71 protein-coding genes and 1 pseudogene (2 of these 72 only partly in view) are annotated in these 115,343 nt (G+C 57.3%); 33 read left to right on the top strand and 39 right to left on the bottom strand.

Going from position 1 to position 115,343, the window contains the following annotated elements; translation table 11 throughout:
* Positions 1-330, top strand: the end of a protein-coding gene (locus IPM61_04460) for a hypothetical protein (protein MBK8910562.1). The gene continues 4,668 nt to the left of window position 1, outside the view; only the last 330 of its 4,998 coding nucleotides appear in the window; its start codon lies beyond the left edge, outside the window; the stop codon is at positions 328-330.
* A 79-nt stretch (positions 331-409) separates the two neighbouring features.
* On the opposite strand, the gene IPM61_04455 is transcribed toward IPM61_04460, so the two are convergent.
* The 10 genes from IPM61_04455 to IPM61_04410 form a co-directional block, all read right to left on the bottom strand.
* On the bottom strand, positions 410-829 hold the full coding sequence (locus IPM61_04455) for a hypothetical protein (protein MBK8910561.1): 420 nt from the start codon (positions 827-829) through the stop codon (positions 410-412).
* 41 nt (positions 830-870) lie between these two features.
* Positions 871-1,830 (bottom strand): hypothetical protein, encoded by a 960-nt coding sequence (locus tag IPM61_04450; protein MBK8910560.1) that lies wholly within the window; start codon positions 1,828-1,830, stop codon positions 871-873.
* Between the two features lie 19 nt (positions 1,831-1,849).
* Positions 1,850-3,727, bottom strand: coding sequence for a peptidase M4 (locus IPM61_04445; protein MBK8910559.1), 1,878 nt, complete (start codon positions 3,725-3,727; stop codon positions 1,850-1,852).
* A gap of 23 nt (positions 3,728-3,750) precedes the next feature.
* Positions 3,751-6,558, bottom strand: a complete 2,808-nt coding sequence (locus IPM61_04440) for a caspase family protein (GenBank protein MBK8910558.1) — start codon at positions 6,556-6,558, stop codon at positions 3,751-3,753.
* 182 nt (positions 6,559-6,740) lie between these two features.
* Positions 6,741-7,802, bottom strand: a complete 1,062-nt coding sequence (locus IPM61_04435; protein MBK8910557.1) for a peptidase — start codon at positions 7,800-7,802, stop codon at positions 6,741-6,743.
* 92 nt (positions 7,803-7,894) lie between these two features.
* A complete protein-coding gene (locus tag IPM61_04430; GenBank protein MBK8910556.1) occupies positions 7,895-8,119 on the bottom strand; it encodes a hypothetical protein in 225 nt (74 codons plus the stop codon).
* 95 nt (positions 8,120-8,214) lie between these two features.
* Positions 8,215-9,330 (bottom strand): hypothetical protein, encoded by a 1,116-nt coding sequence (locus IPM61_04425; protein ID MBK8910555.1) that lies wholly within the window; start codon positions 9,328-9,330, stop codon positions 8,215-8,217.
* Positions 9,330-10,820 (bottom strand): hypothetical protein, encoded by a 1,491-nt coding sequence (locus IPM61_04420; protein MBK8910554.1) that lies wholly within the window; start codon positions 10,818-10,820, stop codon positions 9,330-9,332. Before IPM61_04420 ends, IPM61_04425 begins: the two co-directional genes overlap by 1 nt.
* Positions 10,821-11,546: 726 nt before the next feature.
* A complete protein-coding gene (locus IPM61_04415; protein ID MBK8910553.1) occupies positions 11,547-13,193 on the bottom strand; it encodes a tetratricopeptide repeat protein in 1,647 nt (548 codons plus the stop codon).
* A gap of 498 nt (positions 13,194-13,691) precedes the next feature.
* Positions 13,692-14,690 (bottom strand): NAD-dependent epimerase/dehydratase family protein, encoded by a 999-nt coding sequence (locus IPM61_04410; GenBank protein MBK8910552.1) that lies wholly within the window; start codon positions 14,688-14,690, stop codon positions 13,692-13,694.
* 363 nt (positions 14,691-15,053) lie between these two features.
* Between IPM61_04410 and IPM61_04405 the strand changes: the two genes are divergently transcribed.
* Positions 15,054-16,841 carry a hypothetical protein gene (locus tag IPM61_04405; protein ID MBK8910551.1) on the top strand — a complete coding sequence of 596 codons (1,788 nt, stop codon included), beginning with the start codon at positions 15,054-15,056 and terminating at the stop codon, positions 16,839-16,841.
* 147 nt (positions 16,842-16,988) lie between these two features.
* On the opposite strand, the gene IPM61_04400 is transcribed toward IPM61_04405, so the two are convergent.
* Both IPM61_04400 and IPM61_04395 read right to left on the bottom strand, forming a co-directional pair.
* Positions 16,989-18,821: a DEAD/DEAH box helicase gene (locus tag IPM61_04400; GenBank protein MBK8910550.1), complete on the bottom strand. Its 1,833-nt coding sequence runs from the start codon at positions 18,819-18,821 to the stop codon at positions 16,989-16,991.
* A 155-nt stretch (positions 18,822-18,976) separates the two neighbouring features.
* Positions 18,977-24,277: a hypothetical protein gene (locus IPM61_04395; GenBank protein MBK8910549.1), complete on the bottom strand. Its 5,301-nt coding sequence runs from the start codon at positions 24,275-24,277 to the stop codon at positions 18,977-18,979.
* Positions 24,278-25,926: 1,649 nt separating this feature from the next.
* On the opposite strand from IPM61_04395, the gene IPM61_04390 reads away from it, so the two are divergent.
* From IPM61_04390 to IPM61_04380, 3 genes are all read left to right on the top strand, one after another.
* Positions 25,927-26,490, top strand: coding sequence for a GNAT family N-acetyltransferase (locus IPM61_04390; GenBank protein MBK8910548.1), 564 nt, complete (start codon positions 25,927-25,929; stop codon positions 26,488-26,490).
* 21 nt (positions 26,491-26,511) lie between these two features.
* Complete coding sequence (locus IPM61_04385; protein ID MBK8910547.1) at positions 26,512-28,848, top strand: hypothetical protein; 2,337 nt, start codon at positions 26,512-26,514, stop codon at positions 28,846-28,848.
* A 482-nt stretch (positions 28,849-29,330) separates the two neighbouring features.
* Positions 29,331-29,822 carry a hypothetical protein gene (locus IPM61_04380; GenBank protein ID MBK8910546.1) on the top strand — a complete coding sequence of 164 codons (492 nt, stop codon included), beginning with the start codon at positions 29,331-29,333 and terminating at the stop codon, positions 29,820-29,822.
* Positions 29,823-29,990: 168 nt separating this feature from the next.
* Here IPM61_04380 and IPM61_04375 read toward each other — a convergent pair whose 3' ends face one another.
* Positions 29,991-31,130 carry a hypothetical protein gene (locus tag IPM61_04375; protein MBK8910545.1) on the bottom strand — a complete coding sequence of 380 codons (1,140 nt, stop codon included), beginning with the start codon at positions 31,128-31,130 and terminating at the stop codon, positions 29,991-29,993.
* A gap of 631 nt (positions 31,131-31,761) precedes the next feature.
* Here IPM61_04375 and IPM61_04370 point away from each other — a divergent pair.
* On the top strand, positions 31,762-32,535 hold the full coding sequence (locus IPM61_04370; GenBank protein ID MBK8910544.1) for a DUF2807 domain-containing protein: 774 nt from the start codon (positions 31,762-31,764) through the stop codon (positions 32,533-32,535).
* A 73-nt stretch (positions 32,536-32,608) separates the two neighbouring features.
* On the opposite strand, the gene IPM61_04365 is transcribed toward IPM61_04370, so the two are convergent.
* Positions 32,609-36,073 carry a hypothetical protein gene (locus tag IPM61_04365; protein MBK8910543.1) on the bottom strand — a complete coding sequence of 1,155 codons (3,465 nt, stop codon included), beginning with the start codon at positions 36,071-36,073 and terminating at the stop codon, positions 32,609-32,611.
* A 298-nt stretch (positions 36,074-36,371) separates the two neighbouring features.
* Between IPM61_04365 and IPM61_04360 the strand changes: the two genes are divergently transcribed.
* The 6 genes from IPM61_04360 (at position 36,372) to IPM61_04335 (ending at position 41,216) form a co-directional block, all read left to right on the top strand.
* Positions 36,372-37,031: an MBL fold metallo-hydrolase gene (locus tag IPM61_04360; protein ID MBK8910542.1), complete on the top strand. Its 660-nt coding sequence runs from the start codon at positions 36,372-36,374 to the stop codon at positions 37,029-37,031.
* Between the two features lie 71 nt (positions 37,032-37,102).
* Complete coding sequence (locus IPM61_04355) at positions 37,103-37,993, top strand: restriction endonuclease subunit S (protein MBK8910541.1); 891 nt, start codon at positions 37,103-37,105, stop codon at positions 37,991-37,993.
* Positions 37,994-38,018: 25 nt separating this feature from the next.
* Complete coding sequence (locus tag IPM61_04350) at positions 38,019-38,294, top strand: restriction endonuclease subunit S (protein MBK8910540.1); 276 nt, start codon at positions 38,019-38,021, stop codon at positions 38,292-38,294.
* Positions 38,295-38,422: 128 nt separating this feature from the next.
* Entirely contained in the window at positions 38,423-39,466 is a 1,044-nt protein-coding gene (locus tag IPM61_04345; protein ID MBK8910539.1) for a PorV/PorQ family protein, read from the top strand.
* A 50-nt stretch (positions 39,467-39,516) separates the two neighbouring features.
* Positions 39,517-40,287 carry a restriction endonuclease gene (locus IPM61_04340; protein MBK8910538.1) on the top strand — a complete coding sequence of 257 codons (771 nt, stop codon included), beginning with the start codon at positions 39,517-39,519 and terminating at the stop codon, positions 40,285-40,287.
* Entirely contained in the window at positions 40,275-41,216 is a 942-nt protein-coding gene (locus tag IPM61_04335; protein ID MBK8910537.1) for a site-specific DNA-methyltransferase, read from the top strand. Before IPM61_04340 ends, IPM61_04335 begins: the two co-directional genes overlap by 13 nt.
* A 39-nt stretch (positions 41,217-41,255) precedes the next feature.
* Here IPM61_04335 and IPM61_04330 read toward each other — a convergent pair whose 3' ends face one another.
* From IPM61_04330 to IPM61_04310, 5 genes are all read right to left on the bottom strand, one after another.
* Positions 41,256-41,732: a PH domain-containing protein gene (locus IPM61_04330; GenBank protein ID MBK8910536.1), complete on the bottom strand. Its 477-nt coding sequence runs from the start codon at positions 41,730-41,732 to the stop codon at positions 41,256-41,258.
* Positions 41,733-41,917: 185 nt separating this feature from the next.
* Positions 41,918-42,892 (bottom strand): insulinase family protein, encoded by a 975-nt coding sequence (locus IPM61_04325; GenBank protein MBK8910535.1) that lies wholly within the window; start codon positions 42,890-42,892, stop codon positions 41,918-41,920.
* A complete protein-coding gene (locus tag IPM61_04320) occupies positions 42,889-43,251 on the bottom strand; it encodes a hypothetical protein (GenBank protein ID MBK8910534.1) in 363 nt (120 codons plus the stop codon). Before IPM61_04320 ends, IPM61_04325 begins: the two co-directional genes overlap by 4 nt.
* A complete protein-coding gene (locus IPM61_04315; GenBank protein MBK8910533.1) occupies positions 43,245-44,786 on the bottom strand; it encodes an insulinase family protein in 1,542 nt (513 codons plus the stop codon). Before IPM61_04315 ends, IPM61_04320 begins: the two co-directional genes overlap by 7 nt.
* An 87-nt stretch (positions 44,787-44,873) precedes the next feature.
* Positions 44,874-45,572 carry a YggS family pyridoxal phosphate-dependent enzyme gene (locus tag IPM61_04310; protein ID MBK8910532.1) on the bottom strand — a complete coding sequence of 233 codons (699 nt, stop codon included), beginning with the start codon at positions 45,570-45,572 and terminating at the stop codon, positions 44,874-44,876.
* A gap of 182 nt (positions 45,573-45,754) precedes the next feature.
* Here IPM61_04310 and IPM61_04305 point away from each other — a divergent pair, with 182 nt between their 5' ends.
* On the top strand, positions 45,755-46,267 hold the full coding sequence (locus IPM61_04305) for a DinB family protein (protein MBK8910531.1): 513 nt from the start codon (positions 45,755-45,757) through the stop codon (positions 46,265-46,267).
* A gap of 80 nt (positions 46,268-46,347) precedes the next feature.
* Here IPM61_04305 and IPM61_04300 read toward each other — a convergent pair whose 3' ends face one another.
* On the bottom strand, positions 46,348-47,274 hold the full coding sequence (locus tag IPM61_04300; GenBank protein MBK8910530.1) for a response regulator: 927 nt from the start codon (positions 47,272-47,274) through the stop codon (positions 46,348-46,350).
* Positions 47,275-47,396: 122 nt separating this feature from the next.
* Between IPM61_04300 and IPM61_04295 the strand changes: the two genes are divergently transcribed.
* The 3 genes from IPM61_04295 to IPM61_04285 all read left to right on the top strand — a co-directional run bounded on the left by IPM61_04295 (position 47,397) and on the right by IPM61_04285 (position 52,912).
* Positions 47,397-49,088: a tetratricopeptide repeat protein gene (locus tag IPM61_04295; protein ID MBK8910529.1), complete on the top strand. Its 1,692-nt coding sequence runs from the start codon at positions 47,397-47,399 to the stop codon at positions 49,086-49,088.
* Positions 49,089-49,390: 302 nt separating this feature from the next.
* The gene (locus tag IPM61_04290; GenBank protein MBK8910528.1) at positions 49,391-51,109 is read left to right on the top strand and encodes a M3 family oligoendopeptidase; all 1,719 of its coding nucleotides are present in this window, start codon (positions 49,391-49,393) and stop codon (positions 51,107-51,109) included.
* A 108-nt stretch (positions 51,110-51,217) separates the two neighbouring features.
* A complete protein-coding gene (locus IPM61_04285; protein MBK8910527.1) occupies positions 51,218-52,912 on the top strand; it encodes a M3 family oligoendopeptidase in 1,695 nt (564 codons plus the stop codon).
* A gap of 121 nt (positions 52,913-53,033) precedes the next feature.
* Here the strand turns inward: IPM61_04285 and IPM61_04280 are convergent, their stop codons facing one another.
* From IPM61_04280 to IPM61_04235, 10 genes and pseudogenes are all read right to left on the bottom strand, one after another.
* Positions 53,034-58,838, bottom strand: a complete 5,805-nt coding sequence (locus IPM61_04280; protein MBK8910526.1) for an adenosylcobalamin-dependent ribonucleoside-diphosphate reductase — start codon at positions 58,836-58,838, stop codon at positions 53,034-53,036.
* A gap of 338 nt (positions 58,839-59,176) precedes the next feature.
* On the bottom strand, positions 59,177-60,727 hold the full coding sequence (locus tag IPM61_04275) for a DUF1501 domain-containing protein (GenBank protein MBK8910525.1): 1,551 nt from the start codon (positions 60,725-60,727) through the stop codon (positions 59,177-59,179).
* Between the two features lie 109 nt (positions 60,728-60,836).
* Entirely contained in the window at positions 60,837-61,547 is a 711-nt protein-coding gene (locus tag IPM61_04270) for a DUF1800 family protein (protein ID MBK8910524.1), read from the bottom strand.
* On the bottom strand, positions 61,481-62,464 hold the full coding sequence (locus IPM61_04265) for a DUF1800 family protein (protein ID MBK8910523.1): 984 nt from the start codon (positions 62,462-62,464) through the stop codon (positions 61,481-61,483). The genes IPM61_04270 and IPM61_04265 overlap by 67 nt, the downstream gene beginning before the upstream one ends.
* A 788-nt stretch (positions 62,465-63,252) precedes the next feature.
* Positions 63,253-65,580, bottom strand: a complete 2,328-nt coding sequence (locus IPM61_04260; protein ID MBK8910522.1) for a carboxypeptidase-like regulatory domain-containing protein — start codon at positions 65,578-65,580, stop codon at positions 63,253-63,255.
* A gap of 260 nt (positions 65,581-65,840) precedes the next feature.
* Positions 65,841-66,284: a rhodanese-like domain-containing protein gene (locus tag IPM61_04255; GenBank protein MBK8910521.1), complete on the bottom strand. Its 444-nt coding sequence runs from the start codon at positions 66,282-66,284 to the stop codon at positions 65,841-65,843.
* Between the two features lie 91 nt (positions 66,285-66,375).
* Complete coding sequence (locus IPM61_04250) at positions 66,376-66,720, bottom strand: ATP-dependent Clp protease adaptor ClpS (protein MBK8910520.1); 345 nt, start codon at positions 66,718-66,720, stop codon at positions 66,376-66,378.
* 127 nt (positions 66,721-66,847) lie between these two features.
* Positions 66,848-68,152: a PQQ-dependent sugar dehydrogenase gene (locus IPM61_04245; GenBank protein MBK8910519.1), complete on the bottom strand. Its 1,305-nt coding sequence runs from the start codon at positions 68,150-68,152 to the stop codon at positions 66,848-66,850.
* A 430-nt stretch (positions 68,153-68,582) separates the two neighbouring features.
* Complete coding sequence (locus tag IPM61_04240) at positions 68,583-69,851, bottom strand: hypothetical protein (GenBank protein MBK8910518.1); 1,269 nt, start codon at positions 69,849-69,851, stop codon at positions 68,583-68,585.
* Between the two features lie 159 nt (positions 69,852-70,010).
* Positions 70,011-71,064: pseudogene (locus IPM61_04235) on the bottom strand (PA0069 family radical SAM protein).
* Between the two features lie 180 nt (positions 71,065-71,244).
* On the opposite strand from IPM61_04235, the gene IPM61_04230 reads away from it, so the two are divergent.
* Together IPM61_04230 and IPM61_04225 are read left to right on the top strand one after the other, a co-directional pair.
* Entirely contained in the window at positions 71,245-72,159 is a 915-nt protein-coding gene (locus IPM61_04230) for a J domain-containing protein (protein ID MBK8910517.1), read from the top strand.
* Positions 72,160-72,236: 77 nt separating this feature from the next.
* A complete protein-coding gene (locus IPM61_04225; protein MBK8910516.1) occupies positions 72,237-73,040 on the top strand; it encodes a glycosyltransferase family 2 protein in 804 nt (267 codons plus the stop codon).
* A 98-nt stretch (positions 73,041-73,138) separates the two neighbouring features.
* Here IPM61_04225 and IPM61_04220 read toward each other — a convergent pair whose 3' ends face one another.
* A complete protein-coding gene (locus tag IPM61_04220) occupies positions 73,139-75,352 on the bottom strand; it encodes a TonB-dependent receptor (GenBank protein ID MBK8910515.1) in 2,214 nt (737 codons plus the stop codon).
* A gap of 396 nt (positions 75,353-75,748) precedes the next feature.
* Between IPM61_04220 and IPM61_04215 the strand changes: the two genes are divergently transcribed.
* The 12 genes from IPM61_04215 to IPM61_04160 all read left to right on the top strand — a co-directional run bounded on the left by IPM61_04215 (position 75,749) and on the right by IPM61_04160 (position 94,825).
* Positions 75,749-78,397, top strand: a complete 2,649-nt coding sequence (locus IPM61_04215; protein ID MBK8910514.1) for a T9SS type A sorting domain-containing protein — start codon at positions 75,749-75,751, stop codon at positions 78,395-78,397.
* A 48-nt stretch (positions 78,398-78,445) separates the two neighbouring features.
* The gene (locus tag IPM61_04210) at positions 78,446-79,444 is read left to right on the top strand and encodes a phosphatase PAP2 family protein (protein ID MBK8910513.1); all 999 of its coding nucleotides are present in this window, start codon (positions 78,446-78,448) and stop codon (positions 79,442-79,444) included.
* Positions 79,445-80,503, top strand: a complete 1,059-nt coding sequence (locus IPM61_04205; protein ID MBK8910512.1) for a phosphatase PAP2 family protein — start codon at positions 79,445-79,447, stop codon at positions 80,501-80,503.
* Between the two features lie 105 nt (positions 80,504-80,608).
* Positions 80,609-81,178 (top strand): hypothetical protein, encoded by a 570-nt coding sequence (locus IPM61_04200; GenBank protein ID MBK8910511.1) that lies wholly within the window; start codon positions 80,609-80,611, stop codon positions 81,176-81,178.
* A gap of 92 nt (positions 81,179-81,270) precedes the next feature.
* A complete protein-coding gene (locus IPM61_04195; GenBank protein MBK8910510.1) occupies positions 81,271-85,503 on the top strand; it encodes a hypothetical protein in 4,233 nt (1,410 codons plus the stop codon).
* Positions 85,504-86,440: 937 nt separating this feature from the next.
* Positions 86,441-87,586 carry a DUF362 domain-containing protein gene (locus IPM61_04190; protein ID MBK8910509.1) on the top strand — a complete coding sequence of 382 codons (1,146 nt, stop codon included), beginning with the start codon at positions 86,441-86,443 and terminating at the stop codon, positions 87,584-87,586.
* A complete protein-coding gene (locus tag IPM61_04185; protein MBK8910508.1) occupies positions 87,583-88,476 on the top strand; it encodes a hypothetical protein in 894 nt (297 codons plus the stop codon). Before IPM61_04190 ends, IPM61_04185 begins: the two co-directional genes overlap by 4 nt.
* Positions 88,473-89,948 carry a GMC family oxidoreductase gene (locus tag IPM61_04180; GenBank protein MBK8910507.1) on the top strand — a complete coding sequence of 492 codons (1,476 nt, stop codon included), beginning with the start codon at positions 88,473-88,475 and terminating at the stop codon, positions 89,946-89,948. The genes IPM61_04185 and IPM61_04180 overlap by 4 nt, the downstream gene beginning before the upstream one ends.
* A gap of 15 nt (positions 89,949-89,963) precedes the next feature.
* On the top strand, positions 89,964-91,571 hold the full coding sequence (locus IPM61_04175) for a metallophosphoesterase (GenBank protein MBK8910506.1): 1,608 nt from the start codon (positions 89,964-89,966) through the stop codon (positions 91,569-91,571).
* A 55-nt stretch (positions 91,572-91,626) separates the two neighbouring features.
* Positions 91,627-92,430, top strand: coding sequence for a hypothetical protein (locus IPM61_04170; GenBank protein ID MBK8910505.1), 804 nt, complete (start codon positions 91,627-91,629; stop codon positions 92,428-92,430).
* On the top strand, positions 92,427-93,800 hold the full coding sequence (locus IPM61_04165) for a hypothetical protein (protein MBK8910504.1): 1,374 nt from the start codon (positions 92,427-92,429) through the stop codon (positions 93,798-93,800). Before IPM61_04170 ends, IPM61_04165 begins: the two co-directional genes overlap by 4 nt.
* Entirely contained in the window at positions 93,797-94,825 is a 1,029-nt protein-coding gene (locus IPM61_04160) for a hypothetical protein (protein ID MBK8910503.1), read from the top strand. The genes IPM61_04165 and IPM61_04160 overlap by 4 nt, the downstream gene beginning before the upstream one ends.
* 288 nt (positions 94,826-95,113) lie before the next feature.
* Here IPM61_04160 and IPM61_04155 read toward each other — a convergent pair whose 3' ends face one another.
* The 3 genes from IPM61_04155 to rsmI all read right to left on the bottom strand — a co-directional run bounded on the left by IPM61_04155 (position 95,114) and on the right by rsmI (position 100,503).
* Positions 95,114-98,824 carry an AAA family ATPase gene (locus tag IPM61_04155; protein ID MBK8910502.1) on the bottom strand — a complete coding sequence of 1,237 codons (3,711 nt, stop codon included), beginning with the start codon at positions 98,822-98,824 and terminating at the stop codon, positions 95,114-95,116.
* A 205-nt stretch (positions 98,825-99,029) separates the two neighbouring features.
* Positions 99,030-99,680, bottom strand: a complete 651-nt coding sequence (locus IPM61_04150; protein MBK8910501.1) for a hypothetical protein — start codon at positions 99,678-99,680, stop codon at positions 99,030-99,032.
* A 112-nt stretch (positions 99,681-99,792) separates the two neighbouring features.
* Positions 99,793-100,503 (bottom strand): 16S rRNA (cytidine(1402)-2'-O)-methyltransferase, encoded by a 711-nt coding sequence (rsmI, locus tag IPM61_04145; protein ID MBK8910500.1) that lies wholly within the window; start codon positions 100,501-100,503, stop codon positions 99,793-99,795.
* A 237-nt stretch (positions 100,504-100,740) separates the two neighbouring features.
* On the opposite strand from rsmI, the gene IPM61_04140 reads away from it, so the two are divergent.
* Positions 100,741-102,258 carry a hypothetical protein gene (locus tag IPM61_04140; GenBank protein ID MBK8910499.1) on the top strand — a complete coding sequence of 506 codons (1,518 nt, stop codon included), beginning with the start codon at positions 100,741-100,743 and terminating at the stop codon, positions 102,256-102,258.
* Positions 102,259-102,369: 111 nt separating this feature from the next.
* On the opposite strand, the gene IPM61_04135 is transcribed toward IPM61_04140, so the two are convergent.
* A complete protein-coding gene (locus IPM61_04135) occupies positions 102,370-103,902 on the bottom strand; it encodes a hypothetical protein (GenBank protein MBK8910498.1) in 1,533 nt (510 codons plus the stop codon).
* A gap of 179 nt (positions 103,903-104,081) precedes the next feature.
* On the opposite strand from IPM61_04135, the gene IPM61_04130 reads away from it, so the two are divergent.
* Positions 104,082-104,507 (top strand): cupin domain-containing protein, encoded by a 426-nt coding sequence (locus tag IPM61_04130; GenBank protein ID MBK8910497.1) that lies wholly within the window; start codon positions 104,082-104,084, stop codon positions 104,505-104,507.
* A 7-nt stretch (positions 104,508-104,514) separates the two neighbouring features.
* Here the strand turns inward: IPM61_04130 and IPM61_04125 are convergent, their stop codons facing one another.
* The 4 genes from IPM61_04125 to IPM61_04110 form a co-directional block, all read right to left on the bottom strand.
* Complete coding sequence (locus IPM61_04125) at positions 104,515-106,053, bottom strand: glycosyltransferase family 39 protein (GenBank protein ID MBK8910496.1); 1,539 nt, start codon at positions 106,051-106,053, stop codon at positions 104,515-104,517.
* 368 nt (positions 106,054-106,421) lie between these two features.
* Positions 106,422-107,969 carry a DUF1501 domain-containing protein gene (locus IPM61_04120; GenBank protein ID MBK8910495.1) on the bottom strand — a complete coding sequence of 516 codons (1,548 nt, stop codon included), beginning with the start codon at positions 107,967-107,969 and terminating at the stop codon, positions 106,422-106,424.
* Between the two features lie 58 nt (positions 107,970-108,027).
* A complete protein-coding gene (locus tag IPM61_04115) occupies positions 108,028-109,650 on the bottom strand; it encodes a DUF1800 domain-containing protein (protein MBK8910494.1) in 1,623 nt (540 codons plus the stop codon).
* A gap of 342 nt (positions 109,651-109,992) precedes the next feature.
* The gene (locus IPM61_04110; GenBank protein ID MBK8910493.1) at positions 109,993-113,055 is read right to left on the bottom strand and encodes a S8 family serine peptidase; all 3,063 of its coding nucleotides are present in this window, start codon (positions 113,053-113,055) and stop codon (positions 109,993-109,995) included.
* A 449-nt stretch (positions 113,056-113,504) separates the two neighbouring features.
* On the opposite strand from IPM61_04110, the gene IPM61_04105 reads away from it, so the two are divergent.
* A protein-coding gene (locus IPM61_04105) for a serine/threonine protein kinase (protein ID MBK8910492.1) crosses the window boundary here: on the top strand, positions 113,505-115,343 show its 5' portion. It continues 831 nt past the right edge of the window; 1,839 of the gene's 2,670 nt are visible here — the first part of the coding sequence; the start codon lies at positions 113,505-113,507; the stop codon falls past the right edge of the window.

Genomic DNA, 115,343 nt, shown 5'->3' with positions numbered 1-115,343 from the left:
ATGGCGGGGATTTACTTCAAGATGGAAATGAAGAATGGGGAGGAGAAAATCTCGCTGACGGGGTACGTTCGGGCCAATGGGGAGCTAAGCATTCTGGGGCTGATCACGATTTCGGTGGAGTTCTATCTGGGCCTAACGTGGGAGAGCGGCCCGCCGGATCGCGTCTGGGGGGAAGCCAGCGTCACGGTAAAAGTGGAGATTCTGTTTTTCAGCAAGAGCTTCACCCTTACCGTCCGCAAGGAATTCGTGGATCCGCCCCCACCAAAGCTGAAAGAGGTGATCGAGCAACCAGAGTGGATGGAGTACCGCCGAGCATTTGCGGCAGCGTAAAGCAATGGAAAACAAACAGCCCCAACCGTGGAAGGTTGGGGCTGTTGCAGCAAAACGCGCTGTTGAAATGCCGATAGGATTATGCCTGTGGTGTTGGTGTCCGGGGCGTTTGTGCCCGTTGCTGCGCAGCGGCCTCGTTTTTACTCTTCTTTATCGCGTTTATGTACTCGATGATCGGGTTCCAAAGCCGCGAACCGCCAGCGATAAGTAGGCCATACAAGAACGGGGACCAACTATTAACGGGTGTTCCCTTTGGGAATGCTTCGGCACCGATTGCTAACCATGCCGTAAGTATTCCGGTCGCGATGCTCAGCAACCCAATCCATCCTTCGCGGGTGCTGTTCTTCTCTTCCTGGGTTTGTGTGATTGTTGATCCCATCCGTGGGTCCACCCCCAACCCTGGAATCATACTCTTCAGTGCCTCCACAAGTCGCTCATTTGCTGCTGCAAGAGCAGCAAGGATTGGAGCGATGCTTGAGATAAGATCAAAGTCCAGCATAGCAGTTCCTCCTCCTGATACGGTTAAGAGTAATGGCCTGCTCACCCCTCCGCAAACTCCTTCGGCAGGTTTGGTAGTTGTGCTAAATCCAATTTCAGTTTGGTGTTGCCGCCGTCGGCAAGGGCAACTACGGTGAAGGCTCCGTAGGCGTAGCGTTCCAGCGTGGCCGTGCCATTGCTGGCAACAGCGGGAACTTTGTTTTTGGGGAAGGTGTGATGGATCAAAAAATAGACCCGACCAACAATCGGCGCGCCGGAACCAACCGGAGCCAGCGTGATGCGAACCCGATACCAGTCGGGATCATCGCTGTCGGGAGTAACTTCGGCGGTAAGTGCGCGAGTGCTGTTGGCCGCCGGAAGGTCCTTGAACTCATCTACCAACGCCCAAGTGTCGTCGTCGTCGTCAAGATTCTTCGGAACCTTTAGGCTCCGCACCAACTGCAGCAAGGCGGCATCATCTGTGGTCGCCGAGGCTGGCTCCTGTTCCGTGGGTGCGTCCGTTGCGGGGGCTTCCTCTGCTTCGGTTTTTGGCGCGGTTGCTTCGATGTTTGCCGGGGCGAAGGACCTCTGCCTCACTTTTTGCGCTCCGCCCGGGACCCCGCCAACTTCCCACACTAATCGCGCTTCCCGCTTGACCGCTCGCGCTGCTTCGGCTGCCACATCGTTGATGCGATTCTGAATATCCGCTTGCGCCGATGCTGCTTCGGCTGCCACATCGTTGATGCGATTCTGAATATCCGCTTGCGCCGATTGATTTCGTTCTCGGTTCTCCGTCATCGTTTTCTTCACCTCTTGCACGCGGTTCTCTATCTCCCGCAGCGTCACCTCCACCCCGCCAGCCTTGAAAGAACTGAGGTGGGGAAGAATGGCCCCAACCCCAGCCGCCAGTAGCAAGTAGATGCTGTTGCTGTGCAGGGGATGCAGCTCGTTAATGGCCACCACGGCCAGCGCCCCGCCCGCCACAATCAATCCAACGTTATTGATGGTTAGTTGCTTGCCCATGAAGTTGCCCTGGTTGCGGTTATTTCTTCTTCCTTTTTTCGGCGTGCAATGCCTTCACCATTCCGCTTTTTGGCACGCGCTTGCCGTTGTGCAGATGCCATAGGTCCGAGTTTTTTGCGTACGCACGTGCGCGCTCCAGCCGGCGTTCGCTGGCAATACTTTTGGAGATGACGTAGCGGATTCTTCCGGAGGGATCAAGGATGATGGTTGCGCCGCCGTAAAATTCCCATGGCCCTTCGGGATCGTTGACGGTGCGGCATTGCGTCACTTCGGCAACAAGGTCGAAGACGATCACTCCATCGGGTCCGGCGCGCCGCGCAAGCCGCACCGATTCCACGCTTGGAATCGTGACGGTGTCGTTGCCAATCCGTGGGTCGCCAGGGGCAACTATTCCAAATTCCTCCATCAACGCGGGCTGCGTCACCAACGCTCCAATCGCTCGCGCTTGCCGCTCCAACTCCGCCACCCCTGCTGGCCGGCTTGGGTCGCCATCGAAACGCATTGCGGAAAAGCTGAGGTCTTCAACCGGGGGAACTTTCTGGCGTGGCTCCTTCCAGCACAAGGTTTCCTCCGACAAACTCTCCAACCCTTCCGGGTAGATTCCGCGCCGCCGGAACGCCGTAATCCATGCCTCGCGGTAGGCCCAGGGGTCGTCCGGTGTCAGGTCGCAGTCGGCAGTGATGACGGCGCGAAGGAAGTCGCCGAACTCAATATCCACCGGCGGGCAAAGGTCAATCGCCCGAATGCACATGGTTTGAATTTGGGTGGCAAGGTCGCTGGCTTCTTCGGCCAGCACATCAATCAGGTAGTAAGGGATTTGCCCGGCGGGAAGGATTCCGCTGCCGTTGGTTGCCAGCAGCAAGTAGCGGTCGGTCTTCCGTTTGAACAGCACCAGGAACACTTCGAACACCGCCGCCACCAGCACCGATCCAAGCTCGTGCGCTTCGGTGGCGGCCTCGGCGTAGCGGCGTGGTTGGTGCGCCATTCCGTCGGGCGTTTGCTCGCTAAAATCAATGGCGGTGCGGAGCGAAGTCTTCCCATTAATTGCCCGCCCGAACTGCCCGGCAATCCCGGTCAGGAATTTTGCTTGCTCCAGCTTCCCCCCCGATTTTTTCAACGCCTGCGTCAGCACCTCACGGTAGGTGAAATGTTGGAAGACCGCCACCAAGTCGGCAAAGGCTTCGTGGAAGGCGGGAACGTCGCGGTTGCTGGGGAAGAAGAAATGCGCCCGCAGGCCATCCAGCAGGGCGTGCGTCACCTCGTGCGCAATGATGTCGTGCGAGAGCGCGGTGAAGATGATGCCGCCAGGAAGATCGTCGGAATCCTCCCCCGCCCGAAAGTATCCGAACGCCAGCTCGCCGTTGTCCTGGTCGTAGTAAGCGTTGGCATCCTCGAAGGCGTGGGGCCGAATCCGCAGCCGTGCGGGATCGGGGTTCCCCGGGGCTTCCCCTTCTTGCGCCACGCGGTATCCCCAAGCGATGTCGCGCCCCAATGCCCGCCGGAATGCCGAGTGGACAAGGCTGCAGACGGCATACACCATTTGCTGGTGGAATCGTGGGTCCGAGAGCGAAGGGGGGAAGCCATCGGTGATAAGCTGATGCCGGTCGTTCAAATCCGCAGGCTCGTACTGCTCGTTGGTGGTGTCGTTGCGGTCCTCCACCAGAAACAGCTTCCCTTTGGGACCCGGTTTCAACTTCTCGTACGGGACGTTGACCGTGGCAATGGCCCCGTCCAACCGCGAGGCCGACGGGTCCAGCGTGTAGATGCGGAGCGGGCGGTGCCTGGCCTCGCCCTGCTTCGGTTTGTACGGGCGGGCATACGCCGCGCGGGTCACACGCTCACCCAAGCTGAAGTCGCAGCCCGCAGCCTGGGTACTTTGTTGTTGTTGCTTGTTCATTGGCGTTCCGTGCTACCGTTGGTTCAGGGGAAAGGGGCCAGCAGCGAACGATGTTTGAAAAGATCATTGCACCACAGTTCGGGGGTTTGGTCATCCCAGCCGGAGAAGCTGCTGGTGGTCCGCCGCAGAAATTCATCGTTGCTGATTCCGGTCCCCAGCGTGGAAAGCACCTGCGTTGCTGCCAACGTGAAATCCCCTTGCGCCCCATGCTCCTTTGCTGTCTGGCGCGAGCTGCAGGCGCTGAACAGGATGTCCCGTTGTGCCGTGGCCGTGCTTCGGCTTCGTATTCCCCGCGCCGCTTTTTGGCTGTGGAACTCCCGATTGATATCCTCCATTGCCGGCGTTGCCACCATGTAGCGTGCGCGGTAGTTGGCGGTGTTGCGTGCGGCGTGCGTGCCCCCCATCAGCATTCGGGTGGCGGTGCCGGAGTGGCAGCAGTCAATAAAGCTGGTGAGGTTTACCCTCTCCGGCAGGGCGGCGGTGATTGCGGCGATGTCGTCATCAAGGATGCAAGCGGATTGGTCGAAATCAATCGGGACAAGGGCTTCATCCAAGTTGTCGCGCTCGTCTTGCGTTGCTTCGTCGCCGTCAACGTCGTGCAATTGGGTCCCGTGCCCGGCATACTGGAACACTATCACATCCCCCGGCTGGCTGACCGCCACAAGCTGTTGAAGGCTGGACAAAATCCCCTGGCGCGTGGCGGACCAATCGGTCAGCAGATCTATCTGGAAGCCTAAGGATTCCAGCACCTGTTTCCAACGTTTGGCATCGGCAACGCAGCCGTACAGTTGGTTGTTGCCGCCGTAATGGTTGATCCCCACACACAAGCCACGGCGTTTCCCAGTGCCAGCAGCATGGGGGACGATAATTGCCGAAGCCGCCACGGCAGCTTGCGAAGAATATGATGACGATGATGATGATGGAGGTGAGGATGGAGCAATGCTTTGCTCGGCCATCCGCAACCCTTCGGGCCAATCTACTTGCCCTTCCCAGGAGCGAAGGTCCTTGTCGCCAAACCCACGGCTGACCGGGAATGGCTGGCTGATTGAGTCGGTTCCGGTGATGCGGCGCAGGATGCTTTCCATGGTTGGCGCGTCGTCGTCGAAGCCGCCGTGGGTGGTTGCGCCCGATTCGCTGGAAACGGACCAGACGATGTCGGCATTGGTCCCCGCGGTGCCGCCCAGGCCAAACAGGCGTTGCAATTCCCTGTTGTTGCGGACCGATTCCTCCAGCCCCAGTATTGGCGTTTCCGATTCCGGTTCAAGGGCGCGATGGATTAAATACAGGAGCGATTTCCGATAGATATGCATGCAGTTGTCGTCCCGCTCAAAATCCTTTTTCATGGTGAACATGGTCAGGTGGTCAATCCCCTTCCCAAGCACTCCCGCCAGCCGCGATTGGAACTCATCCACCCGAATTGCCGGGGCCATAAACTGCACCGTGCGGAAGGTTGCTCCGTTGGCAGCGTCCAGCGCGGTCGGGAGGAAGTGGGAGTGGAAGATGGACCCCGCGCTGTGGCCAATGGCGTGCAGTTCAATCGGTTTTTTGCTTGTTCCGCTGTGGGCCGCAAGGAATTTCCCCAGCTGCTGGGCGGTGTAGTTTGCCCCGCCGCCGCTGCTGCTTGCCATTGCTGCGTGATGCTTCATCCCCCCCCAGATGTGAACGCCTTGCAGCGCACGTGCGGCGCGTTCCACAAGTGGGTCGGTGGTGTAATCCCACAAGTCGCGCGCCCCGCGCCCGCCGGGAAGGATGTCGGCGATGATCCGTTGCAGCAGCGCGCCAACCGTCTCGAACAACCCGGTTTCCCAAACGAAGTAGATGGGATAGACCCCGTTCTTCAGCCACCACGGGATATGCTGGGCGGCAATCTTCAGCCCGTTCGATTCGCTGACCAACCCGCCGTGGGCGTAGAAAAGGATGCGGAGCACTTGGCCAGCCTCGGACCTTGCCGCCAGCTCGCGCGGGAGGTACTGTTGGAAGATCGCATCAACATCGCCAGGGGTGGTGGTGAAGATTCCATCGGAGGAAAACATCCCGCCGGTAAGGTTGATCACGTGGGGCCGCAGTGCCGCCAGTGTGTTGGCGGTAAGCTCGGTGCCGTCCCCGCCACGCTGGCGGTTTGCGGGTTCGTAGCTCCCATTTGGTGAAAGGTCACTCAAGGTGGTGCTGTCCGATTCCTGCAGCTCGGCATTGGCGGGGTCGTTATCGGAATCGCGATTGCCGTGCTGGCGTGCCAGGTCGCACACCTGCAAGGTCGCTGGGGAAAAGGGGGCTTTGGCCCGCAAAACGGGGGCGTTCATTGCCTTGGTAATCGTGGCGATCTGGGCCTTCAGGTCCTTCAGCAGTGCTTGCCGATCAACGCTGCTTCCCGGGCAAGTTTTCCCCGACATCTGGTTGTGGAACCGCAGGCTTTCCGGCGGAAGTTTGAAGCGAAGCTGGACCCGGGCGATAAGCTCCAGCACCGATTTCAGCTGCGGGTCCTTCAGCACGTCGCGCCCTTTGTCGAAGTCGCCAATCATCTCAATCATAAACGGCCCGAACGCTGCCGACCCGTTATGCCCGCTTGCGCTGGCCGGCGGGGAGTTCCAATTCCTTCCCAACCAGATTGTGCCGTCGGGGGCAACGGTGGCGTGCTGGGCGATGTCGCTCCAGCCGTTGGTGTTGGTGTGATAATCGTACATCGCCTTGATGGTGCTGGCCCCTTTGTACTGGCTGTGGTTGGGTCGCCATGTGTGGTGCAGATGCACATCGGTGATTGTGCGGCTGAATGGATAGTTCTCAACAAACGCCGCGACTTCATTTGGCTGTAGTTGTTTGAACGGGGGAGGCATAGTTAGAATGGTTAGAGTTGAACATTGACAGGTGCAACGGAACGATAAGCGACGCGCGGGGGGGCAGCAGCCAGCCCCTATCTGCTATCGCATAGTGGGCTGGCCGCTGAATCCCTTTTGGTATCCCCGGGCGGCGGGGAACGGTTTCCTCGCTTGGCTGCGTGCCAAGCGGCTGATTGTTTTTATGACTTCCGCACCTTGATGGTGTAGCTTCCGGTTCCGTTGCTCAGGTTGTAGTGGCGAATCTGAACAAGGTAGGTTCCAGGAAGAAGCGTGGCGATGATGCGGGCGTTAAGGGCAACGCCGCTGTCGTCATCTTCGGCAATCAGTGCGGTGGGGTTGTTTGGCCCGTAGAGTTTCATCACCATGTCGGTTGGCCCGCCGGTCTCGATCACGTACCGCCCTGCTTTCGTCACCTTGAAACTGAACAGATCCTCTTCCCCAATTTTCCCGATGGATGCTTGCTTCGGCAGGCCGTTCACTTTCAGGGGAGCGGGGCCGGCAGTGGTGGCGGTTTTGGGATAGGCTTGCGAGGAAGCGATGAACGATTTGTCCAGGTCCGACAGCACTTCGTTCTCATGGGTTCCCACACCGTTCAGCGTCCAGGCGGCGGGGAAGAAATAGAGCATGATGGAGGCTCCATCAAATGCCGTCCCGCGGATCTGGTTGTTCTCATATTTCCGCAGGACGTTGTGGCGGATGGTGGCTTCGTCCCAGAAGTTTGGCGAGCCGCTTAAATCCTGGATTACTCGCGCCTCGTTCCACTGAATCCCCCCTTTTGGATTTTGGTGTTCGTGCCCAAGCCCAATGGCGTGGCCGAACTCATGGGCGGCGGTTCCACCGTTCATAAATCCCAAGTTCATCGTGGGCTCGTTCAGCGGGATCCCCTTGCAGTCGGTTCCGATGTAGCTCCATGCGCCATCGTTGGGGTTGAATGCCACGCGGATTTCGGCATCGGGTGCGTCGTTGAATTCAAAGGTGAGATTGGCGTGTTGGGTCCACCAAAGCGCTTGCTGGCGGGCCAGATTTTTCTGGGCGGCGGTCCCCCCCATAAATCGCACCCGAAGCGTTGAGCCGTTCGGCCACATCTTGCTGATGACGATAATCGCACGCGCCCCGTTGCCGCGCCCAACTGTGAGCTGCGGGCGAGCAAGTTCGTGGGCGGGAAGCCGGTCAATGCAGACGTGTGGGCGTGCTGGTGCGGATGCGGATGCAGGTTTCCCCTTTCGTGTTGAGGCTGCCATAGCTGTGTTCCTCCCTTCCTTGTGGTAAGGTGGTAGAATGGATACAGTGATTGTTGCGTTGCTGCTGGTTGGAATGGCCGGCAGTTGGTGGTTCAAAAATCCGATTGCCACGTTGCGGCGTGTTGTCCGCTTGGTGCGCGTGGCAGGTGGATCGGTGGCAAGGCGTGGCGTGGCCAGATGGATGGTGTGGTCCGCGCCAATCGCCGGTTGCCGTGGCGATCATTATGGTACAGGAGGTTCCGCAAGCATTCCGCTGGCACCAGCCACACACAGCGGTGGCGCAGGAAGCCAGAATGCAAGGTTGCCGGTTGGTGCACCCGGCGCGTCTGATAATGGTTTTCGGCAACTTGCTAGACTATGCAATATGCCGCAAGCTAAGTAACGTGCTATAGGTATCTCACCTATAACCTACTCAGAATTGTGCAGATGCTATTCCTTTTTTTATGCCCAATAAAAAACGTAGTGAACCAGTTGATGTATGGATTTGGGCCCCAGCTTCAATAGTACCTATATCCTTAATCGTACAACCAAATCGGCCACCAAGTACAGTGCTGGAAGTAGAAACAAGGGTGTCACGAACCCCACTAAGTTGACCTAAGAAAGACCAACATTTCGCACTGTCAAGATGCCAACCAAGGAAAAAACGAGGTAGCACCTGTGTGTCCAATCCAATACCACCGATGAACATCCCGGTGTTCATCACAACTTCACCGACTCCTATGGCCTCAGTTATGACCTTACTGTTATTTTCGGAAAAAGCCGCATTAAGCCCTACATACACTGTTAAATCAGTCGGCTTTCTGTTGATCAATTCCTCTTTTATCGCATGAATGTTCTGCCCCATTGTACTTGTAAGATCACGAGTAGAGTCCATAGTGCTACTTATCTTGCTAAGGTGGTTGTTGATGCTGGAGAATGTTGGTCCATAATCTGGTGCGCTTATTTGATTAGGTTTCTTGCTAATGTCTTCAAGTAATTTTATGATCATATCAACTGCTTTATTGGCATCTCTATCCTTCAGTAATCTGCTTTCTGATATGTATTTAATTCCATTGTCAATCGAAAGCAATCGCATGGCATAAAGCTCATCAATATTAATTTCAGGAATAACATAAGTCTTAAGATCGGCATATATCTCTTTCCATTGGTATAGGAGAAAATAAATATGAGTGTAGCTTACTCGACCATTAGTTTGTCCCCAATGGAAATTTATTTTTCGATTGAATTGAATGAAATTTTTTGCTCGATCAATTATAGATTTTCTTTTCTCATTAAATGATGGTTCCTTTGAATCCTGATATGGTAATGCATTTAAATATTCTAAAGCAGAATTAATAATGTTTGAGTCAACAACAATTGAGATGTATAGATCCTTTGATAATCCCACCGTAGACTTAATAAATTTATCCAGACTATCCTGAGTTGTTTTTACAAAGTGATCGTCATAATTTGCAATGGGATCTTGAGCTTGTAATGCAGTGATATGTATTGCAATTAATGCAATCGTATAAAGTATTATTCTTTTCATCATTTTTTTGAGTTAAAGTGTTGTTTATTTGCTGCATCGAACCTATCTTTCCCCGTATCCAAATTAACTGGATCACCTCCTTGATTACCAGCAGTTGCATACCCGATCAACGTTAATATCCTATTTTCTTCTTCATGCTGTTGCTTTGATTGCTCAGTTGCAGTACTTATCCTTTGATTTATGGAGTCTAAACCTAGATTTATGGAGTCTAACTCTATTATTATCCTTTTCAGATTTGTATTTACCAAAACAAGTTGCTCGATATCGCTTTTATCCTGGTTATTGTCAACATTCATAAATAACTGCATTGCCGCCTTAAGTAGATACCACTGTGGTGCATTCATAACGGCAGAATAGTTTGCCTTGTCAGGGTTAAATTTGTCATTTGCAGGGTCTTTGGCTGGCTCAAAAAGCATTATGAGCATAGCGGTCAGCGTCACTAACCAAGCATCCACTGCATTCACACGTAATGCCATCTCTTCCTGCTTGATATACTGCTTACCATCTAAGAGTTCCCGTGTTCCATATCGTCGGCATTGGTAGCGATAGAGGATCAAGCAAACCATTGGGATCAGCAACAGCGCAATCCCACGCCACTGAAAAAAACGAAGCACTTCCTTTGTTCCCGTTGCATTCTTATCAACCAATGTACTTTGTAGAAGGTTATGAAAATCCTGAGAATTCTTTGCATTAAATACTACTCTATCAGATTGGAGAAATGCGGCTGGACGAAGTGATTCCAATGGCCACCATAAAATGCCAGCAATTAGAGTAAGGGATAGTATGCCACACAGCAACGAATTGCGCCCACCAATCAATCGTTTGCCATTGCCACCCGGTTGCTGATGCTCTGAAGGAATTTTTGAAAACCATAGAACATTAATGCCAACCCAAAATATCCCGGTAATCACACTACCAATCACCAAGTAGTGCATATCTTTACTCCATGGAATCGCATACAGTCCAATAGAAGCCAGAAGAGTAAATAACATTATTAAGAAATGTGCATGAAATAATAAATCTGCTTTTTTATAAGAAATAAATTTTATGTAAAGGTAATAGATAACAACCCCAACTGCTACTAAGGAAGCTGTTGTCACAAGCTCATCGGCAATGATTGGTAGTGCAACTACAAAACAAAAATATATTACAGAAATCAAAATAAGCAGTGGCAGGCGGGTTTTGAACCAATCCAAATAATATTGATCTTCTTCGCCTTTTTCATGAACAAGTTCTATAGATCGTTGTTTCATAACAAAATCTATGTTCCAAAAAACGATCAACAACATAGGTAAGGAAAAATAGAGTCCAGCAAAAATTCGAAACGCAAGCCCTAACTCTAATCCGAATGTTTCTGCGATCCCTGCGGCTCCTTTGGGGACAAAAGTGGTAAAACCTGCTATCGCAACAATCGTGATAACGATTTTTTTTAGCAATTCCTTTGAAGATTCCTTGCTAATCGTGGGAGTAACGTCAGCTGCTTGCTTCATAGCATTCTTGAGATAAAAGTTTTTTGAAAGTCGAGTAATGTGGAAACCCAAAAATCCGATTGCCACGTTGCGGCGTGTTGTCCGCTTGGTGCTTGTGGCAGGTGGATCGGTGGCAAGGCGTGGCGGGACCAGATGGATGGTGTGGTCCGCGCCAATCGCCGGTTGCCGTGGCGATCATTCTGGTACAGGAGGTTCCGCAAGCATTCCGCTGGCACCGGCCACACACAGCGGTGGAGCAGGAAGCCAGAATGCAAGGTTGCCGGTTGGTGCACCCGGCGCGTCTGAAGGGGTAAGCCGCAAGAGTGAGTGAGCAAGGAGCCGCCACAAAGGCCGCTACCGCCACCCCGGTTGCGGAGCTATCAGCAACCGGGGCTCCTCTTGGCGGTACTTCTCGGAAATAGAACAGCCTCCGCCAGCCAATAATGGATGGAAATACTGCTGGCATCCTTAAGGTGTATTAGGTTGCCAGCGGCGGAACAGCCGCGATGAGAAAGAGTTGAGAAAGAACAAGAAGCACAAACAGACATCCGCCACTATTCATCCGCCACAAGCTCAACATCTACCTTGAACGGCAGGGGTTCACACTCCTCATCTCCCCATCTTCTGTTCCCCCATTCACGGATGCAAAATTACCACGACGGCCAGGCCAAAGCACCACGACAAAACCACGACAAAACCGGTGCCCCAGCTTTGTCGTGGCCATTACATCAGTGGGAGAGAATGGAATTACAACCCGGCGATGTACGTGATGAGGTTGACCTCGGTGGGAAGTTGCAGCTTCTTGCGGATGCGGAAACGGTATTGCTCCACCGAGCGGTGGTCAATGTGAAGCAGGTTGGCGATCTCCTTGCTGGAGAACCCGGAACGAACCAGCGCGCAGACCTTTCGCTCGGTGTTGCTAAGGTCGGGGGCGTGCTGCGCAAGCGATTGCATGAAGCCACGGTGGACCTGCTGGAACTGGTCCTCGAATTGCTTCCATGCATCGTCGGGGTTGGTGGTGGAGTGAAGCTGGCGGATCAGCAGTTGCAGTGCCCCATCGTTGCCGTTGCTTCCGGCAATCTGCATCAGCTTCTGGCGGATATCTTCAATCAACTGATTCCGCTCCACCAAGCTGAGCGCAATGGCGCGTAGCTCGCGCTCCTTCTGCTCCGCCTCGATCTGCATCTGCTCGCTTCGCAGCCGCAGTATCTGCAATTCCTGCTGCGCGCGCTCAACGTCGAAACGGAGTTGCAGCGTGGCGATTGCCTTCTGCTTCTCGGTGTTCTGAAGCTGGTCGCGAAGTTGGGTGAATTGCTTGTAATGGCGCAGTGCCCGGGTGGTGTCGCCAAGCTCCTCGAACGCTCCGGAAAGTGCCTCGTGGGCTTGGTGTTGCAGATGGATCAGGTTGTTTGCTTCTGCGATTCGCAAGGCTTCCTCAATCAGATACACCCCCTGGTGCGCGGTGTCCGTTTTGCGATGAAGCCGGCCCAGATTGAGCAGAACCGCAACGTACTCTTCGCTGGCACCCTGCTGCTGCAATCCATCAATGGCGCGCTTCAGATAGTCGAACGCACCGGCAAACTCCCCTTGCTCTTCCATCACGCTAGAGATGGTCATCAGCAGTCGAGGGGTGTCGCGTGGGATGCCGAGCGTTCGGTACAGGGCCAGCGCGCGCAGGCCTTGCGCCAGTGCGTCGTCGTTCTGGTGGAGGGCGTGGTAGGAAGCCGCCATGTTTCCGGCCATCCGTGCCTGCATCAGCAGGTTGCCCGACTCGGTGAACATTGCCAACGCTTGCCTGAACTGCGCCAGTGCCGCCGGGTAGTTCCCCATCTCCCCATACAACGCGCCAATATTGCTGATAACGCCAGCGTGGATATCCATGGCGGAGTCGTGGGCGGTGACGAACTGAAGAAGCTGCAAGGACCAATCCAACGCCGCCACGTAGTCGCCCAGGTCGGTGTGAAATCGGGCCAGCAGTTCCAGCGCGTTTGTTTCGCCAGCGACGTAGGCAATGCTTCGGGCAAGCTCCAACGCTTGGGCAAGGTTGGTGGCTGCCGTCCGCACCTCCTGCTTCTTCCACTGATATTCCCCAAGCATCAACAATGCGTTCACCTTCCCTTCGCCATCTTCCAGCTTGGTGCAAAGTTCAAGCAATTCGGAAAGGAGGGGATGGAGTGTGGGTTGGGGTGGAAGTTGGAGATAGATCCGGCAGCAAAGTTCTAGGCAGTTGGCAAGCTGGCGGTGGTTATTGGTGGCGCGGGCAATCGCCAACGCTTCCTCGGCGTAGGATTGGGCTTCATCGGGGGTGTGGCGTAGTGCCTGGCGGGCACGATCCATCAGCTGTGCAATGCGCGCATACCGATGATGATGGAGAAGGTCATCATGCTTGGGCATACCGAATATCCTTGATGCAAAAAAATGGAGTCGGGTTGCAGGGCGGGAAAAATATGCAAAACATGGAAGCAAGATCATTGCCCCGAGCGTGCCGCAGAAAGATTAAAGTGTGGGAGGCGGGGGCGAAGTGGCGGTCTGGTAGGCTTCACTGTGCCGGGTATTAACCCTCTCGCAAGTTTTCCGCGAACGCTCCTGAAACAGTTCTTCTCCTCGGGGAAGCCACCGGACAAGCAGTGCTTTCTGTTATCCATCGAAGTTCCCCGCATGCGTTTCCGCCGCGCCCCCCTGCTTCGCCGCAAGCGACGAAGCGTTCCCCCCAATGCTGGGGGGAAATGGGTTCGGCTGTTCATCCCTTTCTCTCTGAATTCCAAGCCACCTCTGCCAGCTCCTCCCCCAGAATTGGGGGAGGCGGGGAGGGGGCAAGTGAGGTGGCGGTCTGGTAGGCTTCACCGTATCCGGTATCACCCCCCCAGCCCCGTTTCCGCGCCACGCGTTTGTTTACCGAATCACCCCTTCTTTCCGATACCAAGCGATGGTTTCGGCAATCCCTTGCTCCAGCGGGATTTGTTGGCGGTATCCAAAATGCTCGCGGGCTTTTTCCACGCTGCAAATCCAGTAGGGGGTGGTGATGTCGCGCCCTTTATCGCGGTCGAAAATGGTCGGCTTTTTTTGGAACATACCCGCAAACCCGCTGATGGCCGCGGCCACGTGAATCACCGCGTGCGGAACCCGCAGATGCCGCACCCGTTTCCGCCCCATCACCCTTGCGGTGATTGCCCCAACTTCCTCCCACGTGTAAAATTCCTCCGAGCTTAAGAAGTAGGCTTCGCCGGCGGCGCGTGGGCTTTCGGCAGCTTCCACCGAACCGCGCGCAAGGTCCGTGACGTGAACAAGGCTCACCTTCTTCTCCCCAAAACCAATCAGCGGAGCCAACCCTTTTGCCGCCACCGCAAAAAAGGTGAACGCCCCGGTGCCCGCGTCGCGTGGGCCATACACCACCGGCGGACGGACGATGGTTGCGGGGAGCTTGCTCATGCGGTCGAACACCTCCCGCTCGGCAGCGGCTTTGCTTTCGCCGTAGGTGGTGATTGGGTGGAAGGGGGTGGTTTCATCAACGGGGTGATGGAGATCTGGGGCGGGACCCACCGCCGCAAGGCTGCTGACGTGAAGGAACCGCTGGAGGTTCGGGGTATGCCGAAGCGCGGCTTCCAACAGGTTGCGCGTGGCAAGCTGGTTTCCGGCAAAAAAAGCGGCGCGATTTTTTGCGGCAGTGGCCCCGGCAACATGGTAGATAAAATCAACATCGCGGACGGCATCGCTCAGGGATTCCGGGTCGGCAAAATCGCCGCGGACGGGGATAATCGGAAGATGCTCCACCGAGCGCAGATTGGTGCTGGAGCGGGCAAGCACGCGCACCGCGTAACCTCGCTGGTGAAGTTGGTCGCAGATATGGCTCCCCACAAATCCGGAAGCCCCAGTAACAAGTGCAGTTGGCATAAGGCGCAAGATGCCACAACAACCCCATGCGCTGCAACAAACATTGCGGCATAGTATGGAAGTTTACAGAGAGAGAAAGAGGGAGGAATGGAAGTGATGAATGCGTTTGTGGATCATCGAACATGGTTAGAGTTCTCGAAAAATGCTATTGCGGGTGGCAAGCTCTACATAGGACATTTGATTACAAAAAATTAATGTGACGATTCCTTAAATGCTGGTGTTATTTTTGATAAGCATCCAAGTGGGCAAGCATCTTGGATGCCGGATTTCCATTGAGTAAATGCAAAACGATTGTACAACAGGGCAGAATATCCAACATAGATTCTGCCCTGTTGTGTCATAATCTTAACATCCAGTATAGCTATGAAGAGAATGCAAATCCTATTTAGTATAATGACAGCAATTTTGCTCTGTTTTTCTTGTAATTCTCCAGAGCCGCAAGGAGAAGAATTGCAATATAAATTGCAGTGCCTAGATGATTATGCTTTTTCAGATTCTACTGTTAAAGTTGCTGTTACCTCGCCATCTCCAATAAGCGATACTAATGAATTATGCTTACATATCAAGGCTTATCTTTCCATAGACTCTTCATCTTATTTTCACTTAATTCCAATCAGTCTACAAAATAAAGCCTGTACTGTCTCTGTCCCTATTCATAAGAATTTTGCTTGGGTCGAAATTAATGTATCTGATAAGTATTCTATCAAAAATGAATATTCGCGTTTGCGATTTGCGGTATTGAACAAGATAAACGAAGATTCTGATTCGTTAACCCCTGTGAAAAACGCATCTTTGTGGTCAGTTGTGTATTCCACCGATTCGTCATGGAAATATTATTGTAATACAGAGCGAAAATTGTATCCGGAAAATATCATCGCTTATGTAATTAAATGGTTCTATTTGATGAGAGATCAACAACTGAATAAAAAAGATATCATAGATGATATTAATGAAATTCAAAAAGCAAAAAATGATGTTGACTTTGTTAAATTTATCGCGTATTCTTTAATTGAGCATGATTCTTGCGATTATTATCTAAAAAAAGTATTGCATGATAAATCTATAAAAATGATGAATGATGAATTGATTAGCGGATATTTAAATCAGATTGTACGATTTTATGAAAAGAGAGGCTATGATGTTAACTCAATTATGCAAAAGTTTGCTTTGAATTATCCATTGTCTCCTTGGACAAGAAATCGGCTGAATGATTTGTCTTGGATATCTTGGAATGAAGAAATAGTATCTGAAATATGTCAACAACGACTTGTAAATCTGAATAATGATATTGCAACTCTTTCGACATATGTTCATGTTCTTATAAATCAAAAAGACAAACAAAAAATACTTCTTCCTATAATAAATCAGCTGTATGATCTGATTTCTAATCCTAGTTACTCACATAGATTAAACGATCCTTATCGTTCTCAATATGTGCGTAGAAATTTTCATTATTTATTAATAGCTGAAGGATATAAGTATTGCTCTGATTATGAAAAGTCGTTGCGCATCTTATCTAATGTAGTGATGGAGCGAGTCAATGATATGACTAATGCTGGCATTGCAGCACATCAATGTGCAAAAATATATCAAATATATAATCAAAAAGATTCGGTTTTAATGTGGTATGCAAGAGCATACTATTGGAATTATGATATATTGAAAATTCGTGATTCTGTTTTCCATGATTTGTCAAGCTATCTAAAAAAAGATAGTGTTACTGTGGCAGCTATCTTGGATTCGCTAAAATCTAACGCAATAAATTATCAAATGAATCAACCTATTGACTTCCCATTAATTGAATTAGCCAATTCACAAGTGATAGACATAAAGAAACTCAAACAAGATATCATTATTGAATTTACTTCAATTAATTGTCAGCCATGCTTGATAAATATAAGGCGTATGAAACAGCTTCAGCTTGATAGAAAATTGAATGATGTAACTATCGTGTTTGTAACCATGGAGGATAGCACTTCCTATAAAAAACATTTGAAAGACAATATCATCCCATCTGTGTTTGCTGCGAATGCAAATTATCTGTATTCATATTTCAACGTTGTGGGTACCCCAGTCACCATACGCATTAATAAAAACGGCAAGATCGTTTATCGGCGTGAAGGTGGTGGGAAAGGGGATGCGACATTTTAACTCATCCCACACAAGGCCAATATGAGGAACTACCACCACATCCCTTTCTGTGGTTCGGTAATGTGCGGTTTGTGCGGGTGCATTTCAAAAACGCCCGGTAGCCACCCAAATAGTCAGGGTGGTTACCGGGCGTGATGTTCCGCTTCCCTACCTCCGCTTCTTCCCACCCACCTTCTTCCGTTTTTTATCCTTTACGGCTATTGGTTTTCCGGCTTTTCGTTTGCGTGGGACGTCTTCGTACCAGCCGCCGGAGTGGTCCTCGGTCCTGCGGTCGCTGCGGTCGGCGAATCGCTTCGGTTTCCTTTCGGATTCCCGTGGCTTGAACTCCCTTCTTGGCTTCAGATCGTGCTCCGTTGCCGGGCGGATGTTCGTCTCGCGGTTGCGGATGGTTGCCCCCGCCAGCGAGTCCAACACCTGGTCGCGGTGGCGCGCCGGAACTTCAACAAAGGTGAAGTCATCGTAGATGTCAATCACCCCAATCTCGCGCCCGGGAATCCCCGCTTCGTTGGCGATTGCCCCAACAATATCGGACGGGCCAATCCCCGCGCTGCGCCCGGCGTTGATAAACAGCCGCGCCATTCCGCGCTCGGCCCCGGCGATGCTTTGCGGCTCCGGCTCCACCGAAACCACGATCGGCTTCTCCCCCTGGGCCAGCCGTGCTGCGGCGGCGGCGATTTCGGCCATCTCGTGCCCGCTCTCTTCGGCAAGCTCCTCAATCAAGGTGAGGTATGGGTCCAGGTTCTCCTCCCCCAATGTTTTCAGCAGGCGTTCTTTGAACAATGCCATGCGCCGCGCGGCAACGTCGGCGCGTGAGGGAACTTTTTTGGGGATCAGCCGCTGACCGGTGTAGCGTTCAATCTCCCGCATCAGCCGTTCCTCGCGCGGGGTGACGAACAGGAAGGCGGTTCCCGAACGCCCGGCCCGCCCGGTGCGGCCAATCCGGTGGACATAGACTTCGGGGTCGCCGGGGATGTCGTAGTTGACCACCAGGCTAATCTGCTCGATGTCCAGGCCGCGGGCGGCAACGTCGGTGGCCACCACAATCTCAATCTGCCCGGCACGCATCCGGCGCACCACGCTTTCGCGCTGCGATTGGCTCATTCCGCCATGCATCGCCTCGGCTTCGTAGCCGCGTGCTTGAAGTTTTTCGGTAAGGTCCGCCGCGCCAAGTTTTGTTCGGGTGAAGATCAGCATCGCTTCGGCATCGCCGTCGCGGGTGTCCAGCAGTTGGGTCAGGACGTTCAGCTTCAGCTTCTCGGTGACGTGGAAGTAGAACTGCTCCACCGAAGGGACCGTCAGCGTTTTGTGGGTGATCTCCACCGATGTTGGCGACTGCAAATAGCGTTCGCTGATGCGGCGAACTTCGCGCGGCATGGTGGCGCTGAACAGCGCGGTTTGCCGTTCGGTTGGGGCTTGGCCAAGAATCCATTCCACGTCGTCAAGGAAGCCCATGCGGAGCATCTCGTCGGCTTCGTCAAGCACCACAAACCGGAGTGCGTTGAAGTTGAGCGTGCCGCGCCGAAGGTGGTCCATAATCCGCCCGGGCGTGCCAACCACAACGTGCATCGGCCCGCGCAGCCGGACGATCTGTTTTTGGATGGAGTCACCGCCGTAAATCGGCGTGACGCGAATCCGGCCCAGATGCCGCGAGTACGTGTGGATTGCCTCGGAAACCTGGATTGCTAACTCGCGGGTTGGAGTAAGAATCAAGGCTTGCAACGCCCCACGGGTTAGGTCCAAGCGGTCAAGAATTGGCAGGGAGAATGCGGCGGTTTTTCCGGTTCCGGTTTGGGCCTGGCCGATAAGGTCCTTGCCAGAAAGCAGAAGCGGGATGGATTGCTGTTGGATTGGCGTTGGGGTCTCGTAGCCAAGCTCGGTCAAGGTTTGAACAAGGGGAAGGCTAAGCCCAATTTCAGCGAACGAATCGGCTGTTCCGGCTGCGGTTGTTGGTGCGTTGTCGGTTCCGTTGTTGGTTTTCATCTGGCCATGTTACGGATAATCGGGGTTGCGGGGAGTATCGGTTGGTTCGCGGGGGGTGATTCCCCAGCGCGAAGCAGCCCCTATCAAGCCGAATGCCCTGCTGATAAACGGCAGGGCATTCGGCTGATACTGCATGCGATGGACGGAGTGAGTTCCTAATTGAGGTTTACCCACGTGGTTCCGTCATACCCCTCGAACTTGCTGGTGGTGGTGTTGAACCGGATCATTCCCGTCACTGGCGTTCCCGGGCGTTGGGCGGTTGTGCCCACCGGGACGATAATTGCGCCAGTGGAGGCCACCTCCAACGCTGCGCGGGGTGTGCTGGTTCCGATTCCAACATCGGCACTGTTGCCAAGAACCAGAGCGTTGCTTTGCCCAACAACGGCGTTTGCGCCAATCGCGGTTGCATTCGTCAGCGTGCCCGCGCTTCCCCCGGTGGTGTTGCTGCCAACGCCGATAAGGGTGTTGTTCGATCCTGAAGTGACGGCGGTTCCGGCAGCCGCACCCAGCGCGGTGTTCCCTGCGCCGGTTGCGCTCAGAAGCGCGTTGTTCCCCACGGCCGTTCCGTTGCTGTTGGCGGTGATTGCCGAAAGGGAGCTTGTTCCAAGCGCAGTGTTCCCCGCGCCCGATGTGTTTGCAACCAGAGCGTTGTGGCCCATTGCCGTGTTGTTGCTTCCGGTGGTTGCCCCTAAGGACCCCACGCCCATTGCGGTGTTGTTGGCCCCAGTGGAATTTGCAAACAGCGCGTTGACACCAACGGCAGTGTTCCCGGTTCCGGTGGTGTTTGCCGCCAGTGCTGCCGCACCAACGGCGGTGTTCCCAGCGGCGGTGTTGGCGGCCAGTGCATCAAGGCCAACCGCAGTATTTGCGCCTGCGGTGGTGACGGCACCCAGCGCTCGCGCACCGATGGCGGTGTTGCCGGTGCCGGTGCTGTTGTTCAGCAAGGTTGCGTTGCCAACGGCGGTGTTGTCGCTGGCAGTGTTCAGTTTTAATGCCTCGGTTCCAATGGCGGTGTTGTTGTTGCCGGTGCTGTTGGTAAGAAGAGCGCTTGCGCCAACGGCCACGTTCCGGTTGCCATCGGTGTTGGCCAGCATGGTGCGAACGCCAACGGCCACGTTGTTTGCGCCAATGGTGTTGGCGTTTAGCGAGCTGGCTCCCATGGCTGTGTTATCATCGCCGGTGCTGTTGGTCACCATTGAGTTGATACCGACAGCGGTGTTGTTATCGCCGCTGGTGTTTCCCCCCAATGATCCCACCCCCATGGCGGTGTTGTTGATGCCGTCGGTATTGACGAAGAGTGAGTTGACCCCGACGGCGGTGTTGCTGGTTCCGGTGGTGTTTTGTCGCAACGCTGCTGCGCCAACGGCAGTGTTGTCGTTTGCCGTGTTTACCGCCAACGCGCTTGCGCCAACGGCGGTGTTCGATCCGCCAATGCTTGTTGCGCCCAGGGCATCTTTCCCAACAGCGGTGTTGTTTATTGCCGTGGTGTTTGCGTCCAATGCACCGTAGCCCACGGCGGTGTTGTTGCTTGCCGTGTTGTTCTGAAGTGCTGATGTTCCCACCGCAGTGTTTCCGCTTCCGGAAAGATTCTCCAACAACGCGCTTGCGCCGATTCCGGTGTTGTTGTTGCCGTCTATGTTTTTCTGCACGGTATTCACACCCATCGCCACGTTGTTGAAGCCGGTGGTGTTTTTCTGGAGTGAGTTCGCGCCAACGGCAGTGTTGTCGGTTCCGGTGGTGTTCTCCAGCAGTGAGTTGGTGCCAACGGCGGTGCCGCCATTAACGGTGGTTTTGTTCAACGCGCCAACGCCAACGGCAGTGTTATAATTGCCACCTGTGTTTAGCTGAAGCGCGTTAAGGCCAACCGCAGTGTTTAAGGTTCCGGTAGTGTTCCCCCCCAGTGCGTTCTGGCCGATTGCGGTGTTGGCAATGGCTGTGGTGTTGGAGTGGAGCGCGCCGTTCCCAAGTGCCGTGTTGTTGTCGCCAGTGGTGTTTGCTGTTCCGGCGTTGAATCCAACAAAGGTGTTGGCCGTTCCCCCGGCGCCGGAGTTGTCGTTTGCGGTGCCGGCCCCCACGCCAACAAACACGTTGTTCGTCCCATAAACGCTTACCACGCGGTTGGTGCCAATGTTGTACTGCGTGTTGGTGTTAATATTTCCCGTTGCGTCAAGTGCCGTTGCCACGCCGCTGCCAGTTGCGGTTGCCACCAGCGTCAATGCCGTTGCGTTCAGGTTGCCCGCGGCCCCCGCGCTGGAGGTGATGCGCGCTCCCGACGATGCTGCATCTGGTGCGGTGGCATCGTAGGCAACGTCGTACAGGTAGTTCGTCCGTGGCGTTGCTGTGGCTTGTGTGGCGGCAACATTGTAGAGAACGGAAAGCCCCCCCACCACGCTGTTCACCGAGCGTTTTAGCAGGTCGCCATTGTTATCGGAAACAACGATTCCATCATTTGCGCCGGGTGAGTATGGCGTGGCAATCGCTGCGCCGCCAAGCGACCCCATCCGAACATTTGCTGTGCCAGCGGTTCCGGCAACGTGCAGCCGGCTGGTTGAGTTTGGTGTTGTGGTTCCGATGCCAACGCTGGCATCGGCAGTTGCGCCGTTTACTCCGTTGATGGAGCCAATCACAACGCTGTTGCTTTGGCCAACCATTGCTTGGGCACCAATCGCCGTTGCGTTGTTGATTGTGCCGCTGCTTGCGTTGGCAAGGTAGCCCAGGAAGGTGTTGAATCCGCCGGTCGTCACCCCCAAACCGGCTTGTGCGCCAAACGCTGTGTTGACATTGCTGGCGGCGTTCTGCAAAGCCATGATCCCCATTGCGGTGTTTCCGCTTCCGCTGGTGTTTTGCGCAAGTGCCATTGCGCCGGACGCGGTGTTCCCGCTTCCGGTGGTGCTGTTGATCAATGCGCTATCACCCATTGCGGTATTCCGTGCGCCGGTGGTGTTCCGCAGCAATGCGCTGTCGCCAACGGCGGTGTTGCTGGGGCCGGTGGTGTTGGCATTCAACGCGTTGAACCCAACGGCCGTGGCGTTGCTTACGGTTGATACTTGCAGCGCGCCCTGGCCAACGGCGGTGTTCCCGGTTCCGGTCAGGTTGCCGGCAAGCGATTGGAATCCAACGGCGGTGTTGCCTCCGCCACTGGTGGTTGCGCCCAGTGCCAGCACACCAACAGCGGTGTTCCCCAGCGATGTGGTGTTTGCGCCCAACGCGCCGGCCCCGGCTGCGGTGTTGGCAATGCCGCTGGTGTTTGCACGCAGCGATCCTATGCCAATCGCGGTGTTCGATATTCCCCCCGCGTTGTTTGCCAGCGTTAGCGCGCCAACGGCGGTGTTGTTCATTCCGGTGGTGTTGTTCAGCAGTGCGCTGTCGCCAACGGCGGTGTTGCTGGACCCGGTGGTGTTCCGCAGCAATGCGCTGTCGCCAACGGCGGTGTTGTTGGAAGCAGTGGTGTTGGCCCCCAACGCATCCCGGCCAATGGCGATGTTGCTGCTTCCGCTGGTGTTTGCGTCGAACGCCCCTGCGCCAACGGCAACGTTTCCGTTTCCGGTGGTGTTTGCCGTGCCAGCGTTGTTCCCCACAAAGGTGTTGTTGTTCCCGCTGGTGTTTGCCGTTCCCGATCCCACCCCAACAAACGCGTTGGCGGTCCCGGGCACGCTTAGCACCCGTGCTCCGCCAATGTTGTACTGCGTGCTGCTGTTGATATTTCCGGTGACGCTCAGTTTGTCGGTGCCGGATACCGCGCCGCCAATGCCGACGTTTCCGCTGGCATCGTCAACGGTGATGCGCGTGGTTCCTCCGGCAACAATGTTCAGATCTTGTGCGTTGGTTGTTCCCAACACCTCCGGCCCAGCAATCGCGTTCCCACCCAAAGCCCATGCCATGGAGGAAACCCCTGCCCACGTCAGGCTTCCGGTTCCCGATGCGTCGGTGAGAAGGTAGTTCGAACTGCCGCTGCCAAGAGCCGGGGGGAGTGTGTAGGTGATGTCACTCGCTTGATTCTGCGCTTTGAACGCCGTGTAATTCGCTGTGTTTGGGAACGCTCCTGCAGCGTTGTATGCCTCGAAGAACCGCAGCTCGCTTGGCGCGTTATTGTTGTTGGCAAGCCAGAGGTCGGTGTTGCCGAAGACTGCTACGTTGGCATCGGAGATCGTCATTGGTAGCGTGCCAGCAGCGTTGTTGGCGTGGAAGCCGAAGCTGCGGTCGGCAGTGGAAGCCAGCGTTAGGCCGCGACCGCCGGGGATTGCTGAGTAATCGCTGGATGCCGTGTTGATATATCCTCCACCCACCGTCGAACCAAATCCCGATGCAACATTGTTTTGACCTCCACCCACAGTTGAAATAGTGCTGAGTGCATCATTAGCTTCTCCTCCGCCCACTGTTGAATAGTCCCCGGATGCTTCGTTATTATCCCCTCCACCCACCGTTGAAGTGAGTCCCGATGAGACGTTGACAGCTCCCCCACCCACGGTTGAACGTGACCCCAGTGCTTGATTCCCACTTCCTCCCCCCACTGCTGCTCCTCCCCCTGATGCGGTGTTATACAGTCCTCCACCGACTGTCGCAAAGTCTCCTGCAATGTTCTGCATACCTCCACCAATCACTCCGAATCCAAACGTACCGGTCACTTGGTTGATGAGCGTATTCATTCCGCCGCCCGATATCGTTGCACCGACCAAGCCAGGAGTAACCAAGTTCCCACTGAACCCGCCAATGATGTTCGGGCTGCTGGCGTTCGGTTCAAACCGCATCACCCGGCGGCGGCCTTCGGTGGCGGTGCCTCCGTTATCCACGTGAATCTCGAACGGTTCGTCGTCGGTGGTTCCCACAAAGTTCGTTCCGGCGGTTGTGCCTGCGTTCCCTGTTGTTAGCCATGCTACCGATCCTACCACTGCTGTCGCGGTTCGTTTCAGCAGGTCGCCGTTTCCATCGGCGGTGATCACACCGTCGTTGGCTCCAGGTGCCCACACGCTTCCATCAGCCGCTCCGCTTGCCGAGCCGAACCGCACGTTTGCTGCGCCGGCGGTTCCCGCAACTTCCAGCAACCGTCCAGCGGTTGGTGCTGCCGTCCCGATTCCCACCTCACCCGTGCTGGCCACACGCAGACGCTCCACGCTGTTGGTCCGAACCACCAGCGGCTGGGCATCGGTGGTTCCCAAAAAGTTGGTTGCGGGATTGATCCCTCCGTTGCCCGTCAGACTCCAGAATACCCCGCCCCCGCTGCTGGCCGTCAGCACCGGGTCCCAGATCGGGGCAAAGGTCGTCCCGATGTTGAACTCAATCGTCTTTGAGTCGGTGTTGAAGATCATCAACCCTGTTGCCGGGCTAACAATCGCGTTCCGTTCGGCAGTGGTCAGCCGTGGCATCAGGAAGCCAGCGGTGGTGGTTGATAGGTCCAGGATTGCCGATTTGTCCGGCGCGATGGTCCCAATCCCCATGTGGCCATAGATGTCGGTCATCGGATGGGACTGTGCAAACGTTTTCTGGCATAGAACAACGCCGCCACACAGCCCCAACAATAGCGCAACAACGTACCGCTGAATCATACAAACTCCAGTAAGTGGAAAGTGGAAAGTGCAACCCTTGCATATGCCCTTCGCCTGCATGATTGCGATACGCAGCGAAGGAACAGCCTCAGGCTTGGTTCGGAAGGATGCCTCAATAAAGAAGCGGCGGCAAAATGCAGAAATTCTCCGACGCAATATCTATGGATGGGCATTCCTATTTCACACTCTCCATCTCCCCTCCGCCCGTCGCTACTGGACCTCACTCCCCCCCCCCTCCGTGACATTGTTCGCGAGCACCGGCGGAGCAGTTGACGGAGAGGGGGAGCAAGAGAAAGGTAGCCGTCCCGACCTTCGTCGGGATTGATAAAAGATTTTTAGCCTTCGGTGCTATCAGGTCGCCCCTCCGTGCCACACCAGCCCTGAAGGGGCGACCCATGCCAGCCCAGGGCAACGCCCTGGGAACAAAACCAACCCACGCAACACCAGCCCTGAAGGGGCGACCTCCATCCGGTTGGAGATGGTGTTGAGGGTGTGGATTTCCAATCGGTGCGGTGTGTGCATGATTGGTGGATGAATGGGGTTGTCCTTTTAGGTTGCCCCTTCAGGGCGGTGAGATGTTTGGGGAACGATTCCCAGGGCGTTGCCCTGGGCTATGATAGCCTGCCCCTTCAGGGCGAAGGAGGGGAACGCTTCGGGAGTTTTTGGATGATGCCATGTGCAACTCTGTGGGTTGGCATTGCGCGGCTCCCCCTCTTGGAAGGGGGCTGGGGGGGTGGGTTGGGGACACCCGCGACACCGCGTCCATTCCTGAATCTCAGGATCAGAGCCTTCCGGAGCCAACGCGGACCGCCGCCCGTTCGGTGGCTCCCCCGAACCCACCCCGCCCTGTCGGGCACCCCTCCGATGGAGGGGGACGCTTCGGGAGTTTTTGCGGGTAGCTGTCCCGATTGAATCGGAGCGACGTTGGGCGAAGCAACCAAGCCCAATGGCATCCGCTACCGCAGTCGCCCCCACCCCGCCTCCCCCAATGCTGGGGGCTGGCAGACCCAATGATGGTAGGCGCCCCGACCTCCGTCGGGATTGATAACAGGTCTTTAGCCTGCGCATTCACCGAACCCATTTCCCCCCAGCATTGGGGGGACGCTTCGTCGCTTGCGGCGAAGCAGGGGGGCGCGGCGGAAACGCATGCGTGGGCTTCGATGAATAACAGAAAGCCCCGTTTGTTCGATGGCTCCCCCAAACCCACCCCGCCCTGTCGGGCACCCCTCCGCGGGAGGGGAAGTGTTTCACGAGCGTTTGCGGAAAACTTGCGGGAGGGCTGGGTGGGGGTGATACGGGAAGCGGAGAGGCCTACCAACCCGCCCTCGCAGTCGCCCCCTCCCCGCCTCCCCCAATGCTGGGGGCTGGCAGACCCAATGATGGTAGGCGCCCCGACCTCCGTCGGGATTGATAACAGGTCTTTAGCCTGCGCATTCACCGAACCCATTTCCCCCCAGGATTGGGGGGACGCTTCGTCGCTTGCGGCGAAGCAGGGGGGCGCGGCACGTTGAAATGCGTCCGGTCCTCCTATCTTCGTTTTTTTAACCGCAGGGAGTTTGTCAATGAATCCAGAAATGAACCCAGAAATGAATCCAGAGCTGAAACCCGTAACTCTCCGATTGCTTGGCCCGGAGGATGCCGCGCAGTTCCGCACGCTGCGGCTGCGTGGTTTGCACGAGCGTCCGCCAGCATTCCTCATCACACCGGAAGAGGAGGAACGCCGCAGCGTTGCGGAGATTGCCGAACGCCTGGCCCCAAACCCTGATGCCTGGGTGGTTGGAGCTTTTATGGAAGAACAGATGGTGGGCTGCGCAGGGTTCTATCGCGAGGCCGAGCAGCGGGTCCGGCACAAGGGAACCGTTTGGGGCGTGTACGTTGCCCCCGAAGCACGAGGCAACGGTTACGGGCGCAGGCTTCTGGAGTTTGTGATCCAGCGGGCCGGCACCATGCCGGGCCTTGAGCAGATACTCCTTTGGGTGGTGCCAACCAACACCGCCGCGCACACCCTGTACCAATCGCTTGGCTTCGTGACGTTCGGCATTGAGCGGCACGCCATGAAGACCGAGGATGGATACGCCGATGAGGCATTCATGGCCCTGTTCTTGCACTCAACCATTGCTCCATAATTCGGTGGCATTGCTGTCATTATGTCCAACATCATCTCTGTCATCTTTAACTCGCTCTCCGGCACTCGCTCTCCTTCCTTGCTTGCCCCGTTTGCTGCCTTGATGCTGGCCTCGCTTGGGCTGCAGTTCCTGCCGCTGACGGGGGAACTCCATTATGAGTTCTCCGGGGCGATGGCACTGGTTGCAAGCCTTGTAGTTGGGCTGGCAACGCTGTGGCGCGGGGCTTCGTGGTGCGCGCTGCCGTCGGCGGGCGTTGTGGATGAAGCCGCCGCCCGCGACCACCGCCGCCAGATCGCCACCGATTTCCGCCAGACCTCGCTCCGCGCAATCGCTCTCTCCATCCCTCCATTGATTGTGCCGCTTGTGCGTGCGTGTTTCGGCCACGGGTGCGGGATTGCCGACGGGCTGTTGTGGTATCTGCTGCTTGTCCCGGCTTCGGCATGGATCAGCAGTGTGCTGGCGTTGCTTGCGGGGATGACCTTCTGCCGCCGGTGGGTGCAGCTGTGCGGGTTCCTGGGCCTCTGGTCCCTGACGTTGTTTCGCGGGGGACACGAGGCGTACCACGGGCCGCACATTTTTATGTATGCGTGGCAAATCGGGTTTTTCCCGGGAGGGTCCTGGGACCCTGAACTCCCAATTACCGGGCGGCTGCTTCTGTACCGGATTGCGCACGTTGCCGTTGCCGCCGCGTTGCTGCTGGTTGTTCAGGAGTTGCAAGGATTGCGGCTTGGAGTTCAGCGGGGGATTGTGCGGAAAGGGGGCGTTCTGCTTGCCGGCGCGCTATCGGTTGCTGCCGTTGCGGCCATTCCCTTCCGCTCCGATCTTGGCCTTTCCCGCACCGATGGATGGGTGCGGATGAACCTGGGCGACACCCTCCGCACGCGCCACGCCACCATCTACTTTAACGCCTTCTCCACCGATTCGCTGGACCGCTGGCGCGCCGCCAATCTTGCCGATTTCTACCTTGAAGAACACGCCCGAACGCTGGGAATACGCGCCGAGGAAATCGAGCCAGTTACCCTCTATCTGTTCGCCTCACCCGATGAACAAAAAATGTTCGTTGGCACAAGCTCGGCCAGCTTCACCAAGCCGTGGAAACGGGAGCTGTACCAAACGTTCGACCGGATCGAGGGGGCGTTGCGGCATGAGCTTGCGCATTTGGTGGCGGCCCGCTACGGCGCGCTGTTGGGCATCTCGCTGAACCAAGGATTGCTGGAAGGAACAGCCGTGGCGTTGGATGATGCCTGGGGGAACCGAACGCTGTTCCAGTACGCCCGCGCAATCGGCGACCTTCGGCTTGCCCCACCCGCCGCCACGGTGATGACCACCAGCGGCTTCAGTTCCCAGAAAGCCTCGCTGGGATATGTGGTGGCCGGCGCGTTCTGCAAATGGTTGATCCAGAGCTACGGCGCGGAGCGATTCCGGCAGGCGTATGGCTGGGGCGATTTTTTGGAGGCCTACGGGAAGCCGCTTGATTCACTTGCGGCGGAGTATGAACGATACGTTGCGGCAATGCCCGCCATGCCAGAAACGGATCGGCCCGCAATGCGCTATCTATTCGGCGGCGGATCGTTCTTTTCGCAACACTGCCTGCGGCGGATTGCCACGCTGAACGGCGCGGGGTTCCGTGCCCTTGCCGAAGGCCGATGGGGGAAGGCGCTGGAAGCGTTTGGGGAATCGGAGCGGGAGGGAACAAGCTACGGGGCGCGGGGGGGGATTATCCGCGCGCTCTACGGCCAGCGGCAATGGCGCACGCTGATAGACTCCTGCGCCGCCTGGGATCGCCACGACACCGCCAACTATCCCCTCCTTCCGTTTTTGATTGAGCGGGGGGATGCTTGCTGGTGGCTGGGGGACACGGCAACGGCGCGGCGGCTGTACGATTCCGCAATGGCGATGGATATCAGCGTCCCGCTTCGCTACCGCGCCGCGCTCCGTGCGCACTTTTTGGAAAACGGCGAGGCGGGGAAGCCGATGCTGGAGTATTTCACCGCCCAGTGGACCGCGGCCGAGCGGCTCAGCTTTTTGCACCGGCTGCGCGAATCCGGCAAGGGGGATGTTGTGGTTGAGTTGATGGAGACTATGCTGACCGCCAACTTCTTCCCGAAGTCAACGGCGGCGCGGTTGCAGGGCCTGCTTCGCTCCATCGAATCGGACAGCGCGTCCCGCGGAACCGGCCCCGCCTCGGTCCAAGCGATTGCATGGCTGACGGCCTATCAGCTTCGGGATCTCTTCTCCTTTGTTCGCGCCCCGCTCCCCACTCCCCAGGCGGAATGGGACACTCCATTTTTCGAGGCCCGCCGGCAAGAGCAACGGAGGTTGTTGGAGTATCTGGAAAAGCGGGAGAAGGGGAGGTGAGAGAGGGGTGAAAGAAAGATGAGAGAGCCGCGCAAGTAAGATTCCAAGGTTCTCCACGAATCTTCCCGAAGCGTTCGCCTCCTTCGCCCTGAAGGGGCATACTATTCATAGCCCAGGGCAACGCCCTGGGAATTGGGGGGATTTGGGAATCGTCCCCGAACGTCCACACCCTCAACAACATCTCTCACCGGATGGAGGTCGCCCCTTCAGGGCTGGTGTGGTGCGGGGATTCGACCTGATGGTGCCGCAGGCTAAAGACCTGTTATCAATCCCGACGGAGGTCGGGGCGGATACCCCGACTTCGTCGGGGGAAAATCCTGGATTCTTAGCGGCGATCGCCAGATATTTTTTTCTGGGACTTTTTTGAGCCGGTTGTTCTGAGCGGGTTTCCGTGACGTGGGGGATTACCTTGTTGCCCAGTTGTTCGCTTCGGCGGCCAATGAAGTTCAACAAAACGATAATCCTTTAACGCAACAACAACCATGAACACGATGTTTTCCGCTCGCCTTTTCCTTCTTGCTGCAACGCTCATCACAACATGGGCAGTGCTGACGATTGCCGCCAGTGCCCAAACAGCCATGCAAGCACAAGGGGAAGAAAACGGGATGGAGCAATCGGAAGTGATGGAGGATGCAAAGGAGTTCCAGTGGACGGTCTTCAGCGACCTGCCGCCGTATCAGTTCCAGTTGAATGTTGGCACGCCGGACGCACGCGGAATCGCACGGGTGGAAGTACTGGTTGGCGACACCGCTACGGTAGCACAGACGCTGACGATGGACCGTGGACTTTGCTACGCTGAGTCAATCTTTGCCGAGGATGTGAACAATGATGGATACGTTGATCTGGCCCTGGTCTGTGTGGATCGTAGCAGCAACAACGCCACCGTGCTCCGCTCGTGGCTGTTCGATTCCGCTGCCGGGACGTTCCTCCCCAGCCCAGCCGACCGCCTTGTGGCCGACGAACTGCGTGATTAAAACAACAACAGCAACCCCGGCTTCTGGGCTTCCTCCTGTACCTTCTTGCCCGGAAGCCGGGGTTGTCTTGTATCTCATTCTTCCCGCACCTCTCTCTCTCATGCCCGCCCCATTTCCCCGCGCCGCCGGTGATCTCTATCCCTCGCTTCCTGAATCTTTTCCCCGCGATTATTTGGCCTCGCTCTTGTTCCCGCGATACGCCGCCACCACTGTGAGAAGCGTCCCCACCAAAAACGCCCCGGGCATGTAGATGAGCATCAGGACGATTGCCAAACCGTAGCCGTAGCCGCGAGCAATCTGGTTGCCCAGCGCATCCCGAACGATGGAGCCTGAAAGAAGCTCGGCCCCCAACACCAGCAACGCCCAGGCTCCGCCAGCAAGAAGCGCGAAGGGGATGCTCCAACCTGGCGTTCTGTTGGTTCGCGCCAGCCACCGCCCCGTCCGCTTGCCAACCATCCAGCAAAGGGTGATTCCCACCAGCACGGCAGCGATTGGCAGGCCATGCTCAACGTACGCAAGCCAGCTTGGCGTTGGCATGGCAAAGGAGATGGCAATCGCATCGGAGGGAATCCCCTGCCAGCTTCCGCTCCACTGGTTCCCCGATAGGGTCATGGCCGGGGTGATTGCGGATTCCCACCCTGCCGGCAGCGTCACCGTTGCCTGCAACGTCCCGAACTGGTCCCACTGCCGCGCCGGGGCCAAGATGTACGCGAACTGCCAGAGCTTCGTGGTCCGGTTCCATGAGTTCGCGGTTGGTTCGGCACGGTAGCGGACGCGGACCAGATGCTGGCCCGACGGTATCGGCAGCGTAAACCGTATCACCCCTTCGTTGTGCGTTTCGTAGGAGATGGAATCGCCGTTGTTCAACCCAGGCGTGCTTGCCGGAACCCGCCACTGCAGCGGCAAAGAATCGGCTTCGGCGAACGCCCCGGCAACCTGGACCGGGCGGCCATCTATGGTGATTTCTATCGTGAAGGTTGTGTCGCGGGCGCCGTTGCCGTCGGTTGAGTACCGAACCTCAATCGCGCCCGGAAGAAAGACCAGCGGAAGCGTCCGCTCGGCCCCGTTGTTCACGATGGTGTATTCCGCCGTCACCCAGCCGTAGCGTTCGCCGGTGCCGATTGGGGTCAGGTCAATCGCCAGATGTTCCTGCCGAACAGCAATCGAGTCCAGCATCCCCGACGGCTCGCCGATGATATCCCCGGCCTGGACAGGGTTTGCCATATTGGCCCGCAGCATTGCCGGCATCAACAGGGTTGAAGCAAGAAGGAAACTGAAGAAGAGGAAGCGAGCAGCAGAGATCAGCATGGCAAGGTTTGCGATAGTTGAAGCCTACGAGGAACGCAGCGCAGCATCGGCGCGCAACATACAGCACGTTCACCCATTTGGCGCGTTACGGAGCCGGAGGAAGGTAGCCGCCCTGACTTGGTCTCACGCTCGGTTCCTACAGAACCTCACCCCCCTCTCCGTGAGGTTGTTCGCGAGCAACGCCAGAGCAACTGACGGAGAGGGGGAGCAAGAAAAGAGGTAGCCGCCCCGACCTCCGTCGGGATTGATAAAAGGTCTTTAGCCTTCGGTGTCATCTTCCCTCCCCCGCCCAGCGGGGTTGGGTTGGGTGGGGGTGATACGGGAAGGATTTCTACCAACCCGCCACCGCAGCAGCCCCCTCCCCGCCTCCCCCAATTCTGGGGGAGGGGCTGGCAGAAGTGGTGTGAGATTCGGAGAGAAAACGATCAACAGCCAAACCCATTTCCCCCCAGCATTGGGGGGACGCTTCGTCCGTCAGGGCGAAGCAGGGGGGCGCGGCGGCGCGTTATTTCCACCCGTTGCTCCCCCGCAACCTTTCCATAACTTGCCAGTACCGGCACGGCACGCAATTCAACCGGAGCGATAACAATTAATCAACGGTATCGCTCAAACAAATTTCATGATGCCGCAAATGAAAACTTTCCACAAACTACTGCTTGCAATGGCACTTACCGGACTGCTAATCACCGCGTGCAACCGCTTTCCGCTGGGCGGCTGCATTGAAGGAAATGGCGAAGTAACCTCCCAATCCCGCACGCTGGAACCGTTCCACAGCATTGTGGTGGAAGGAAGCATGGACGTGCGGCTGGCGCAAGGAGGGGAGCAGCAACTGAAGCTGCAAGCCGAGGAAAACCTTTTGCCGATTATCACCACCACGGTTGAAAACGGCGTGCTGACGATAAGCTCCACGGAAAGCTACTGCACCACCAAAGGGGTGACGGTGTTTGCCACCATGCCGGAGGTTCGTTCGGTGGCGATTGAGGGATCGGGGGATGTCACCGCCGAAGGGACGATTGTTGCGGGAAGCGGGGCCGGCGCATCCACCGGGGCCGGCGCAAACCCAGCCACCGGCAAACTCACCTTCTCGATTGATGGCTCCGGCTCAATCAATGCCCCGGTGCAGGCCGGCGAGCTACGGGTTAGCATCGGCGGGAGCGGGGACGTTTTTCTGAAAGGAAGCAGCAAGGCATTCACGGCGGAGATTAACGGCAGCGGGGATATCGCCGCCGGTGAGTTGCTGACCGAGCAGTGCCACGTTGCAATCAACGGAAGCGGCGATGCCAGCGTGCAAGCAACGCACGAACTTCACGTGGAGATCAACGGAAGCGGCGATGTTGCCTATGCTGGCAATCCGCCGGTGCTCCGCACCAACATCAACGGCTCGGGGGATGTGGTGAAACGGTAATCACCCTTGCGAAAACAGCGGCGGGGGAAGTGAGCACTCACTTCCCCCGCCTTTTTTTTGCCGCGTTATTTTTTTAGTCCACCACCACGCGGCTCAGAACAACATCATTGCCAACCGCCAGCCGGAACCAGTAGGCCCCGGGCGGCAACGTGCCGATGCTGGCTTGGTAGCTTCCCGCTTCAAGCGTGCCGTCGGCAAGGGTGGCAACTGGCTGGCCAAGCAGGTTGAACGCTTGCAGCAGAACCTTTGCGGAGTTCGGAATCGCGTAGCGGAGCATCACGCTGGTTCCGGTTGATGTTGCTTGCAATCGCACCCCGTTCTTCTCGGCCTCGGCACCGACCCCGGAGGAGTTGGCCATCGTCGTGAAGCTCCATGCCGGCGACCACTGGCTGCTCCCCGCTCCATTCGCCGCCTGCACGCGCCACCAATATTTGGTCAGATATGCCAGGTTGGAAAACGGCAACGTGGGGTTGGCCACGTTCGATTGGTCCAGCACCGTGGTGGAGAAATCGCTGACGGTGGAAAGCTGCACCCGGTAGCCGGTTGCCCCCGCCGATGGATTCCACCAAAGCGAGCGGGAGATGGGAACGCCGGTGGTGTCGTTTGCCGGCGAGATCAGCACCGGCGCGGCGGGCGCGGGCGGTTCCTCGGCCACGGTGGTGAAACTCCAGACCGGCGACCACGAGCTTGGGCCAATCGTGTTGATTGCTTGCGCGCGCCAGTAATGCTTGGTTCCAGGAGTGAGCGTTGGATATTGGATGGAGGTCCCAGCAAGGTCGTTCCGGTCCAGCACCGTGGTGGTGAAATCGCTGATGGTGGAAAGCTGCACCCGGTAGCTGGTTGCCCCGGTGACGGGACTCCAGTAGAGCATCCGCGAAAGCGGAACGCCGGTGGAGTCGTTCGCTGGCGAGACCAGCGCGGGCGCTGCCGGGGCCTGCGGCGCGTCGTTCACGGTGGTGAACTGCCATCCCTCGGACCAAAGGCTTCCGCCAAAGGAGTTCACCGCTTGCACGCGCCAGTAGAATTTGGTGGCGGCGGCGATGTTGGTGTATGGATAGAGCGTTGCGGTAACCCCCGATTGATCCAACAATGTGCTGCTGAAATCGCTAACCAGTGAAAGCTGCACGCGGTAGCTGACCGCCGTTGCCGAAGGGCTCCACTGAAGGTTCCCGGTGCGGAGAACGTCGGTTGCAAAGTTGGTGGGGATTGTAAGTTTTGGGGCAGCTGGCGGCTGGGCTGGCGCGTTGCTTCCGCGGCGCAATCCATGCCCAAAACTGCTGACCCAAACTTCGTCGTTGTACGGGTTGAAGAACACCCGCTCCGGTTGCCGAAATGGATATTCCGCCAGCTGGGTAAACGTTGGGTTCGCCGATTTCAAATTGCTGGTGTACCACAGCCCGTCGGTTTCGGTGGTGACGTACATCTGGTTCGGGTCCTTCGGGTTCACCGCGCAGGAGGTAACGCGGTTGGTGTTGTTCGGCTTGGAGGGAAGGTCCAGCAGAAGTTTCCAGTTTTTGCCGCGGTCGGTGGTTTGGTACAATCCTCCCAACTGGTTCGGCGCGCCCCCCCATCCGCTGAAGACCCCAACGTACCACGTGTTCTGGGTTGGGTCGTGCGGGTCCACCACAAGGTCCTTGGTCCAGTAGAGCATTTCGGGGGAGGAGATGTCAACCCATGTGGTCCCGCCATCGCCGCTGCTGAACACGCCGCTGCTGTTGGTGAATGCCAGCGGATTCCCAGCACGCCGCCCAGAGTAGGTTGCCAGAATCGTCCCATCCTTCAGCACGTTGATGTTGAACGGGTGCCCCTGCGTGCGTGCCGGGCTGGAGTAGGTTTTCCGCCAGCTTGCGCTGGTTCCGTTCTGCAAGTTTTTGGTGAAGTAAATCCCGCCGTCGGTGCTGTGGACAACGCTGGCGTACAAGGCGTTCGGGTCGTTCGGGTCAATCGCCAGCCAGACCACCGGGTGCCCAAAATCGTGCAGCGTTTTCCAGGTCTTCCCTTTGTCGGTGGAGTAGATGACGCTCCCCCGCCCGCCATCAATTCGGGCATCGGTCAGATAGGTGCTTTGGTACATGTCATGCACCGACGACGTTGCGGCGTAGAGCGTTCCGGTGGTGGGGTGTTTGATGATCTGGTAGCTGCTGTTGAAATCAAAATCGTTGTAGGGGATGGACCAGGTTGTTCCGGCATCCCCCGTGCGAATCCCTTTGATGTCGCTGAAGCCCGCAACCATGTTGCTGCTGTCGGCCCAGCAAAGCCACCACGATGTGGTGTTCTCCAACCCATTCCCACGGTAGGCTTTCCCCACCGGAGTGTTCTGCCCCGCCGGGTTTTGGTATTGCGAGTTCACGTACGCCTGTTTCCAATTTGCCCCGCCGTCGCTGCTGACGTGCGCAAAGCCAAGATCGGCAATCACCACGTAGTTCGGGTCGCTTGCGCAGACGTTGAAGCCCAGCGCGTACTCACCATACGTCCAGAAACGGTCCCCCTCGGTCCCGGACCATCCGGTCTTGATGTTCACGTTCCCTTCGGTCTTCAGGTTGTGGGCCCATGTAAGCCCGGCATCGGTGGATTTCAGCACGGTGGGAACGCCGTAATCGCTTCCGCCGGCCAGATAGACCGTGGCGTTGTTCCCACGCGCCGCCCCCACAAAGTACGGGCGGACCCCGTCGGGAATCGCGCTGGTCCGTGCGGTCCAGTTGGTCTCGGTAATCGTGCGGGTGTACACCCCTTTGAAGTAGCTGAACTCCGCCCCCGTCACCCCGGGATACACATCGCCGCTCCCCAACGTCACGCAGTAGAATCGCGTCACCCCAAGCTGCTTGCAACCAACAAAAGTGACGATTGCCTCGCCGTTCAAAATCCCCGGCGTCTGCGCCATTGCGAACGATGACCCGTTGTTCACCGAGGTGAGCAGCCCCAGGTTGGTGCCGATGTAGATGGACCCGCCATCGAACCACGCCCCGGCAAGGTGGCAGCCGTTGTCGGAGGGGGTGCTGAATTTTTCAACAAAGCTGGTCCCGCCGTTGTTGGAGTAATAGACGTGGCTGTAGTCGGCCATCACCACCACGTTGGTGTTGTTGGGGTCGGCAAACAGGGCGTAGGCATCCCCTTCGGTGGGGTCGTCGGCAAGCGGGGTCCAGGTGGTTCCGCCGTCGGTGCTTTTCACCGGGGTTCCGCCGTCGTTGCGGCTGTCAATGGTGTACAAGATTTTGGGATCGCTGGTGAACTGCACGTTCCCCCGAACGTTCCCCCCCTGCAGCTGCCGGAAATCAATCACGCTCCACGACTCCCCAAAATTGTCGGTGCGGAACATCTCGCTCATGTCGCAGCTGATAAAAATCTCATTCTTGTTGTGCGGGTTGATGCTGCTGTGGAACAGCGCGCCGCCGCCGCCAATGCCGGCCGAATTCCATTGGCTCGGCTGGGCGGTGGCCAGCAGTGGAGCAATCAGTGGGGCAATCAGCGGAGCAAGCAATGCCAGCAATGCAGCAATCGCTTGGCGGAAGGTTCGGCATGAAGTTGTTGATTGGCGCATGGTGTTTCCTGTGCGTTGTTGGTTGGTGCTGATACTGGCGTTATGATCTGTCCAAAGTTGGTTCAGCAAAAGGAGCTAAGGGAACAATGGAGCAGCGGCGAATTGTTCCCGGAACGGCTTCAATATACCACGCCAAGTTGTCGGTTTGGCCCGGTTTGATTGTCAGTTCGCGGCAATCGTGGGGTGGGGGGGATGTGGTTATCTTTGCGGGCCTGCACAGCTTGCGCAGCGGTTGGCGCAACCGAACCATTGGGGCAACTTCCGCAGCCACAGTAACGCCGAACAACCAAGCCAAAGAATGAACCTGAAAATCCACACCTTCACCACCGGTCCGGTGATGACCAACAGCTATGTGGTGATTGACCCCGCCGCCAACGTTGGGGTGATTATTGATGCCCCGCCCGACAGCCAAGAAAAGATTGTTGAGGCGCTTGCCAACGCTGGCGTTACCCCCGCCGCGCTGCTGCTTACCCACACCCATTGGGACCACACCGCCGATGCCGCCCCGCTGCAACAGCACTATCCAGAAATGCTGATCTACGTCCATCCCGATGACGAATACCGGCTTGTTGAACCGATGCGCCACACCGGTTGGCCACTCCCGTTCACCATCCAGCCCGTTGCTGCCAGCCGTCACTTGCGCCACGGGGACCGCTTCACCCTTGGCTCCATCGGGTTCCACGTGCTGCATGCGCCGGGCCACAGCGAAGGGAGCCTTGTCTTCCACGACGAAGCCAACCGGGTGGCGTTTTCGGGGGATGTGTTGTTTGCCGGGTCAATCGGGAGGGCGGACCTTCCCGGGGGGGATTTCGAGGCACTGATGCGAAGCATCGCCACCCGGCTGATGCCGCTTCACGACGCAACCCGAATCCTGCCAGGGCATGGCCCCGAAACCACCATCGGGGAAGAACGCGAACGCAACCCCTTCGCCCTTGATTGGGAAGGATACTTGGCGTAAAAAAAAACTTCTTTCCAAACAACCCCAGCGGCGCACCGCCAACCGCCCGCGCCCCCAACCGATCAAAACCCATGAACTACATCGAACAAATGGTCGCCGAGCTTTGCCCGAACGGGGTGGAGTTTCGGGAGTTGGGCACGCTGGTGGAGAAGGCAACAACGATCCGCTGGCAAGATGTTGAAGGCGAGGAGTTCCAGTATATAGACCTGACTTCCGTTGACCGCACGACCCATGCAATTGGCGACACAGAAATCATCACCAGCGAGGACGCGCCAAGCCGTGCCCAGCAAATTGTGCACGCGGATGATGTGATCTTTGGCACGACAAGGCCAATGCTCAAACGCTACTGCCGTATTCCTGCCGAGTATCATGGGCAGGTTTGCAGCAGTGGCTACTGCGTTCTTCGCGCAAAGACTAAGTGGCTGCTTCCGAACTTCCTTTTTCACCTGATTGGGACAGAGAGTTTTTACGACTACGTGGATGCCAACCAGCGCGGGGCAAGCTACCCGGCCATCACGGATGGAGCCGTAAAGGCCTTCCGTTTTCCCATCCCCCCGCTCCCCATCCAACAGGAAATCGTGCGGGTGTTGGATTTATTCATGGCACTGTTGGCGAACCTGCAGGCGGAGCTTGTGGCGCGGCGGAAGCAGTATCAGTATTACCGTGACCAGTTGCTCAGCTTTGAGGGGCGTAAGGATGTGAGGTGGGGGACGTTGGGGGAGATGTTCGATATGCGTGCAGGCCATCACATCTCTGCTCAAAACATCATTGCCGAGCCGGATCAATCTCACCTTTATCCTTGTTTTGGCGGGAATGGAGTTCGGGGTTTTGTTGAGAAGTTCAGCCACGATGGAGCCTACTTGCTGATAGGCCGCCAGGGGGCACTGTGCGGAAATGTTCAGCGGGCGCGTGGCAAGTTTTACGCAACCGAGCATGCCGTGGTGGTGACTGCGAGGTGCTGAGATCAATGTGGATTGGGCATTCCACATGCTCACGCTGATGAACCTGAATCAGTACGCGTCAAAATCTGCGCAACCTGGGCTTGCCGTGGGCAAACTTGCAGAACTCCGGATTGCAGTCCCACCGCTTGCGGAGCAGGAGGAGATCGCGGGCATCCTGGACAAATTCGACGCGTTGGTGAATGACCTTTGCATCGGCTTGCCGGCAGAGATCGCCGCCCGCCAGAAGCAATACGAATACTACCGCGACCGGCTGTTGACATTTCCGGAGGCCGCACCGCAAAAGGTAGCCGAAGGTCTTTAGCCTTCGGCGCCATCTTCGGCCTCTGGGCCCCGATAAAGATCGGGGCCGCTACCCCGACTTCGTCGGGATCAATGATAGATTCCGTATCCTTGCCGGTGCGTTTTGCCTGCGGCTGTTCCTGCACAACCATGCTTGCCACATCAATCATGCCAACCATGATGCCGAACCGTTTCTTGCTGCTTTCCTCCGCCATGCTTGCCTTGCTCTGCGGGGTTGCCGAATCGCAGGTCCTTCCGTTTTTGGGTGGCGACCGCGTTGGCATCTCGGCACTTGCGGCCTTGAAAATCCCCCCCGATGCTCGCGGCGCGGCAATGGGCCAGGCAATGGCAGCGGTTGCTTCCACCCCGGCGGCGGCCTTCTGGAACCCCGCGCTTCTTGTTGAATCGCCCGATGGATTCCTGTTCAGCTACAACCCCCATAACGCGGAGCATACGCACCTGTTCGCCGCCGGCGCGTACGGGCTGGATGCCGACAACCACATTGGTATCTCGCTGCTGCGGTACGGCGTTCCCGACATGGCCGTCACCACCGAGACGCAACCGTTCGGGACCGGCCAGACGTTCCGCGCACGGGATGTTGCCGCCTCCGTCTCGTTCGCGCATCGTTTCACCGATCAGTTCTCCGCCGGGGCAACCCTCCGCTTTGCCGATGAATCCATTGCTGGCCTAAGCGCGCGCGGGGTGTTGGTGGATATTGGGACGCTGTACCGGACCGGGCTTGGCTCGCTACGGTTTGCGGTGGCGGTGCAAAATTTTGGCGGGCATATTCAGCCGAAAGGGGAGGTGAAAACCATGCAGGGGGACCACGCCACGTTCGATGAATTTTACCCGCCAACGGTCTTCACCATCGGGTTTGGCTACGAGCTGGTTGACGACACCGCGCAACGGCTAACCACCGCCCTATCGCTGAACCATCCGAACGATAACGAGGAGAATATCACGCTTGGGGCCGAGTATTTGCTGCGCCCGATAGAGAGTTGGGAGGGGGCGTTGCTGGTTCGGGCCGGCTACAAGGCCAATGCCGATGCTGGGGATATTTCGGTGGGGGGCGGCGTGTTCCTTCCGCTGTTCAACGGTTACGCGCTTACCTGCGATTACTCCTGGGTTCGGCAGCCGGTCCTCCAAAACTTGCAAGGGGTGACGGTTGGGGTGGCGTACGCGCCGCAGAAGTGATGTGGCAATCATGCCGAATCAACAACCCACGAACAATAGTGGTGGCAGCAATGAGCTACGAAAAACAGAATTTTAAAATTCCTCAGGAGAGTCCTGATTATCCGGAATGGTCCAATTATGCAATTGGGTCAATCAAGGACATCATTGGCGCGGCTGTGAACAGAGGGGAGAATAGGATTGTCATCAACACCAATCTTAAGTTGGGGTTGCCGATGGAGAATATCAACAAAATTGCTGGACCATTTGTAGAGGCTTGGGCCTGCGAGGTTTTTGTAGAGGTCGCAGAAGATGCAAGCAATATGTGGAATCTTATCAACGTCGAGGCTCTTAACCGATTAAACAGGGCAGATATTCTGCTTCAATTCAAGCAGAACAGAAAAAACAGCTCAGTTATCACAGCGGAAGTTGATGTGAAAACAACAACGGAAGATTTTGCTTTATCGGGGAAGTCGCCAAACATCACTTCTTATGCCAGAATAAGAAGCGCGTACGTTGAAGACCCTGATTGCCTGTTCGTCATTGTATCATTGCGGCATAAGGTCTATTCGCAAAAAAATCATAGCACTGGGCTGATGGATGGAATTATGGAGATTGTCAAGTATGATGCCTATGATCTAAAGTATATTTCAGAACCTGACATCAGCTACAATCCGGCTTTAGGAACCGGACAAATTCAAATTCGGGATATCCATTATGTGACTATGACAAAAAGAACTTCTTGGGAATTTTGCCAACTGTTGGATAAAAAATTTCTTTCATCAAAACAGCGCGCTTTTGATGATTGGGTTGCGCTGGCGAACAAAAACAAATGGATAAAGTGATAACAATACAGCAAGGCGATGCCGTGGAGTTGTTCAAAAACATCAAGTCGGCCACGATTGATTTGATTGTGGCCGATCCACCATATAATCTGAGCAAAGATTATGGGAACAATTCCGATAACCGATCATTTGAAGATTACATTGCCTTTACTAAGCAATGGATTTCGGAAGCAAACAGGGTGCTGAAGCCATCAGGCACAATCTACGTCTTCATGGGCTTTCGATTTATCTCCTACCTCTATCAAATTTTAGAGGTGGATAATGGCTTCCATTTTAATAACTGGATATGCTGGCATTACACCCAGGGGGTAGGTAAAAAAAGAGGATTTTCGGCACGCCATGATGACATCTTGATGTTTACCAAAACAAGCGATTTCACGTTCAACATAGATGATATTCGGGTTCCGCAAAAATTTTATCGCTCCATTAATAACATGCGCGGTGCCAATCCTGGCGATGTCTGGGAATTCTCACATATCCATTATTGTCAAAACAATCGCCAAAACCATCCAACGCAAAAACCTGAAGGATTAATTGAGAGGATGGTGTTAGCTTCATCAAACAAAGGTGATACGGTTCTGGACCCTTTTGCTGGCAGCGGTACCACGATAAGAGTTTGCCAGCAATTAGAGAGAAACTGCATCGGGTTCGAGTTGAACCCTGAATACGTTGAGCTTATTCAGGCGAGATTAGCAGAACCGTTCTTGAGCTTTGACAGCATTGACCCTAAAATGCAAAGGGTTCCTAATGACCTGAATGATGAGAAAATCCGAGATGAGTATCTGAAAAATCATATCCAATGGTTTTTAAAAAACCATGATGATGCCAGAGAGGAGTTCGAAAAAGAAGTAGAAAGAAAGTATGGCCATAAAATAAGGGCCAATAAATTCGCAATTCAAGAGAGCATCTTTGACGAAGCTGGGCGGTGAGTAGAAGGGACGGTAAGTGGCGTTGGCGACGAGCAACCATCAACCACCCGTTGCCCCTGGCACTGCGGCGCGGACGATTGTGCGGAGCGTCTCGAACTCTATCTGGTCGTTCGTTACCCGCATCTTGATGGGGCGTGGGATCCCTTCCTTGCCGTGGTTGGAAAGGTGCAGAATCACGTACGGCTGGCGGTTACGGATGCGGCTTGGGGCCAGCGAAAATTCTTCTTCGCGGAACTCCGTCACCTGGTCCCACGGAAGCTCGCGGCCACGCTGAAAAATGTTCTTGTAGCGGATCCCCTCGTTATCCACCTGCACCCAATGGACCCCCGTAAGCTGCCACAATGCAATCAAAAACACCGCGATCCAGAATGAAAGGGGACCGATGGTGATGCCCGGGGCGATTGGCGTGACAACAATGCCGAACACCGACAACAGCAGCGTTCCCCCCCAGATGACCAGTAAGGTCTTCTTGGGCGGAAAGACACGCGGCTCCTCAAGTACGGCTAAACCCGGCATAATTTGGTTTCGGTAAGATTGCTTTGTTGGATCAACTGTGGGCCCCCCTGTGGGAATCCTCAATGCCCGCCTTCGGCAGCAGAAACCGGAGAGTTTCGTTGCCGCGAAAATAAGAGACTTGCCGGAACCAAAGGCGACGGAGAGCGGGGGACCGAAGGAGCGGCCACCCCGCGCAACGCCAGCGGTTAGCTTCCCATCACATACTTCTTCTCGGTTACGCCGGACTTTGGCCCCACGATCCCCACTTGCAGGTTGCGGGCGTACTTCTGGAAAGCGGCTTGCACGCTGGCTTTGGTGACCTGCTGGATTGCGTCGTAGCTGAATGCGGTTTTCCAATCGCCGGTGCTGCGGTGGGCGTTCAGCAATGCTTCGGCAACGCCGCCGTTGGTCATTTGCCGCATGAAGTAGCCAGTGATATACACCTGCCGCGAATCGTTCAAATCCTCCTCGGTGAACTCACCCTGGCGCATTTTCTGCAGCTCGCGGTTCATAACCTCAATGGCGGAATCGGGATAGACGGAGCTGACGCTCATGGACCCCACGCCAATTCCCAACGGCGATGAGAGGTGGCTTCCCGGGGCGTAGGAAAGGTTCCGTTTGGTTCGGACTTCTTGGAACAACACGTTCCGCAAATGCGCCAAGCCAATGGCCAGCGGCCAATATTCGGGCGAACGCACCGGCGGCCCGGCGAATGCTGCCGAAACGTACGTTGTTGGGCTTCCGGGGCGGTCGCTAACAAGAACCTTTGGGGAAGCTGCCGGAGCCAGCGGTTGCAGCACCGGGGCGGTGTAATTGCCAACCGGCAGGCCCGCGAACGAGCGGAGCTTCGCGCGCAGTTCCCCTTCGCTGACGTTCCCCACCACCACCACCGTCATCCGCGACCGCTGGGCCAGCTGCCGCTGGAACGCTTCAATCATCGGCACCGAAACTGCTTCGATATCGGCCAGTTGCGTTCGGCGGCCAAGCACCGGGTGGCCAAGCATCAGCAAACTGTCGGCGATGCGTTCGGCGTAGCTTCCTGGGTTGGTGTTGCGGCGGCGCTCGCGTGCGGTGCGTGCGCCCATGATGGTGCCGAATGCTGTTGGGTCGAATGCCGGTTCGGTAATCATCCCAGCAAGCACGTTCCAGGCCTTGCCAAAATTTTGGCGTGTTGCGGTCATGCTGAACCGGACCCCCTGCTGGTCGCCATCGCCGTTGATGGTGGTGGAGTCCGCGCTAAAAATTTCCGCAGCTCCTCCTTCGGGGTTTGTTTCGATCCACTGGCGGCAATCAGGTCGGCAGCAAAATCGCCAAGCGCGGGGTTGGTGGTTTCGCCGCTTGCAATCCCGCCATCCAACGCGATGATGGTGGCAATCAGTTTGTTGTCGGCAGGGCTAAGAATCACGGTGATGCCGTTCTCGGTGAAGGACCTCACCCGCGCAATCCGGTCCGGCTGGGCGATTGCTTGCGGGGCAATTCCCGGAAGCAGGCCAATCATCAACAGCGCGATGGCCAAACGCTGCGTGCGGTGGTTCACCATTTCAGCTCCTTGTCGGTAAAATTCAGGGTGTCCAGGGTTTTTTGTTCGGCTCCAATCCCCAGCACGAACGGCTGGCCGGCAATGTAGCGTTGGGCAAAGCGGGTGATGTCCGCCTCGGTCAACTTCTGCACGTTCGGTGCAAAGTTGAGGTAGTATTCCAGCGATGCTTTGCTCCACCATTGGGCGGTTGTTCCGGTGGTGAAGCGGTGAAAGTTTTCGCGCTCGAACAGGCTGCGGTTGGCAATGATCTCCTTCCCAACCTGAATCTCTTCTTGGGTGAAGTATCCCGGCTTTGCCATTGCGGCAAGCTCAGCCCGCAAGGTTGCCAACGCCGTGGGGGCCTTCTCCGGCTGGGCACCCAAGTAGAAACCGATGTCGGCAGTGTTGCGCGCGTTGCCGAAGTGGCTGAAGGCTCCGGTTGCCAGCCCGCTATCAATCAATGCATGGTGGAAACGGCTGGTGGATTGCCCCATCATGGTGGCGATCAGTTGGGCGATGTACGGGTCGGGTTCATCTTTCCCAACGCTTGGTCCGCGAAACACCATTCGGATGGAAACATCCGGGGCTTTCACTTCGCGCAGAACCAGTTTGGATTGCAGCGGCGGGAACGCCGGCGGGTTGTACGTGGGGAAGGGATCGGGGCCGCGTTGCCAGTCGGCGTAGTACTTGCGGGCAAGGTCAAACACGGCGTTCGGGTCAACGTCGCCGCTCACGATCAGTGCGGCGTTGTTCGGCAGGTAGAACCGCTTCTGGATCATCTCCATTTTTTCTACCGTTGCGGTTTTAATCACCATGCGCTGGCCCAGCGGCTGCTTGCGGCTGACGTAGGGCATCCAGAGCGCGGAGTCCATGGCGTAATCCAGCACGAAATCGGGTTGCGCCTCGTTGCGGTCGAACTCCCCCAGCACCACTTCCCGCTCCTTCACCAATTCCTCCTCGTTGAATTTTGGAGTGCGGATTGCATCGGCCATGAACTTCACCCCTGGCTCAAGGTTTGCCGAAGGAAGGGTGAAGAAGTAGGTGACGACTTCATCGGAAGTGTAGCCGTTGAAGCTGATGCCAAGCTGGCGGATCCGCTTCATAAACTGCTCCTGCGACGGCAGCACGGCGTTGGCTTTGAAGAACATGTGTTCGTACAGGTGCGACAATCCCGCGAACTCATCCGGCTCGGTAAACGCCCCGTTGCGGACGGTGATGTTCACCGTGGCCAGCGGCACGGTGTGGTCCTGGATCACCACCACCTGAAGGCCGTTCTCCAGCGTCAGGGTTTGGTAGGGTGAGTTGAATGCGCGGTGTGTTTCCCCCGCCTGCTCCCGCTGCTTGCGCATCGTCTCCCGCAGGTCCTTCATGTGCTGGCGGTAGAGTTCGGCGTTGTCGGGGTCGGCAATGATCCGGTCCTTCAGCGCCCGCAAGCTGTCGCCCATCCGCTGCGACTCCGGCGAAGGAGTTATCGTGCGTGGACGTTTGGGGGGTTGGGAATGGAGGAGTGGCGGCAGAAGCAGCAGCAAGATCAGAAGTGAGATATAGCGGTTCATGCGGTCGCAGTTTGATGGTGTCTTTTGATAGTGTCTATGGTCGTAATTGTGAAGTCGTTGCTGGAGCCTGGTATCTGGTTGGCTGTGTTAATCATCATCATACTCCCGCTCCCCAAAAATTGCGGTTCCGATTCGGACCATTGTGGCCCCTTCTTCGATTGCCACCTCAAAGTCGTTTGTCATCCCCATGGAAAGGTGGGGAAGCGGATGCCCGGTCCGCTGCTGAAGTTCGTCGCGGGTTTGGCGAAGCAGGCGGAACATCGGGCGCACGGCTTCGGGGTCGTCCAAGAATGCGGCCAACGTCATCAGCCCTTCCAGCCGGATGTTTGGCAGCCGTAGCAGCTCTTCGGCAAGGGCCAGCGCCGCCGTTGGCTCCACCCCAAACTTCGATTCCTCCCCCGACGTGTTCACCTGCAGCAGCACCGGAATCGTCCGCCCTTGCTGCGCGGCTTGGCGGTTAATTTCTTCGGCCAACCGAAGGCTGTCAACGCCATGGACCAGCCCCACGAACGGAGCAAGATACTTGACCTTGTTCCGCTGAAGATGCCCAATGAAATGCCACCGCACGCCATCCCCAATTGCCCGGTGTTTCTCCACCAACTCCTGAACGTAATTCTCCCCAATCTCCACCAGCCCGCACGCCTGCACCGCAAGGATTGCTTGAACTGGTTTGGTCTTGGCCACGGCAATAATCTGGACCTTGCCAGGGTCCCGCCCGGCCCGCTTGCAGGCTTCGGCAATGCGCTGGCGTATGGCCCCGATGCGGAGTTGAAGTTCGTTGTTCATGGATGTGGAAAAAGGTGGCCTAAACTACCCACAAGGGACCGCCATGCCAAACGGTGTTCATAAAGAAACCATTTTTTTGGGCTGATTCAGCGAATTAGCAATATCGAAGAGAACAATTCAGCGAATAATCGCCGATATTTGCGGCGCAATCTTCATACGAACACCAAAAAACAAAATCTACCATGATTACTCGCGACCAAGCGTTGGCGGCAATCTCCCGCGAGCGGGACATCTGCAACCACCTGTTCACCAAGCTCAGCCCCGACAGCTACGACTACCGCCCCGGGGAAACAATGCGCAGCACCCGCGAGCTGCTGCGCTATCTTTCCTACTGTGGTATCGGCGGGGTGCGGGGGATGCTTGACAAGAATTTTGCGGCGTGGGAACCGCTGGAGCAGCAAGCCGAGGCAATGGCGATTGAGGATTTCCCCGCCGCAATGGATCGGCAGGTTCAGGCGATCCGCGAAGCGTTGGCCCCGGTAAGCGATGACGAATTCTTGACGCGCACAGGGCCGGTGCCGGGGGTTGGGCCGGAAGTGCCGATTGGCGAGGGGATTGTCCGTGGGGTGTTGGCGTGGTTGGTGGCGTACCGGATGCAGCTTTTTTTGTACGCTAAAATGTCTGGCAATCCGCAGCTTGGCACGGCCAACTGCTGGGTGGGCCGGGACCCGAAGCCTAGACCTGTGGAAGCCTAAGAAGGGTGTGGGGCAGGGTGGGTAACAGGGAGAACCGAAGCATAGCCGGACGGTGCAATTAGCCACCGTCCGGTTCTGTTTCAGGTGCTTAGCTCGTAGATCACCACGGGGTCCTGGATATTCTTCACGAAGCGTTCCCCCAGGCTTGCGGCGTGGCAGTCAATCTTGTGGCGAATGGCAATAAAGACGCTGTCGGAAACCGTGACGCATCCCGGCGTGGCAATCTGCTGCAAGCGTGCAGCAATGTTGACGGAGTCGCCCGCCAGCTTCCCATCGGCGTGTTCCAGCACGTCGCCCAGATGGATGCCGATCCGCACATGCACTTGCTCCGGTTCCGGTTGCTGCTGGTTGTACTCGGCTAATTTTTTCTGGACTGCCAAGCCGCATTCCACCGACCGGACCGCGCTGCCGAACGTGGCAACAAACGCATCGCCGATAATCTCCGCCACCTGTCCGCCATGCCCTTTGATCTCCTCCTGCATCAACCGGTTGTGCATCCCCACCAAGCGGACGGCGCGGCGTTCGTCGGCGTTCATCATCTTGGCGTAATCCTTGATGTCGGTGAACATGATTGCCAACAGCCGGCGGTTGTAGCTTTGGGTCTCGATCAGTGGCGCGGCGGTTTGGACGGTTCGTTGGAAGCTGCGGGTGTGGGCGCGCACCCGTGCCAGAAGCTCCCGCAAATCGAACGGTTTGGTGATGTAATCATCGGCCCCGGACTCCAGCCCAAGCACTTTGTCTAGCTGCTCGGCGCGTGAAGTCAGCAGCAGTATTGGCTTGATGAATCCGCGTTGGCGAAGTTCGCGGCAAATATCCAAGCCATTGCGGCGTGGCAGTGAAATATCCAGCAGAAGGACATCGGGGAGTAGCTCCAATGCCCGCTCGGCGGCGGTTCCCCCGTCATCGCAATGTTCCACAAGAAAATTTTCCGATTCCAGAAAGGCGCGCAGCCCTTCGGCAATGGCGGGGTCGTCTTCAACGATTAGGACGGTTGGTTCGGTAGCCATAGTCGCGATAAAAAAATGAAGATGCGCTGCAAAGAAACGGAATTACTTGCTGGGACGGAAACCGAATAGCAGCGGCGTATATTGGCGGCCCAGTTATCCCGCGAACAGGCCATAAGGGTGATATGCAGGAACTCCCACATTCACAATCGCCAGAGGAGTATCTGGAAACCGGTGAGGAAGAACACCGCACGCTTGCGTTGCTGATGGTGGCTGCCGAGCTTCGCTACTCCAACCCCCAGCGTGCTTTTGCCCTTGCCGACGAAGCCGAGCAGCGCGCCCGTGCCGATCGTGAGCATGGCCACCACTCGCGAGCACTGTTTATCAAAGGGGGAGCCCAGGCAGATTTTGGCCAGCATGCCGAAGCATTATCCTGCTACCACCAAGCATTAAAACTTGCCCGCCTTGCCCGTAATCTTGCCATGCAAGGGAGCATCCTAAACGGCATTGGTATCGTCCATTTTGAACGAGGGGAATATCCCCAAGCAATTACCACGTGGGAGCAGAGTTTAGGGATTAAAGAGGAGTTAGGGGATCGGGAATCGCAAGCCACCACGCTGCAGAATTTGGGCATGATCTACAACATCCTTGGCCAGTACGAGCAGGCGTTGGAGCATTACAACAAGAGCTTATCCATCAACATAGAATTCGGCAACCAACGCGGGATAGGCCGAGCGTACCACAACATCGCCACCTACTACCTTGAGACCCACCAGATAGATGCGGCGATCGAGTTTCTGAACCGTAGTCTTCAAATCAAAGAGCAGATAGGCGACCGGCAAGGAATGGCCACCACCTACAACAATTTGGGGAATGCCAGTTTCCACGCCAAGGATTACGATAGCGCGCTTCAGTATTACCAAAAAAGCTTGGCATTGAAGCAGAGTTTGGGGGATACGATGGGGGCGGCTTCCACACAAAGCTCCATCGGGAAAGTGTATGAGAAGCAAGGGAACGCCGAAGCCGCGAAGGAGATGTTCCACCATTATCTCGACATTGCTCGCCAGGTTGGGCGGCCGCTGCAGGTTGCTATCGCGCTTGAGGCAATGGGGGCGTTCCATGCTCGCCAAGATGATGCCGCCGCCGCCATTGCCTATCTAACCCAAGCCGCCGAAGCCGCTCGTGAATTGGATGCAAAAACCTACTTGCACGAAATCCTGCAAAACCTGACCTCTATCCTTATCCAAACCAACCACCACCAAGATGCCGCCGCTATCCTGATGGAAGTTGTGGCTTTGCAGGAGGCTATCTTCAACGCGGAGACCGACCGCCGCGTGAAAAAAATGCAAGCCTTATACCAGGTTGAGCAAGCCCGTAAGGAGTCGGAAATCCTGCAGCTTAACAACAAGCACCTTGAGCAGGAAGCGGAGTTCCGCAAAAAAGAACTGGCCACAACCGCAATGTACCTGACGCAGAAAAACGAAATGCTGCGGAAGCTGCGGCGGCACGTTGTGGACCTGCGGGAATTTGTTTCCGAAAAAGGGGGGGCGTTGCTGCGCCAGGTGGAACAGGAGCTTGGCGAGGCTATCGGGTCCGAGGAACATTGGAGCGGGTTCGAGCGGCAGTTCCAGCAGGTTCACGCTGGCTATTTGGAAGCACTTGCTGCACGCTATCCCGGGCTAACGCCAACGGAGCTGAAGGTTTGTTCGCTGATTAAAATCAACCTTTCCACCAAGGAGATTGCGCAGATTCTGAACACCGAATCGCGCAGCATCGAAAAGTACCGCCAGCGCATCCGCAAGAAATTGGAGCTTGGGAAGGATGATAATCTTTCAACATTTCTTGCAGCAATTGGCGCAGTGGAGGAGCAACCTTGAAGCCCGCCCCCGATGTGAGGATTGGTGAGGTCCACAAGTGCTTCCGCCGCGCAACGGTAATTTCACCCTCCCGATTGACGGAGTCCTTCCCCCGCTTCCGCCAGCGTAATCTTTTTTTGAAATTTTCCTAACAGTGTTACCATACTTTGGCGGGTTGGCCGTCATTGGCCAGCACCGTTCCGTGCTTTCGTGATTGGCACCGATACCGCGCCATGCGGATTCCGTTCCTGCCGGGTTGCGGAATCGGCGCGGCAGGTGCTACCGTAGCTTTGAACACAACAACAACGCAATAGAAAAACCGCATGAACTTCAAACATTTCCCCAACCGCCCAGCGAACGTCACCGCCGAATTTATTCGGGAGCAGTACGCCGCGCTAACCGCCCGAATCGAAGCCGCAGAATCAGCCGAAACGGCAGCTGCCTGGCTGGAATTATATGCCGACTGGAACGCGCTGAAATCCTTCAGCGACAGCGAAGGCAGCCGCCGCAGCCACGCGCAATCGAAGGACATGAACGATCCAGAACGCGAGGAATCCTACCGCTACTACCGCGAAGAAATTCGTCCGGTGGCCGAGAACGCGAACTCCGAATTGTTGGCCGCGCTGCTGAACAGCCGCTGGCGCGATGCCGTTGGCGAACGCTACGGGAACCACCTTGTTGACGTTCTGAAAACCGCAGTGGAGCCGCTTGCCCCAATCAACAGCGATTTGCGGGTGAAGGATGGGGACTTGGTGACGCAGTATGACAAGATTGTGGCCGGCGGCGAGGTGACGGTGGAAGGAAAAACGATGACCCTTCCGGCAGCGCGCAGCCTGATGAAATCCGCCAGCCTCGAAACACGGCGCTCGGCATTTCTTGCCCATCGCTCCTGGTTCCTTCAGCATCGCGATTCGATTGCGCCGATCTTTGACCAGATGGTTCAGATTCGGCACCAGATGGGGACCAACCTGGGACACACGAACTTTGTTCCCCTTGGATATTTGGGAATGGGGCGCACCGATTACGGACCCGCCGAAGCCGCTGCGTTCCGCCAGAACGTTCGCCAGTTTGTGGTCCCGCTCCAGAAAAAAATCTACGATCGCCAAGCCGCGCAGCTTGGGGAAACGACCTTGAAGCCCTGGAATGTTGAGTTCGATCCGGCCACCACGCTTCCGGCGGGGATTGCTCCGGTGGCCGAGCAGCTTGACCGCGCCGAACGGTTGTTCACGAAGCTATCGCCCGAACTTGTTGGCCACTTTGTGCGGATGCGTGCCGAAGGATTGATTGACCTTGAGAACCGCAAAGGGAAACGCGCCGGGGCCTACTGCACCTCCTTCAGCGACGAAGGGCGCGTGGCAATCCTTTGCAACTCCACCGGCGAAGAAGGGGACGTTGGAACCTTGATGCACGAGATGGGCCACGCCTTCCAGGGCTGGGAAAGCCAAGCGATTGAGGCAGTTGATTTGCAATGGCCAACCAGCGATGCCTGCGAAATTCACTCCATGGGAATGGAGTATCTGAGCATGCGCCACATGGATGAATTCTTCACTTCGGAGGAAGCCGAAAAATTCCGCCGCAACCGCTGGAAGGCTGCTGTGGAGATCATCTGCTATATCTGCATCGTGGATGAGTTCCAGCATTGGGTTTATGAAAATCCAACCGCAACCCCTGACGAGCGCGATGCCGCATGGAGCCGAATCTGGGACACCTACTTGACCGGCATTGATTACACCGGCCTGGAGGAATACAAGTACGCACGCTGGTATGCCCAGGGCCATATCTTCGGGTCGCCCTTCTACTACATTGACTACGCCATTGCCGAAACCGGAGCGATGCAGCTTGCGCTGATTGATGCCGACGACCACCAAAAAGCGATGGAGAGCTATTTGGAGTTGTGCCGCATTGGCGGAACCAAAAGCGTCTTGAATATCTTCCGCAGCGTTGGCCTGCGCTCCCCATTCGATGCCGAAGTAATGCGTGACCTTATGGCCCACGCAGCGCAAGAGCTTGGAATTGAGGAGATGGCGGAGGCGGAGGGGTAAGAAGAATGATCGCTAAGGAGTACGGTAAAAACCGTACTCCTTACGCGATTGGCTGTTGCCCTTCTGCCCAATGCTGATACTTTCGTGATCGTTTTCCCAATTCCTACCATGAACTACCGCTTCTATCCAAACCGCCCCGATTCTGTCACTGCCGATTTTGCCCGGGCAGAGTATCAAACACTGCTTGCGCAGCTTGCACCGGCGGAATCGGCCGAGCTTCCCGACCAATGGACCCAGCTGTTTCACCAGTGGAATGCGTTGGCTGGCTATGTGGGCGGGGAGTCAAGCCGCATCAACTTCCGGTTTGCCGGGAATATGGCCGACACGGCGTTGAAAGAACGCGAGCGATACTTCCGCGAAGAAGTTGCGCCGGTAGTTACCGAGGGTCGCCACCAGTTTATGCAGGCCTTTCTGGAAAGCCGGCACGCCGATGCCGTTGCCGAACAGCTTGGCGGCCACATGATCCCTGTGCTGCGAAACACCATGGAGCCGCTGGACCCCATCAACACCACGCTGCGGCTGAAGGAAGGCCAGGTCGCCAACCAGTACAGCATGCTGATGGCCGTTGCCGAAGTGGAGTTCAACGGCAAGGCCATGTCGCTGAAGGAGCTTGGCTCGTTTATGGATTCCCCCGACCCCGAGCTTCGCAAACAGGCGTGGCTGGCAATTCGTGGTTGGGTGGGAAACAACCGCCAAACGCTCCGCCAGATTTTTGCCGAGCTTGTTGAACTCCGCCACCAGATGGGGCTGAATTTGGGGCATCCGAACTTTGTCCCGCTTGGTTATTCCGGCATGGGCCGCACCGATTACGGCCCAGCCGAAGCGGCAACGTTTCGCGAAAGTATCCGCACGCATGCCGTGCCGCTTCGCCGCCGGCTTGCTGCCAAACACGCCGCACGAATGGGCGCGGAACGGATGCGCCCGTGGGATGCACCGTACGATCCCGAGCTAACCATTCCCCCGGGATCCGTGCCCGTGGAAACCCAGCTTGAGAGTGCCGAACGGATGTTCGACCGCATCTCCACCCACCTTGCCGACCACCTTCGCCGGATGCGGGCCGAGGGGTTGATTGACCTTGAGCACCGCCACGGCAAGCGCGCCGGCGCGTTCTGCACGTGGTTCAGCGACGAGGGCCGCCCCGCAATTTTCTGCAACTCCACCGGCAACGCCGATGATGTTCGGACCCTTATCCATGAGATGGGCCACGCAATCCAGCATTGGGAAAGCGGATCCATCCAGAACGTGCTGCTCCACTCCCCCACGGCCGATGCGTGCGAGATTCATTCGCTTGGGCTGGAGTTCCTAACCTTGCCGTTTATTGATGAGTTCTTCACCCCGGAAAATGCCCGCCGGTTCCGGCTTGGGCGTTGGCGGAAAGTTGTTGGGGCGATGTGCTACCGGGCGCAGGTAGATGAGTTCCAACATTGGGTGTATGAGAATCCAACGGCGACCCCAGCCGAACGTGAAGATGCCTGGGCACGCATCGGCACGCTGTACGATTCCGACCTTGATTACTCTGGCCTTGAGGAGCATCTGGGAACCTCGTGGTATCAGCTTCCCCACATCTTCCGCTCCCCGTTCTACTACATTGACTACGCCATTGCCGAGACCGCCGCGATGCAGCTTGCGATCATGGCCGAGCAGGACCACGACCGCGCCATGCAGACCTATCTGCAGCTGTGCCGCGTTGGCGGAACAATGGGGCTGCTGGATATCGTCAGCAGTGCGGGATTGCGCTCGCCGTTCGATCCTGAGTTGATGAAGGAGCTGATGGAGTATGCCGCCGCGCAGGTTGGGATGTGATGCCCGAACCGCCAAACGGGGAAGGGGATTCCAATCGGCTGAGAATAGAAAAAGTGAGAATAGAAAAAGGGGCATGATAGAATTCATGCCCCTTTTTGTTTGATGGTTTTTTCGTGCGCGATTACGAGCAGCCGCTGGTTGTCCCGCAATCCTCACAGACGTGGCAGGTCCCGTTTTGGCGGACCCGCATCGAGCCGCAGTTGCCGCATTGTTCGCCGGTGTAGCCTTGTGCTTTTGCGGTCTGCACTTTCTTCTGGCTTTCCCCCATTGGCTTTACTGGCGGCGCGACGGTTGGCGTATCAATCGCCCGAACTTGGCGGGCATAGAGCGATTGCCCGGGCGAGAGCTTGGGGCCGTTCCCATGCCCGTTCCCATTTCCATTGCCGTTCGCTTTTGTTCCGTTGGTTCCGGCTTTTGCTTCGGTGCTTGCGGTCTCATCAATCGCCTTCACGTGGATGAAATCTTCGCGGCCCAGATACTCATATCCCAACGCCCGGAAGACGTAGTCAATGATGGAGGTGGAAGATTTGATTGCCTCGTGCCCAAACACCGGGCCCGACGGCTCGAACCGGGTGAAGGTGAACGTATCCACCATCTTCTCCAGCGGCATTCCGTACTGCAACGCCTTGCTGGCCAGCACCGCGAAGCAATTCAGCAACCCCTTGAAGCTGGCACCTTCTTTGTACATATCAATGAAGATTTCGCCAAGCGTGCCGTCCTCGTACTCCCCGGTTCGGATAAAGACTTTGTGGCCGCCAACGGTTGCTTCGCGCACAAATCCGTGGCGACGTTTCGGAAGCCGCCGGCGGTCGGCACGGTGATAGACCTTCTCCACAATCCGCTCGTGGACCTGCGCCGCGCCAACGTTCTCGTCCCACGTGTTCTCCTCGCCAATCATCTGCGATGGCTCAACTTGCAGATCGCGCAGGGTGACCTCCTCAACAAGGTCGGTGTCGGCGGTGGAGTTCAGCGGTTGCGAGAGCTTGCTGCCGTCGCGGTAGAGCGCGATCGCCTTCAGCATCAGCTTCCACGACTCCATATACACGTGGGCCACTTCATCAATGGTGGCGTGGTTCGGCATATTGATGGTTTTGCTGATTGCGCCGCTGATAAATGGCTGCGCAGCGGCCATCATCTTCACGTGGCCCATGTGTTGGATGTACCGCTGGCCATACTTGCCGCACTTGTTGGCGCAGTCGAACACCGGAAGATGCTCGGCGTTCAGCCCCGGCGCGCCTTCAATGGTCATGGTCCCGCAGATGAACTTGTTGGCATCCTCAATCTGCTGGCTGGTGAATCCAAGCCGCGCAAGGATGTTCAGCGATGGGTCGTCAAGCTCGGCTTGGGCAAAGCCAATTCCACGAAGGAACTCCTCGCCAAGGGTCCATTTGTTGAACGCGAACTTCACGTCGAAAACGCTGTCCAATTGGTTCTCGATTGCCTGGATTTTTTCATCGCTGAACCCGTGTTCTTTCAGGCTTTGCTTGTTGATGTGCGGGCATCCACTTAGCGTGCCGTGGCCTTTGATGTAGCGTTCAATCTCCACAATCTCCGCCTCGGAATACCCCAACGCCCGCAACGCCGCCGGGACCGAGCTGTTGACGATCTTGAAGTATCCCCCACCGGCCAGCTTCTTGAACTTCACCATTGCGAAGTCCGGCTCGATGCCGGTGGTGTCGCAATCCATGATTAAGGCAATGGTGTTATGGCTGATGAATCCATTGGCAACGTAAGTGACGTTCTCAGGAACAGAGATGTCGTAGGTGAGTTGCTCGCCACCATCTTCATTTGCTTCGACCACGTCGTAGTAGTAGTCCAGTGCCTTTGCTACTTCGGTGTTACCAGTTTGCTTGTACACCCGTTCTAAGCTGGTGCGGGTAATGGCTCCGTGGCGTTTCACCGCCAGCATCACCGCGTTCCGCTCTGATGGTTGCGCCAATGCCAGATCAATCACCCCTTGCTCGGCATAGATATAATCATGCCGTGCCGACTGCACAGTCTCCACCACGCGCACAGCATTCCGTTTGCGCGCCCCGATGAAGCCGATCTGTTCTTGGAAAACAGAGTTGTAGGATTGATTGAGCAATCGAACCACGTAGAGTGTGGAACTCCCCCATTGTGATTGGTCTAGTTTTGTTGTTGTTGGAATGCCCAATGCAAGCAGCAACGATTTCACCTGCGTTGAGAACGATTTGCGAACACTGCTCCAGTGGGGAACGCCGTTCGTTACCGTTCCATCGGCCTCGAACAACCCACGCAGGAATGCCCCATAACAGACAGGGTCGTTGGTATAAAGCACGGCGTTGGGGATCCGTGGTGTCCATCCTTTACCCGAGTGGTTAGCCGTTGGTTGAAGTTTGTTGAAACCGCTGGCCTGCCACCAATGGGTAAGCTGCACCGAGTTCACCCCAACCTCAAGGTAGCCTTGCCGTGGGTCCACATAGCACTCAAGGTTGAAGAGTGTGGAAACCAGTTCAATAAGACGATGAGCAACGTCGGTGTCCTCCTTCGTAACGCAGAACCGCAAGCCTTTGCTGTGGAGCGAGCCGTCCCCCATGAAGTACCCCACTAACTCCGCAAGTTCTGGTGTCATCGTTTCGGGAACCGTCATGGTGTGGCTGCAATTCCAATGGAGATCGCTCAGCAGTGGCAGCCGGACCGGTTGCGGTTTCCCCACGGTCGTGTTCATCGAAAGGGGGAGGATATCGCCCGAGGTGATCTCGGAAAATCGTTTCCATTTCCATGCACCGGTGGCCGTGTCCACCACTTTCACGCGGTGCTGCAATGTTCCCGTGATCTCGTATCCGCTGGAGGTTCGGATTGTGCGGGTTGGGGCAATGCCGTTGATGTAGAACTTCGTGGCTTCCTTCTCCCCTTCGTCGGTCAGCACGGTGAAGCTGATATCTTGCCATTGCTGGCCATTGGTGTCGCCCAACGTTTCCAACGGAACAATGCCGCGACTGGTAGTGACAAGCGACCCGCCAACTAAGCACCCGGTCGGCGCAATCACACTGACTTGCGCGTTGCGATAGCCATGCTGTTCCCCTAACGCCAGCGCACGGTCCCACGTCTCCTTTGCTGCGTCGGAAAGGTTGGTTGGGCACAAGGAGTGGTTGATCCCCATCGGCTTGATGGTCAAGCCTTCGTACTCATATTCCGGCGCGTTGTAGGCCGCGCGGCGGTGGTTGCGGATCACCCGCAGCATATCTTTTTCGTTCCGCTTGTAGTTGGGGAATGGCCCAAGCTGCCCTGCCATTTCGGCACTTGCGGCGTAGGCTTCGCCGGTCATAATTGCGGAAAGTGCGCCGGCCCATGCGCGCCCTTCTTCGCTGTCGTAGGGGATTCCGGCGGTCATCAGCACCGTGCCGATGTTCGCGTAGCCAAGCCCAAGCGTCCGGAAATCGTAGCTTTTTTGGGCGATGGTTTTGGAAGGAAACTGCGCCATCAGCACCGAGACTTCCAGCACAATCGTCAGGATGCGGCACGCGTGCTTGTAGCCCTCAACATCGAAGACCCGCGCCTCGGCATCGTAGAATTTGGCAAGGTTGATGCTTGCCAAATTGCACGCCGTGTCATCCAAAAACATGTACTCGCTGCAAGGATTGCTCCCGTTGATCTCCCCATCCTTCGGGCTGGTGTGCCACTCGTTGACGGTGGTGTGGAACTGCAACCCAGGGTCGGCGCAGCTCCATGCCGCGTAGTTGATCTTCTGCCACAGCTGGCGTGCGCCGATTGACCTCACCGTTTTGCCATCGGTGCGGCGGACCAGATCCCAAGTGCCGTCCTGCTCCACAGCGTCCATAAAGCTGTTGGTGACACGGACGGAGTTGTTGGAGTTCTGCCCGCTGACGGTGATGTAGGCTTCCCCTTCGTAGTGGGTGTTGTAGGTCCGGACATCGGCATTGGTGTGGCCCTGGCCAACCAGTGCCAATGCGCGCATAATCTGGCTCATCGGGATACCACGGTTCAGCGCGCGCTGAACAAGGTCGTGAAGCTCGGTTCCGGGTTCGGTGAAATCGCTGCCGTCGCGGGCGGCAACCTGCATGATCTCATTCAGGAACAGGCTGTTCACTTTGGAGCCAGCAACCAAATCGGCCACTTTCTGCTCCTCCTGCATCTTCCAATCAATGAACGTCTCGATGTCTGGGTGATCGGCATTTAGGATCACCATTTTGGCGGCGCGGCGCGTGGTCCCACCGGACTTCACCGCGCCAGCAGCGCGGTCCGCAACTTTCAGGAATGACATCAACCCGCTGGAAACCCCACCGCCAGAAAGCGGCTCCCCTTCGGCACGGATAGCGGAGAAATTAGATCCGGTACCAGAACCGTATTTAAAAATCCGCGCCTCGCGTGTGATTAAATCGAAAATTCCTCCTTCGTTCACAAGGTCGTCGCTGACCGATTGGATGAAGCAATTATGCACCACAACGCCATTCGCAGCAAAACGTGCGCTTTCTGTTTGAATATCAAAAACTTCCTCCTCGCCCAGATATTCAATGGAGGTGACTAATTCTTCCGATAATGAATTTTTTTGTTCGCCAAAAATTGTGGCGTTGAGTGTGCGGAGCTTTTGTTGTTTATCGCTGGAAATAAATCCAATCAGCTGCTCATACTTCATTCGTTCGGAGAAGTACGAGATGCTGATCTGATACACAGGCTTGCGGCCCTCCTGAGCATCGAAACCAACGGAGGCGTTGGAATAAATGCCGACACTGAGGAGCAATATTTGAACCCCGTGTGCTAATTCTTCAGAAATGGTAGATAGAACTACATCGCCTGAATTTTTGCCTTCGTGAATCTGAACGGATCCACTGGCTTGGAATAGCGAACGGAGGAATAACCGCTTTTCTTCCAGTGTGCCCTGGAAGATTTTTTCTGGGATTTTTGCCGTGTACGACGTGGTGTCAAGCTCGTATTCTTGGACGAAATCATCATTGTTGTTGGAGAATGCATCATCGGAAAATTCAATTTCTGCATTCCGAAGAATATGCCGCAATTCAATGGCTGTGGAGTTCAGCGATTGTTCCCCGGCAACTACTGCCAATACCTCATTTTCTTCTTCTTTCTGTTCGGCAATGGGCATGGCAGCTTGTTGAACTTGCCACCCCAATATTTCCCGCAACGGTTTCCAATCGAACGCCCCGCCTTCTTTTGTGGGACGGTCTGCGCTCCAGATCTGATGGTCGTCGGTGAACTCAATAAAATTGCCATTGCGAAGCGTGGCGCGCCAAACGGGCCGAACTCCATTATTTTTCACGGCATAAATCGGGACAAGCCGATTGCCATCGAACACCGTAATATCGGTGCGGTGATTTTCTACGATCTCGCGGATTGTTAAAACCCCAGCGCTGGTAAATAAACGCGTGTTCCCCCGTGCGCACGCGTGGGGCTGGGGGTGGGTGTACGCATCCTTCGATTTTGTCAATTTCCCTGTCACCGGATCAACGTAATAATGCCCCTGCGATGGCCCGGTGATTCCGTAGGCATAATTCAGCCCGGTGTTGAACCATTGCGGCGAGTTCGGCGCGGCCATTTGCGCCAGCAGGATGTAGGCGTTCTCATCATAAAAGGCTTGGGCATCCTCCTCGGTGTCGAAGTAACCGTGGTCCTTCCCCCACTGGGTCCAGCATCCGGCAAGCCGGTGCACCACTTGCTTCGCGCTTCGTTCTCCCCCTGCCACCGGGTTCCCCGATTCGTCGGTTTGTGGGTTCCCCTCGGCATCAAGCTGCGGCACGCCGGCCTTGCGGAAATACTTCTGCGCCATGATGTCGGTGGCAACTTGGGACCACCCCTTCGGGACCTCGATGTCGTGCATTTCAAAGACGACCGAGCCATCGGGGTTGCGGAGAACGGAGGAGCGGAGGGTGTACTCGAACAGGTCGTACACGTTCTGGCCTGCCTGCGTGAAGCGGCGAATGATTTTCATGAAGAAAACTCCTTTGTGCGGAAAGAAATGAAGGTTGTTTGTGGCCCTACAGCCCGCGGCTACCATCGGCAAAAGAGCGTGCAACGTCCGGCGCGATTTGTGGCGATGCTGCCACCAATCGCGCTTCACGTTGTGCGGAAACCGATGGATAGTTTGTTGTAGGAAAGAACTGCTCTCAGCCGTTTGGCTGAGTTCGTGGCACGAATATACACCACCCCAATGCTGGGTTGCCAACGTTTTTTTGCGTGGTGATAACGGCAGTTGAATGAAGGAAGAAACGGGCGGGCGATGCCGGAATCCCGAACCGTTTTTTGGGGGAATTGGCCAAAATTAGGCGTTTACCGAACCACGCCCAGCTTCTGATTCTGCTCCACTCCGTCGCCATGCAGCCGGATCATGTAGTTGCCGGTTGGCCAGTTGCGAACGTCAAGCCGCACGATTCCTGTTGGCGGGACGGCACGCCGCGCCAGCAATTGCCCGTGTGCCGACCAACATTCAATCTGAAGGTCGCTTCGCCCATTCGCCCCGCGGACCGAAACCTCGGCCAACTCCCGCGCCGGGTTTGGCCACGCCCCTTCTAACTGGACCGTTTGGGGAATGATTGCCGGCGCACCAATCGGCGTGCTCGATGCCCCTTTGAAGATTGGCACCTGCGCAAACAGGGTGGGGAAGACGTTCGGCGCAAGCGATTCCGGCGCGGCCCCCAGCCACTGGCACATCAGCGAGGAATAGATCTGGCGGAAGTCGAACTCAAAACGGAGATTGTCGTCGGGGTCCAGGTTCACCAGGTCGGGATCGTGGCCGATGATGCCTGGCTGCACGCCGTTCCCAACCACCAGCACCGGGGCCGCCGCGCCGTGGTCCGTCCCCAGCCCTTGCGACTCCACCCTGCGCCCGAACTCGCTGATCGTCATCAGGCAGACGCGGTCGGCAATCCCGCGCGACTCCAAATCGCGCTGGAACGTGTGGATGCACCGCCCAATTTCTGCAAGCCGTGCGGCGTGGTCGGGAAGTTGGTGGTGGTGGGTGTCGTAGCCCTCCATCGTCACCAGCCAGACGGGGGTGTCCACCCCGGCGGCAATCAGCTTTGCAATGGTCGCAAGCTCGGTTGCCAGTGCTGGCTGGGACGGATACTCCACCGTTGGCTCCGTTGCGGCGGTGTTGGCCTCCATCAACGCCCCGATAAACTGGTGCGACTGCCGCGCAACCAGCCGGACGTACTCAGTCTCCATTGCCGCGTAGCTGGTGGGGTCGGTGCTGTTGCTGGCTGGCGCGGGAAGGTAGCGAAGGTCGTTCAGCGCAAACCCCATCGGACCGTTTTTCCCCATCAATGCTCGCGTCACAAACCGGCCCATTTCAATTGCGAAGGGGTAGGTTGGCAGGTTGTTCAAGGCGTCAGGGAACTGCTCTTCCAGATACCGCCCGTACCATCCGCTGGTCTCGAAGGTCCAAGCGTCCGTTCCCGTCAGCCAGATGTCGGTGGAGCGGAAATGGGAAAGGTCTTGGTTTGGATATCCAACGTTCTGGACCGCCGCCATCTTCCCTTCGGCGTACAACTCATGGAGCAACGCCAGCGATGGATGCAAGCCCAAGCTGGGGTGGTCCGGCAGCAGCAACGCTTCCTCCGGCAGGATTGAAACGTTCCGATCCGTCCCGCGATTGCGCAGGCGGTAGTAGGTTTCGTTGTGGACCGGGACCAGTGTGTTCAGCCCGTCGTTGCCGCCGTACAGCCGCAGTATCACCACCGCTTTGTTGTTTGGTTCGCCGGCGGTTCGCATCAGTCCACGGCGTGGCAACGCGTGGGCAAACGCCCGAACAGCAACGCCCGGCATCAATTGCGCTGCGATGCCAGTAGCAGCAAGCCCTTTCAGAAGTGTGCGGCGGCGCATGGGTGTGTTGGAAGATTGGTTGTTGTAAGAATTTGGATGGGAAGAAATGCCCGATTGCATCGGGGAGATCGCCTTGGCGTTGTTTTGTTGGAAGCTGCCGGCCCGGCAGTTAGCACAAGTGAAACTGCGGCATCTTGAAAACCGCCTCCAACAGCTTGCGGATTCGTTCGTCGGCCCGCTGGGCGGGGTCGTCCAATTTCCACTCGTAGTCTTTCCCTCCATCAAGCAATATCTGGTGCAACGCCTCCCGCTCGGCAGTGGAGATCGGCGCGGCAAGAAAGAGTTGAAGGATGTCGTCGCACAGGGCGTGGGGGTCCTCCGGCTGCGGGAACGTTCTGGCGAACTCCACTGCATCGAACGTGTACAGCCGTGCCAATTGCGAGAGCGGCGGAGAGTGCCGTGCGTTGTTCCGCGCAATCTGCACCGCGAACTCCTCACGCTGCGCCAGTGTTGATGATGTGATCCACGCCCGGCCCTGCGGCCAGCCTTGAACATCGGGAGGGTAGAACGGGAGTTCGCCAATGCCCAGCAGCCGCCGTGCCAAGTTGTTGAATGGCGAGCGTGTGGTGGCATCGAAATCGGGGACGTACCGAAGCCCCATCGTGCGGATCAAACCAAGGTAGAATCCGACGTGCGTTTTGTACGTGGCCCCCCGGTTTTCCGGCAAGTAAAAATGCTGGCTGGAAAACAAGGCACGCAGCACCGGCTCGGCCTGCCAATCGTGCTGTTGCAGCAGCGCGGCCATTGCTTCAATCACCCTAGTATCGGGCTGGCAGCGAACAAACGTGGTGTAGAATTTCTGGCAGATGAACCAAGCCACCTGCTCGGCCCGCTCGGTGAAGATGATGTCAATAACATCATCGGCATTCCACGGTCCCCGTTTCCCCAAAAACAGTTTTTCGCCGGGGTCCAATTGTCGCGAATGAAGATTGAGGAGGTGGAGTGGAAATGGGAGTCGTTGGGATTAACAAGCGTCGTCCATCCGGTTAGCGCGCGGGCTGCTTCGCGGACATCGGTTTCCGTGTAGTTCGGCTGGCCGAACCGGTCCACCCTTCCCATGGTGAACAGCTCCATCAGCTCGCGGGCGTAGTTGGCGTTCAGGCGGTAGCGGTTGTTGGCCGATCCGTCCAGGAAGATCAGCATCCCAACATCTTTCGTCATCGCACGGATCAGGTCCTTCACGCTTCCCAACGCGCCGTTCCGCAGCGTCATGTTTTGGACGAACATAAATTCGGCGAACTCCACTTTCCCCATTTGCGAGGGGATGTGGGTGTGCCAAAAAAGTGTCATCCGTTCTTGCAGGGAAGTTGGCGAAGTTCCAATCACATGCAGCCACCACATGGCCAGGCGGTCGCGGTATTCCAGTTTTTTCCATAGCCAGACGTTATAGTCGGGACCTTCGGGGGGCGGTGCTGTGTTCGGCTCTTTGCCGGCAAAATCGCTGATGTCGCTGGTGGGTGGTGGGGTGCGGCGCATCAGCCGGTCCAACGTTGCGGAAAGCCCTTCGCTAACGGCGCGGCGCACCTCCCACTCGGCCACGCCAATGATGCAACGGCGCAGAAGATGGGCCGCGCTGGCGTAATCCCACGGGGTGGCTGCGGTTGGAGAAAACGGGGCAAGCGGATCCCCCCCAGCCGCGGCAGAAACCGAGCCGGGAAGTGATCCAGCCGATGGAGTATTCAATGCCGGGGCGAAGGGGAGCGGAGCACCAGAGCGAAGAAATGAACGCCGGTTCATGGGTGGCCTGCGTGGGAAAGGATGTGAGAAAGGATTTGGAGTTGGCAAGTGTGCAGAATCGGGCCGCCAACTCCTTAAAGACAATGATAGTAGTAAAAGTTCTCACCCCCCCCAAAAAAAAATCCAACACAGCAATGGTGTTGGATTCCATGTCTTGCTTCCTCCTTCTCCGTTAGTTGCTAGTGCGGTGTTTGAGCAGGGAGTCACCGAAAGGGGATTGGGGGGGGGAGGTCGAGTAGGAACGGGCGGCTTCGGCCTGCCGCTGCCTTGCGCCCCCCTGCTTCGCCGCAAGCGGCTACGCGTCCCCCCAATGCTGGGGGGAAATGGGTTTGGTTGTTGATCTCTTTCTCTCCGAATCTCACACCACTTCTGCCAGCCCCTCCCCCAGAATTGGGGGAGGCGGGGAGGGGGCGAGTGAGGTGGCGGAATTAGTAGGCCTGGCCGTGTGCGGTATCACCAACCCTCCCGCAAGTTTTCCGCAAACGCTCGTGAAACAGTCCCTCTCCTTGGAGGGGTGCCCGACAGGGCGGGGTGGGTTCGGGGGAATCACCAAACAGGCAGGGTTTCGCGTTCACCCCGGAAGGCTCTGATCCTGAGATTCGGGAGTGGGCGCAGTTTTGGATGTCTCCCCAACCCACCCCCCCGCCCCCTCCCAAGAGGGGGAGCAACGCACGAGGCCAGCGCAGGAAGGCCGAAGATAACGCCGAAGGCTAAAGACCTTTTATCAATCCCGACGGAGGTCGGGACGGCTACCTCGACGGAGGTCGGCGCGGCACTCCATCGGAAATCTAAAACGGCGATGATATCCCCAGCACGGCTCCGAACTTGCCGCTTCCCAGCGGGCCAACGCCCCAGCGGGCATCCAGCCGAAGGAAGATGACGTTGCTGATGAACGTCGGAATCTTCCCCACCCCAACACCAAGCTCGGTGTACCACTGGTCGCCGGTGGGGCGGTATCCCGCGTTGCTCCGCTGCCGGAATCGCCCGGCGGCCCCGGTCGCCACCAGCTCAAGGCCGCGCCCTTCGTAGGTGGGTAGGCCAAGCCATCGCCAAACAATATCGCCGAAATCATGCTCGGCATATGCCTCCAGATATTCCGTCCCGCCGAACTCACCAACCGGGGCGGAGTAGAAGCCGCGTGGAGTTCCAACAATGCTGCTGGATGTTGGCATCCTGAACTGATATTGCGTTGGGAGCGCGTCGCTTCCGAAACCGGCATAGATGCCCACCCGCAAGAACATCGGGATGTAACCGGTGGGGATTGTCGCCAGCGATAATCGCGCCCCGGCTTCAACTCCGGTGAAGTCTTTTCCGCTTCGCAACTCCCTTCCCGCAAACCCGCTGATGCGCGCATCCAGCTGCGACGACGGCGATGAACTGATGCTGATCACCGGATCGGGATTCCCCCAAGCAAGCGACCCCCGCAGCAGCCGATACCGCCCTTCGGCGATTGCTGGATTTGGGCGGAACGGACGCTCGATAAAGATGGATTGATCGGTGGTGTTCGCCAGCGAATAGTGCTGGCTGATTCCGAACTCACCACGCGCCGTTAGCCCCAGCCCTTCGGCCACCGCGCTAACGGCCCAGCCGTCGCGGCGCAGGTAGTCGTCGTAATCGCGGTGGAGCAGCGCGGCGGTGATGGTGTTGATCAGGCGACCATATCCGCGATCGTTCGTGGTGGTGGCCACCTCGCTGAAAACCCGCCCCCCGACCGTCAGCAATCCATCAAACAACCCCGCTTCCAACTCCAACTTCCCGAACGGCTTTTTTTGTTTGAAGCTGAAGGCCGCTTCGGCTTCGGCACTGAAGGGGCCAAGCCGCGCCGAAACGTCCAACCGTGGCATGATGCTGGCAACGCGGTTGAAGTCAAAAAATGGAGCAACCTCCCAACTGAATGCCGCTTTCTTAAGATCCGTGGTGGTCAGTGCCACAAGGCTATCGGTGCGGCGGTAAATCGCCCGCTCTTTTGCCGAAAGCTCGCTCAGCGCGTTGTTCTCCCAGAACTCACTCCGTGCCGAATCGGCATCTGGTGCGGCGGTGATGATCCGTTGTTCGGCAAAAACGGAGTCGGGGATTGGCTCGTTCAACGCGGCTTGGCTGAAGACGCTGGTGATGCTGAAGTTGGGGCGCAGGCTGGCAATGCCTTGCACGATATCCACCTGCATCGCCCCCGACACGGCAAGGTAGGTGGGCTGCCAAACATCGTCGCTGAACCGCTCGAATTTCTGAACAAGCCGCAGGTCCTTCACGAAGGTTATCGCGGTGGATTTCGATGGCGAAAGATCAACCTCCAACAAGTCGAACGTCCCCTCAAGAATTTTGATGGTGCCGGTAAACGTCGGAAGCGTCCGGCTGCGCGGCGTCACGGCAATCACGTAAACCCCTGCATCGCCGAAGGTGCTTTTCCCTGTCACCTCAAAGTTGTAGCGGTCCAAGGTGGATTCGTTCATCGGGGTGGGGACCCGGGCGTTCAGCAGCGGAAGCTCGTCGTCGTGAAAGCTGAAGAAATTGCCAAGTGCCAGAAGGTTTTCGCTGGAAGGGATGTTGGCGGTTTGGCGGCGTTGAATCACCGTCAGTCGCGGCCCGTGTTCGTGGTGGAACCATGAGCGGCTGAAGGTTTCCATGGCGATTCCGCGGTCCTGGTCCCGTAACTGGCCAAAGGCGTTCCCTTCAATATCCACCACCAATTTGGAGTAGATCAATCCTTGAAAGGTCCGCAGGCTGTCGCGGTAGCGGTTCCGGCGGGCAATGGCGCGGCGGACGATTTGTTCGGCAGAGAGGTCGGCCCGAACAACAACTTCGCGCCCCCGCACGGCGGTGCTGTGCAGCTTGATGGTGATGCTGCGGTCGGCAGTGGTGACGGTTTGGGTTAGCGTCTGGTAGCCAACGGAGCTGATGCGGAGTTCGTGCTGCCCGGCCGCAATCGGCAAGCGAAATGTTCCGTCGCCAAAGCTGTAGGTCCCTTTCTTCCGGTTTGCCGTGGTGACCACCGAGGCTCCAGAAATTGGCTGGCCTGTTTCGGCATCCACCACCCGCCCGGTAAGCACCACTGGTTGTTGTGCTTGGAGCGGAGATAGGATCAGCAATCCAAAAAGAATCAGGAGGAATGGGCGCATGATTTCGGCGTTGATTGTTGGAGGATAGAGAGTGTGTGTTGGCGGGAACCAATGGCAAGAAGCTGCCGCCGTTTCGGTGGCTCCGATTTTTGGGGGATCCGTTGGAGCTTCTGGCACAGATTCCCCCAGCAATGTGCCACTTCCCTTGCGGAAAGTCGCAACGGAGCACTGTGCCGGGGGGCATAAAGCATCTGTGCCCTTCGGAAGCATTCTTCCGAAGGGCACAGATGTTTCAGTTCGGTTGTCCCGAAAATTATTCTTTAGCTATTGCTGCTCCAATCCGCCCAGCCTCCTTTGTAGACCATGACGTTGGTGTAGCCTTGCTCGGCGGCTTTCTTCGCGGCTTTGCCGGCGGCTGGGCAGCGGAGGCCGCCACAGTAGAAGACCAGCGCGGCGTTCTTATCGGCCGGAAGTTGTAGCGAGGCAAAGCTGACCGCGCCGTCAATGTGGCCGGCGGCGTAGCTGTCGGCATCGCGGGCATCAACAATCATTGCGCCGTTGTTCTTCAGCAATGTGGCCACGTCGTCCTTCGTGATCTCCTTGATTTGGCCAATGGAGGGCTGCTGCTGATCCATTTTTTTCTTGGTGCAGCAGGATGATTTCTCGCCTTTGGAGCAAGATTTTTCGCCTTGCTGAGCGTGCACGCTTTGTGCGCCAACGAACATCGCTGCCGCAGTTGCCATCATTATCAGTCGTTTAAGCATTGGAGGGTTCTCCAGATTTAGGTTAAGGTTATGAATGAGTTGTTCGTTGAACGGATAGCCGCCGGTTGGTATTGTGCGGTTGCTGCAGGAATTACAATTCAACCGCTGTGTGAAGGGCGATTTCTTCCAAAACGCCGCTGACTTTCAAGCACTCCACCATTTCCCCTTCATAGACGCACGCCAAGCCGCGGGTGTGGACTTCGTGGGCGTAGTCTTCGGCTTGAGCCGATGAGCAGCGAACCGCTTTGATCAGCTGCGTGATCACTTCGTCGAAGGTGTGGATATGATCGTTGTACAAAAGCACTTTGGCGGGAAGCATCACTTCCACGTCGTCCATCAGCAAGGTTTCGGTGTCGGGCGATTCCAACCCGCTGGCGATTCCACCGCTGGCAATTCCAATCGGAATGCCAATCGGGATCACAAAACTGTTCCCCATCAACGTGCGGCGCATGGTCTGGATAATGCCGCGCGATACTGTTTTCATTCTGCCAAACATTGCGCTGTTCTGTGTTGTGTGTTGCCTGTTGCTACCGGGCAAAAGTATGGATTAGGTTCTAATCCGCTTACTTGCTGAACGCATAAATCACACCGTTTACGTCGTCGGTGACGTAGAACGTATTTCCGTCGTTGGAAATTGCAATCCCCACGGGGCGCGCCCATATTGCGCCGTCAGCTTCGCGGAATCCGGTGACGATGTCGGATTGCACCGCTCCGGTTCCGTCGTTGTTGGCACGCAGGCGCATCACTTTGCACCCCTCGGTTGTGCCAGAAATCTTCCGCTCGCCGTAGCTGGTCATCAGCACCGCGTTACGCCAGTCGGAACCGAATGCTGTGCCGGTGTAGAAGGCCATGTCGGTGATTTCCAGATGCGCTTGGAACTCGGCAACCGGCGTTGTTAATCCGCTTGTTGGCGGTTTATCCTCGGTGCGGTCCGGGTCAACAAGGTTTTGGGAGTAGAGTTTTGGCCATCCATAATGTTTGTTCGGCTTCAGGATGTTCAGCTCCTCCGGCGGGCTATCAAGCGACATGTAGTCGGTTCCGTTATCAATCGCCCACATCTCCCCGGTTTCGGGATGAACGGCCATTGCAATGGTGTTCCGCACCCCACGAATTGCCGTGACGGGCAGGTCCCCTTTCTTATCGTTCATCCGCAGCACCACCGCGCTCGACAGGTCATCCTCCGGCGTGTTGTTTGTGGTGGAGGTGACGGAGATATAGATCTTTCTGTCGGCCGGCATCCAGCGGATGGTTCGGGTGTAATTATAGCCTCCATCGGTGATCCTATCGGTCAGCATGGTTGCGGTTCCGGTAACTGTGGTTGGGGTCGAGAAGTCGAACCGGAAGACGCGGTTTTCGTCGCAATAGTAGAGCACTCCTTCGTGCAAGTCAAGGCCAAAGGGGGAGCTTAATCCGTCGGCGATAGTGGTTTTTGTGCCGTCGGGGCCAAGCGCCATTACCCTGCCGTTTTCCATGTCGCTGAAGAAGATCGTTCCGTCGTTCCGCAGCACGATGTCGTTGGGGTGGCCAAGATCGTAAGCGTGCACCCGCGCCTTGAAGCCTGGCGGAACCATCAGGGTACGGGGCTTATCGAACGGCGGGGCGGTCAGCCCAGAAGGGACCTCTATCGTGGCCTCGCGCAATCCAAGCATCTCCACCGGGGCCAATTTCACAACACCGTTGATGCTGTCTTGGGGGTTCTGCAGCGTTGTGCGTGCCGTGCCGCCAGCAAGGGTATCGCGGCGGATTGCCGGGGTGCTTTCGTTTTGGTAAAGGAACTGCGCGGCACCGCCGCAGCCTTCCATCAGCCCAACAATCGCGATGCAGGCCAGTGCAAGGGTAGGGAATCGGAAACGTGTGTGTACGGTCATGGTCAGAAGAACGCCAAGTTGAAATCCGGTAGTTGAGTTCCACCACAGGAAGGGAATTGCGCCATCCCCAAAGGAGAATGGCCAGCAGAAGTAGGGGGCGCAATCTAAACGATTCTGGCGGGTTGGCAAAAGGGGGTGGGGGGATTCTACCCCGAACTTGCTGCCGATGCTACCGAGCGTCAAATCAGGGAGGACTTGGCCATCTTAAAAACTCTCAACCTTATTGACAGCAAAGGCCATGGCCGTGGTGCCCGATGGATACTTCTGGGGCGTACGGGCTAACGACAAAATCCCGTTTTTGGGGAGAAAAACCCATCTGGCTTATTCTGGCTTATTCTGGCTTATTCTTGGCTTATTCTGGCTTATTCCCTCTGCTGCTGGTTTGGAGTATGCAGCCAAATCAGCAGCAGAGGGGGGGGCGGATGCTCCGTTACTGGACGCGCACCTGATCGAACGTTCCGCCAACGTACAAGCGGTCGCTGACGACGCAGAAGGTTTTTACCCCTTGCTCTTCGGATAGCTCGGGTGATCTACTCTGAACCCCTCCCCCTGCCAATGGCTCCCAAGTGTTCCCCGATTCTGATAGCACCGCAATGTTGTTGACGGTGCGCTCGCCAAGTTTTTGGAAATGCCCACCCAGATACAGTCGCCCCTGGAATGAGGCCAAAGCATACCCCACGTTGCCGTAATCCATCCCGTGCGAGTACACCGGCCCGACTAACTCCCACGTGCTTCCATTCCATCGGGCGCAGATACCGTAGCCATTGTAGCCACTGGGGTAGAACATCCCGGTGATGTACAACGTCCCGTTGTGCCGGACGATGTCGCGCACGGTTCCGGGAATTCCTTCGCCAATTGCTTCCCAGCTGTTGCCATTCCAACGAGCAATGTTGTTTGCGATTATCCCACCAATCTGATAGAAGGAACCACCAACAATCACTCCATTGCCATCCTCCTCGATTGCATACACTGTGGTTCCGGTTGGGGGCGCACTAAAACCAGTTTCCATGCTGGTGAGCTGCTGGTTGATAAGGTCGTAGCGGAGCATTGCGCCGGAATTCTCCATGGTTCCCGGCGAAGCAAAGTCTCCACCGATGAAAAGATTGTCCCCCTGCCGTGTGATGGCATAGACGTTGCCGGCAATCGGGAACTCCGGGTTGAACTGGCTCCAATAACGCTCGCTGTCGTCAAACCGCCCGGCTCCGGTAACGGTGTCGTTCTCTGGATACTCAAGGTCCATCATCCCGCCGGCGTAGTAGTATGGAAGGTTCAGGTTGGTGAATTCCGCAGTGTAGAAATCGGCCTTGCTTTGGTTGCGCCCTTCTTGCTCAAGCGGACGGAATCCGCCACGCAATGAAAGAAGCACCAAGCCGTTAACTGGCGTGCCATCGGTATTCGTATTGTCGGAAAATATCCCGAAATCCCCGGCAATCAGCAGGTCGTTTGGGTTAACCGGCGACTGGCGAATGCAGCGGACGGCACCATAATACCCTTCGAGACTAAAGTCAAATGCTTGCACCTGTGGGTCCTTCCATGCCCCATCCCACACAGCAATATTCCGAACTTCGAAGGCATCGGTCCCTTCCGGTGCGCTTGGTGTGGCAGCGCAGCCCCCAGCGTGTACTGCCGCCCAGGCAAGCAGCAATAGATAGATCAAGTGGTGCAGCCCCCAGCTGCTGCGGTGCGTGCGTAGTATCATTGTCGGCTTCATGGTTCTCCTACCTTGTTTGAATGGTTGTTGGTGAGCAATGCCAAACCGCATTGCACTCCATCCAAAGTAACCGAGCGATCTTACGAAACGGGGGTGGGAGTCTTACACAGCAGAGAGGGGGTTGAAAAGCGAGTTCTTCCGGCCTTCCTACTCCCCAAACAACTCCATCTGTCCCGCCGATGCTGGGCGGCGGAAGTTGGCGGTGGTGATCGGGAAATCGCGCTGGTTCAGCCCGTAGCGGGCGGCGTGCGTTTTGAAAAGCTGGGCAATCATTTCCGCACGCGCCCCGGTTCCGCGCATCCGCGTTCCGAACTCCGTCAGGTTCAGTTTGCCGCCGCGCATTTCCTCAAGGGCATGGCGCACTTTCAGGGCGCGCGCCGGTTCTTCGCGCTGCAACCAGTCCAGAAAAATTGGGGCAACGGCAAGGGGAAGCCGCAGCAGCGTGCGCCCAGCAACGCTTGCCCCGGCTTCGGCGGCGGCCTTCAGGATTGCCGGGATTTCCTCATCATTTAACCCTGGAATCACCGGCGCAACCATCACCCCGGTTGGCACTCCTGCATCGGTCAGCCGGCGGATTGCTTCCAAGCGCATCCCCGGCGTCGAGGTCTGCGGCTCAAGGCGGCGGGCAAGGTCGCGGTCCAATGTGGTGATGGAAAGGAACACCGCCGCGCAGCCATGCCGCGCAAGCTCCGCCAACAGGTCGGCATCGCGCGCCAACCAGCGCGTTTTTCGTGATGAGCACCACCGGATTGCGGAACTCCAGCATCAACGCCAGCACCCCCCGCGTCAGCCGGAACTTCCGCTCGGCAGGCTGGTACGGGTCGGTGACGCCACTCATGGAAATCGGCGTTGGCTTCCATGATTTCTTCATCATCTCCTGCCGCGCCAACGCCACCACGTCCCGCTTCACCATAATCTTCGTCTCGAAATCCAACCCGGCATTGAACCCAAGATATTCGTGGGTGGGGCGTGCGTAGCAGTAGCTGCACCCGTGGCTGCATCCGCGATAGGGATTGATGGAGTGGGTGAAAGGGATGTCGGGGCTGTTGTTGGTGGAAAAGGCGGTGCGGGAAGCGTCGTCCAGAAACTCGGTTCCCGGATCCGGTTCCTCGCCAAAACTCTCCCAGCCGTCATCGAACCGCGCACTGCTTCCGCGCAGGAATCGGTTGCCGGTGTCAAGTGTGGTTCCTCGTCTAATCATTGTGGTGTTCGGATAATCACCCAAAGTTACTGCGCCGACCCCACGGAACGCAACGGAAAAGTGGGAAGAAATTTGTGTGTTCCGCTCCCCACAGTGTGCAGACTCCATCAGCGATCGCGGCTCACTTCCTATATTCGCTGGCCAAAGAAACCGAAGCAACGACCGATACCGTTTGGCCAAGTGAACGCGCTGATCCTTCATCCCGACATCCATAACCGCCGCCAGCGGATTGCCGCCCACCGCCATGAGCTTGCCACGCTGTTTGCCGAGCGATTGAAGCTGAATTTTGAGATACTCCCACAGCTGCGCCAAACCGTTGCCGAGTTGTTTGGCGACTTGGAACGGAAGATTCAGGAACGGACGCTGGAGATGAGCGAACGCCGCCGGATGGTGGAGCTTTTCTCGATTAAGCTGGACCGTGGCCAGCGAATAGATGCGCGGATGGTGGAGCTGGTGATGAAAGCGGTCCACAACGAGTTCGGGCGGGTTCGCCGCCGAATGCGGCAGGAGCTGGATAGCGAGGCGATCCGCGACGGCGGGTTCCGGATACACCGGCGGCGTGCCGAACACACTTCCGACAGCCCGCGCCAAGCCGAGCGCGAGGTTCAGACGCTCTATCGCCAGCTTGCGAAACGGCTTCATCCCGATGTGAACCGGGCCGCCGACGAGCTTGCCGACAAATATTGGGAGGTGGTTCAGCAAGGGTATCACCGCGGGGACCTTGCCATACTTCGGACCGTGGCCAACGTGTTGGAAGCGGCCAACAGCATCCACGCAACGCCGATGGAGTTTGCCGACAGCTTGGCCGCCGAGGAGCGCCAGCTTCTTGCCGCGCTGAAATCGGAACGCCGTGTGGTGGCTGCGCTGAAATCGCAAGAACCATACTCCATCCGCGAAGGATTATCGGACCCGCAATGGATTGCCGCACGCCAGGAACAGATGGGCCAGGAGCTGGCCAGCATCGAGGAAGAGATCGCAAAGTGCGACCGGTTTCTAACGCCGGTTCTCTCCGCCGTCCACTACGTCAATTCCCCGGAAGCCGTGCAAACCATCTGGTCCAACTTTGTGGAAACGATGTACGTGAACAACCGGTAGCGGCCCCTGATTGAGTGAGTATTGATTGATTATTTCCGGTTCCTAATTCTTCATTTTCCCGCATCAACACATTCCCGATGTCTGCCTCCCAATCATTCAGCCATGGCCCTGGGCTTCCGCTTTCGGTTTGCATCGTTGCCCACAACGAGCAGGAGAATATCGTCCGGACGCTTCGTTCGGTGGTGGGGTGGGCGGCGCAAGTGGTGGTGCTGGATTGCGAAAGCAGCGACACCACAGCGGCACTGGCCGAAGCAAACGGAGCCGAGGTTCATCACGGTCCAAATCTTATCCCAGAAATCAGCAAGAACAACAGTTTCCTGTTTGCCCGCGAGGAGTGGATACTTCTGCTTGATGCCGACGAGGTGATCCCCGATCCATTGAAGCGTGAGATTGAGCAGGCAATTGCGCGCAACCCCATCGAAAATGGCTTCCGCATGCCACGCCGCAATTTCTACTTTGGCACGCCGCTGATGCACGGGGGGAATTATCCAGATCGGCAGCTGCGATTGTTCCGGAGTGGGCGCGGGAAATTCCCGGGAAAAGGGTATCACGAGACCCTGATGATTGATGGATCCGTGGGGTTGCTGAACGAGCCATTTGACCATTTCACCTATCCCACATTTGCCGTCTGGTTCCATAAATTCGAATGGTACACCCGCTACGAGGCCAGCGTATATCAGCAGAAGGGGATACCAATCACCAGCCGCACAATCTGGAAATACATGATCCTGACACCGCTGCGCCGTTGGTTAAAGCGGTTATTCCTGAAGCAAGGCATTCGCGATGGAGTTCCGGGTGTGCTGGCCGCAACGTTCGACCTGATGACAAAAGTGGTGGGATTCGGGCGATACTGGGAAATGGAAAAGAATAAAAAACAATAGCGTTCGGACGCGCTTGTTGCGTAGATACGGAACGATTTGCGCCCGCTATGTGGTGGCATAGCGGGCGCGCTGTTGAATATCTTCCCGTTGTTGCTGGCTTAAAGTTGCACCGCCGCCGTTACCGAAAAACTTCTTCCATCGGAGGACCACACGCCAGGCCCAGGATAAAACGAAGGGCGTTTGGTGAAATACTGCTTATCGGTAACGTTGTTAATGTTCGCACGGATATTCAGCATGTCATTCACCCTAAATGTTGCATTGATATCAAGCAAGCCGTAGGATGGAACAACCCCAACAGAACCAGTTGCCGATGGGGTTCCCGTATTTAACGCATCCGCATATGACTCCCCTACGTAGCTGTAGAGCATTGAGAAATTAACATCGCCGATTTTGAGCGTCAATCCGTTGCGGGTAATTAACTCAGGAACCGTTTCAACCTTATTCCCTGTCACGTTGATATTTGCATTCCCAGATTTAACGCTTGCATCTTGGTATCGGGCATTCATGTATGATGTGGATGAAAAAATAGATGTGGATAGCCCAGAGCTGATTTTAATATTAGCTTCAACAAACAACTCTACCCCATTTGTGTAGGAATTCCCAATATTCGTTCGATACAAGTAAAATCCGCCGCTGGAGTCGCTTTCCGATAGCGTGCCTAATCGGTTGTTATACTGAACTTGGAAAACGCTTGCATCCCACCGGAAAATGTCCCACTTCCCACGGAATCCTAGATCAAGGTTGTAGCCGTCGGCATCCTGTAAGTTCTTATCCACACGCTCGTATGTTGATGCCGGAATAATGTCCTTAAAAATCACCGGACGGTATGCTTGGGAAAAACCGGCATAGATGTTTGATTGATCCGCAACAGCATATTCAATGCTTCCGCCAAACAGGGAGAATTTGTGGTCAATGGTGTTTGGAACTTCATTTTCTGGGAGGTAGGAAATCAAGCCGGTCATCTGGGATGTTCCATACTCCGTCCTAATTCCAGCATTGATCGAGAGGGCATCCGACAGCTTGAAATTATTTTCGATAAATAGAGCAACGTTGTTCGTCTTAAAATGAAGATCTCTGCCAAAATTGGGGTCTGTAAGCTCTAAATCAAAATCGCTTCCCGTGCTCCCTTTCCCTAATTGCCTGCGATGAAGGTCGTTGTTCATGTATTGCGCGCCTGCGACGACGGTGCTGTACAGGTCGAATAATTCGTATTGATGCCGGAATCGCGCCTCGGCAGTGTAGCTGTTAAAATTATCTATATCAACCTGGCGGCTGTTGAATGAAAGCGTGGCTGCGTTGATTGAGTCGCGAATATTCGCTGGTTTGTCATACTGAATACTGTTCCGGTCGCCCAGCACTGCCGAAGCCAGCAGATATAGCTCCGAATGCTCGTTGAATTTCCAGTTGAAGGAGAGCGATGGAATGTATATTTCCGGATTAAAATAATTCCTTGACCGTGTTGACATGCGCGGGTTCTGGTGGAACATGCTGTCGGTAAGGGGGCCAGGAATCTGAAAAAGATAGTATGACCTAGAGATTTCTGCTTGAAGGGTTGCATTTGCCGAAAACTCGTGGCTTAGGGTTATTTGCTCCGCGTCGCTTATCGTGCGCGAGTTGTCGCGGTATCCGTCGGATCCCCTTCTGCTTCCATACGCGTTGTAGGTGGTTTTCCCGATTTTTCCACCAACACTGATGTAGTTGCTATATAATCCAAAAGACCCAATAGTGCTGATAATTTCACTGCTGATCTCTTTTGTTGTATCTGGTTTTTTGGTGATATAGTTGACCATGCCACCAAACTGTGCGCCATATTCCAACGACCCCGTCCCTCGCACCAATTCAATGCGTTCGATAGATTCCAAAGGCATGCTAAAATGGCTGGCTGGATACCCGTACATATCCGAATTGGTAATAACCCCATCCTTTCGAAGATTAAATTCCCAGCCTCGATGCGGATCAAGTCCCCTTGTTGATATGTTTATTTGATTGCCCGACCCATCCATGTCATAGACGAAAATTCCTGGGACTTTGGCGAACACTTGCCTTCCAGTCTTCTCGGCGATGTTGGATCCCGTGTTGGTAAGCTGTATCACCTCATTTTTCTTGCCAGCGTAGATATAAGTCCCTTTGATTGGGTCCAGCCTGCCAACTTCTGGAATCCTTTCTCCAGTGACGGTTACCTCCCTTTTCTTAAGAACCTGCGACGTGTCTAGCTTGGAAGCCCGGCGGGTTGTGTCTTGTGGTTGTTGCCCGTATGCAGTGGTTATTATCAGGCAGAATGGAAGCAGCAGAAGGGGGAATTTTTTTTGCATTGGTTCGTTGTGAGCATTTCGGTGTTTGTTCCGTTGATGCTTGTTCTATGAACAGCAAATCCGATAAGAAATAAGGAATTTCAATGATATACCGCGCCTGCCGCTGCTGATGCAATACCTTTTTACCCCTGCGTTGCGTGCTTTTAAAACGCGCAAAGCCCCCTTCCCCAATGTTGGTCTTGCCCCAAAACGTGTTGGCTATTTGTCAAGCCATTGGGGGCGAATCTTGAAACCGCAGCAGAAGCGGCACGAAGCGATTCCCCAAAACGGATGGTTATTGCTGTAACTCTTTCTACCTTTGGTGGTTCCTTCGCCAAGTGTGATTCCCTCATCTGGCATCCAGGACCCACAAACCCCGATTCCCTGCTCCGGACCGTTTTGCTTCAAGGCCTTAGCATGATTATTGTTCCCAGCCTGCTGCGCCGATTCCTCCCCGTTGCTTTGCTGCTTTGCCTTGTGGCGGAGTTCAGCATGGCGCAGCGCAATCCGCTACCGTTTGGGCGGCGATTTATTCTTGGATTCCCCGACACCGTGGAAACCCACGCGCCGATGCTTAGCACGCCGATTCGTGGCGAGGCGCAGATTGTGCTGTTTGCCGAGTCGGCAACGAACGTCACGATTACCGGGCCGGGCTACCGGCGCAACCTGATTGTCCGCCCCGATTCTGCTTCCGTCGTTTCGCTGATGGACCCGGCGGCACGCGCCGGCAAAGTTTTCTTCGACCAAGTCAATACCCCCGCTTCGGACCTGTTCACTATCACTGCCGACCAAGATGTTTCCGCCTACTGCTACTTTGCCACCAAAGATGGCGCGGAAGCCTACGCGCCGATGCCGGTGGAGACTTGGGGGACGGAGTATTACGTGATGCAAACCGAAAACGTGCGGGCCCAGAACGTGCGGCTGACGGGGGATGAGGAGCTAACAAGGTCGCCATTCCAAGCCCCGGGCCAGGCACTGATTATTGCTGCCGAGGATAGCACCCGCGTCACCATTGATGGGACCATCTCCATCTTCAACAACTCGCTGATGCCCGCCTACCGAACCGTGCTGCTGAATGCAGGGGAAGCCTATCTGCTTTGGACCCGCACCGACGAAGCGGGGAGTGCGGCAACATGGAACAGCGCCGGAACGCGGATCACCGCAACAAAACCTGTTGGTGTTATCGCGGGCAACACCCGGGCAGTGATCCGCAAAGAAACCTACGATATGCTAAGCGGCAACACCGAGAAGAACAGCACGATGGAATGGCTGCTCCCTTCCGATGCCGGGGGCTACACCTTTGCTTATCGGAAGTTGCTTTCGCCGGGATTGGGGTTTGGCGTGCCGTTGGGGAACGTGCAGGAAAACCTTCGGCTGTTTGGGATGCAAAGCACCAGCACCCGAATCACTTCCTCGCTTCTTTCCGGCGGCACAACAACGCTTTCGCAAGGGCAGTTCCATTCCTTCTCCCGCGACGACAACCAAACCCCCTTTGCCGTCACCACCGACAAACCTGCACAGGCGATGATTATGACCGGCGGGTTCCGCCTGACCAACACCCTTACCGACAGCACCCAGGGCGATTTCAGCGGGATACGAACGTGGCGTTCGGCAATGGTGCGGGCCGTGCCGCAGGAACAATGGATTGTGAGCGGGCGGTTCTATTCGCCACGGTATCCCGCCAAGCTGGAGCATTGCGTTGCCATCATTGCCGAGCAGAACGCCGAGGTGCAATTGGATGGAATCGCCGTGACCTTCCCATCCGGAGGGGCCGGAAGGGTCAGCGACGCAACGTTCCGCCACACGTGGGTCAGCGTTCCGCCGGGAAGCCACCGCATCACCTCCACCAACGGGCGCTTCACCGCCATTGCGTTCGGGTGGATGGAGGGGTTCGAGGCCTATCGCCCGGTGAAAATCAAAAAGGAGCATGGTCCTGCGTTGCAGCACCCGTCTGAGTATGACGAGTTCTCCGGCGTCTGCTACGCCTATCCCGTGCTGGGGAAACCGGAGGCGGTGCAAGGCGTTGGGGAGGCCACCATCTGCAGTGGCGCGCCGCAGTTCTTGCCGCTGACTAACACCGGTGCCGACACCATGATCGTCACCAACATCACCTTGCTGGACCCCACCGGGCGGTTCAAGCTCAACAAACCAAAGCTCCCCGATACGTTGGCGTTTGGGGAGGTCCTGAGCGCGGCAGTGGAGTTCACCAGCGCCACCGCAGGGGAGTACCGCGCAACGCTTCAGTACACCGTCAAGCCCAGGAATGGCTCGCGCCCACCTTCCACCATTGATGCGCGGCTGGTGGGGTTGCTTCCCGCTGCCACGCTGCGGGCGCATATCGGATCCGTGGTGGGGTCGCCGGGCGATACGCTGGTTGCGCCGGTGATGCTGGACGACTCGCTGGATGCGTTCACCGTCACCGGGCTGCAACTCTACATCCGGTACGATACCGGCATGGTTGCCACGATTCCGTTCACGAAGCAGGAGGTGGAGAAGATGGTGAAAGGGACGTTGCTTGAGAAGTGGGATGTGCGCGTGGTGGGGAACCAGCCAGGGGAGATTGTTGTGGCCGCAACCGCCAAACCAGGGACATCGCTTGCCGACACCGGGCGGTTGCTGAACATCCGGCTTTGGTCCTTCATGCGGCTGGTGGATCCGGAAAATCTTATCTGGCAAGACACCTCGTCGCTTGGGTTCGACATCACCGTCTCCGGCCCAATTTGCGCGCAGGTGAAGGGCGCGCCGGGGAAGGTCCAGCTGCTGGTGTGCGGGCTGCGGCATCGGGTGTTTGTGATGGGGGAGCAGGGGTACGCGTTGCAGCCAAATGCGCCCAACCCTTTTAATCCATCAACCAACCTCCATTTTTCGCTGGGGCTGGATGGCCCAACGCTGATTGAGGTTCTGGATAACAACGGGCGCGCCGTGGCCACGCTGCTGGACGCGCACTTGCCAGCGGGCAACTACAGCCTTCCGTGGAATGCGGCCAACGTCCCTTCCGGCTTATATTATTGCCGCATCCGCTCTGGCCATTGGCAGGCAACGCAGCGGATGATGGTGGTGAAATAAATCTGGCCATCACCTAGGTTATCACACTGACTCATATTGCTCCTTTCCATGAGGTTCTCACCCATTGCGTGCGTGTTGTTGGCGATTCTTGCAGCCCCCCTTCCTGCCGCAGCGCTTGCGCAGGCTGATGGAATCCCTGCCGCCCCTTTTGCCGGGACGCTTGCCACCTCCGATTCATCCACTGCTGCAAGCATCCCTCCCGATGCCCCTGATACCACCATTGGGGCGGCCACCGCGGACCAGTATCAGCTGAAGCCGTTCGACATGATAACGAACCTTCCCGCAAACTGGTGGATATGGACGAAGGAGACGTTCAGCGTTGAGTCCATCCCCACCATTGTGTGGCTTGGGGCATTGACGGGGATGACGATCCATGCCGATTACGAAAGCTGGCAGCAGTTGAAACGCCCCTACGACGACTCCCATATGTTCCGCGAGTTCAGCAACCGGGGGGTTGATATGGGCGATGGAAAGTTCCAGTTCGGGATTGCCGCCGCGTTTGGGCTGTACGGATTTATTGCCAGCGACCAACGTGCGCTCCGGACCGCAAGCCAAACCGTCGAGGTGATCCTAAGCTGCGGCGCGGTGGTGCAACTGCTGAAGCATATCACCGGGCGGGAAAGCCCGATTGTGACAACCACGCCAACGGGGCGGTGGAAATTCTTCCCAAACCAGATTGAGTACCACAAGCACGTCCCGCATTATGATGCCTTTCCGTCGGGCCATATTGCAACGGCACTGGCCACGCTGACCGTTGTGGCCGATAATTACCCGGAAGCAACGTGGATCAAATATATCGGCTACCCAGCGGTGACGCTGGTGGGGGTGGGATTGGTGGCAACCAGCATCCATTGGTGGAGCGATATTCCGCTGGGGCTTGCGTTGGGGTGGTCCTTCGGGAAGTTGGTGGCGCGCCGCCAACCCCCTTCCCAGGCTTCTGCCAATGGCCAGCCGCTCCGGTCCCAAAGTCCCCTTCTTTCCCCACACCCGTATCTTGGCACCCTTAGCGATGGCACACCCTCCATTGGACTTTATTGGATTTGGTAGATGACAACACAACAAGCCCCGCCTTGGCAACTGGCACAACAACAGCCACAATGGCACGCACGCGCTGGCGCAATGGCGCTGCGCTGCGGCGTGTTCTGCGCCACTCTGGTGCTCCTCTCCGGTGTGGCCAATGCGGCCACCAGTGGATCCGCCACCGGTGGAAATGGGGGCGATGAACAAGCCTCAAAAGAACTACTGGCCGATACTGCGTTCATGCGCACCACGCCGGCGCAGCCTGCCGACAGCGGTGCTGGCTTCTTCCGCCACCTTTGGGATGATGTTCTTCGCCAGGGGGCAGCCCCTTTCCGGATGGATGAAGGCGACCTGCTTTGGCTTGGCGGAGCCGCAGCCGTGACCGCCGGCCTGATTGCCCTGGATGAACCGTTTGACAACCAGGTGAAAGGGATAAAAGATGACTATCCGTGGATTGCCAACACCAGCGAGATCATCACCGAGTTCGGGGGCAATTATGGGATTGGCGCGGCGGCGGCATTTGCCGGATACAGTTTCCTGTTCAACGATCCAAAGGGGAAGGAAACATCGGCAATGCTTGCCGAAGCGTTGATAACCTCAGGGCTTTGGACCCGGCTTGGCAAATTCCTAACCGGGCGCGAGCGGCCCAGCAACGCTTATTCCGAAGGGCACGCAACGGGGAAATGGTATGGGCCGTTGCTGCAGTGCAATGGCAACCACCGATTCGGCGGGCCGCGGTTCGATGCGTTCCCGTCGGGCCACACGGCAACAGTGTTTGCGATTGCCACGGTGTTTGCCGAGCAGTACAACCAAACATTGGTGGTTCCGGTGGCTGTTTACAGTTTTGCAACCGTGGTTGGAATCAGCCGGACGCTGGAGCACACGCATTGGATTTCCGATGTGTTCGTGGGGGCGTTGTTGGGCTACCTTTGCGGGCGTGATGTTGTGGCAAGCTATCGCCCTTCGCCCCCTGCTTCTTCCAGTGGCCCGGCCCAAGGGGGAATTCAGTGGCGATTGTCCCCGTTCCTTACAGATCAATCCGCTGGCGTTAGCTTCACGCTCTCCGTAAATTCGCTTGTTCGTTAAAAGGGCTGGCAGAGCTTGCTGGCAGACCACAGCTACACAACGTGCACCATCTCCTCTGGTGCGCCCCTTCCGCCTGCGGACGGATAATTTCCATGAAGGTGATACATGAACGACGACTCCATCCATAACCCGACAACGGCAACCCAGCCTTCCCTTTTTCGGTCTGGCGGAATCCCCATCGAGACCATCGCTGCCGACCCCTGCGTGGTCCTGATTGAAGGGGGGGATCACCTTGGATTCCTCCTTGCCGATTCCTGCACCGAAGGGGTGATGGAACACCAATATCTGCTTGAAGATGTGGTGTGGGCGCGGTGCACCGCAAAGCAAGGATTCTGGGAGCGATTGGTGGGAAGCCACCCCCTGCGCCACCGCGCCACCGACACCGCAACCATCTATCGCCACGATAGCGGCCTGTATGTGGCCGAGGACCCCAGCACCAAACGGCTTTTCCCCCATCCAAACGTTGAACCGTACCTGATCATTTTCCTTTCCCAGGACCAGTACCAGGACCTCCGAACCCAAGCCGAGTACGAGCGCGCCAACGATTTTATGTACCTGATGAAATGGGAGCTTACCCGAATCCCGGGCTTCCTTGACAACGGCGAATCGTTGATGCTCCCATACTCCTATCGGGTTGGCGGAGTGATTCCGGGTGCAGAGTTAGCACAGATGTAAAACGTACCCCAGAAGCTGCGCAACGGCTTGCCGAACGTGCACGCTTCTGGGCAAGCGGTGTAACTTAGAAGGCGTTTATCAAGGAGTGCAGTATGATCGAGCAAAGCATCATGTGGACAGCCCTGCCGCGCAGCATCGCAAAAGGGAGCGGCAACCCGATTCTCTCCATCTTCGTTTCGCCACAGCTGAAAACGGATGTTATTCCGGAACAGCTTGGCCAGTTCAAAGATTTTCTGGATTGGCCGGCAACGCTGGCTCAACTGAAATTTCAAGCCACGGTTGGCGGAACCACCTTCGATTGCAAACCCTTCCTTCCGGACCCCAACCTGGCCCCGCAATCCAAGCTGTGGCAAGCGTTGTTCACCAAAACAACCTACGTCCGCCCGTACCAGTTCGATAAGCTGGATGACCGGTTGATTTTCAGCTACCCCATGGCCAACGTGCTTGGCTATCTGAAGCAGGTCTATCAGGCGTTTGGTGCGTCGGAGGAATTCCCAGGGGTTGAGCAGCTGGCCAAGGACCTTGGATCAATCAACACCTACCGTGATCCGATCGTGAAATCAACGGTGGGGGTTCCCCAGGAAAAAAGCATTATCGAGACGCTCCGCCCGATGATGTCAAAGATGGGGGCAATCCCCCCGGGTCCCCCAAACCCTTCCACCGACTTCGCGCAGCTTCAATATTTCTTTGCCCCAAAAAACAAGAAGGACCCCGACACGCCCACGGTCCACAACAAGGTGAACGTGGTGCGAACCGGGCAGCATCGCAAAAGCGCAATCGCGCCGCCGGAGATGGATTTCCACCAGATGGTTTCGATGCTGGGGGCGTATCCATCAATGCTTCGCCGGCTTGGGTTAGTGTTCGATGTGGAGGTGATTCCGGGCGGCGGCGCGTTCCCCGCAACGGGCCAGATTAAGGTGATGCCGATCTGGCCCAACGGCCTTCCTTCGCTGCCAAAAAAGGACCGCACGCCACGCACCGCCTTCAAATATTCCGATGCCGGATTTATCGCCCAGCCACGCCAAGCAATGCCGGAGGTTGCCGAAAGCGGAGTGATGCGCCTGAGCGATCCCTTCCCCGACGGCAAGCAACCCCTTTACCACTTGGTCCAAGTGGACGTGCAGGGGATGGCGATGAAGCTGCAAAATTTTGCCTACAACCTTTCGGCACGCCAGGGGCGCGCAACAACCGACTCGCCAACCAGCAGCAGCATCCCTGCGCCACGCACCAGCGGAATCTCCATCGTCCGCACCGGGCGCGCGTTGCGGCTGGCAACAATGCTGAAATCGGCAACGCAGAAACGGGGAGAGTTGGAGTCGGGGACGGACCCGCTGTTCCATGCCGAGGATTTGATCCGGGGCTATCGGGTGGATCTGTTCGATGCCGAGCGGAACCAGTGGTTCTCCCTTCACCAACGGACCGGCAGCTATCAGTTCACCGAGGCCGGGATAACCGAGGAACATCAGGATGAAGGGTTCATCCAAACCGCAACCACCGAGTCCGCCGATGGAACCTCCACCGACCTGTTCCTTCCCGAATCAATGGGGACGTGGGAGGGGTGGAGCCTAAGCGTCCCACGCCCGGGCGCGGCGGTTGATAACGATGGCAAAGTGGTGCGCGCGCCGAACGAATTCTCCGAAGATTTCAAGCTCCGCACCAGCTTCCGCGTGACCCCGGGATCGCTGCCGATGTTGCGGTTCGGGAAGGAGTACCGCGTCCGCCTGCGTGCGGTGGATTTGGCGGGGAACGGCCCCACGGTGAAATCCGTTCCGCCCTCGGAAATGCAGTGGGCAACGCCGCCGATTATCTATCGCCGGTTCGAGCCGATCTCCCATCCGTTTGTGGTGCTGAAGTCCCCGATTGATGCGCTCCCTGGCGAATCGCTGGAACGCCTTGTGATCCGCAGCATGAACAGCAGCCAGCCGCTGGACACCACCCCCACCGATGCCACCAGCCAGCGCCATGTTGCCCCGCCAGCCATTGCCCAACTTGATGCCGAAACCCACGGCGTGTTCGACCTTCCGGCCGATGATCTGGCCGATGACGCAAAACTGATAGAGCAGTATGAGCTGATTGCCAGCAAAGAAGGACGCTTCAAGCAAATTGGCTCCGCCGGCGACAAGAACCCGCCAAACCCGATAGCTGCCGAGGACCAGATCACCGAGCTTCCCTACCTTCCCGACCCGTTGGCCGAAGGGGTTATCCTGTTCAACGCGCCGGGGGTTCCTGCCGGGAATGTTGTGATGATTCCGGCAAAAGGGGGGGCGGAACCACCCGCGCCAATCCCTGGCCCGCCAACGTCCGCGCCGAATGGTGCGGTGGCGATTGCCTTCCGCGAAGATGGCGCGTGGCACCGGAAGCTCCCGTTCCGAATCCGCCTGCACGAAGGGGCCGCCGCAAAACTCCCCGACTGGAACGACACGGAGCGGGTGCTGACCCTCTTCCTTCCAAAAGGTGAGGTTCTTCGCTGCCGCTACGCCTCGGTGTTCGGGAAAAAAACGTTGAAGCTGTTGGGGGTCTGGAACTGGATTGAGGAGTTGAACCCGCCGAAACTTTCTGAGGTTGCCAAGCTGGCCCAATTCGGACGGCTGTGGATGCTGACCCCGCACCGCACGTTGGAGCTTGTGCACGCCACGCAGCAACCGCTGGGCATTCCGAAGTTCGACAGCCTGGGGGCACACAAATCCCTGGGGCAGACCTACGCCACGTTGGGGGATAAACTGCTGCTCAGTTGCAAGTCAACCGCCCGCGTTGAGATCCGCGCCGAGTGGGAGGAGCCGGTGGATCCGCTCTCGAAACCAAAGTGGGAGATGATCCCCGGCAAAGCCACCATCTGCGAGCTTCTGGTGGACGACCCGAAGGCTCCATTCCTCTATTTCGTCCGGCGGCATGAGTTTGGCGACACGAAGTACCGGAAGGTGCGCTATTTCATCAACGCCACCACGCGATTCCGCGAGTATCTGCCGCCGGAACTGCTGGCCGAGGATCCGAACGACCCGACGAAAGTGGAAAAGAACATCTCACGGAATTCGGAGATGGTGGAGAAAAAAATCTTGAACTCCGCCCGCCCCGATGCCCCCAAACTTCTCTACATCCTGCCAACGTTTGGCTGGCAGACAAAGACCGAAGGGACAGGGATTGCCAGCGCACGGAAGGGGGGAGGATTGCGGGTCTATTTGGACCGCCCGTGGTTCAGTTCCGGCGACGAGGAGCGGCTTGGGGTGTTGATCTGGACCGGGCCGTTTTCCGGCATTCCGAAGCAGTACCTTCCCTACGTCACGCAGTGGGGGGCCGATCCCATCTGGTCCTCGCTTCCCCCCAGCGGAAGCCCCAGCGCCGCCGATTTCAAAGCCTGGCACCAGGATCGCTACGGGGTTTCGATCGAGGAAGTCCCCGAAAGCGAAGAAGCCACCGCGAAAACCACGCTGGCCACGCAGCAGCAGCACAAAGAGATTGTGGAAGCCTTCCTGAAGAACAAGAAAAAGAAGGCAAGTGCAGGGAACGAAGCCACGGAAAAAGAAACATCAGTAAAAGAAACATCAGCGGAGAACAAAACGGGGAAAGCCGCAACGCGAAATGCCGAGCTGTACATGAAGAGCCTGCAGCCACGGCTCAGCCTTTCCGAAAGTGAGTTGCAGGTGAGCAACGTGCGCCAGGTTGCGGACAAATTGGAGTTGGCCATCACCGCAGATATTGAATACGTTCCGGCCAAGCCGACGCTGGCGGTGTTGGGGCACAAGGTGGAGTATGACGAGGTTCGCCAGCTGTGGTACTGCGACCTTCAGATTGATGCTGGGCTAAGCTATTATCCATTCATCCGGCTGGCGTTGGTGCGGTATCAACCGAACAGCGTGAAGAATGCGTTCGTCTCGCGGGTGGTGCTTGCCGACTTTGCTCAAATCGCCCCCGACCGATTGATGACCATCAACTCCGACCCGGGGAACCCGCGAAAAATTGGGGTGGCAATCGCCGGCCTAACCTTCAACAAGTCCGAAGCACAGAGCGATGGCGGGGATTTCGAGGTGGCGGTGGAGACGCGCCGCAGCGACATCAGCGACCCCGATTTGGGATGGGTTCCCGTCCCCGATGCCAACATCCAACTGCTCCCCCATAAAGTCACCGACATGGTGGCTCCGTTGCTGTGGAGCGGGGTTATCACGCTTCCCGAACCACGCGGCAGCCGCCCGTACCGGCTGGTGGTGAAGGAGTACGAACGGCATATCAATATGGAGGTGGCCTATAAAACGGGGGGCGGGGCTGGCCAGACAATCACCCAACGCCGCTACGGCCGCCGCGTTGTGTACGCCGACGCGATTGAGCTGTGACCGCCCGCAGCGAAGCAACTGACGGAAAAGGGGTAGCCGAAGGTCTTTAGCCTTCGGCGTCATCTTCTCTGGGGCCCGACCTTCGTCGGGATTGATGAAAGGTCTTTAGCCTTCGGCGTTTTACTCGGCAGGCTAAAGACCTGCCGCTACCCGGTGCTGCAAAGTTACTGGGTGGAGGTAGCCGAAGGTCTTTAGCCTTCGGCGTCATCTTCTCTGGGGCCCGACCTTCGTCGGGATTGATGAAAGGTCTTTAGCCTTCGGCGTTTTACTCCCATGGAAGCCTCTTCAGGCTATAGACACTCGGCAGGCTAAAGACCTGCCGCTACCCGGCGTTGCAAAGTTACTGGGTGGAGGTAGCCGAAGGTCTTTAGCCTTCGGCGTCATCTTCTCTGGGGTCCGACCTTCGTCGGGATTGATAAAAGGTCTTTAGCCTTCGGCGTCATCTTCTCTCGGCCCCGACTTTTGTCGGGGCCGCTACCTTGATTCATTGGAGAGACACTCGGAGCAATTCCCCTGGCAATCCCATATTTTTCCCCCCGCCACCATACTCCAGCAAAAAAACTGTTGGATACTGAAGTCTGCGCCCCGTATTTTTCTGGCGTTCGTTGAATGAACGAACGGATTTTCGTCGGTGTACGCTTCCCGCAATTGCCACACGATCTGGGAAGCTCCTTCTCTGGTACTCTTGACGACGCTGCCTGTGCCGTTCCGGCACGCGCACCCAGCAACGCCGCCATACTCTGTTGATTTCACGCAGGCCGCATTCACGTATTGCTGCCTACCAGGCCGATGAGCGTTCCATTTCGGAGCCGCATCGTTGGTGCTCGGAACTTATTTGCTTCTGTCGTGCTTTCCCATTCCAACGGTGGGGGATAAGCATTGGCAGCAGCCCGCGCCGCCACACACCTACTTGTACCACGCATTGACCTTATTGAGCATGGGCACAGAACATCTGCATCCAATTTATTCGCGCAACTCCACCGTCCACATCGTCACGCCAAAGCAGGGGATGGATAAGCACGCGACCTTCGCTGCGGCGATGGAGCAATCGGGGTTCATCCAACACTTGCTGGACCATTGGGAGAAGAGCAAGGGGGGCGATGGGAAGCCGATACCGAAGGAGCAATTCGCCATTGCTATCAAGCCGAACATCATGACGGCTTCGGAATCGCTTGCGGACTCCCCGGTCTATACGGACCCCGCGTTGGTGGAGCAACTGATCGCCGCAATCCGTGCCCAGGGATTCGCGGCCATTGCCGTGGTGGAGGCCCAGAACGTGTACAACTACTCCTACCAACGCCGCACCGTCCAGAACGTGGCTCGCGAAATTTGCGGCTACACCGGCAACGGCTACTCCATCGTGGATCTTTCCCAGGAAACCGTCCCGTTCGATTACGGCGGGCGTTTGGGGCATGGTCCCGCCGGCAAAATCTGGCACGATGCCGACTACCGCATCTCCTTCGCCAAAAACAAAAGCCACTGGCAATGCTTCTTCACCGGATGCATCAAAAACGTCTATGGCTGCTTGCCGCAGTGGGACAAGATGCGCCACTACCACGGCAGGGGGATTGAGTTCTACGAATCCGCCGTGCTGATTGCCGAACGCCTTCCCATCCACTTCGGTTTCCTTGATGCGTGGGTCAGCGGCGACGGGCTTACCGGCCACGTCCGCGACGGAAACCCGAACCGAACGGAGACCTTCTTCGCCAGCGATAACATCTTTGCGCTGGATTGGACCGCCAACGAAAAAATGGAGATCAACCCCGCCCACAACTACGTGCTGCAGGAAGCGATGCACCGCTGGGGGACCATCCAGATCACCCGCATCGGGGACCTTACGCCCTGGACCCCGTGGGGGAACGTCCGCCCGTTCGTGGTGGTGGCGATGAACGCCATGGAGGAATTCTACTGGCTAAGCCGGTTCATGTCGCGGGCGATGGCAAGCGGAATGGATAAACGATTCACGCCGGTTAGCCGGTGGCAATGGTTCTTCGGAATCTTGCAAACCATCACCGGGTGGCTGTCGCGATTGGGGGAGAAGAAGGCACCTTCACCAAACAACGCCAGGAGGGTTCCGGCATGATCTATCCGATGCGCCGCTACGATTACAACATCAACGAAGTCTTCCTTTCCAGCATGGTTAACCTGTTCGCGTGGATGCTGCTGGTGCTGGGAGTCCTTCGGATAATTTTCCCCCACTGGTTTGGCCACCCTGGGCGGCCAAGCGATGCCACCGCCTGCGCCACGATTGCCTGCGGGCTGCTGCTGGGATTGGGAAGCGGTGGCGTGCGGCAAAACCGCGCCGTGCTGAACATGGGGCTGCGGTTGCTGCTGCTGCTAACGGTGGCGTGGCTTCTGTTGGGGGGGCTGCAATCGTCTTGGTGGGGCGCGATTGTTGGGGCGGGGCTGGCGGCGCAGTACGCCCTTTCCATCATCACCCTTCGCGAAGCTGTGCGCGCCCGATTTAACCCCCGCTACCTGACGCTGCGTGAGTTCCAGACGGTGGTGCAGGTTGCCGATGTGATGCTGGACGATGAGAAGGAGCGGCTTCACCCCATCGCCGTCGCGCTCCGGACCGATCACCTGCTGGCCACCATTGACTCACCAATCAAAAAAGATATTCGGCTTGTGCTTTTCCTTGTGGAGTGGCTGGCTCCGTTGCTGGTGTTCCGGTTGGCCGCATTCAGCGAGCTTGGGACCCACAGCCGCCGCCAAGTTGTCCAGAAAGTGATCTGGTCCAAAGGCCCGTTCCGCGACGTTGCCCGCACGCTGAAGCTGCTGACCACCTTCTCCTTCTACACCCATCCCGATGTCCGCCGCTCGGTTGGCTACACCGAAGTTGATGCCGGCGAACGCCGCACCAGCTTGAACAAAACGCCATACACCTATCCGCTTCCGAACAACCAGGGCCCGCAAAACAGAAACCCACAAAACAGCAATCCACAAAACGATGATGGAGGCCCAACGCAATGAACCACTATGATGCTATCGTGATCGGTTCCGGCGCGGGGGGCGGGGTGATGGCCTACCGCTTGTCGCAGATGGGGTTGCGCGTGTTGGTGGTGGAGCGTGGCCGGTACGAGGACCCAACAAGTTTTGAGCATAACGAGATGGAGATGATCCCCCGAATCTACAAGCAGGGGGGCCTGCAAACCACTGCCGACCACGACGTTGCCATTATGCAAGGCTGCACCGTTGGCGGGTCCACGGTGATTAACAACGCAATCTGGCTGCGCCCCAATTTGGACAGGGTGCTTCCGGAATGGAAGGCCGCCGGTGCCGAGCTTGACCGCGCCGCAATGGAGGATGCCTACGATCAGTTGGAAGAACTTCTGCACGTTACTCCAATCGCTCCGTTCGACCCTTCAAGCTCCACGAACGAGGCATCAAGTGGGGCAAAAACATTTCTGGATGGGGCCGCAGCGTTGGGGATGCAAGGGAAGATGCTTCGCCACAACCGGAAGGATTGCATCGGCTGCGGCTGGTGCAACTACGGTTGCCGCTACAACCGGAAGCTCTCGATGCTGGTGACCACCATCCCCTGGGCCGAGCAGCTGGGCGCGACGGTGCTGGATAGTTGCCAGAACGTGACCATCCGTTGGAAACGGGAGAGCGACGGGAAGCTCCGCGCCGAAGGCATTGACTTCACGCGGCACGGGAAACAACAAACCGCCACCGCCGATGCCGTGGTGGCTTGTGCCGGGGCAATCGGTTCGTCGGCGTTGCTGTTGGGAAGCGGCATCACCGCCAACGGGCAGGTGGGCCGGCGGTTCCATGCGTTGGGCGGGGTGATACTCACCGCCCAGATGCCCTCCATCGCCAACAATTTCGACGGCATTGGCCTAACAAGCCTTCTGCTCCATGACGATCCGGAGATTGTGATGGAGACATTTTTTGCCCCGCCCGGTGCTTTCTCCATCACCCTTCCCGGGTGGTTCGCAACGCACATCGAGCGGATGGAGCGTTACCGCTACTTCGCGCAGGCGGGGGTGATGGTGGCCACGCCGCCGAACGGAAGCATCACGCTGGACAAAAAGGGGAACGCCGTCATCAATCTGAAGTTCGGGAAGGACCAGATTGGCCTGATGAAAAAAGGGATGCGGATGTTGTCGGACCTCTATTTCGCCGCAGGTGCGGTGGCGGTGTTCCCGGGGACCTTCCGCCACATTGACCTGTATCACCCCAACGATTTCCACCGGCTGGACCAGCTTGTGCAAGCCCCCGACGATTTGATTTTGGGATCGGCACACCCGCAAGGGGGAAGCACCATCAGCCGCGACCCGGCCACCGGAGTGGTGGGCCAGCAGTTCCGCGTGCATGGCTTCCGCAACCTTTTTGTTGCCGATGCAAGCCTGTTCCCCACCAACATCAGGGCCAATTGCCAGGCCACCGTAATGGCGTTGTCGTGGATGGCCGCCAGCCACGTTGCACAAGCATCATCATAAGAATGGAAAGAAGCCATGACACACCCACGCAACATCGCAATACCTGGCGGGAAAGAGATTCCCACATTGCTGATTGAGCATGAGCAGAAGCAGCAGTGGCCAAACGGAAACGGCAGCGTTGTGGAGATGGAGTTCCCTGGCCACGATGTTATCGTTATCAGCGATCTCCATATCGCCGAGGGCCTCCATTCCGACGGGCGATATACCGGGCCGGAGAATTTTTTCTACGACGATGCCCTTGCCCGATTCCTTGCTGACCCAACGAACACCGCCCGCCCAACCGTGCTGGTTATCAACGGCGATTTTGTTGACTTCCTTCGGATTATCGAGGTCCCGTTCGACAAGAACGGTATTCCAATTATGGCGCAGATGCAGCAGTGGTCAACGCTGCTAACAACCATCGGCTGGGGGGGGGATGCTTCCCCGGCGGCGTTGCGCGGAAGCGTCTCGCGGCGGCAGCGGAAACTTGGGCTGGGAACCTCGGCCCCGCAATCGGCATGGAAGCTCTGGCTGGCCAATCATGGCCACCAGCTGCTGTTCCAATCGCTGGCCAGTTGGCTGGCGCGCGGGAACCAGATTGTTATCACCAAAGGGAACCACGATTTGGAATGGTACTGGCCGGAAGTGCGGAACACTTTGCGGCTGATTCTTGCCGAGCATATCGCCGCCAACAACAACAATCCATCGTCCATTGCCCAGGCCTTGCAGCAGGTGGTGCTTGGCCGCCTGCATTTTATTGACGACGCGCTGCTGATTGAGGGGAGCCTGTACATCGAGCATGGCCACCGCTACGACCGCAACGCCAGGGTGATTGGCCCCCCGACGCTTCCCATGAAGAAAGTGGAGCCGGAGCTTAACATCCCCTTCGGTTCATTCTTCAACCGCTACTTGCTGAACCGGATCGAGCGATTGCACCCGTTCATGGACAACGTCCGCCCCACGCAGAACGTGATCCCGACAATTTTGCGGGAGAATTTTTGGCTGGGAATCAAGATCATTTTCTGGCATATCCCGCTGCTGTTCCGGCTGATTCGTGGGCGGTACTACAAGGCGTACTTAAGGGCGTTGGCGAACTACGTGTTCAGGCGGTTGATCTGGCAGGCGGCGGCGGTGTTCGGACCGGTGATTATTGCGGCGATACTGGCTTGCGAAAATTGGAGGAATCAATTCCTTTACTGGATTGGAATCACCACGACCCTATCATCCGGCGCGGGGGACGCTATCATATCGCCCGGCGTGGGGGACGTTATCATCCGGTTTTTCCTGAGCGCGTACGCTTCCTACCTGTTGGGGCAGATGGTCTCCAACATCCAACTGATGGGGATTGACTCGATGACCGATGATGAGGGGGTGCAAGCCTTGCGCCGCCGCTACCCGATTGTCACCATGGGCCACACTCACAACCCGGACCAAATCATCGAAGCCAACGGGCACGCCTTTTTCAACACCGGGACCTGGATACCGATTGTGCAAGCCAACAGCGCGGAGCTTCGCGTGGATCGGACCTTCACCTTCCTACGGTGCGTGCGCAACCCCGCCGGGGGATTGGTTGCCGACGGGCTCCATTGCTGGAACGACGATGCCCGCCGCCCCGACAATCAAACAGTGCTGCACCGTGAGTAACGAACGTGAGTAACGAACACCGCCCCGCAAAAGGGCAAACGGATACCCTGAAGTTATGAGCATCATCGGCAACCTTCTGGAACGTGCCGACCGCATTTGGCTGCAAAACCCGTGGACGATTGTGGAGTTCGTCGGGCGACTGCTCCGCGCCTTCCCCATCACCCTTGCCGACGTTGGTTCCGCACGGTGGAAAACCACTCTTCAAGCGTTCGGGGCATCCTTCACCAAATCGGTTCTTCGCAGCCTGCTGCCGGTGGTTGGGGTGGTGGCGGTGGCGGTTTGGGGCGTGGGGGAAATCTCCCGCTCGCTGGGTCCGCTTACCCGCCCAACGTTCCAGTCCAACGTGCTGCCGTTGTTGCTGGGAACGATTCTTCCCATCGTGCTGGCCACCGTCATCACGGCGCGGCAAGGGGCAACGTTGGTGGCGAAATATCTGGCCGGCGTCGGGGCGTGGATACTTCACGCGCCAGAAAGCCCCAACGGGTTGGCCGAGCTGCAACGCGAGGTGATGCCGCGCCTTGCTGGCGGGATTCTTGCCAGCATCATCTTCTACCTTTTGCTCTGCTGGGGCTTGCTGGTTGGATATCTGGGCCAGGGGAGCCTCACGGAAATTTCAGAAATCCCAATCGGCACGGTGGTTGGGTTTGTGGACCAGCACGGGTTGCGCTCCAGCATCCACCACGGCGCGGCACGCTGCGCTGCTTCGGCAGCGATGATTGTGCTGATTGCCTCGGCATTGGGCATGCGCGACGGACGGCGCGCCAAAGAACAACCCAACTGCGAGGACTGCTACGATGCCGCTTGGGAAAGCAGCATGATGTCATTGCTCTGTTCATTCCTAATCGCTTTTCTGCCATGAGTATGAACCATAGCCAAATTCGCGGGCTTGTGGTGGTGCTGCTGCTGGTTGGCGGCGCGGTTGCGGCCTGGCTGCTGAACCGCACCACGTACCACGGGGTCCGGTGCGAAGCCTGGTTCGAAGGTGTTGCCGGCGTGGATCGGAACGCACCCATCATGTTCCACCGCGCAAAAATTGGGTTTGTGGATTCGGTGGTGTACGACCAGGTTGGGTTGCAGCTGGTGATCCGCCGCAACGGGCTTCCCCTGCGCAGCCAGACGATCACGCTGCAATCGGGCCAGGTTGCCGAAATCATCTCGGCCAAAATAACGCTCCGTTTCGACGGCAGCGCGCTAGCGGTGGCAACGCCCACCAGCACGTTCCATGTTGAGCCAATGGAAAGCCTATTTCCGGAGAAAACCCAATGGCTGATTACTGGAGCAACGGCGGGCGATGTGGCAACCGATTCGCCCCACAATGCAATCCTGCTGGAAGGGGAACCGCTTGCGAAGCTCCCCCGCGATTCATCGTGGAAAGGGAAGGTGGGGGTGCGGATCAAAGAGGGGGAACGGCTGGGCGTTGGCCAGTTTACCATCCAGTGGAATCCGCCGGCGGTGTTCACCCGTGTGGTGGCCGCGGTGGATACGGCGATTCTTGCCGAACAACTTGGCGGACGTTCTGGGTTTGGGGTTGGTGCGGGGTTGCGGCTTAGCTCCAACTTCGGGATAACCCAGCCGACGCTGGCAATCGAGCCATCGTTTGCCCAAGCTCCAATCGTGGCAAAGCAGTGGGGGCAAGCCCGGGGGGATAGCACGCCGGAGCTTTCCGCCATTGGCGGGTTCGATCTTGAAGCAGTCGCCAGCAATCTTACCGACTACGCCTTCTCCCGCTCGCGCATCAATTCCCCGCCAGCCAATCGCTACGAGCGCGTGCTGTTCGACCTGAACAACACGCTGGCGAACATTGACAGCATCACGGACGAATTCAACACCTTTGCGGCAACCCCGGAAGGGGTACAATCCGCGCCGCGCACACGGCTGGATTTCATCATCCACAACATCCAGGATGCATCGGATGACCTGACCAAAACCTTGAAGGATGTTAGCACAATGGCGCGGGATGTTGACACTGCGGCGATTGATTTGAAGAAGACCACGATTCCGCAAATCAACCGCACATTGCTTGATGCGCAGGCGGCGATCGAGCGGATTCAGCTTGCGGTTTTTGAGTTCCAGCAGCTTAGCCAGCGGATCCGTGCCGGAACGCTTCCCCACTTGGAAAACGATGTGGATGAGATCAACGCCGACGTTGCCCGAATCACCAAAGCGGTGGAAGAAGCGGAGCGATCGCTGCACCGATTGATTAACGACATCCGGAGGAAACTGCCATGATTCAGCTCCAAAATGCTTGGATGAAAACCCCGTTCGGGATCGGCCTTCTGCGGTGGTGCTTGCTTGCTGCGTGTGCCGCGTGGTGCGGGTGCGGAACCACAACGTTCTACCCAGTTCTGTATGGCAATCTACGCGGGGGCGATTCTTGCCAGAACTCCATCAAGCTCCACCTTGACGAGGTGACGGCCAGCGGAGCCATTGATGACGTGGTGATGCAGCTGCAACTCTCCAACAAGTCACTTCGCAGAGATGGCTCGAAGGAGTGGCGCGATACCCCGAGCGAGCTTTTTCGCCAAGCGGTGATGTCGGCGTGTGTGTCGGATCGGTGGAAAGGGAAGGTCACGCTTGTTGCTAACCCTGCCCAGGCCGATCTTCGCGTCACCGTTCATCTGCGCGCTTTCTCCGTGAAGGTTGATAAGGATGAAGACGACGACCCGCGTGGAGCCACCATCGCGGCCATTGTGCAGTTCTCCCCTGCGGCTGGAGAGCCTTCAACCAAAATGATAGAAAAGGAGGGTGATGCCAGCGACACAAGCCAAAACCCTTACTCCGCCGCCATGAGCCGGGCGTTAAGCGGTGCCGTGGATGCCATGCTGACAACTGCCTGCGGCATGAACCCAGGTCCTGCAACATCTCCAACTCCTTCATCGCCGAAGGTGGTGACAATCCCCACGTGGGACTCGACGCGGGAGCGGGATTTGGGGGTGGTGATAACGATTGGCAGAAGCGACAGCGGCAGCGACAGCGGCACCATCAGCATCTGCGACGGCTACGGCATGCCGATTCAGGAATGGAGCATCAGGGAATGGAAGTTCAATGGAACGACGGCGACGTTCAACGTTGCCCACCCGTGGAGCATCACCGGCGCGACAATGGAGCTGCGGGAAGAAGCTCCGAAAAAGGGGGCAAAGGAGCAGCGGTTGCTCCTTCGCTTCACAAAAATTCCTTGGAGGAAAGAATTGGAGGTAAGAGGGATGACAATGGATGCTCTTGTGACGGAGCTTCAGGGGGTTAGTGGGAAGTAGGGGTTCTGACTGAACCCCGACAAAAGTCGGGGCCCCTACCCGGCGTTCCAAAATTACTGGGTGGGGGTGATACCGAACACGGCCAGGCGTACCAGACCGCCACCGCAGCAAGCCCCCTCCCCGCCTCCCCCAATTCTGGGGGAGGGGCTGGCGGAAGTGGCGTGGATTTCGGAGAGAAAGGAATTTTTCTAGAACCCATTTCCCCCCAGCATTGGGGGGACGCTTCGCCGCTTGCGGCGAAGCAGGGGGGCGCAAGGCAGGGTCAGGCCGAAGCCGCCTGTCGCCACCTCACCCTTTCACAATCTCTGTTCGCAGCTTCATCGTTTCCCGTTCCGGCTCGGCATCGAATTCCCGTTTCAGGAGTTTGGCGCATTTGTCGAACTGCTTCAGCGCGGCGGAGCGGTTGCCGCTGTCGTTGTGAAGCCGCATCAGCAGGCGGTGCATCGCTTCGTCGTAGGGGTCGCGGGAAAGCTGGACCGTGGCGGCTTCGATTGCCGGGGTGTACAGCCCGTTCCGCAAGGCCAGCTTCCCCATTGCCAGCACCGCATCGCGAACCCGTGCCCGAAGCAGTTCGCGTGCGGGGTCGGCCCAGTCTTCGTAGCAGTCCGGAGCGAAGTCGCCACGGCGGGCAATCGTTAGCGCGTCGCGGTAGCTGTTGAACGCCGCACTGCTTGCCCCTGCGCGTTCCTGCTGCCGCCCGGAGCTTACCAGCTTCAACAACTCGATTGCATCCACCCAAACGTATCCGGGGACTTCGGGATTGGTGTTCAACCCCAGGCTGTTGGACCCAGCGGGAAGGATGCTGTCGGCAGAGCAGCAAGCGGCACGGGCGGCGCTGGCAGCGTTGTACAAAGCCTTCTTCTGCTGCTCGGGTGTTTTGGCTTTTGGGGCGATTCTTCCGGCAAGCTCTTCGCGGGTAAGCGTCTGCCCCATGATCTGGGCCGCCACCAACGTTGCCAGCAGCGTGCGCGCGGTTTCGCGGTCGAACGCGCTGTCGGACAGCTCCATGTAGGAGTGGGGCTGCATCAGCCGCAAGGGTCCCATCACCAATATCCGCGCTGTGTTCACCGGCCCGCTGGTTGCCGAGCGGCTGTTCTGCAGCACCGCCTGCGCCGCAGAAACCGCCCCGTTTCCGGCCCGCTGAATCTGCTCGGCAAGGTCGGCATCGGTGGCCTCGTTCGCCAAGAAATCTTTCACCCGCTCAATCCGCTCGGGGACACCACGTTCGGCAAGCCCTTGCATCAATCCACGAACATCATCCATTAGCTCGCGGCGTGCTGCCGTCTCCATCCTGTTTGCAGCATTGTTTGCGGCGGCGCGGCGCAGCGCAAGGGCAATCCGCGATATCTGGATTTCCACATCGTACTGGTAGTTGTAGATGCGCCGGCAATGCTCCTCGGCTTGGTGTATCGCCTCGGTGGCGGCCTCGAATTTCCCTTCGGCGGCCTCGATGGTGGCCAGCAGCATTTCGCCAACAAACATCACCGGCGGCGCGGCAACGTGGCTAAGCTCGTTGTTCCGCTGGCGGTAGGCCTGTGCGGCTTCGGCGGCGGCTGGTGTGGCGTGGTTCGCCCTTTGGTTCGATTCCGTTGCTGGCAATGGCGATTCGCGCCAGGCCAGGGAGGCTTGCTGCAAACCGCATTGCTCCCGCCAGCGAAGGTAGAACCGGTAAAGCGTAAGCAGGCGGATGGTGTCGGGGTAGCGTGCTGCGGTTCCGTCCGTTTCCGATTCGGCAATCGTTTGGTCAATAAGCTCGGTTGCGGCCCGGCTTCGCCCGGCCATCATCAGGGCGCGAACAAGCAGCCCCATCAGCATTGCATGAAGGAACAGGATGTCCCACCACATCCCTTCGCCAAGCCCGCGGTGGCGGCGGTACTCCGCATTTGCCGATTGCAGCCCCTGGGTTGCGCGTTCGGTGTCGCCGTCGTCGAAGGCAAACAACGCGTTCAGGATATTCCGCGCCATAAAGTCCCGCACGCTTAGCGGCGTTGCCGAGCCGTGCCAAATGGAGTAGAGTTTGCGGGCAAGGAAAAAATCGCCAAACGCGTGGGCCGAGCGCACCGCGTTGAACAGCGCGATGAACGGCGGCGGGGTGTTCTGCAGCTGGATGCTGCTCAGCAACTCGTTGCAGTAGTGGCGCAAGGTTTCGCCGTCGCGAAGGCGCGCCGCTCGCATCGGAATCTCACCCAACATCTCATACTTGCCGGGCGTTCCAATCTTGGCCATAAGGTGGTACATCCGCCGCGCAACTTGCAAGGCATGGTGCGGCTGGTCTATCGGTATCGTGTTCCATTCAACTTTGGCGATCAGCAGCTCGACCCCTTGCCGCTCCCGTTCGTCGGCGATTCTATCCAGCACGGCGGTTGCTTCGGCAAGCAGCGGGGTCGGGTTGAAAGTTCGGTCGGCAAAGAGATGTGTTCCGGCAAGCATGGCGCAGGCTTCGGCAAGGAGCGGCGCGCACTCGGGGAGCGTGGTTGCCAGCGCGTGCATCTGCGTGGCGCACTCCATCGCCTGTCCATGATGCCCAGTAAACAGCAGCAGCGATGCCATCCGCGAAAGGGTGGTGGCATACTCAAACTCCGTTAACCCTTCTTTCTCCTGGAGCATGGCGGTAAACACGCGATGCCGGGCGGCGGTGTCGCCATCAAATTCATGGAGCAATTTTGGGCCGATCAGCGGATCCAACACACGGCGGCGAAGCTCCGGCTGGTTGCGGGGGACTTGGCGAATCACCGCGCAGACAAGCCGTGGCGCGCCAATCCAACGGTGCATCCGCTGCGCCTCGGCTTCGGGAATCACCACTGCGCGGATAATCTGCTCAAGTTCCTGTGCGGTAAGCTCCTGCTCCACTTCTTCCCCCATCTCCTGCCGCAAAAACATCACCTTTCCCGAAGGAAGAAGCGGCAGCCGGATTGCCCCAGCTTCTTGCAACTCAGCAAGCAAAGTTTGGATGGATTGCTCCCCATCATCTTCGCCACCACCGCCAACCGCGCCAAGCCATTGCCGAAGCTCGGCAACCGAGGCAACCCCGCCAGCGCAGTGAAGCAATGCCAGCAATATCCGTTGCGAACTTGAGAGGGTTCGCGGCTGGTTCGCCGCCGTCGCAAGCCCGTTGCTGGTTGCGGAGAAAAGGAGTGAAGGATCATCGGCATGAAGTTGCCATTGGCCTTGTTCTTCCTGGGTGATGGTTCCGTTGGCCGCAAGCCGCCGCAGCTGGTCAATCGCCCGCCCGGGAAGCCCTTCGGTTGCGCGCCACAATGGCTCCCCAAGCCGCGTGGCAAGGCGGGGACCACACAGTTGGGAGAGCAATGCCGAAATCTCATGGTGTTCCCACGGCGGGAGCACTATCCGGTCCAGCAGCATCCGTTCGATTCGGGTTTGGTGGAGGATTGAGGGTTCTGGGTAATCGGTGCATCGGGCGGCAATCATCAGCAATGGCGCATCGTCCAGCGCGGCATGAAGCCCCAGCAACGCTTGCTGGTCCGGCTCCGGCATCCACTGGGCATCCTCGATGATCACCACCACAGGCCGAAGCCTCGCCACCTGGGCCAACAGCGAAGCAAGATGGATTGCAATCGTGGCCGCATCGGCGGAACCGCTTGTGGCTGCGTCATCATCGTTCCCAATGCGTTCGGAGGTTGCGGGGAGTTTTGCGAGGAGCGTGGCGTGTGCGGGATCGGAAAAAAGGGAGACCAGGCGGCGGGTTGGGAAGTGATCGGCCAGCAGGTGGTCCAACGAGTCGAACAGCTGGGCCAATGGATAGCGCTGAAGCGTTTGGCCGTAGGTTGCCCGCAGCGGGTAGGTACGTTCCTGCTGCTGAAGCTGCCGCGCGAACTCATCAAGGAACCGGCTTGCGCCAACCCCTTTCACCCCTTCTATCAGCACCAACCGGCGTTCCCCGTCGTTCTCGGTTTCTAGCCGGGCGCATAGCTCGGCAAGGCGTTGCAGCAATTGGTGGCGGCCAACAAAAGGGATCGAAGGCAAAGCAGCGTAAGGCATACTGAGGGAAAAGAAACAGTGGTTGGGAACATCCGGCGTAAGCAATCAACGCAGCATTCAAGCAGGCATCGGAAAACTACTGGATTGCGGGGTGATGGACAACGATTGGCGGGGAGTTTTTTTGCCAACCCGAACCAGCAAAGAAAAAAGGCACGGAGCTTTGGTGCTTCCGTGCCTTTGCTGTTTTTCTGGCTTGGCGTTCCGGTTATTTCCCGTCCAGCTTCTTGGCGATGTCCATTGCGATGGCCGTTACCTTTTGGGTTTGGTCCTCGGTCTGGTTATCGGCCCGCACGTTGATGATGTAGCGGTAGCGGGTCCCCATGGTCACGGTTGCCTCCTTGGTGTCCTTGCGGAAAGTTTCGGCGGCGTAGGTGTAGGGGTAGTCCGTTTTGTAGGTTCGCATTCTTTGGGTGTTGTCCTCACTCTGCGACTGGATGGTAAACGCCAGCCCTGCCACGCCATATCCGGCACCGGTCCCGCCGTAGTCGGAAAGGATCACGTGGATTCGGGCGGGGTTGTTGGTGTCGCCACTGGTGCTGGCCCAATTCTGTTCGGCCATGGACATTGAGAACGCCCCCATGCTTTGCTGGCTTCCGGAAGGTTCCCCTTCCAGTTTGTAGCCGTCAATCGCGGTCGGAAGGAACTTCTGAAGCTCCGCGTAAGGCATTGCCACGGTGTCCCCTTTGGCGGCCCGTTCGGCCATAAATTTCTCCATCTCGTTCTGGCTCTGCTCAAGATTTTCGGCAATCTTTGGCATCTCCTGAACGGTCTTCATCGCCTCCGAAATCTCCTTGGCTTTCTCGCCACAGCCGGCGATCATCGCCCCGGCCAGCAGTAGTGTTCCAACGTACTTCATTGAGTTGTTCTCCTTCAATCTGTTTGGTTCGTGTGTCTGGTTTGCTGAAAAATTTCGGCAATTGGTCGGCAAATATAGCATGGTGTGGATGCGCAGCATTTGGGTGGGCTGATTATTCTTCGGCAATGGGTTCTTCCTTCGCCCGTTTTTGCTTCCCTTCAATCACCAACACAAACTCCCCTTTGATGGATCCCCGCCCGGCGTACTCCTGATAAAGCTGCTGCAATGTCCCTCGGTTGATCTCCTCAAACATCTTGGTAAGCTCGCGGCAGACCGCAGCGCGGCGGTGGTTGCCGCAATGCTCGGCAAGTTCGCGAAGAGTTTTCACCACGCGGTAGGGGGATTCGTACAGGATCGTTGTGCTTTCGGATTCCGCAAGCCGGCGGAGCATGGTCTGCCGCCCTTTTTTGTGGGGGAGGAATCCTTCAAACAAAATCGAATCGGTTGGAAGCCCTGCGGCCACCGCGGCGGTGATTGCCGCCGAAGGCCCGGGCAATGGCACAACCGTGATGCCAGCATCAATCGCTGCGGAGATCAGCCGCACACCGGGGTCGCTGATGCCTGGGGTTCCTGCATCGCTCACCAGCGCAACGTCCTGGCCCACCCGAAGCATCTCAATCAGGGAAGGGATTCGCCCTTGCTCGTTTCCGCTGTAGCAGCTGACCAGTCGTTTCCCTTCAATACCGTAGTGCTTCAGCAGCATTCCGGTCACGCGGGTATCCTCGCAGGCAACAATTGGGGCTTCACGCAGGATCCGCAATGCCCGCAGCGTGATGTCTTCAAGATTCCCGATGGGGGTTGGTATGATGTAGAGAGTAGGCAAGGCGTTCGGATGTTCGTTGGTCCGTTGTTCGCATCCAGGATTGTTCGGAACCCTGTGAATACAAGGCCAAGCTACCAAACCACGCAACGGTGGCCAAGCAGGCACGCACCGGCGGCCATTGCACTGCGGGATGGAAACAGGGCCGTGCCGGGCCGTAACCTTCCGGGGTGGTTTGCGTGCAAGGCCAATCCATGTTGCTTGATAATCAAGGATCAAATTCCCCTATCTTTGCGGGCTATGTCACAAGAATTATCGTTTACCGCGCCGAACGAACAGCCGCAGCCACGCCGCAAGCGCCGCTGGTTGCGCGTGCTGTTGCTTGTGGTGCTTGGCATTGCTGTTTGGCAAGCCGCCTCCTGGGTTACGCCGATTCCTTCGCCGGTGGTGTCGGCAACGGTTGTCACCGATAACCTGTACGATGCTGTGTACAGCGATGGGATCATCGCCCGTGCCGACTCCCTTCCTGCCGAATTGAACATCCTGCTGGTTGGCCTTGACAACCGCGTGGCCAGCACCGACAACCATGCCGACGCTATCCACCTTGTCACGGTCCACACAAAGGAGCCGGTGGATGTCACCATCCAATCAATCCCACGCGGAACCCCGGTTAGCGGCTACGGCATCCCCGATGATCTGTCGTTCATGGCCAACGTCCGTGCGCTTCGGGGGCGCAACAGCCTGATGAAAGCCGTGGCCCGGCTGGCAAAAAAACGGAAGATTGATTACTACGTCGAGGTCTCCTTCAGCCAGGTGATGGGGGTGTTGGAGTTGCTGGGCTACAAGGACCCCGCCACCGCGCTGCAGTTTCTGCGCCACCGCAAAAGCTACGCGCTTGGTGACGTGCAGCGTTCCTACAACCAGGGGAAATTTTTGATGACCCAAGCAATCCGCCGTGCCGATATGTTGACCGGTGCCAAAGGGGATGTTCTGCTGCGGATGGGGCTGGGAATGGTGGATACCGATCTTGATCTGGAAACCGTGCAAGCGATTGTCTATCTGCTGAAAGAACGGGGAGCGTTGAACGAGGAACGCATGACCGTTAAGCTGCTTCCGCCGGCAAACTCTAGCGCGCTGGTGGATACCGACATCCCCGATCCCGACCAGATGAACAGCGCGGTGAACTCCCTGATCCGCAAGTTAGGAAGCCACGTTGACGACCTGGGCCGATACGACCCCTATCCAAAAATTGAAAGCGTGGTTGCCCGCGCCGAAGCGCAACGCCAGCCCCGCGCCGCCTTGTCGGTTATCAAGCCGGTGTACGAGCAGAAGGCATGGCTGCAAATCCAGGAACGCCCACGCCGCCAGGAAATCCGCGACCGCGTGGAGCGCATCCTGATGAACGCCTACAACGCCACCAAGCAGCCGCAAAAAGCGATTGAGGTTCACCGCTACATGAGCGATGAACGGAAAGCCTTCAGCGATGTGGAAGGGGAGCGGCGGAGCTTCAGCTACGGCCGCCGATACATCAAAAACAAGCCTGCCGAATCCGTGGCCGATACCGAAGCCTTGAAACGTGCGCAGCAGGATGAGATAGGCCAGAAACAAACACCAGTGGAGCCGCAGGACCCGCACACCCCCCAGGCACAGCCAAGCCAACAACGCTCCGCCACGGCAACGGAGCCGCAGCAGCCCAGCGTGCAGGATATTGACCCCAACGCAACCCAGCCGCCAAAGAACGTCGCGCCCGAAAAACCAGCGGAGCAACCGGCGGAACCACAGGTGAGAAACGTGCAGGAAGGGAGCCAAAATCCATAGCTGGTTTTCCGGCGAACCTTCGCGCAAAAACAATGGGCAAGAAGCAGTGATGTTGCTTCTTGCCCATTCTGTTTTTGATCTGTTGTTGAATCGGGCTGCCCGCTGCTGGCGTTATCCGTTGGCTTCTTGGTCCAGAATCTCGATGGCGCGGTGATACAACGCTTCGGCTTCCTCCATGGAGTTGGCAACGGCGGTGAAGCCCATGCGCCCGCACTCGGCAAGGGAGGTCATCATGTGGCACACGATTCCGGTTTGGCGTGATTGGTCGAAATGGAGGCCCCGCCGCACGATGATGTCGAACAGGTCATCGGGGGTGAACACGCGGTACTTCTCCGACTCGATATGATCGCTTGCCACAAAGAATTTTTTCCGCCCGCTTGGCGCGGTGAACTCTGCGGTCATCGGGTCGTAGGTCCCGTCGGTAAGGAATTGGAGGGTTAGGAACGGGTGGGTTGTTCCCCCTTTCCGCAGGTTCAGCTCAATCGCGTATGGCTGCCATGCTTCCCCTTCGGAGCGGACCACAACAAAGTCAATGGCAAACCGCCCCAGCACCCCTTCGCGTTGCAATCGCTCCCCAACTTTCATCGCTTCTTGGCTTATCAGCAAGGCATATTCTGGGTTGGCGGGGAACTTGCAGCCCAGGTAGCTTTGGCCCTCCGGCCCCCCCAGCAATTGGTCGTGGGTGGAAAGCAGTTCCACCTTCCCAAGCGGTGTCACCCGCATCTGGACGCTGGGGCTGCGGAACTGCTGGCCAACGATTCGTTCCTCAACAATCCCTCCTTGCGCCTGGAACCCGCTGATGTACCTGGCATACTGCACGGCGGGGGAATCGAACTGCATGGAGTGGAGCCGTTCGGCAATGGCGGCAAGCTCGGCATCGCTTCCGGCGGGGGGAAGCTGGCGAAGGTCCACCAGCGCGTTGCCGAACCCGCTTACTCCATCGTTCTGTTTCACAATCACTTGTTCCAGCCGCGGCTTCTTTGCACGCATCCGGGCAATGGCGGCGATAAGGTCATCAATGCTCCACAAATCCTCCTCGCCGATTGGATGGGCAACGCCTTCTTCCTCAAAGATTTTCCGGCAGCCGCTTTTGGTACCAAGCGGGAAGAACTTGGGGTCCGCCCCGTACATCGGGATTCCCAGCTGCAAGGCCAGTTCCTTCTCGTCGTCGGTGGTGCTAAACGGGACAAGGTGGGCGCGCTCGCTGTCGGGGATCAACTCTTTAATCTGGGCCAGCAACCGTGGGCGCGCCAGCAACTTTTTGGTGAGCGGAGTGGTGGAAGCATCAAGCGGGGAAACAAGGAACAACCGGCGGCGTGCGTGGCTTGCGATAACGCCAGGAAGCAGGCTTACATAATAATCAATGACCGATGGATGAATCGCCTGCGAGGTGGCGTAGATCACCCGCGCGCGCGGCTGCCGCAGCAGAAACAGCAGGAACAGAAAACGCTCCTCGTACGCCTGAAGCTCGCTCCCTTTCAGCGGCAGGTCCACGGCGAACGATGGGATAATCACAATGGTTTGCTCATCGTGATTCAGGCTTTGAATGGACTTCCAAAGGGGAATCAGTTTTTGCTGAAGCGCGTCGAACGCTTCGTTGCTTTCCTGCCGGGCGATGCTGGGTTCCTGAAGCTCTGTGGACATATTCTTGTGAGGCTGTTTTCTGTGAAGGTCGGATGGGCTGTGCCGGATTGCCAATGGCTGCAATCGCTGCGCGGCTTCTGCAAGTTTGGCGGGGAAATTATCGAACGGCCAACGGGCTGCAAAAGAAAGGCTATCATTGTTGCGTTCTGATAACTCACACCGTAATCCTTCAACACGCTATGCAAGAACAATTCAACCCTGAAAATGCCAGTTCTGGAAGCACCAATCGTAGGAGCTCTGGTCTGGAAAAAGTCAATCTTGCCGATGCTGTTGAATCTGTTGGCAGCTACTGGTCGCCGATGATTGTTGGGGAGCTGAACGGGCAGCTGGTGAAAGTTGCCAAGCTGCACGGGGAGTTCTTGTGGCATCATCACGAGCAGGAGGATGAGCTGTTCCTTGTCCTGAAAGGAACCTTGCTGATGCGGCTTCGCGACCGTGAGGTCCGGATTGAAGCTGGCGAGTTTTTCATCGTCCCACGCGGCGTGGAGCATCTGCCGATTGCCGAGCAGGAGGTCCATCTGCTGCTGTTCGAGCCAGCCAGCACGCTGAACACGGGGAACGTCCGCAACGAGCGGACGCTGCAGGAACTGCGCCGGTTGGAGTAAGGGGCAGCTACTTCCGCTGGTAGAGCCGGGTCATGGCGGATTGATAGACGATGCGGTAGCTGTTTTCCAGAAGCGAGTCCACCCCGGGCAGCGAGCGAAGCATCTGAAGTGAGGTGCTGTCGTTTCCGGTGATGTGGGGCATTGCGTCGTTTTGGGCCAGCACAAAGCGGGGGCGATTGGTGAGCAGGTAGGAAGTGGCCTCGGCACGCCACTGCTGCGGGGTGTAGGGGGCAATCAGGAAGCAGGTGTGATAGAACTTTGTTTCTGGCAGATCCTTGGCGTAGAAGTGCGCCATTGCGCCGGCTCCCGATGCCGCAAACAAGTGGTCGCCATCGGTTCGGTGTTGTTGGATATACTCCCCAATCGCCCGGTATTCGGCATAGCGATAGCTGATGGAATCTGCTTGGATGAATTGGTCGAACGCCGCTTCCCCGTTGGTTGCAAAAATGTAGTTGCCGTGGTTGTGATACAGGTATCGGGTAATCGGGCTAAAGACCAGCAGCAGAGCGGCGATGACCCCAGCAATCCCCCAATCCACTGCGGTGCGGCGCGCTGCGGATAATCGCCGGAGTACTATCGCGCCGCCCCATCCGGCAAGGATCATTCCCGGGGCAAATAATCGGCAGAAATGCCAGCTTAGATACTTCGCTTCTACGATTATCGTTGCCAGCAGGGCAAGAAAAATCAAGGTGGAATAGCGAAGCAGCCGCAAAGAGTTTTGGTCGGGTTGCGGAATAGCGGAAGGCATGGCCGGGCGGCGAGCGATCACCGCTGCAATGCCGGCAAACGTCAGCAGTGAGAAGAGAATGGAGTAGGTGTTGCTGAAGTACCAGGGAATTTCGCGAATGCCGCTTTGTACAAGCTGGAGTGGGTGCGCCCACTGGATTGAGGCATACCCTTTCACGAACGCCTGCATTGCCAAGTAATCGCTGAAATTGCCCGCAAGCAGAAGATAGGCCACAAGTGCTACCCCGCCAGCAGCAACCCCGGCAGCGGTTAGGGCTATCCACTGCAATCGCGCTTTCCATCCCCCTTCAGCCTCCGATAGATACGCCACTACTGCCACGCCGGCAACCGCTATGAAACTTGTTTTCAGCAGAAATAGACAGCCAATCAGCAATCCGATAGCAAGGGTGTTGCGTGGGGTTCGGGGTTTCAGCAGTAGCCAAAGAATTCCGATATGGAGCGGGTTGGCAAAGCACTCCACTTGCGCCATGTAGATGAACAGCTGGCTGAAATAGAGCAACGCGTACATCAACCCGCTAAGCAACGCCCACCGATCGGATTGGGTAGTGCGGCGAATCATCGTCACCAACAGGGCAACCGTTCCGATTTGAACCAGAAAATCAAGCAGCCGGATAGCCCAGCCATGCTCCCCAAACAGCGCGATGGCAGCGGCGTAGATGTAGTAAATCCCCGGCGGCTTCAGGTCCAAGAAATCGCGGTAGGGGATTTGGCCATGCAGAATCTTCAGGCCGCTGATATAGAACAACGCGCCATCCATATCCATCGGTGCCATCAGTGATGGAAGTGCCAGCAGCACCATTGCACACCAACCAGCAAGCCAAACCCAACGGGGAAGCCGGGATTCCTCCGAACCAAAGAGTGCTGGAAAGAGAGAAGGTGTACGATTGGACGGCATGCGCATGTCAGTAGAATCAGGACGGATATTCCTACGCAGCAAGTTGGCAGAAGCAAGGGAAAATACAGCAGGCTGGCGGCGTAGCAAGCCTTCATCGGAAGCCCGTCACGGAATCTTTCAAGCCGCTGTTCTTGCCCGCAAAGCTGCTGGAAGGTCGCAAGCAGAAACCATAAGTAGAAGAATCACCAGCCAGAACCAGGCATCACAAAAAACGCAGCCCTTCCAGCAATTGCCGGAAGGGCTGCCCCCCTCTGTACCCAATATGTTTATGATTAGCGGACCACGGTCATCGAGCGGGTGCGGCGTGCCGTGCCTGCTGTCAGCGTGGTGATATAACTTCCCGGTGCCAGCACTCGCGTGTCGAAGTAGATGCTGGATTGCCCAGCCGGGACATTTTGCGCGAACACTTCCCGGCCATCCAACGAGTGGATCGTCAGCCGCGCAGCCGCGCCGGCTGGGACCCCTGTGATTGGGAAGGTTGTTCCGTTGCTTGCGGGGTTCGGGTAGTTCTGGCCAAGCGTCATGCCTGCGGCGGCTTCGTTGGCGTAATCCACTCCGGTTGGGCTGCTGGCTTTGAAGATTGGCAACTGGTCGAAGTGGCGCGGAAGCGGCCCGGGCTGAATCATTTCCTCCGGCGCGGCATACCACTGGCCCAACACCGATGCGTAGATCTGCCGGAAGTCGAACTGCATCTTGATATTCCCCGGTCCTTCAAGGTCTGTCAGGTTTGGCGCGGTGCCGAACAGTCCGCCGTTGACGTTCGTCCCAATCACGAACAGCGGTGCTGCCGATCCGTGGTCGGTTCCGCCACCGTTCGATGCCACGCGCCGCCCGAACTCGCTGACGGTCATCGTGCAGACGCGCTTGTCCAGCCCAAACGCCTCAATATCCCGCTGGAACGCCTTCACTGCATCGGCAAAAATTTTGTGGAGATTGGCTTGGGCTTCAAGCTGGTTGGAGTGCGTGTCGTATCCCCCAATGTTGACGATGTACATCTGGGTTTTCAGCCCCGCCGCGATTAACCGTGCGATTGATGCCAGCGCGGTGCCAAGCACGTTCCCTGTTGGATAGGTCACTTTGTTGGTAAGCTGGCGCATGGCCGCGCTAAGGATTGCGTTCGAGAAGACGTTGGATTGCCGCGCAATCTCCCGCACGTAGGCTTCTTCTTCCCCCGCGTGGGTTCCCCGCACGGGGTCGCTATCGGGCTGGCCTGGGATGTAGGAAAGGTCGGCGACGGCAACCCCCATGTTGTTGTTCTCCCCAATCAGCGTGGTGCTTAGGTAGGTCCCCAGCTCAATCGCAAACGGGTCCGATGGCAGCACGTCGGGGTAATCGGGATAGACCTTTTCCAAGTACTTGCCATACCATCCGGCGTTGTCATAAACGTTCCAATCGCTTCCGCTTAACCAAATATCGGTGCTGCGGAAGTGGGAAAGATTTTGGTTGGGATAACCAACGCTTTGCACAATGGCGAACTTCTTTTCGGTGTACAGTTCGGCCAACGGTCCCAGGCTTGGGTGCAAGCCAAGTGCTGCGCTGTCGGGAAGTTTCACCACATCTTTTTCGGGGATTCCCAAGCTGTCGCCTGCGCGGGCGTTGTAGTAAGTGCTGTCGGTGTAAGGGACGATGGTGTTCAGGCCGTCGTTGCCGCCGGCAAGGCGGATCATCACCATCACGTTATCGTTGGTTGCGCCCAAAAGCCCCATGAAATGGGAGTTGGCGGGGGGCTTGGCAAAAGCCCGAACGCGGGGGAAGCCCATTGCTATCGGGAGCACGATGCCCGTTGCCCCAAGCCGCTGTATAAACGTTCTGCGTTTCATAATTCCTCTTCTGATTTCGGTTGTGTTGATGGTTGATTGGATACGTCTGGCATCGCGCTCAGTAGAGTTGATACTTCGCTAATTGGACCGCGGCCTTGATGAATTTTCTGATGCGGACATCAGGCTTCTGGGTCGGGTCGTCAATCTTCCATTCGTAATCCTTCCCCCCGTCAAGGATCGTGTCGAACAACATCTGGCGTTCTTGGTCCGATGGCTCGGTGTTCAGAAGGAACCGCGCCATTTCGTTGCTTAGGGCCGTAAGGTCGTTCGGGTCGCTGAACTGCTTGGCAAAGGGAATGGGGTCGAAACCGTAGATCGGGGTTTGGCGATTTTTCAGAACGCCATCGGCAACGTCAATGCTGAATTTTTGGCGGATTGGAAGCGTGCTGGTGCTTACCCAGGTGCGCCCGCCGGGCCAGCCTTTCACGTTTGGCGGATCGAACAGCACCATCCCCTGTGTGTTCATCCGGTTGCGCAGGTCCTGGGTGGCGCGCCCGGTTTGCCCGTTGAAGTCCGGCACATCCTTCAAGGAAAGCTGGCGGATTGCGCCGATCATGTAATCAACCGGGCTTTTCTCCAACGCGCCGATGTTCGTGTCATCAAAGAAATGCGCGCTTCGCAGAAGCTGCTCAATCACCGGTTTGATCTCCCAATTATTCGACCGGAACGTCTCCGCCATTGCTGTGATTATCGTGCGGTCGGGGATGTCGTACACGAACCAGCGGTAGAATTTCTCGCACATGAATTTTGCCACTTGATCCGCCCGCTGCTCAAAGATGATATCAACGATATCATCCGCCTTCCATGCTCCGGTTTTCCCCAAAAAGGTCTTGTTTCCGCTGTCCCACCGCTGCGTCAGGAACAGGCTGTTCAGCCCCGCATACAACGTTCCTTTTGTGCTGGGGCTAAATCCCCATCCGCTTAACGCACGCGCGGCTTCGCTAACGTCTTCTTGGGTGTAGTTCGGGTTCCCATCCCAATCGGTTACCCCCATGGTGTAAAGTTCCTGAAGCTCGCGGGCGTAGTTCTCGTTGATATTGCTCCGTTGTCCTTGCTTGTAGTTCTTGATTCCATCAAGGTAGATAAGCATGGCAACGTCTTTGGTGACATCCTTGACGAACTGCTTGAAGTTGCCAAACATCATGCTGCGGAACAGTTGGTTCTGGGTGTGCATGAATTCGGCGATGTTCACCGCCTGCATCTCGCTGGTGAAATGGTTATGCCAGAAGATCACCATTCGCTCTTGGATGGAGGTGGGGGAAGTGGCAATGGTGTTCATCCACCATTTCAGCAACATTTCACGATGCTGAAAGACGGTATCCTGGAAGGCTTGGGCTTGGCTTGCATCGGCGGGGCGGATTTGCGGATCCTGCCCAACCCAATCTTGGATAAACGTTGGCGCAGGGGTAAACGGGGTGAACAGTTTCTGCATGGTGGCCTCAAATCCATCGGTCACGGCCTGGCGGATTTCGGTTTCGGTGGGACCAACCACGCAGCGGCGCAACAGGTGCGCGGCCTCTTTGTAGGTGAATGGCCCGCTGTATGGCTCAAGCCCAGCGGTTGTGCGGCGTAGGAATGCTGGGGGATTTTGCGCCCCGCCATTCCGTTGGTTTGTCTGCGTCCCCTGCTGGGGGGTGGCGCGGCGTGGTGTTCCAAAGGTTAGGAAGTTTCGGCGATCCATCGGTTATCCCTCCAAAAGGAATGTATTGGTTGAGAAGTTCGGTTTGCTTGCTTGTCAAAAAAATGGGGGAGGCAGGGGGCTTGGAGTCGCTTCCGCACGTTCGGTTCCCACGATTGTGATAGAAAGTGAGAGGGGAAAATCCAACTGCGGATGGTGGGGCTTTTGGGGTGAGTCACGAACGCGAACGAACGTAACGTGGGTTTGGGAAGAAGGATTGAGTATCACCATAAAGGCACCAAGCGCAGAAAGGGAAAAAAGAAGGGAGAAGACCCCCCCTCTCTTTTGATTTTGCCCCCTCTGTGCGCTTGGTGCCTTTGTCGTTTAATCGTGCTGGAAAAGGGGTTATTCCCCCACCACCACTCTCCGGATCAACTGCACGCCGTTGGCTGTTATCCAGCAATGGTAGGTCCCCGCTGCCAGGCCGCTGCAATCAAAGGCGATGTTGTGGTTGCCGGCGGGGTAGGTCCCTTCGGCAACTGTGCGGACTTGGTGGCCAAGAAGATCGAACAGCGTGGCCCGCAGATTTGCGGCGCGGGGCAACACCAACTCCAAGCTGGCGGTGCCGGAAACCGGGTTCGGCATCACCGCGCTGGCGGTTATTCCGTTGGTGGCATCGGTGGCGGTTGGGACGGCGGTTGGTTGCACGGGCTGGGCGGATTCTTTCAGGTTGATGGTTTGCCCCACGCCGTTGATCCCGAACGCGCTAACGTTCTTCCCCGTGTCGGCCTGTGCCGAAAGGACCAGGCCTTGATATGGCATAATCGGCGCGGCCATCTGCTTCCACGATGCCCCAAAATCGCTGGTCTCGAAAATGCCCGCTTGGGTGGCCACAAACGCCCGCGTGGTCCCGGGAACAAACGTCACCGACTGCGGCAACGCTCCGTTAAACGGCAGCGTTGTTGGGTCCCACGTTTTTCCGCCATTGCGCGAGACGGCGATCATCGGCGCGCCGGTTCCATCGCTCCCCTGGTTGAATGTTGCCAAGCCATCGTTCCCGTTGGCGAACGCTACGCCAAAGGAGTTCACCGTTGGTGTGGTGCCAAAATCCCACGTTGCGCCGCGGTCCGTTGAAAAGTAGATGCGGCTGTTGTTGGTGCCAAACCAAATGGTGTCGCCAACAACGGCGTAGGCGTTGTTCCAAGCAACCTCTGTTGAGCGTGCAACCGATAGTGGCGTTGCGATTGCGGTCCACGTTACGCCGCCGTCAGCTGTGGTTCCAATCCCCCATTTGCCGTTCAGGGGATCGCCAAGCACAATCCCGTTTTGGTTATCGAAGAAGTGGATGCCGTTCACGAAGTTGGTGATGCTGGCCACGCTTGCTCGGGTCCATGCGGTCCCGCCGTTCACCGTGCGGTAAACAGCGGCTTGCCCCGATGTTGGCCCCGTTCCCCCCCAAGCAAGTTGTCCGCTCCGCCCGGTAATCACGTAGAGAGGCTCTTGCGAAGAAGTCACGCGGATAAGATTGCTCCACGTGTTTCCATTCAGTGTGCGGGTGATGTACGGAACGTTGCTGACGTTCCCCGAAGCCCACGCCACTTGGTTGCTGACGGCCTTGATGCTGCTTCCTTCAAACTCCGCGGTGGGCGGGTCGAATTTCTTCTTCCACCCGGGAGTGCTGACCGGGATTTCCACCTTCGCGTATGCCTCGTACGCGCCGTCGCTCATCAGCAAAACCAGCTCGATGTTCCCTTCGGAATAGAGCACCTGCGCGTTTGGCGAGAAGCTGACGGTGATCTCCTGATCGGTCTCCTCCATTGTTCCAAGTTTTGGGATGGTGATGGCACCATTGGTGGTCAGAACCTGGCCGTCAATGCTGGCGATTTTTAGGTTGCGTGTGGGGGCAAGAAGGTTCTTCAGCCGAAGCCGCACCGTGGCGGTTTGGTCCCGCCCTTTCAGGGTGTCGGTGGTTTTCCCGTTGATGGTGTAGCCGGTTAGCTCAACGCCCGGCATGGTGGTCAGCGCGCTTCCCGTAAAATCTTTGTTCAGATTCACCGCACGATACGCGTTCACCCGCTTATGGAAATAAGGTGCGTAGGCTCCGTTCGGGACTTTCAGGTTATCGGCGGTGGCACGGATCTGCATGGCCACTTGGTCCGGGGTCCAGTCCGGGTGCATGGCCCACACCAGCGCGGCAACCCCAGCGGTGATTGGTGAGGAGAAGGAGGTCCCGCTAACGCCGTTGCTAACATAGCCCCCACCAAGCTGAGTCGTCAGGATATTCACTCCTGGAGCATAGACCTTCACCGAAATGCCGTAATGGCTGAAGCCAGCGGCCGAATCTTGCGCGGTGCTTGCCCCCACCGAAAGAACGTGGTTCAAGTTGGCGGGGAAGTGGGGCGTTTGGTCGTTGTTGATGCTGAAGTTTCCGCTTGCGGCCACCACCAACGCACCTTTGGCGTAGGCGTAATCCACCACCGCTTGGTAGGCTTGCACCCCGCTTGGATCGGCCGCCGCGCCGAAGCTGCAGTTGATCACTTTTGCACGCATATCGGCAGCGTAGCGGATGCCATCCAACGCCGCAAGCACCTGGCCGGTGGCGTAGCTGTCGTCGGTGGCTTTTACCGGAAGGATTTTTGAGCGGAACCCGGTGCCGGCTATCCCGCGAGCATTGTCGGTTGCTGCCGAAGCACAGCCGGAGGTCCAAGTCCCGTGGTAGCCCTGGTAGTTTTGCGACGATGAGACCACCGGGGCCGGGTTGTTATCCGGCTTCACCGTGCCGCTTTGAAGCTCGGAGAGCGTTGGTCCACCCACCAAATCCCACCCGTGAATATCGTCCACGTAGCCGTTGTTGTCGTCGTCAACGCCGTTGCTGCTGCGGTCGCGCCCCTGCGGGTCCTTCCCCGATTCGCCGGGGTTTTGGAAGATGTTCGCCAGCAAGTCAGGATGCTCCCATTCCACCCCGGAATCAATGATGGCGATTGCCACGCTGGAATCCCCTTGCGTTACGTCCCACGCCTGCGCGGCTTGGATAATATTGAGCGCGTACTGCTGCGCACGCTGCGGGTCGTTTGGGGCGTAGAGTAATGGGAAGGTAAGGTATGGCTCGGCAAACTCCACCAATCCGGTGGCGGCAATCTGCTCGGCTGCCAATTGCGGGTCGGTTCCGTTCTGGTAGCGAATCACATAAATCCGGTTGAAACCGCCGGCAGCAATCGGGTCCTGGGCGATTGTGGATTTGAACAGCCCACCGCTTGGCCACGGCGCAAGCGGAAACAACGGGCGGCGTTCGGCAATGCCCAGCTGGGTAATCACCCGGTCAAGTTCAGGAATGCCAAATTGAAGATTGGCGCGGCGGTTTGGCAGCGTCTCCTTCAGCTTCAGCACAACGGTGCCGGGAAGGAATCCGGCTTGCCCGGGCTTCATCCCCCTGCGGCTGCCGTCGCGGGCGTGGGTGGCAAATGGCATCAGCAAAACAAGCAATGCAGCCCAGAAAAATCTGGCAGGAATAAGCAAACGATGGTGCATGATCGCGGGAAAATCTGTGCGGTTACGGGAAGATGGATAGCCCAGCACCGTTTGCGCGCGCGTGCACGCCCGGCACCAAGCCCAGATTGATGAGAGACAAAACCGGAAACAAGGGCCACGGTTACACAGCCACCCGTTGTTGGTTTGGCAGCAAAGTAGCAAAATTGAAGAAAGGGGAAAGGGTACGGAAGCATCAGGCACGCATCGGTTGGCCATATCTTAGGATCCGGGCAGCGGGCATTGCATGCCCCGTCGGTATCCCCGCAAGGGAAAGGGAACATCCTTGCCGATGATCCCAGTTCTATCTCAACAGAAAAACCACGGAAAGCTGCGCCGTGGGGTAGGTGCGGCAACGATGGCGCAAATGGGCATAATCATTCACAACACCGATGACTGCTGAACGCTGGGAAACAGTGCAACAGATGTTCTCCGAGATACTGGAACAAACCGAGGGAAACCCCGGCGCAGTTTCGGAGAGAAATCAACTGCTGGACCAGCTCTGCAACGGCGACGCGGAGTTGCGGGCCGAGGTGGAGTCGCTGCTGGGTTCGTACAACGCGGAGTACCTTGAGCAGCCGGCCGGGACCATCGCCCAAGTGGCTCAAATTATTGACCAGCAGATGATGGAGGGCCAAGAGATTGGCGCGTATCGTGTGATCCGCCAGTTAGGGGATGGGGGGATGGGATCCGTCTATCTTGCTGAACGGAAGGACCACCAGTTCAGCAAGCGTGTGGCGGTAAAAGTGGTGAAGCGGGGGATGGACAGCGAAGAGGTTGTCCGCCGATTCCGAAGCGAGCAGCATATTCTGGCATCGCTGAACCATGCAAACATTGCCCAGCTGTTCGATGCCGGAATCGCGCCCGATGGCCGGCCATATTTTGTGATGGAGTTTGTGGAGAATGCCGCGCCGATTGATCGCCACTGCGACCAGCAGCGGCTTACTATCGGCCAACGGTTGGAGCTGTTCTGCACGGTTTGCTCCGCGGTTCAATACGCCCACCAGAATCTTGTTGTGCATCGTGATCTAAAAGCGGCCAACATCTTGGTGGGGGCCGGCAGCGGGATAAAGCTGTTAGACTTCGGCATCGCAAAACTGCTGAACGAGCGGGACCGGAACACATGGCTTGTGCAAACCCGATTCGAGGCCAGAGTGCTGACCCTCGACAACGCGGCCCCGGAACAGATTCGGGGGGAAGCAATCACCACGGCAACCGATATCTACGCGCTGGGGGTGCTGTTGTACCAACTGCTTTGCGGGCACCGCCCGTACCAGATTGGAAGCCGCACCACGGCTGAGATTGAGCAGATCATCTGCCACCACATTCCCGACACCCCCAGCAGCATGGTTGCCCGCAGCGTGGAATCTCCGCTGGCCACAGAAACCGATCGTCCGCTAACCCCCGCCGGCGTGGCCGACGCACGCTCAACACGCCCCGAGCGGTTGATGCACGAGCTTCGTGGCGACTTGGACACCATTGTGTTGAAGGCAATGCAGAAGGAGCCATCGCGACGCTACACAACGGTCAATCAATTTGCCGAGGATATCCAGCGGTGGCTGCGCGGAATGCCGATCCTTGCACAGCCGGACAGCATCGGGTATCGCATTAGAAAATTTTTGGGGAGGCATCAAATGGGCGTTACGATTGCGGGGGGGGCGTTTGTGTCGCTTGCGGCGTTCAGCGTTGCAACCGCCAAGCAGTCGCGAAGGATACAACGCCAGGCTCAGGAGATTACGCGCCAGCGCGACAAGGCCGAACAAGTGGCCACCTTCCTGAAGGATGTGTTCCAGGTGTCCGACCCCGCGATTAACCACGGCGCAACGGTTACGGCCCAGGAGCTGTTGGAGAAAGGGGCCGAGCGGATTGAGGCGGAGCTGGGAAATCAACCGCAGGTGCTTGCCGACTTGCAGTTTGTGATTGCCGAAGTCTTCATGAATTTAGGGCTGTTCGACCGCGCCCAGGCCATGGCCGAACGAAGCCTTGCGCTGCGCCGCACGTTGTTCTTGCCGCCCCATATTTTGCTTGCCGAGTCGCTGTTCCTTCTTGCCGGCATCATGCGATTTAACGAACGCTACGAGGACTCGCAGCAGCTCTATCAGGAGTCGCTAGCAATGCAGCAAAAACTGTTCGGCAAGCAGCACACCGCTGTGGCCGCAACGCTGAACGAAATGGGCATTACTGCCGGGTATCAAGGCCATGTTGAGCAGGCCCGCACGCTGCTTGAGGAG

Source organism: Chlorobiota bacterium, from assembly GCA_016710285.1.
GTDB lineage: Bacteria > Bacteroidota > Ignavibacteria > OLB7 > OLB7 > OLB7.
This window is presented reverse-complemented; position numbering and strand designations above follow the sequence as displayed.

What these genes read in the sequence shown, in the direction of transcription:
- IPM61_04130 (MBK8910497.1), top strand. Translation starts at nt 104,082, where the DNA reads ATGCAAGAACAATTCAACCCTGAAAATGCCAGTTCTGGAAGCACCAAT.
- IPM61_04435 (MBK8910557.1), bottom strand. Translation starts at nt 7,802, where the DNA reads ATGGCAGCCTCAACACGAAAGGGGAAACCTGCATCCGCATCCGCACCA.
- IPM61_04275 (MBK8910525.1), bottom strand. Translation starts at nt 60,727, where the DNA reads ATGCGCCGCCGCACACTTCTGAAAGGGCTTGCTGCTACTGGCATCGCA.
- IPM61_04160 (MBK8910503.1), top strand. Translation starts at nt 93,797, where the DNA reads ATGATTCAGCTCCAAAATGCTTGGATGAAAACCCCGTTCGGGATCGGC.
- IPM61_04140 (MBK8910499.1), top strand. Translation starts at nt 100,741, where the DNA reads ATGTCACAAGAATTATCGTTTACCGCGCCGAACGAACAGCCGCAGCCA.
- IPM61_04390 (MBK8910548.1), top strand. Translation starts at nt 25,927, where the DNA reads ATGAATCCAGAAATGAACCCAGAAATGAATCCAGAGCTGAAACCCGTA.
- IPM61_04290 (MBK8910528.1), top strand. Translation starts at nt 49,391, where the DNA reads ATGAACTTCAAACATTTCCCCAACCGCCCAGCGAACGTCACCGCCGAA.
- IPM61_04260 (MBK8910522.1), bottom strand. Translation starts at nt 65,580, where the DNA reads ATGCGCCCATTCCTCCTGATTCTTTTTGGATTGCTGATCCTATCTCCG.
- IPM61_04250 (MBK8910520.1), bottom strand. Translation starts at nt 66,720, where the DNA reads ATGGGGAACAGTTTTGTGATCCCGATTGGCATTCCGATTGGAATTGCC.
- IPM61_04180 (MBK8910507.1), top strand. Translation starts at nt 88,473, where the DNA reads ATGAACCACTATGATGCTATCGTGATCGGTTCCGGCGCGGGGGGCGGG.
- IPM61_04210 (MBK8910513.1), top strand. Translation starts at nt 78,446, where the DNA reads ATGAGGTTCTCACCCATTGCGTGCGTGTTGTTGGCGATTCTTGCAGCC.
- IPM61_04110 (MBK8910493.1), bottom strand. Translation starts at nt 113,055, where the DNA reads ATGCCATTTGCCACCCACGCCCGCGACGGCAGCCGCAGGGGGATGAAG.
- IPM61_04320 (MBK8910534.1), bottom strand. Translation starts at nt 43,251, where the DNA reads ATGGTGAACCACCGCACGCAGCGTTTGGCCATCGCGCTGTTGATGATT.
- IPM61_04295 (MBK8910529.1), top strand. Translation starts at nt 47,397, where the DNA reads ATGCAGGAACTCCCACATTCACAATCGCCAGAGGAGTATCTGGAAACC.
- IPM61_04215 (MBK8910514.1), top strand. Translation starts at nt 75,749, where the DNA reads ATGATTATTGTTCCCAGCCTGCTGCGCCGATTCCTCCCCGTTGCTTTG.
- IPM61_04370 (MBK8910544.1), top strand. Translation starts at nt 31,762, where the DNA reads ATGAAAACTTTCCACAAACTACTGCTTGCAATGGCACTTACCGGACTG.
- IPM61_04455 (MBK8910561.1), bottom strand. Translation starts at nt 829, where the DNA reads ATGCTGGACTTTGATCTTATCTCAAGCATCGCTCCAATCCTTGCTGCT.
- IPM61_04225 (MBK8910516.1), top strand. Translation starts at nt 72,237, where the DNA reads ATGTCTGCCTCCCAATCATTCAGCCATGGCCCTGGGCTTCCGCTTTCG.
- IPM61_04365 (MBK8910543.1), bottom strand. Translation starts at nt 36,073, where the DNA reads ATGCGCCAATCAACAACTTCATGCCGAACCTTCCGCCAAGCGATTGCT.
- IPM61_04155 (MBK8910502.1), bottom strand. Translation starts at nt 98,824, where the DNA reads ATGCCTTACGCTGCTTTGCCTTCGATCCCTTTTGTTGGCCGCCACCAA.
- IPM61_04170 (MBK8910505.1), top strand. Translation starts at nt 91,627, where the DNA reads ATGAGCATCATCGGCAACCTTCTGGAACGTGCCGACCGCATTTGGCTG.
- IPM61_04360 (MBK8910542.1), top strand. Translation starts at nt 36,372, where the DNA reads ATGAACCTGAAAATCCACACCTTCACCACCGGTCCGGTGATGACCAAC.
- IPM61_04305 (MBK8910531.1), top strand. Translation starts at nt 45,755, where the DNA reads ATGATTACTCGCGACCAAGCGTTGGCGGCAATCTCCCGCGAGCGGGAC.
- IPM61_04200 (MBK8910511.1), top strand. Translation starts at nt 80,609, where the DNA reads ATGAACGACGACTCCATCCATAACCCGACAACGGCAACCCAGCCTTCC.
- IPM61_04240 (MBK8910518.1), bottom strand. Translation starts at nt 69,851, where the DNA reads ATGATACTACGCACGCACCGCAGCAGCTGGGGGCTGCACCACTTGATC.
- IPM61_04405 (MBK8910551.1), top strand. Translation starts at nt 15,054, where the DNA reads ATGAAGAGAATGCAAATCCTATTTAGTATAATGACAGCAATTTTGCTC.
- IPM61_04315 (MBK8910533.1), bottom strand. Translation starts at nt 44,786, where the DNA reads ATGAACCGCTATATCTCACTTCTGATCTTGCTGCTGCTTCTGCCGCCA.
- IPM61_04450 (MBK8910560.1), bottom strand. Translation starts at nt 1,830, where the DNA reads ATGGGCAAGCAACTAACCATCAATAACGTTGGATTGATTGTGGCGGGC.
- IPM61_04120 (MBK8910495.1), bottom strand. Translation starts at nt 107,969, where the DNA reads ATGAAACGCAGAACGTTTATACAGCGGCTTGGGGCAACGGGCATCGTG.
- IPM61_04300 (MBK8910530.1), bottom strand. Translation starts at nt 47,274, where the DNA reads ATGGCTACCGAACCAACCGTCCTAATCGTTGAAGACGACCCCGCCATT.
- IPM61_04330 (MBK8910536.1), bottom strand. Translation starts at nt 41,732, where the DNA reads ATGCCGGGTTTAGCCGTACTTGAGGAGCCGCGTGTCTTTCCGCCCAAG.
- IPM61_04385 (MBK8910547.1), top strand. Translation starts at nt 26,512, where the DNA reads ATGTCCAACATCATCTCTGTCATCTTTAACTCGCTCTCCGGCACTCGC.
- IPM61_04255 (MBK8910521.1), bottom strand. Translation starts at nt 66,284, where the DNA reads ATGCTTAAACGACTGATAATGATGGCAACTGCGGCAGCGATGTTCGTT.
- IPM61_04325 (MBK8910535.1), bottom strand. Translation starts at nt 42,892, where the DNA reads ATGACCGCAACACGCCAAAATTTTGGCAAGGCCTGGAACGTGCTTGCT.
- IPM61_04310 (MBK8910532.1), bottom strand. Translation starts at nt 45,572, where the DNA reads ATGAACAACGAACTTCAACTCCGCATCGGGGCCATACGCCAGCGCATT.
- IPM61_04425 (MBK8910555.1), bottom strand. Translation starts at nt 9,330, where the DNA reads ATGAAAAGAATAATACTTTATACGATTGCATTAATTGCAATACATATC.
- IPM61_04220 (MBK8910515.1), bottom strand. Translation starts at nt 75,352, where the DNA reads ATGCAAAAAAAATTCCCCCTTCTGCTGCTTCCATTCTGCCTGATAATA.
- IPM61_04265 (MBK8910523.1), bottom strand. Translation starts at nt 62,464, where the DNA reads ATGAACCGGCGTTCATTTCTTCGCTCTGGTGCTCCGCTCCCCTTCGCC.
- IPM61_04175 (MBK8910506.1), top strand. Translation starts at nt 89,964, where the DNA reads ATGACACACCCACGCAACATCGCAATACCTGGCGGGAAAGAGATTCCC.
- IPM61_04440 (MBK8910558.1), bottom strand. Translation starts at nt 6,558, where the DNA reads ATGCCTCCCCCGTTCAAACAACTACAGCCAAATGAAGTCGCGGCGTTT.
- IPM61_04125 (MBK8910496.1), bottom strand. Translation starts at nt 106,053, where the DNA reads ATGGTGCTGCTGGCACTTCCATCACTGATGGCACCGATGGATATGGAT.
- IPM61_04285 (MBK8910527.1), top strand. Translation starts at nt 51,218, where the DNA reads ATGAACTACCGCTTCTATCCAAACCGCCCCGATTCTGTCACTGCCGAT.
- IPM61_04185 (MBK8910508.1), top strand. Translation starts at nt 87,583, where the DNA reads ATGATCTATCCGATGCGCCGCTACGATTACAACATCAACGAAGTCTTC.
- IPM61_04345 (MBK8910539.1), top strand. Translation starts at nt 38,423, where the DNA reads ATGCTTGCCACATCAATCATGCCAACCATGATGCCGAACCGTTTCTTG.
- IPM61_04115 (MBK8910494.1), bottom strand. Translation starts at nt 109,650, where the DNA reads ATGGATCGCCGAAACTTCCTAACCTTTGGAACACCACGCCGCGCCACC.
- IPM61_04350 (MBK8910540.1), top strand. Translation starts at nt 38,019, where the DNA reads ATGCTCACGCTGATGAACCTGAATCAGTACGCGTCAAAATCTGCGCAA.
- IPM61_04400 (MBK8910550.1), bottom strand. Translation starts at nt 18,821, where the DNA reads ATGAAAACCAACAACGGAACCGACAACGCACCAACAACCGCAGCCGGA.
- IPM61_04190 (MBK8910509.1), top strand. Translation starts at nt 86,441, where the DNA reads ATGGGCACAGAACATCTGCATCCAATTTATTCGCGCAACTCCACCGTC.
- IPM61_04420 (MBK8910554.1), bottom strand. Translation starts at nt 10,820, where the DNA reads ATGAAGCAAGCAGCTGACGTTACTCCCACGATTAGCAAGGAATCTTCA.
- IPM61_04195 (MBK8910510.1), top strand. Translation starts at nt 81,271, where the DNA reads ATGATCGAGCAAAGCATCATGTGGACAGCCCTGCCGCGCAGCATCGCA.
- IPM61_04135 (MBK8910498.1), bottom strand. Translation starts at nt 103,902, where the DNA reads ATGTCCACAGAGCTTCAGGAACCCAGCATCGCCCGGCAGGAAAGCAAC.
- IPM61_04205 (MBK8910512.1), top strand. Translation starts at nt 79,445, where the DNA reads ATGACAACACAACAAGCCCCGCCTTGGCAACTGGCACAACAACAGCCA.
- IPM61_04340 (MBK8910538.1), top strand. Translation starts at nt 39,517, where the DNA reads ATGAGCTACGAAAAACAGAATTTTAAAATTCCTCAGGAGAGTCCTGAT.
- IPM61_04335 (MBK8910537.1), top strand. Translation starts at nt 40,275, where the DNA reads ATGGATAAAGTGATAACAATACAGCAAGGCGATGCCGTGGAGTTGTTC.
- IPM61_04395 (MBK8910549.1), bottom strand. Translation starts at nt 24,277, where the DNA reads ATGACCGACATCTATGGCCACATGGGGATTGGGACCATCGCGCCGGAC.
- IPM61_04245 (MBK8910519.1), bottom strand. Translation starts at nt 68,152, where the DNA reads ATGACCGTACACACACGTTTCCGATTCCCTACCCTTGCACTGGCCTGC.
- IPM61_04355 (MBK8910541.1), top strand. Translation starts at nt 37,103, where the DNA reads ATGAACTACATCGAACAAATGGTCGCCGAGCTTTGCCCGAACGGGGTG.
- IPM61_04150 (MBK8910501.1), bottom strand. Translation starts at nt 99,680, where the DNA reads ATGAAGTACGTTGGAACACTACTGCTGGCCGGGGCGATGATCGCCGGC.
- IPM61_04375 (MBK8910545.1), bottom strand. Translation starts at nt 31,130, where the DNA reads ATGCTGATCTCTGCTGCTCGCTTCCTCTTCTTCAGTTTCCTTCTTGCT.
- IPM61_04410 (MBK8910552.1), bottom strand. Translation starts at nt 14,690, where the DNA reads ATGCCAACTGCACTTGTTACTGGGGCTTCCGGATTTGTGGGGAGCCAT.
- IPM61_04415 (MBK8910553.1), bottom strand. Translation starts at nt 13,193, where the DNA reads ATGCCCAAGCATGATGACCTTCTCCATCATCATCGGTATGCGCGCATT.
- IPM61_04280 (MBK8910526.1), bottom strand. Translation starts at nt 58,838, where the DNA reads ATGAAAATCATTCGCCGCTTCACGCAGGCAGGCCAGAACGTGTACGAC.
- IPM61_04165 (MBK8910504.1), top strand. Translation starts at nt 92,427, where the DNA reads ATGAGTATGAACCATAGCCAAATTCGCGGGCTTGTGGTGGTGCTGCTG.
- IPM61_04380 (MBK8910546.1), top strand. Translation starts at nt 29,331, where the DNA reads ATGAACACGATGTTTTCCGCTCGCCTTTTCCTTCTTGCTGCAACGCTC.
- IPM61_04445 (MBK8910559.1), bottom strand. Translation starts at nt 3,727, where the DNA reads ATGAACAAGCAACAACAACAAAGTACCCAGGCTGCGGGCTGCGACTTC.